Raw genomic sequence first — 115343 nt, forward strand, 5'->3', positions numbered from 1 at the left:
TTTATTAACTTGTTCGCAGCTTAAGTATAACGAAGCACCAATTGCGCCAAAAATTTAATAGTCACTTATGAAAATATAAGGGTGCTATGTTGAGGTAGCGCTATGATAACGGGGCGTAAATTGTTTCCCGTAGATGTCAATGAAAGGTTTAAATCGTGTTTCGGGGTGTTTTAAAAGATTTTGGATTTAAAGGGCTTTGAATTCAAAAAGTTATAATTAGCGCATTCTTAAAGGATGTGACAAAGCTTGAGCAGTAATTGTTTAGAATGTGATCTCGTGCACGCTTTATTCGCAAGGTTTACGCGCGATTTGCAGTTTTTACATTTGCTTTCAGCTTTAAGAGAAACTTGAAAAAAACGCCTCCTGAAAATTATTTAAACATTTATTCACCTTTTGGCTACTTATAGTTTGAAATCACGTGCTCGCCCCGTATAATTTGAGCGCTTTTTGAGGCTTGACTCAGAGCGTCAAAGAACGTTTTATACGACACGCGACATACCTCAAAGGGAGCAGTGGCAAAATGTCTGCGTCGCTCATGAGTAAAAAAGTGGCCCGCAAGCTCCTGCTCATCCAGTTCATTGCGGTTCTGGCGGCAGGCTTGTTGTTTTGCCTCAAAGACCCTTTCTGGGGCTTCTCTGCGTTATGCGGAGGGCTGGCAGTGTGGCTGCCGAATGTGCTGTTTATGAATTTTGCCTGGCGTCATCAGGCGCATACACCCGCTAAAGGCCGCGTAGCCTGGTCTTTCGCCTTCGGCGAAGCGTTTAAGGTGATTGCGACCTTTACCCTGCTGGTGGTGGCGCTGGCGTGTTTGAAGGCGGTTTTCTTGCCGCTGATTGTGACGTGGGTTTCGGTGCTGGTTGTGCAGATACTGGCGCCAGCTGTAATTAACAACAAAGGGTAAGAGGCATCATGTCTGCAGGAGAAATCTCGACGCCGCAGGAGTACATAGGCAACCATCTGAATAACCTTCAGATTGACCTGCGTACCTTCTCGCTGGTGGATCCGCATAACCCCCCGGCCACCTTCTGGACGCTCAACATCGACTCGATGTTTTTCTCGGTGGTGCTGGGCCTGTTATTCCTGGTTCTGTTCCGTAAAGTCGCCAAACACGCGACCAGCGGCGTGCCGGGTAAATTCCAGACCGCGGTAGAGCTGGTTATCGGCTTTGTGCATGGTAGCGTACAAGACATGTACCACGGCAAAAGCAAGCTCATTGCGCCGCTGGCCCTGACGATTTTCGTCTGGGTATTCCTGATGAACCTGATGGATTTGCTGCCTATCGACCTGCTGCCGTACATCGGCGAGCACGTATTTGGCTTGCCAGCCCTGCGCGTGGTGCCGTCTGCGGACGTGAACATCACCCTTTCCATGGCGCTTGGTGTATTTATCCTCATTCTTTTCTACAGCATCAAAATGAAAGGCGTTGGCGGCTTTACTAAAGAGCTGACGCTGCAGCCGTTCAATCACCCGGTATTTATTCCGATCAACCTGATTCTGGAAGGTGTGAGCCTGCTGTCCAAACCGGTTTCTCTCGGTCTGCGACTGTTCGGCAACATGTATGCCGGTGAGCTGATTTTCATTCTGATTGCGGGTCTTCTGCCGTGGTGGTCACAATGGTTGTTAAATGTGCCCTGGGCCATTTTCCACATCCTGATCATTACGTTGCAGGCCTTCATTTTCATGGTTCTGACGATTGTCTATCTGTCGATGGCATCTGAAGAGCATTGATTTTTTACTCAACACTACTGCGTTTTAACTGAAACAAACTGGAGACTGTCATGGAAAACCTGAATATGGATCTGCTGTACATGGCTGCCGCTGTGATGATGGGTCTGGCGGCAATCGGTGCTGCGATCGGTATCGGCATCCTCGGGGGCAAATTCCTGGAAGGCGCTGCGCGCCAGCCTGATCTGATTCCTCTGCTGCGTACTCAGTTCTTTATCGTAATGGGTCTGGTGGATGCTATCCCGATGATCGCTGTGGGTCTGGGTCTGTACGTGATGTTCGCCGTCGCGTAGTAAACGAAGTTGTCTGAATTTCCAGACAATATCAGAACATTAACCAGATAAGAGGCATTGTGCTGTGAATCTTAACGCAACAATCCTCGGCCAGGCCATCGCGTTTGTCCTGTTCGTTCTGTTCTGTATGAAGTACGTATGGCCGCCAATTATGGCTGCCATCGAAAAACGTCAGAAAGAAATTGCTGACGGTCTGTCTTCTGCAGAACGCGCTAAAAAGGATCTGGAGCTTGCACAGTCCAACGCGACCGACCAGCTGAAAAAAGCGAAAGCGGAAGCCCAGGTGATTATTGAGCAGGCGAACAAACGCCGCGCTCAGATCCTGGACGAAGCGAAAGCTGAAGCAGAGCAGGAACGTAACAAAATCGTGGCGCAGGCCCAGGCCGAAATCGAAGCCGAGCGTAAACGTGCCCGTGAAGAGCTGCGCAAGCAGGTTGCTATCCTGGCTGTTGCTGGCGCCGAGAAGATCATTGAACGTTCCGTGGATGAAGCTGCTAACAGCGACATCGTGAATAAACTGGTCGCTGAACTGTAAGGAGGGAGGGGCTGATGTCTGAATTTGTAACGGTAGCTCGCCCCTACGCCAAAGCAGCTTTTGACTTTGCCGTCGAACACCAAAGCCTCGACCGCTGGCAGGATATGCTGGCGTTTGCCGCTGAAGTGGCCAAAAACGAACAGATGGCTGAGCTTCTCTCTGGCGCCCTGGCGCCAGAAACGCTCGCTGAGTCGTTTATCGCAATCTGTGGTGACCAGTTAGACGCCAACGGCCAGAACCTGATTCGGGTAATGGCGGAAAACGGCCGTCTGAAGGTTCTTCCTGATGTTCTTGAGCAGTTCATTCAGTTACGCGCAGCCCTTGAGGCTACCGTTGAAGTCGAAGTGACTTCCGCCAGCGCACTGAGCGATGAACAGCTTGCGAAAATCAGCGCCGCGATGGAAAAACGTCTGTCACGCAAAGTGAAGCTGAATTGCAAAATTGATAAGTCTGTAATGGCGGGCGTCATCATCCGTTCGGGTGATACGGTCATTGACGGCAGCGTGCGCGGCCGTCTTGAGCGCCTCGCAGACGTCTTGCAGTCTTAAGGGGACTGGAGCATGCAACTGAATTCCACCGAAATCAGCGAACTGATCAAGCAGCGCATTGCTCAGTTCAATGTTGTGAGCGAAGCTCATAACGAAGGTACTATTGTTTCTGTAAGCGACGGTGTTATCCGCATTCACGGCCTGGCCGATTGTATGCAGGGTGAGATGATTTCCCTGCCGGGTAACCGTTACGCTATCGCACTGAACCTGGAGCGCGACTCCGTAGGTGCAGTGGTTATGGGTCCGTACGCTGACCTCGCCGAAGGCATGAAGGTGAAATGTACTGGCCGTATTCTTGAAGTGCCGGTTGGCCGTGGCCTGCTGGGCCGTGTGGTTAACACCCTCGGCGCGCCGATCGATGGTAAAGGTCCGGTTGAACACGATGGCTTCTCGCCAATCGAAGTTATCGCACCGGGCGTTATCGATCGTCAGTCCGTAGACCAGCCTGTACAGACCGGTTATAAGTCCGTTGACGCCATGATCCCAATCGGTCGTGGTCAGCGTGAACTGATCATCGGTGACCGTCAGACCGGTAAAACCGCGATGGCTATCGACGCCATCATCAACCAGCGCGATTCCGGCATTAAATGCGTGTACGTGGCTATCGGCCAGAAAGCGTCCACCATTGCTAACGTGGTTCGTAAACTGGAAGAACACGGTGCGCTGTCCAACACCATCGTTGTGGTCGCGACCGCTTCTGAATCTGCTGCGCTGCAGTACCTGGCTCCGTATGCCGGTTGCGCGATGGGCGAATACTTCCGTGACCGCGGCGAAGACGCGCTGATCGTTTACGATGACCTGTCTAAACAGGCTGTTGCTTACCGTCAGGTTTCCCTGCTGCTCCGTCGTCCGCCGGGACGTGAAGCATTCCCGGGCGACGTGTTCTACCTCCACTCCCGTCTGCTGGAGCGCGCATCCCGCGTTAACGCGGAATACGTTGAGAACTTCACCAAAGGTGCAGTGAAAGGTAAAACCGGCTCCCTGACCGCGCTGCCGATCATCGAAACCCAGGCGGGTGACGTTTCCGCGTTCGTTCCGACCAACGTAATTTCTATTACCGATGGTCAGATCTTCCTGGAAACCAACCTGTTTAACTCCGGTATTCGTCCGGCAGTTAACCCGGGTATCTCCGTATCGCGTGTGGGTGGTGCTGCTCAGACCAAGATCATCAAGAAACTGTCCGGTGGTATCCGTACCGCGCTGGCACAGTATCGTGAGCTGGCGGCGTTCTCTCAGTTCGCATCCGATCTGGACGAAGCAACCCGTAAACAGCTGAGCCACGGCCAGAAAGTGACTGAACTGCTCAAGCAGAAACAGTACGCGCCGATGTCCGTTGCACAGCAGGGCCTGGTCCTGTTCGCGGCGGAACGCGGTTACCTCGAAGACGTGGAACTGGCGAAAATCGGTAGCTTCGAAGCCGCTCTGCTGGCTTACGCTGACCGTGATCACGCTCCGCTGATGCAAGAGATCAACCAGACCGGTGGCTATAACGATGAGATCGAAGGCAAGCTGAAAAGCCTCCTCGACTCCTTCAAAGCAACCCAGTCCTGGTAACGTCTGGCGGCTTGCTGTAAGGCAAGCCGCAAGGCATTGAGGAGAAGCTCATGGCCGGCGCAAAAGAGATACGTAGTAAGATCGCAAGCGTCCAGAACACGCAAAAGATCACTAAAGCGATGGAGATGGTCGCCGCTTCCAAAATGCGTAAATCGCAGGATCGCATGGCGGCCAGCCGTCCTTATGCAGATACCATGCGCAAAGTGATTGGTCACCTTGCTACCGGTAATCTGGAATACAAACACCCATACCTGGAAGAACGCGACGTTAAGCGCGTGGGCTACCTGGTGGTGTCGACTGACCGTGGTCTGTGCGGCGGCTTGAACATCAACCTGTTCAAGAAACTGCTGGCGGATATGAAAGCATGGTCCGATAAGGGCGTTCAGTGCGATATCGCAATGATCGGCTCTAAAGGCGTTTCTTTCTTCAATTCAGTAGGCGGCAACATTGTGGCGCAGGTCACCGGCATGGGGGACAACCCTTCCCTGTCCGATCTGATTGGCCCGGTTAAAGTGATGTTGCAGGCTTATGATGAAGGCCGTCTGGACAAGCTTTACGTTGTCAGCAACAAATTTATTAACACCATGTCTCAGGCTCCGACCATCACTCAGCTGCTGCCGCTGCCGGCATCAGAAGACGATGAGTTGAAGCACAAATCCTGGGATTACCTGTACGAACCCGATCCGAAGGCGCTGCTGGATACCCTGCTGCGTCGTTATGTCGAATCGCAGGTTTATCAGGGTGTGGTTGAAAACCTGGCCAGCGAGCAGGCCGCACGAATGGTGGCGATGAAAGCCGCAACCGATAATGGCGGCAGCCTGATTAAAGAGCTGCAGTTGGTGTACAACAAAGCTCGTCAGGCCAGCATTACTCAGGAACTCACCGAGATCGTCTCGGGGGCCGCCGCGGTTTAACCAGGTTATTTCGTAGAGGATTCAAGATGGCTACTGGAAAGATTGTCCAGGTAATCGGCGCCGTGGTGGACGTCGAGTTCCCTCAGGATGCTGTACCGAAAGTGTACGACGCCCTTGAGGTAACGAATGGTAATGAGCGTCTGGTGCTGGAAGTCCAGCAGCAGCTCGGCGGCGGTATCGTGCGTACCATCGCGATGGGCTCTTCCGACGGTCTGCGTCGCGGTCTGCCTGTTGCAGACCTTGAGCACCCGATCGAAGTGCCGGTAGGTAAAGCGACGCTGGGTCGTATCATGAACGTCCTGGGTCAGCCTATCGACATGAAAGGCGACATCGGCGAAGAAGAGCGTTGGGCGATTCACCGCGCGGCGCCGTCCTATGAAGAGCTGTCCAGCTCTCAGGAACTGCTGGAAACCGGCATCAAAGTTATCGACCTGATGTGTCCGTTCGCGAAGGGCGGTAAAGTCGGTCTGTTCGGCGGTGCGGGTGTAGGTAAAACCGTAAACATGATGGAGCTTATTCGTAACATCGCGATTGAGCACTCCGGTTACTCCGTGTTTGCGGGCGTGGGCGAACGTACCCGTGAAGGTAACGACTTCTACCACGAAATGACCGACTCCAACGTACTGGATAAAGTATCCCTGGTGTACGGCCAGATGAACGAGCCGCCGGGAAACCGTCTGCGCGTTGCGCTGACCGGCCTGACCATGGCTGAGAAATTCCGTGACGAAGGTCGTGACGTTCTGCTGTTCGTCGACAACATCTACCGTTACACCCTGGCCGGTACTGAAGTATCCGCACTGCTGGGCCGTATGCCTTCAGCGGTAGGTTACCAGCCGACCCTGGCGGAAGAGATGGGCGTTCTGCAGGAGCGTATCACCTCCACCAAAACCGGTTCTATCACCTCCGTACAGGCGGTATACGTACCGGCGGATGACTTGACTGACCCGTCACCAGCCACCACCTTTGCGCACCTTGACGCAACTGTGGTACTGAGCCGTCAGATTGCTTCTCTGGGTATCTACCCGGCCGTTGACCCGCTGGATTCCACCAGCCGTCAGCTGGACCCGCTGGTAGTAGGCCAGGAGCACTACGACACCGCTCGCGGCGTGCAGTCCATCCTGCAGCGTTACCAGGAACTGAAAGACATCATCGCCATCCTCGGTATGGACGAGCTGTCTGAAGAAGACAAACTGGTTGTTGCTCGTGCTCGTAAAATTCAGCGTTTCCTGTCACAGCCGTTCTTCGTGGCAGAAGTGTTTACCGGTGCGCCGGGCAAATACGTATCGCTGAAAGACACCATCCGTGGCTTTAAAGGCATCATGGAAGGTGAATACGATCATCTGCCGGAGCAGGCGTTCTACATGGTTGGCTCCATTGATGAAGCCGTGGAAAAAGCCAAAAAACTTTAACGCCTTAATCGGAGGGTGACATGGCAATGACTTACCACCTGGATGTCGTCAGCGCAGAGAAACAGATGTTCTCTGGTCTGGTCGAGAAAATCCAGGTTACGGGTAGCGAAGGTGAACTGGGTATTTACCCGGGCCACGCGCCGCTGCTCACCGCCATTAAGCCTGGTATGATCCGCATCGTGAAACAGCACGGCCACGAAGAGTATATCTATCTCTCCGGCGGCGTGCTGGAAGTGCAGCCGGACAACGTAACCGTGCTGGCTGACACCGCGATTCGCGGCCAGGATCTCGACGAAGCGCGAGCCCTGGAAGCGAAGCGTAAAGCGGAAGACCATATCCGTAGCTCCCACGGTGACGTGGACTACGCTCAGGCTTCTGCTGAGCTGGCCAAGGCGATCGCCAAACTGCGCGTTATCGAGTTGACCAAAAAAGCGATGTAACACCGGCTTGAAAGTTAAAAAGCCAGCCTGGGCGACCCGGCTGGCTTTTTTTATGCCCGTTTGATACTCAACAACGTGTATTTGCTGAATTTTAGTCGGCATTTACCGCGCTTTATTCCAGACGCAAAAAAACGGCATCCCATTGTTTTTATGAATGATAAGACGCCAGAAAGCGTTTACGCTCTCTTTTTACGCCTTCCGACATGCATTACATGGCTGTATAACGTGTTAAAACAGGCCTAAAGCGGCGATTTGCCAGCAGCCCGTTTTATGCTGAAAAATATGTAGAATTCCGGGCGCTAAATCGCTTTACTTCATTCACTTTCATAAGACAGGACAACTATGTCTAGCCATGCTATGAGCGTTGTGATCCTTGCCGCTGGTAAAGGCACGCGCATGTACTCCGATCTTCCAAAAGTGCTGCACACCCTGGCCGGGAAGCCAATGGTGCAGCACGTGATTGACGCCGCCAAACATGTCGGCGCGCAGCACATTCATCTGGTTTATGGTCATGGCGGCGATCTGCTGCAAAGCACCCTCAAAGACGCCTCGCTCAACTGGGTATTACAGGCCGAGCAGCTCGGTACCGGCCATGCGATGCAGCAGGCGGCGCCGTTCTTTAGCGACGATGAAGATGTACTGATGCTTTACGGCGACGTACCGCTGATCTCCGTTGACACCCTGCAACAGCTCTGCGCGGCGAAGCCGCAGGGCGGCATTGGGCTGTTAACCGTGAAGCTCGACGACCCGACCGGCTATGGCCGCATTACCCGTGAGAATGGCAAAGTCTCCGGTATCGTTGAGCATAAAGACGCCAGCGATGAGCAGCGCCAGATTAACGAAATCAACACCGGCATTCTGGTCGCCAACGGCGCGGATCTGAAACGCTGGCTGGCGAAGCTCGATAACAACAATGCGCAGGGTGAATACTACATCACCGATATCATCGCGATGGCCTGGAGCGAAGGCCGCGAGATTGCTGCCGTGCATCCGCAGCGTTTAAGCGAAGTGGAAGGCGTGAACAACCGTCTGCAACTGGCGCGTCTTGAGCGTGTTTATCAGGCCGAGCAGGCAGAAAAACTGCTGCTGGCGGGCGTCATGCTGCGTGACCCGGCGCGCTTTGATCTGCGCGGCACGCTGCAACACGGGCGCGATGTCGAAATTGACGCTAACGTCATTATTGAAGGCGACGTAGTGCTGGGTAATCGCGTGAAAATCGGCGCGGGCTGCGTGATTAAAAACAGCGTTATCGGCGACGACTGCGAAATCAGCCCTTACAGCGTGGTGGAAGACGCCCGTCTGGATACCGCCTGCACTATCGGGCCGTTCGCGCGTCTGCGTCCGGGCGCGGAGCTTCTCGAAGGCGCGCATGTCGGCAACTTCGTCGAGATGAAAAAAGCGCGTCTGGGGAAAGGCTCGAAAGCGGGTCACCTGACCTACCTCGGCGACGCGGAAATTGGCGATAACGTTAACATCGGCGCAGGTACCATTACCTGCAACTATGATGGCGCTAATAAGCACAAAACCATTATTGGCGATGATGTGTTTGTCGGCTCCGACACCCAACTGGTGGCACCGGTGACGGTAGCGAAAGGCGCGACCATCGCCGCAGGTACCACCGTGACGCGCGACATCGCTGAAAATGAGCTGGTGCTCACCCGCGTACCGCAGGTACATAAGCAGGGCTGGCGTCGCCCGGTGAAGAAAAAATAAGTCATATTGATGGCGGGCGTGCTGTACCTGCCCGCCATACGTTTTTGTCGATCGCAGAGCAGTCATGCCCTGCGGCAGGCACGGGATGAGGGGATAACATAATCTTCCGCCCACAGGCAGTGCTAAAACGATAACCCCACTCTCTACAAGGCTCGGGGAGCCCGGAAAACGGGCAAATACAGGTCGGCGACAACGCATGGCGAAATGCCATTGTCAGGAAATTAATTATGTGTGGAATTGTTGGCGCTGTAGCGCAACGTGATATTGCTGAAATCCTTCTCGAAGGCTTACGTCGTCTGGAGTACCGCGGCTATGACTCCGCCGGTCTCGCGGTCGTGGACAGCGCGGGGCATATGACTCGTCTGCGTCGTCTGGGCAAAGTACAGATGCTGGTTCAGGCGGCGGAAGAACATCCGCTGCACGGCGGCACCGGTATCGCGCACACCCGCTGGGCGACCCACGGCGAACCGTCAGAAGGCAACGCGCACCCGCATGTCTCCGGGCATATTGTGGTGGTGCATAACGGCATTATCGAAAACCACGAACCGCTGCGCGAACTGCTGAAAACGCGCGGCTATGAATTCGTCACCGAAACCGACACCGAAGTGATCGCGCATCTGGTGCACTGGGAGCTGGAGCAAGGCGGCACGCTGCGTGAGGCGGTGCTGCGCGCCATTCCTCAGCTGCGCGGCGCTTACGGCACCGTCATCATGGATAACCGCGATCCGAGCGTTCTGCTGGCGGCCCGTTCCGGCAGCCCGCTGGTGATTGGTCTCGGCGTGGGCGAAAACTTTATCGCCTCCGATCAGCTGGCGCTGCTGCCAGTGACCCGCCGCTTTATCTTCCTCGAAGAGGGCGATATCGCTGAAGTGACCCGCCGCTCCGTTGCGATTTTCAACACCCAGGGCGAAAGCGTCTCCCGCCCGGAAATCGAATCTAACGTGCAGTATGACGCCGGCGATAAAGGCATCTACCGCCACTACATGCAAAAAGAGATCTACGAGCAGCCGAACGCAATTAAAAACACGCTGGCCGGGCGCATCAGCCACGGCGAGGTGGATTTAAGCGAACTTGGCCCGAACGCCGACGAACTGCTCTCAAAAGTTGAGCATATTCAGATTGTCGCGTGTGGCACCTCGTACAACTCCGGTATGGTTTCCCGATACTGGTTTGAAGCGCTGGCAGGCGTGCCGTGCGATGTCGAAATCGCCTCGGAATTCCGCTATCGCAAATCCGCCGTGCGCCGCAACAGCCTGATGATCACGCTGTCGCAGTCCGGCGAAACCGCAGACACCCTCGCGGCGCTGCGTCTGTCCAAAGAGCTGGGCTATCTCGGTTCGCTGGCCATCTGTAACGTACCTGGCTCATCGCTGGTGCGTGAGTCATCGCTGGCGCTGATGACCAAAGCCGGCACGGAAATCGGCGTGGCGTCCACCAAAGCGTTCACCACCCAGTTAACCGTTCTGCTGATGCTGGTGGCGAAACTGGGCCGTCTGAAAGGCGTGGATGCCGCCGTTGAACACGATATCGTTCACGGCCTGCAGGCGCTGCCGAGCCGTATCGAGCAGATGCTCTCTCAGGACAAACGCATCGAGGCGCTGGCGGAAGACTTCTCCGACAAGCACCACGCGCTGTTCCTGGGTCGCGGCGATCAGTACCCGATCGCGCTTGAAGGCGCGCTGAAGCTTAAAGAGATCTCCTACATTCACGCCGAAGCCTATGCGGCGGGCGAGCTTAAGCACGGCCCGCTGGCGCTCATTGACGCCGATATGCCGGTTATCGTGGTGGCGCCGAACAACGAACTGCTGGAAAAACTGAAGTCCAACATCGAAGAAGTCCGCGCTCGTGGCGGCGTGCTGTATGTCTTCGCCGATCAGGATGCTGGTTTCAGCAGCAGCGACAACATGAACATCATCCCGATGCCGCATGTTGAAGAAGTTATCGCGCCGATCTTCTACACGGTTCCGCTGCAACTGCTGGCCTATCACGTCGCGCTGATTAAAGGCACCGACGTTGACCAGCCGCGTAACCTGGCGAAATCCGTTACGGTGGAATAACGCGCTCTCGCGCGTGTTATGCTCTGAAGAGGTTGCCGGAAGGCAGCCTCTTTTTTTTAACGTCACGGAAAGGGATGTTATGTCGCTAAAGCGCTTGCTCGCCGGTACGCGGTTTTATCAGCTCATCACCTACAGCGCAGAGGTGGATGACGATATCGCCCACCGCAGGCTGCATAAGCTCAAACTTAGAATGGCCGAGCGCCACGATCTGCCCGATGTCCGCATCATCGGCTCGCGCCGTTTCTGGCGAGTGCCGGTGGGGTGCGTCTATGCCATGGTGTTAAGTGCCGTCCTCAATCTCGCCGCGCTGCGGCCCGCTTTTTCTGTGCTGTGGATACTTGCAGGGGCTATCTGGCTGGTATTGCTGATACTCGTGATGTTGATGATAGAAAAAGGGCAGCACCGCGGTTTGCAGCTGTTTCTCTACAGCGCGTTTTTCCATGCGGCGTTAAGCCTGGTAACGCTGGCTGCCGGATTGATCCTGTGTCCGCTTTCCGGTGTGTTCTGGCTCTGCTGGAGCGCAGGCGCGCTGCTGGTGTGGGCCGCCTGGCGAATGATGAACAGTGAGGAGATGTTCAGGCTGGTTCGCTGGTGTCTCGCGAATAAAATGCGACGCGCTCATACTAAAGCCCTTCAGCGACCGTCGGAAAAACGCGCCTTAAAACGGGCAAAACACCGCGATGAGCCTGACCGATAAAATGAGTAAGCTCCCTGCCTGTCGCTATACAGGGAGCGCATCGCTTATTTAATCTTGCGTTTTAAATCATCCAGCTCACGGGACAGTTTGTCATTTTCCTGCTCCAGCGCCCGCACGCGATTTTCCAGATCGCTATCTTTTCTGTCGTCCGAATAGCGGTTTTGCTCTTTGCGCTTATACGCCTCAACCGCCTTTTCCACATCTGAGATATCGACATTAGACGGTGCCACGACGCCATCGCTGGTGAATATCGTCACCGGCGCGCCGTGAATACGGGTACTGTGGTCATCCAGTTGAACCGGCGCGGCATAACTTATTGATGAAAAAGTAAGTATTGATGCAGCGGCGAAAAGTGACATTTTTTTTATCATTACGGCTATCCTTATAAATGACGGGCGGGTTGCGGAATTATAAAAGCATTATTATTCAGAAAGTTAAGTAAGACATTTCTGCATCTTTTTCATTGTCATAAAACTGTCATAATTCGTACATTTATCTGTCACCAAACTGTCCTACTTTGCTCACCGTAGCCACGAAACAATAAATTACGAACACCAGCAGGAGACATTATGAAAGTTATGCGTACCACCGTCGCAACTGTTGTCGCCGCGACCTTATCTCTGAGCGCTTTTTCCGCTTTCGCGGCAGCAAGTCTGACTGGCGCGGGCGCAACATTCCCGGCGCCGGTGTATGCCAAATGGGCGGATACCTACCAGAAAGAAACGGGTAACAAGGTAAACTACCAGGGTATCGGCTCCTCCGGTGGCGTTAAACAAATCATTGCTAACACGGTTGATTTTGGTGCTTCTGACGCGCCGCTTTCTGACGAAAAATTACAGCAAGAAGGTCTTTTCCAGTTCCCGACCGTGATCGGCGGCGTGGTGCTGGCGGTTAACCTGCCGGGCTTCAAGTCTGGCGAGCTGGTGCTGGATGGCAAAACCCTCGGCGACATCTACCTTGGCAAAATCAAGAAGTGGGATGACGAGGCGATCGCCAAACTGAACCCGGGCAAAAAACTGCCTTCTCAGAATATCGCCGTGGTGCGCCGCGCTGACGGTTCCGGTACGTCCTTCGTCTTCACCAGCTATCTCGCGAAAGTGAACGACGAGTGGAAATCCAAAATCGGCTCTGGCTCTACCGTTAACTGGCCGACCGGTCTCGGTGGTAAAGGCAACGACGGTATCGCCGCGTTCGTACAGCGTCTGCCGGGTTCTATCGGTTACGTGGAGTACGCGTACGCCAAGCAGAACAACCTGACCTACACCAAACTGGTTTCCGCTGACGGCAAACCGGTCGCGCCGACCGAAGAGAGCTTCGCCAACGCCGCCAAAGGCGCTGACTGGAGCAAATCCTTCGCGCAGGATCTGACCAACCAGAAAGGCGACGACGCGTGGCCCATCACCTCCACCACCTTCATTCTGGTTCACAAAGAGCAGAAGAAACCTGAGCAGGGCGCCGAAGTGCTGAAGTTCTTCGACTGGGCCTACAAGTCAGGCGCGAAACAGGCGAATGACCTGGATTACGCCTCTCTGCCGGACAGCGTGGTTGAGCAGGTTCGCGCCGCATGGAAGACCAACGTTAAAGACAGCAGCGGCAAAGCGCTGTATTGATCGAGATTTACCGATGATGGCGGATGGCGCTTCGCTTATCCGCCCTACAAAAATCCGGTAACATGCTGTTTTTTGTAGGCCCGGTACGCATCACGCTGCCGGGCATCATTCAAAACAGAGTTTAACTGAAGAGTGAAATATGGCTGCCACCAAGCCTGTATTTAACCCCCCCGGTAAAAAGGGCGATATGATTTTCAGCGCGCTGGTTCGTCTGGCTGCGCTGATTGTGCTATTGCTGCTGGGCGGCATTATCGTCTCCCTTATCTTCTCCTCCTGGCCAAGCATCCAGAAATTTGGTTTTTCCTTCCTCTGGACCAAAGAGTGGGATGCCCCTAATGATATCTACGGCGGGCTGGTGCCGATTTACGGCACGCTTGTGACCTCGTTTATCGCGTTGCTGATAGCGGTTCCCGTAAGCTTTGGCATCGCGCTGTTCCTGACGGAGCTGGCGCCTGGCTGGCTGAAGCGCCCGCTGGGTATCGCTATTGAACTGCTGGCGGCTATCCCGAGTATTGTGTATGGCATGTGGGGGCTGTTTATCTTCGCCCCGCTGTTCGCGACCTATTTCCAGGAGCCGGTCGGCAACGTTCTTTCTGCGATCCCGTTTATCGGCGCGCTCTTTTCAGGCCCGGCGTTCGGTATCGGCATCCTGGCGGCGGGCGTCATTCTCGCCATCATGATCATTCCGTACATCGCCGCGGTTATGCGTGATGTGTTCGAACAAACCCCGGTGATGATGAAAGAGTCGGCTTACGGTATCGGCTGCACCACCTGGGAAGTTATCTGGCGTATCGTCCTTCCGTTCACCAAAAATGGGGTGATTGGCGGCGTCATGCTCGGTCTTGGCCGCGCGCTCGGCGAAACCATGGCGGTGACCTTTATCATCGGCAACACCTACCAGCTCGACAGCCCGTCGCTCTACATGCCGGGCAACAGCATCACCTCGGCGCTGGCGAATGAGTTCGCCGAAGCGGAATCCGGGCTACATGTGGCGGCGCTGATGGAGCTGGGCCTGATCCTCTTTGTGATCACCTTTATCGTGCTGGCTATCTCCAGGCTGATGATTATGCGTCTGGCGAAAAACGAGGGGGCGCGCTAATGGCGACGATGGAACTGCAAAACACCACGGAGCTTGCGGAATCCCGCCGCAAAATGCAGGCGAAGCGCCGCATGAAAAACCGCATCGCGCTGACGCTCTCGATGGCGACGATGGCGTTCGGCCTGTTCTGGCTTATCTGGATCTTAATATCCACGGTATCGCGCGGGTTTGACGGCATGTCCCTGGCGCTCTTTACCGAGATGACACCGCCGCCAAATACCGCCGGTGGCGGCCTTGCGAACGCGCTGGCGGGCAGCGGTCTGCTGATCCTGTGGGCGACGGTTATCGGAACGCCGCTGGGTATCCTTGCGGGTATCTATCTTGCGGAATATGGCCGCAAGTCGTTTCTCGCGGAAATTATCCGCTTTATTAACGACATTCTGCTTTCTGCGCCGTCTATCGTCGTCGGGCTGTTCGTCTACACCATCGTGGTGGCGCAGATGGAACACTTCTCCGGCTGGGCGGGCGTGATTGCACTGGCGCTGTTGCAGGTGCCGATTGTTATCCGTACCACTGAGAACATGCTCAAGCTGGTGCCGGACAGCCTGCGTGAAGCGGCCTACGCGCTCGGCACGCCGAAGTGGAAGATGATCTCCGCCATTACGCTTAAAGCTTCTGTGTCGGGCATCCTGACCGGCGTGCTGCTGGCGGTCGCGCGTATCGCGGGCGAAACCGCGCCGCTGCTCTTTACCGCGCTCTCCAACCAGTTCTGGAGCACGGACATGATGCAGCCTATCGCCAACCTGCCGGTGACGATTTTCAAATTCGCCATGAGCCCGTTTGCCGAATGGCAACAGCTGGCCTGGGCAGGCGTGCTGATTATCACCCTTTGCGTACTGCTGCTGAACATCCTGGCGCGCGTGCTGTTCGCCAAACGTAAACACGGTTAATTTTTTGACGGCGTGGCGTTTCGCGACGCCGGATAAGGAAAACGATTGAGATGAGTATGGTTAATAAGGCCCCGGGCAAGATTCAGGTTCGCGATTTGAACTTTTACTACGGGAAATTCCATGCCCTGAAAAACATCAGCCTGGATATCGCCAAAAACGAAGTGACCGCGTTTATCGGCCCGTCTGGCTGCGGTAAATCCACGCTGCTGCGTACTTTCAACAAAATGTTTGAGCTTTACCCGGAGCAGCGCGCGGAAGGCGAAATCCTGCTGGATGGCGAAAACATTCTGAACCACTCCCAGGATATCGCGCTGCTGCGCGCGAAAGTGGGCATGGTGTTCCAGAAGCCGACCCCGTTCCCGATGTCGATTTACGACAACATCGCGTTTGGCGTGCGCCTGTTTGAGAAACTCTCCCGCGCCGATATGGACGAGCGCGTGCAGTGGGCGCTGACTAAAGCCGCATTATGGAACGAAACCAAGGATAAACTGCACCAGAGCGGGTACTCTCTCTCCGGTGGTCAGCAGCAGCGTCTGTGTATCGCCCGCGGCATTGCTATCCGCCCGGAAGTGCTGCTGCTGGACGAACCGTGTTCCGCGCTGGACCCGATCTCCACAGGCCGTATCGAAGAGCTTATCACTGAGCTTAAGCAGGATTACACCGTGGTTATCGTGACGCATAACATGCAGCAGGCGGCGCGCTGTTCCGATCACACGGCGTTTATGTACCTTGGCGAGCTGATCGAGTACAGCAACACCGACGATCTCTTCACCAAGCCGAAAATGAAACAGACCGAAGACTACATTACCGGTCGCTACGGTTGATATGCCCGGATTTCTCATGTGGGCCGCTTTTGAATTTATCGGGCATGTGGAGTGCTAAATGGATAATCTGAATCTGAATAAACATATTTCCGGTCAGTTCAACGCTGAGCTGGAATACATTCGCACCCAGGTGATGACCATGGGCGGGCTGGTGGAGCAGCAGCTCTCCGATGCGATCACCGCCATGCACAACCAGGACAGCGAACTGGCCAAACGCGTTATCGACGGCGATAAAAAGGTCAACATGATGGAAGTGGCGATCGATGAAGCCTGCGTGCGCATTATCGCCAAGCGCCAGCCGACCGCGAGCGATCTGCGTCTGGTAATGGCCATCATTAAAACCATCGCGGAGCTTGAGCGTATCGGCGACGTGGCGGATAAAATCTGCCGTACCGCGCTTGAGAAATTCTCGCACCAGCACCAGCCGCTGCTGGTGAGCCTGGAGTCGCTCGGCCGTCATACCGTCCAGATGCTGCATGACGTGCTGGACGCTTTCGCGCGTATGGATCTCGACGAAGCGGTACGTATCTATCGCGAAGATAAAAAAGTCGACCAGGAATATGAAGGCATCGTGCGTCAGCTGATGACCTATATGATGGAAGATTCCCGCACCATTCCAAGCGTCCTGACCGCGCTGTTCTGCGCCCGATCTATCGAACGTATCGGCGACCGCTGCCAGAATATCTGCGAATACATTTTCTATTTCGTGAAGGGCCAGGATTTCCGCCACGTGGGCGGCGACGAGCTGGATAAACTGCTCGCCGGTAAAGATCCGAAAGAATAAGCCTGCCGCCCTCGCCGCGCGCGAGGGCAATTTTGGGGCGCGCGTCGCCCCTTTTGCGGATTTTACTCAATACTATAAGGGGTTACCGAGCCCGTTATAAAAGGATGAATCCGTGAAATTACCTTCCCGTACCGCTCTCGCGATGGCAGCCGTGATTGGTTGCGTCAGTTTATCCGCCTTCAGCGCGCCGCTGCCGGCCATGCCCGATCCGTCTATTCCGGTTAGTCATTACATCACGCAGGTCAACCCGGATAAATCCATTACCTTCCGCCTGTTCGCGCCCGATGCGAAGCGCGTGGCGGTCGTGCTCGGCGCGACGGTGGACAGCCAGGTGTCCCATGAGATGCGCAAAGAGGCGAATGGCGTCTGGAGCTGGAAAAGCGCGCCGATGACGCCGGATCTGCACGAGTATTTCTTTGACGTTGACGGGTTTCGCTCCATCGATACCGGCAATCCGTATGTGAAACCGCAGCGCCAGCCGAATACCTCGCTGATTCTGGTGCCGGGCAGCATTATTGATGACCGGGCGGTGCCGCACGGCGATCTGCGCACGCTGACGTACCACTCCGGCGCGCTGAAATCGGAGCGGCGGGTGTACGTCTGGACGCCGCCAGGCTACAGCCGCGAAAGTGAACCGCTGCTGGTGCTCTACTTCTATCACGGCTTTGGCGATACCGGGCTTTCCGCCATCACCCAGGGTCGTATCCCGCAGATGATGGATAACCTGCTGGCGGAGGGCAAAATCAAACCGATGCTGGTGGTTATCCCGGATACCGAAACGGATATCGCCGATGCGGTGCCGGAGAACTTCCCGCCTGCCGAACGTCGTAAAGATTTCTACCCGATTAACGCCCGCGCGGCGGATAAAGAGCTGATGAACGATATTATTCCGCTGATCGGGCAGCGATTTAACGTGCGCCAGGATGCGCAGGGGCGCGCGCTGGCGGGGCTGTCGCAGGGCGGCTACCAGGCGCTGGTGTCCGGCATGACGCATCTGCAAAGCTTTGGCTGGCTGGCGTCCTTGAGCGGCGTGACCACCGCCACGGTGCCGAATGACGACGTGACGAAACAGCTCTCCCGCGCGGACGAAGTAAACAGCCAGCTGCGGAACTTTACGCTGGTGGTGGGTGATAAAGACAGCGTGACGGGCCGGGATATCGCCGGGCTGAAAACCGAGCTTGAGCGCGACGGCGTGAAATTTGATTATCACGTTTACCCGGGGCTGGGTCATGAGATGGCCGTATGGCGTCCGGCGTATGCCGAGTGGGTGCAGAAGATTTTTTAATGGTGGTTGATGTGGGGCGGTAGGGCGAGTTGTTAAAGGTGGGTGCGCTGCGCTTACCCACCCTACAAAAAATCTGCATCCCTGGCGCAGGTGGGTGCGCTGCGCTTACCCACCCTACAAAAACTCCGTATCCACACCGTAGGGCGGGTAAGCGAAGCGCACCCGCCGTTGCCTGATGATCAGCGCGTCACATCCCAGCCGCGTGCACGCCACAGCGCGGGCAACTGCGCCAAATCGGTAAATACCGTCACATTCGGGTGCTCCAGCGGCGGGTTATGCGGATCGGCACAGAAGTAAAACACCTGCATCCCGGCGGCGATGCCCGCTTTTGCACCGGCGGCAGAGTCATCCACCAGAATGCAGCGCTCCACATTCACCTGCATAGCATCGGCGGCGAAATGCATCAACGCCGGATCGGGCTTCCAGCGTTGAATATCGTAGCCGCTGAATAGCTTGTCGGTGAAATAGTGCAACATCCCGGTTTTGCCGAGCGACTGCTGCATTTTGCTCACCGGGCCGTTCGAGACAATGCACATCGGCACCGCCATTTTCTCAAGCAGCGCCGCAGCACCGGGGATCTCTTCCAGCTCCGCGTCAAAAAGCCGGGCCACTTCCGCGCGGTAAACCGGCTCAAGCTCAGCTTTCTCCAGCTGCACGCCATATTCGGCATTGATCGTATCAATGATTTCGTAGAGCTTTACGCCTTTAAAGCGCCTAAACACCTCTTCCAGTTCAAGCGTAATGCCTGCCCTTGCGAACATATGTACATAGGCGCGTGAGCAGATCACTTCGCTATCCACCAGCGTACCGTCGCAGTCGAAAAATACCGCTTCAATTCGGGACATGCCGTTTCCTGTTGTTGCAAGTTGAACGTTTACTCTAAGCGCTTTGCGTTACGCAATCGATGCCGTATAAGCAAATTCAATGAAAAAAAGTCTGTGATGACCGTCAATATCGGGCCTTTTTGGTATAGGATAGCGACGAATTTTTCCCCTCCTTGTACGGAATTAGAGAATGAGCCAACAACAGACGTCCCAGGCCGAAGGGCAGGGATTGCTTGAGCGCGTGTTTAAATTACGCGCGCACGGCACCACGGCCCGCACCGAGGTGATCGCAGGCGTAACGACCTTCCTGACGATGGTGTATATCGTTTTTGTAAACCCGCAGATCCTCGGCGCGGCTGGCATGGACACCAGCGCAGTCTTCGTCACGACCTGTCTTATCGCCGCGTTCGGCAGCATTCTGATGGGCCTGCTGGCGAATCTGCCGGTCGCGCTGGCACCGGCGATGGGCCTGAACGCCTTCTTCGCGTTTGTGGTGGTTGGCGCAATGGGTCTCTCCTGGCAGGTTGGGATGGGCGCGATTTTCTGGGGCGCTGTCGGTCTGCTGCTGCTGACCATTTTCCGCGTACGCTACTGGATGATTGCCAATATTCCGGTGAGCCTGCGTATCGGGATCACCAGCGGTATCGGTCTGTTTATCGGCATGATGGGGCTTAAAAACGCGGGCGTTATCGTCGCGAACCCGGAAACGCTGGTGGCTATCGGTAACCTCACCTCCCACACCACGCTGCTTGGCGTACTGGGCTTCTTTATCATCGCTATTCTCGCCTCCCGCAATATTCACGCGGCGGTGCTGGTCTCTATTATTGTGACTACGCTGCTGGGCCTCGCGTTTGGCGATGTGCATTTCAAAGGCGTGGTATCAGAGCCGCCGAGCGTAATGACGGTGCTGGGCCATGTTGACCTCGCGGGCTCGCTGGATATCGGCCTCGCGGGCGTGATTTTCTCATTTATGCTGGTCAACCTGTTCGACTCCTCCGGCACGCTGATTGGCGTGACCGATAAGGCCGGGCTTGCCGATGAAAGCGGCAAATTCCCGCGCATGAAGCAGGCGCTGTATGTGGACAGCATCTCCTCTGTGGCCGGTTCGTTTATCGGGACGTCGTCCGTGACCGCTTATATCGAATCCTCATCCGGCGTTTCCATTGGCGGGCGCACCGGCCTTACCGCGGTCGTGGTCGGCCTGCTGTTCCTGCTGGTGATTTTCCTCTCGCCGCTGGCGGGTATGGTGCCGCCTTACGCCGCTGCGGGCGCGCTGATTTACGTGGGTGTGCTGATGACGTCCAGCCTGTCGCGCGTGAAGTGGGATGACCTGACCGAAGCGGTGCCGGCGTTTATTACCGCCGTCATGATGCCGTTTAGCTTCTCGATTACTGAAGGCATCGCGCTGGGCTTTATCTCTTACTGCGTGATGAAGATTTTCACCGGTCGCCTGCGCGATCTGAACGCCTGCGTGCTGGTCGTGGCGCTGCTGTTCCTGCTGAAAATTGTCTTTATCGACGCGCATTAATCAAAAAGGCCAGCGAATCGCTGGCCTTTTTATTATTCGTGGCGCACCCGCTTAATGTACTCCGCAAATGCGGTCAGCTGGCCGGTCAGGTGATCCAGCGTGCTTTGGTCCACCACTTCGCCGGTCTGCGTATCGACTTTGTTCTGAATCGCCCCGCCCATAAACTCCGGTTTGTTCATTACCATCGCATCGAGAAACACCAGAATCTGCCGCAGATGATACTGGCAGCGCGCGCCGCCAATCGCGCCCATTGAGCTGGTCTGAATAAGCACCGGCTTGCCCGCGAGCGGCTGGTCGGGCAGACGTGACAGCCAGTCAATGGCGTTCTTCAGCCCGCCTGGCACGGAATAGTTATACTCCGGCGTCACAATGACCACGCCGTCTGCTTCGCGGATCTGCGCGGCTATCGCTTCCACCGTCTGCGGAAAGCCTTCTTCCTGCTGGATATCGGCGTCATAAATGGGGATGTCGCGAATGGAGGGCAACTCGGCAACCGTCATGCCGGCGGGCGCCAGTTTCGGCAGCGTGCGGGCTACCATGGCGTTAAAGGAGCCTTTGCGCAGGCTGCCAATCAGCGTTACTACCTTTAGCGTGTCAGACATAGAAACCTCCAGGATTGTCAAAGCAGATTAGTTGATAATCATCGCTTTTTCCGAGGGCAGACTGGTAAAGCGCATCAGGCGCGTATCCGGGCTGGTGCTGCGTTTGCGCATGTCCGGCAGGCTGCGCCAGCCCTGTATGCTGTCATATTCCCACAGATAGAGCTTTTCAATGGCGGGCGATACCGCTACCGTCCAGATTAATACGTCTTCAGCATCACACGCCGCTTCCACCTGCGGGAACTGTGCCACACGCAGCTTGCCTGAACCCGGCAACAGCTGAAAGTGCTGGCCGTCATCGTTCTGCTGGCCTGTCAGCTTCAGCAGGCTGCGGCGCAGCGTTACCAGCTGGGTACGCGCTTCCTGTGGATCATTTTGATTATCGACCCAGATAGTTTCATTTTTGCTAAGCGTATGGCCGGTTTGCGGTGCGAGAGGGTGCGTAAACGTGCGAGTGGCGGGCTGTAGTTCCATATCCAGCCCACAACAGCCTTCGGTGGTAATCGCCACACCCAGCATATTGCCGGTATGGGCGAGAGAAAAATCCGCAAGCCCTGGGTCGGTAAAGCGCGGGCGGCCCTGCTCGTTGACCACGATTTCCGGCAGCACAGGAATGCCATACAGCATAAATACCAGCTCGGCCAGCAGCGATCGCGACGCCAGAAAACGGCTGCGGCGGTGCTCCGGCAGGTGTTGCGCGGCTTTCAGCGTGTCGGCTGAGAGCCTGGGGGAGATACTGAGTTCGGGGCCAAGCGTCCTTCTTGCAAAATGCGTTGCCATTTTCCACTCCATGATAATGGTCAGTAAGGGGTAATTATCGAAACGATAAATGCGTAATCTGCAACTCATCAGCCCGATAGTGTTTAGGTTTTAATGCCTAATGCAGACGCTGAAAAGTACTCTGTACGGACTTTTACAAAATTATCGCACGGTATGGGCAGCCTGCCTGCCTCAACGCGACTTCCTGCGCTCTCAGGACAGTCCTGAAGCCGCTCAGGCGGTCAGTGGGATCTCTGGCAGATGCACCACATTGTTATAGAACGATTCCAGATCGTGTTCAGTCAGGATCGGCTCTTTCATTATCAGGTGCACATCAAGGATATCTTCAAAATCCGGCAGAATGGTCAGGCCGTTCGTCTGCGCCAGATCCTGAGAAATAATGCCGATGCTGCTAAAGCTTTTCATCAGGGAAACGGTAATCAGCTCGCTGCAGGAGAAAATCACGCTGGCCTCCTGAAGCAGCGGCTTATGGCGAGCGGTGAATTTATCAAAGCTTGATGAGTACGGGCACTCGGCCAGCGGCTGTACCAGCGTGGTGGCAGCGGCGGCGCTGTCTGCCGAGCAGGCGGCAATCACCTTAATATGCAGCCCGGTTAATTTTATTCTGTAGAAGCCGGGCGGTACATTGCCGCCCAGTACCACCGCGATGTCGGTTTCGTCCTTGGCGATTTTCACCAGGTTTTCCGGCGATTCGGACGTGCTGAAAATCACGCTGTAGTCGCTCAGTTTGTCGATCATGAAGTTAATGATTTTCTTGTTGGTATCGACGGAGAAGGTGCTGTTTAGCGCGATGCGAATCGGGGTGGTGGTGCTTTTCTTAAGCTGTTCGGCTTTAAGACGCAGGTGCTCGGAAGTTTTGACGACATTCATAATATAGGGCAGTAAATCCTTACCCTCAGTGGTTAGTACCACGCCTTTATTATTGCGATTAAATATTTTAAAACCGAAATATTCTTCCGCTTTGTTAAGCTGCGCCGCCAGCGCCTGAATGGTGATATTCGCCTCTTCTGCGGCGCAGGTTAACGAACCCATCTGCGCGGTTTTTAGCAGATTCCTCAAAACTTTAATATCCATATGTCACCCCATGACGTGCCGGTCTTCTCTTTATATCAACCGCCATAAGAATGATCAATTGATACGCGGTCATTACGCTGGCCGAAAACTCCGGTTTTACCTGTTTTTTCGGTCAGAAAGACCTTAAGCCGCCCTGCTTAAAATGATTATTAAGGTGACTGAAAAAGAATTGAATATAAATAACTTAATTAACTGGTAGTTTAACACAAAACCTCCCCACCCACCCTAGATGAATATAGAATATATGTTACAGCTCAATAAAAATATCGGCGATGACCTGAGAAAAAATAAAGCGGTAAATGTTCTGGGTTTAGATTTCTCACTGACCGGCGGATTTAGCGACTTCGTTAAATTTACGCAAAGCTGGGAAACGATGGGCATTGATAAATTCTATGGTCAGGCCGATCGCGGAACGCGTTATCGCCGTTACAGCGATTTTGATTACAACCCGGTCACTAAAACATTAACGCCGCTCGGCCATCGCGCGTATGAACAGTCAGTCGAGCATAATAAATATGTTGGCGGTATTGAGCGTCACTTCGATGACATCACCACTGAGGTATTACATTCGCCGGTATTGCGCTCGCTGGTGGAGCTGGATTTCAACGTCTATAAAGAAGTGCTGCCGCCGGAACTGCATAATGAAGTCTGGCAGTGTCAGATTCATCAAATTCGTATCGAAATTAAGCCTGGCTGCGAGCTGGAAATTACGCCAGAAGGTATCCACTGCGATGGTTATCCCTTCAGCGGCGTGCACTTCTGGGGCCGTCACAATGTCGAAGGCGCTATGAGCCAGGTCTTTAAGAAAGACGGTACGCTGGTGGATTCAGGCACCTATCGCAATATTCTCGACACCACCTTTTTCCTTGACCGTGAAATGTTGCATTACGTGACCAGCGCGTTTAACCCGACAGAAGACGCGATGGGCTTTCGTCAGATTATCGCCGTTTCGTTTTCAAAGCCGGGGACGGAATATGATATCATCAAATAAACTCCAGCTTGTTTCTTCTGACGCTGAAAAAAACACGGCACCGGATGGATTAGTTATTTCTAAAGCGACTATTAACGACGCCTGCAATATCGTCAGCTTTTTAAAATTCTTTAAAGAGGTGGCGTTTTGTGAATGGCAGGATGAAGAGCATATTCGCAAAATTGTCGCGGCAGAGAATGCCCGCTGTTATTTAGCGAAAGACCAGAATGGCGTCCTGGTGGGCGCCATTATTGGCGGTATGCTCGGCACGCGCGCCACGCTAAACCATATTGCCATTTCGCCCATTTTCAGAAATAACAAAATTGGCACAGTGCTGACAAAAACCATTCTGAATGATTTTTATCTGAGCGGTATTAAACGTGTCTTTCTGTTTATTGAAGATAAAAACCAGGTCGCGTTCAAATTCTGGCGCTCCCAGGGTTTTCAACCGACCACAGGAGAAACGACGTGCGAACTGGATCTTTAAAAAACCTGAATTACGCCGAGCGTGGCGATGTTAAAGAGAGCCTGCTGAATGCCTCGCCGATTATGGCGGGGTATTTCGTCGTCGCGTTTGTCTTCGGCGTGATGTGTCTCAACGCCGGACTGCCCGTCTGGTTCCCGGCGGCGATGTGTTTGTTCGTCTACGCGGGTACCGCGCAATTCGCCGCGCTGGCGCTGCTCACCTCGGGCGCGTCACTGCTGCCTATTGTGCTCTCGACGCTGCTCATCAATTCCCGACATATTTTGATGTCGATGTATATGTCGAAGAAACTTGGCCCTGTCGGCATGTCCGGGCTGAAAAAGTCTCTCTATGCCTTCGGGCTTACCGATGAATCCTTCGCGATGCACAGCCAGCGCCTGGAGAGCCGCATCGCGACGACGGCGAGTTACCTGCTGAGCTTCAACGCTTTTTGTCATGTCTCCTGGATTACGGGGGGGTTTGCGGGCGCGGTGGCCTCGGAATATCTGGCGAAATTCATCAGCTTCAAGCTCGATTACGCGCTCACGGCCATGATGTTATTTGTGCTGGTCGCGCTCTGTAATACCACCGGTAAGCGCATCGTCGCGCTGGTCTCTGTTGCGACCACGATTGGTATGAACTTTATCCATATTTCACCGTTGAACGTCTTTGTGGCGACGGCGGTCGGTTGCGGAGTCGGCGTATGTCTCAAGAAATCTTCCTCCTGATTGTCATTTTCTCAATGATGGCGGTGACGTTTGCGATTCGACTCATCCCGCTGCATTTAAGCCCGGAGCGCACGCCGCGCTTTATTAACGCGGTGATTGAGTACATTCCGGCCGCGGTCATTTCCAGCATCACGATCCCGGCGCTGTGCTTTCCGCAAAACGCAGGGTTCAGTTTATATAACGCCAGCGTGCTGGCGGCGTTGCCCGTCGTATTCGTCGCCTGGTTTACGAAGAACTTAATTGTCAGCGTGGTGGTGGGCGTTATCTGTCAGGTACTCGCCAGCCATTTTCTTTTTGGATAATTCACCGCTTCGGCGTACGGATAAAGGATCGACGCTATTAATGAAACGTATTGCCTGCGTGGCCTGCCTTGATCCGAAATTTTCTGTGCATGCGCATACTTTTTTACGTGCCGTGGTGCTCGCCAGACATGGACAGCTGGTAAAAGAGGCGCAGATCAGACTATTTGACGACGGCGGCAGTCGGGAGGGCGCGCTACGCGCCGCGCGGGAAATAGCGGCCTGGGGCGCGGACGCTGTCGTCGGGCATTATGTCTCTTCCGCGGCCGCCGCTGCTGCGCCTGAATACGCCAGACGTGGCGTGCCGCTGTTTCTGCCCGCCGCGACCGCCAGCCATCTGACGCGCAACGAAACGACATGGCGGCTCTGCGATAGCGATGCCGACTATGTCGCCTGGCTGAAAGAGCGTGTCACACAGGCGCAGTGGCAGGTCGCCACACCCGAACATGACGGCTCGCTGCATGGCATCAGCGTGTCGGAACAACTGGCGGCAGCGCTGCCGATTACGCCCTATGGCCCGACGCGGATATTTTCAGGCCGCTACGCCGCGTCGGTTCGCTACGCCATTCGCTGGGCGCATATTGAACTGCCCGGGCGGTTGATTCTGACAGACGACGCGGGTTCACCCGCGCTGGTGCCGGATTTGCTGGCGCACGGTATCGATCCTAATCAGCACGAGATCCTGATTGCGGGCATTAGTCCGCACCCGGCGGGTGAGATAGCCCATGTAGTACGCCAGACCTGGCAGCGGCGCTGGGGCGGCGAACCAGGCGCGTACCTGTGGGAAACGCTGGCGGCGATTCAGACGGCGGCGGCGTTTCCGCACATTCCCGCCCAAACGGTACTGGGGCCGCTGCGCTTCGATGCGAGGCGCGAGAGCCGCCCTAGTCATTTTCGCCTCTGGCAGGTCACGCGCCAGGGCTTTATCGCTTATCAGCCCGTACCGGAGACGATATGACATCGCGCTGTGCACTGACTGGCGCTTCACCCTTACCCATCTGACGACACGAGGAATTTATGTCAAACCTTGAGCAACTGGCGTATTACCAGAAAAAACTCTCCTTTGAAGCCGATTCATGGGATCTCTACCTCGCGCTTAATGCCGGGGAAAATATTGTTGTCGTGGATGGCCGTAGTGAAGAGGCGTACCAGCGCGAGCATATTCCGGGCGCGATTAACCTGCCGCATAAAGCGCTGTGTTTTAACAACACCGCGGAACTGGATAAATCCAAAGTCTATATCTGCTATTGCGATGGTATCGGCTGCAACGGCTCGACCAAAACCGCGATGAAACTGCTGACGTTAGGGTTCCAGGTGAAAGAGCTTATCGGCGGGCTGGACTGGTGGAAACGCGATGGCTACGCCACCGAAGGCCATCAGGGCCGCGACGGTACGCCGGTCAGCTGCGGCTGCTGATATAAAAAGCGTGGTGCTGCGGTGAGAAGAAGCACCACGGAAAAATTCATGGAGAACGGCTGACAATGCCGTTCTTTTTTTGCCTGAACCATGCTGCTAACCACCGTTTCATCAAGATTAGCAGCGACGAACCAGACGAATAGTCCACCCAGAACCAATACGGTGACAACCAGCAGAACGGACCATTTCAGAGCTTTTAATCCCATCGTCATTTATTTGCCCCTGTAAATGAAAGCGATGTACCTGTATGGGTAATGACGTTAACGACAACCGATATAAAAGTGCACCATTGATGATAAAAAACCCGCATTAACAAGCTGTTAATGCGGGTTAGTGGATGCTTACTAATCAGGCGAAGCGGGCGTTATTTACCAATACAGAAGCTGGAGAAAATACGGCCCAGAAGGTCGTCGGAGGTGAATTCACCGGTGATCTCGCTTAACGCCTGCTGCGCCAGACGCAGCTCTTCGGCCAGCAGTTCGCCAGCCCACGCGCCCAGCAGCTGCGCTTTGCCCTGTTGTAGGTGGTTCGCCGCGTCTTCCAGCGCCTGGAGATGACGACGGCGCGCCAGGAAGCCGCCTTCCATGCTGGTATCAAACCCCATGCTTTGCTTCAGATGATTGCGTAGCACGTCCACGCCCTCATTGGTGCGCGCCGAAAGGCGGATAAGTGAGTGACCATTCACTTCGCTTAAGCCGGGCTGTTCGCCGGTCACGTCCGCTTTATTACGCACCACGGTGATCGGCAGTTTCGCGGGCAGACGGGCGATAAAATCGGGCCAGATTTGCGCGGGGTCAGTGGCGTCGGTCGTCGTGCCGTCAACCATAAACAGCACGCGGTCGGCCTGTTCGATTTCCTGCCAGGCGCGCTCAATGCCGATGCGCTCCACTTCATCGCTCGCCTCGCGCAGACCGGCGGTATCGATGATGTGCAGCGGCATGCCGTCGATGTGAATATGCTCGCGCAGCACGTCGCGGGTCGTGCCCGCGATATCCGTCACAATCGCCGCCTCGCGGCCCGCCAGCGCGTTCAGCAGGCTCGATTTGCCCGCGTTCGGACGGCCGGCAATCACCACTTTCATCCCTTCGCGCAGCAGGCTGCCCTGACGCGCTTCGGCGCGTACCGCGTCGAGATCGCCGATGACCTCGTTAAGCTGCGCCTCGATTTTGCCGTCGGAGAGAAAGTCGATCTCCTCATCGGGGAAATCGATAGCCGCTTCGACAAAAATGCGCAGGTGCGTCAGCGCTTCAACAAGATGGTTCACACGCGCGGAGAACGCGCCCTGCAGGGAATTCAGCGCCGAACGCGCCGCCTGTTCAGAGCTGGCGTCAATCAGATCGGCGATGGCTTCCGCCTGGGCGAGATCGAGCTTGTCGTTGAGAAACGCCCGCTCGGAGAATTCGCCAGGCCGCGCGATACGCACGCCGGGCAGGGTGAGGATGCGCTTTAACAGCAGATCCAGAATCACCGGGCCGCCGTGGCCCTGCAGCTCCAGCACATCTTCGCCGGTAAAGGAGTTCGGGCCAGGGAACCACAGCGCGATGCCCTGATCGAGCGCGGTGCCGTCCGCGTCTTTAAACGGCAGATAGTCGGCATAGCGCGCTTTCGGCAGCTTGCCGAGCACGGCCTGCGCCACGTCCCGCGCCTGTTGGCCGGAGACGCGAAGAATGCCCACGCCGCCGCGTCCGGGAGGCGTCGCCTGGGCGACAATAGTGTCGTTATGGCTCATGGTCTTTCTGTCACTCTGTCTGGCGGGGCGTTTTACCTGCCCCACGTAAAGAAAAAGGCGGTCATCAGACCGCCTTCCATTTTAGCGTTGCCCTGAAGAATCAGGCTTTTTTCTTCTTCTCGCGGCTGTGCAGACCGCGTTTTTCCAGACCGCGGTAGATCAGCTGCTGCTGAAGGATGGTCACCAGGTTGCTGACGATATAGTACAGCACCAGACCGGACGGGAACCACAGGAAGAAGACCGTAAAGATGACCGGCATAAAGGTCATGATCTTCTGCTGCATCGGGTCGGTCACGGTGGTCGGCGACATCTTCTGGATGAAGAACATGGTCGCGCCCATCAGGATCGGCAGAATGTAGTACGGGTCCTGCGCGGAAAGGTCATGGATCCACAGCGCGAACGGCGCGTGACGCAGTTCCACCGAGCCCATCAGCATGTAATACAGCGCAAGGAAGATTGGCATCTGGATCAGCAGCGGGAAGCAGCCGCCCAGCGGGTTCACTTTCTCCGCTTTATACAGCGCCATCATCTCCTGGCTCATGCGTTGCTTATCGTCGCCCAGACGCTCGCGCATCGCCTGAATCTTCGGCTGCAGCAGGCGCATTTTCGCCATGGAGGTGTACTGCGCTTTAGTCAGCGGGTACATCACGCCACGAACGATAAAGGTGATGGCGATAATCGAGAAGCCCCAGTTGCCAAGGAAGCTGTGGATCCATTTCAGCAGTTTGAACAGCGGCTGAGAGATGAACCACAACCAGCCGTAGTCAACGGTCAGGTCAAGGTGCGGCGCGACCTGCGCCATTTTGTCCTGAATTTCCGGACCCACCCACAGGGTGCTGGCAAGTTTAGCCGTCTGGCCTGGCTGAACCTGAACCGGCTCAGATTTGTAACCGATAGCCGCAACGCCATGACCCAGATCGGCGGTATAGAAGTTGCTGGTCACATTGCTTGCCGGAACCCACGCGGTCGCAAAGTACTGCTGGAGCATCGCGACCCAGCCGCCTTTGGCGTTCACGTTCAGGTTCTCGTCGTCAGCGATAGTATCGAACTTATATTTCTCATACTTCTCGTCCGGCGTGGAGTAAGCCGCGCCGCGGAAAGTATGCAGAGCAAAGTTGTTGCTGCCGGTATCGCGATGGCTCGGCAGATCGATGGTTTGCTTCAGCTGACCGAACGAAGAAATTTCAAGCGGCTGCGTGCCGGCGTTCTTCACGTCGTAACCCACATAGACCGCGTACTGGCCGCGTTTCAGGGCGAACGTTTTGGTGAAGGCGTTACCTGCCTCGTCAGTGAAGGTCATCGGGATCACCAGCTCATCCTGGCCGTCAGCCAGAACATAGGTGTCACGCTCGGTGTTATACAGCGGGCGACCCTTGTTGTTATTCGGGTTGTCCGGGCCGTTACGACCGGTCAGGCCGCTCTGTGCCTGATAAACGAAGTTCGGCGTCGTTTCCAGAAGCTGGAAAGGTTCGCTGGAGCCCAGCTCTTTCGGGTATGCCAGCAGAAGCGCCTGCTCGATGTCGCCACCACGGGTATTGATGGTAAGAGAGAGGACATCGGTCTTAACGGTAATGAGTTTCCCCTGGCCACTGGCCGGTACGCCCTGGCTTGCGGCGCTACCCGCTGCGGTGGTCGTAGTCTGCGTGGTCTGCTGAACCTGGGGTTTTGGAGCTTTATCTTGCTCCCAGGCTTGCCAGATCATGAAAGACACGAACAACAAAGCGATGACAAGAAGATTGCGTTGCGAATCCATCGTTAGTGTTCTCTGGTATCAAAAGGTCCTGGCGGGACGGGGTCGTCTCCACCCGGGTTCAAAGGGTGGCATTTTAATACGCGTTTCACTGTCAACCAACTGCCTTTTAACACCCCAAACCTGCGCAATGCCTCAATTCCGTACTGCGAACAGGTGGGGTGAAAACGGCAATGCGGCCCGAGAAGCGGACTAATGAAGCGTTGATAGACCCGGATGAGGGCTATCAGGAGCCGCGAACCAGGCGACAATGACGACGCCATAATTTTTCCAAAGCTTCCGAAAGCTCCCGGTTATCGAGGTCGGCAATCCCGCGCTTCGCCACCACCACGAAATCCATCGGAGGGAGTTCATGCTGACGTAAACGGAAGCTTTCACGCGTCAGACGTTTAATCCGATTGCGTTCATGCGCGCGTTTAACGTTTTTCTTGGCGACGGTAAGACCGATGCGGGGATGCCCCAGCGAATTAAGGCGGCCGAGGATGGTGATTTGCGGCGTGCCAGCCCGTTGTGGCTGCTGGAAGACGAAGGTGAAATGAGCGGGAGTTAACAAACGTAACTCCCTGGGAAATGCGAGCTTAACCACTAAAGGGTTAGCTATTACTTGGAAACGGTCAGACGAGCGCGGCCTTTAGCACGACGACGTGCCAGAACCTGACGACCATTTTTAGTAGCCATACGAGCACGGAAGCCGTGAGAACGGTTGCGCTTCAGTACAGACGGTTGAAAAGTGCGTTTCATGGCGATTTCTACCTAAACTTGAATAAATTCACTGACTTTGCGTATGCGCGAACGGCCTGCCGGACGACTTACGCCAAAGTAATCGACGATTAAAGAGGCCGGATTGTAATAATTGTACACTCCGGAGTCAATTCACTTTCCTTATTTCCCGCGCTTTTCCCCTCAGTTTGAGGATAAAAAACACGCAAAATTCAGGCGATAAACCGCGCTTTACGCACCGGGTGGGGAATTATACGGGCTCGCCGCCAAAGCGCAAGGATCGTCAGGGATCTTCCTTAGATCGATAACACGCCGTTTTTCGGATCGTCATTAATTTTTCCGATATGCCGGGTAAAACGCACCGCAGCCGTCAAAGGATCGATTACACTTAAGCCTCCTGTCGCAGGCCTGTGGATAAATCGGGAAGAATCTGTGAGAAACAGGAGATCTCTGGCTCGCTTTAGGCTATGATCCGCGGTCCCGATCGGGATCCCTGATCTCAGCCTCGGGGTAAAAAACCGCAAATAGCGGTTCGCACGCCTCCCGACTCGGGGCTTATCGGCGTGTGTCAACAATCATGAATGTTTCAGTCTTCGTCTTTTATCGACTTTTGTTCGAGTGGAGTCCGCCGTGTCACTTTCGCTTTGGCAGCAGTGTCTTGCCCGATTGCAGGATGAGTTACCAGCCACTGAATTCAGCATGTGGATACGCCCCCTACAGGCGGAACTGAGCGATAACACGCTGGCTTTGTATGCGCCAAACCGGTTTGTGCTCGATTGGGTAAGGGACAAATACCTCAATAATATTAACGGATTACTGAATGATTTCTGCGGCTCTGACGCGCCGCTGCTGCGCTTTGAAGTCGGCACGAAACCGCTGACGGCGGCGACAACCGCACCGGCAAGCCAGGCGGTAAAACCTGCGCAGGCCGCGCCCGCGGCAGCACCCGTCCGCCCGGCGTGGGACAACGTGCCCGCACCCGCGGAGCCTTCTTACCGTTCGAACGTCAACGTCAAACATACCTTTGATAACTTCGTTGAGGGTAAATCCAACCAACTGGCCCGCGCGGCGGCGCGTCAGGTGGCGGACAACCCCGGCGGCGCGTATAACCCGCTCTTCCTTTATGGCGGCACGGGTCTCGGTAAAACGCACCTGTTGCATGCGGTGGGCAATGGCATCATGGCGCGCAAGCCCAACGCCAAAGTGGTCTACATGCACTCTGAGCGTTTCGTCCAGGACATGGTGAAAGCGCTGCAAAACAACGCTATCGAAGAGTTCAAACGCTACTACCGTTCGGTGGACGCGCTGCTTATTGATGATATTCAGTTCTTCGCCAATAAAGAGCGATCCCAGGAAGAGTTTTTCCACACCTTTAACGCCCTGCTGGAAGGCAATCAGCAGATCATTCTCACCTCGGATCGCTATCCAAAAGAGATCAACGGGGTTGAGGATCGTCTGAAATCGCGCTTCGGATGGGGTCTCACGGTAGCCATTGAGCCGCCGGAGCTGGAAACTCGCGTGGCGATCCTGATGAAAAAGGCGGATGAGAACGATATCCGCCTGCCAGGCGAAGTGGCCTTTTTTATCGCCAAGCGTCTGCGATCCAACGTGCGTGAGCTTGAGGGCGCGCTGAACCGCGTGATCGCCAACGCCAACTTTACCGGCCGTGCGATCACTATCGATTTCGTGCGCGAGGCGCTGCGCGATCTGCTGGCGCTGCAGGAAAAACTCGTCACTATCGACAATATTCAGAAGACGGTGGCCGAGTACTACAAGATCAAGGTGGCGGATTTGCTCTCCAAGCGGCGTTCCCGCTCGGTCGCGCGTCCGCGCCAGATGGCGATGGCGCTCGCCAAAGAGCTGACCAACCACAGCCTGCCGGAGATCGGCGATGCGTTTGGCGGCCGCGACCACACTACGGTGCTGCACGCCTGCCGCAAGATTGAGCAGCTGCGTGAGGAAAGCCACGATATCAAAGAAGATTTCTCCAATTTAATCAGAACATTATCTTCGTGACGCTATGAAATTTACCGTTGAACGTGAACATTTATTAAAGCCGCTCCAGCAGGTCAGCGGCCCGCTGGGTGGCCGTCCGACGCTGCCCATTCTCGGCAACCTGTTGCTCCAGGTCGCGGATGGCGCGCTGTCGCTGACCGGCACCGATCTGGAGATGGAGATGGTGGCGCGCGTCGCGTTGGTGCAGCCGCACGAGCCGGGCGCAATGACAGTCCCTGCCCGTAAATTCTTTGATATCTGCCGCGGCCTGCCGGAAGGGGCGGAAATCGCTGTTCAGCTCGATGGCGACCGTATGCGCGTGAGTTCCGGGCGCAGCCGTTTCTCGCTCTCCACGCTGCCCGCGGCGGATTTCCCGAATCTGGACGACTGGCAGAGCGAAGTGGAATTCACGCTGCCTCAGGCGACCATGAAGCGCCTTATCGAAGCCACGCAGTTTTCCATGGCGCATCAGGATGTCCGTTATTACCTCAACGGCATGCTATTTGAAACCGAAGGCGAAGATCTGCGTACCGTCGCGACCGACGGCCACCGTCTGGCGGTCTGCGCGATGCCGGTCGGCCAGCCGTTGCCAAACCATTCGGTGATTGTGCCGCGTAAAGGGGTGCTGGAGCTGATGCGTATGCTTGATGGCGGCGACGCTCCGCTGCGTATTCAGATCGGCAGCAACAATATTCGCGCGCACGTCGGCGATTTCATCTTTACCTCGAAGCTGGTCGATGGCCGCTTCCCGGATTACCGCCGCGTACTGCCGAAGAACCCGGACAAAACGCTGGAAGCCGGCTGCGATATTCTCAAGCAGGCGTTTGCCCGCGCGGCCATTCTCTCCAACGAGAAATTCCGCGGCGTGCGTCTGTATGTGAGCGAAAACCAGCTCAAAATCACCGCGAATAACCCGGAGCAGGAAGAGGCGGAAGAGATCCTCGACGTCACCTACGCGGGCGCGGAGATGGAGATCGGCTTCAACGTCAGTTATGTGCTGGACGTTCTGAATGCGCTCAAATGCGAAAATGTTCGTATTTTGCTGACGGATTCGGTATCGAGCGTGCAGATAGAAGATGCGGCGAGCAGTTCCGCGGCCTATGTTGTTATGCCCATGCGTCTTTAGAAAATATCGGGCTATCTTACTTGCCATTTTCAACCTGGGCAGTGCTCGCCCCTGTCACGTACTCCGTGTACGCTCCAGGGCCTGCGCGCTGTCCGCGTTGAAACTGGCTGCGCCGATAACGCCCTGGGTTTGCTGTAAAGGCGGAAAAGTCACTCTATGTCTCTGACGCGTCTCCTCATCAAAGATTTCCGCAATATCGAAAACGCGGATCTCGCGCTCTCTCCCGGCTTTAACTTTCTGGTTGGCGCGAACGGCAGCGGGAAAACCAGCGTGCTGGAAGCGATTTACACGCTGGGCCACGGACGCGCGTTTCGCAGTCTGCAAATCGGTCGCGTGATCCGCCACGAACAGGATGCCTTTATTCTTCACGGGCGGTTGCAGGGCGACGAGCGCGAAGTCTCGGTCGGCCTGACGAAAGATCGCAACGGCGACAGTACGGTGCGCATCGACGGCAGCGACGGTCACAAGGTCGCCGAGCTGGCGCAACTGATGCCGATGCAATTAATTACCCCCGAGGGGTTTACTTTACTCGGCGGCGGCCCCAAATACAGAAGAGCGTTCCTCGACTGGGGATGCTTCCATAACGAACCGGGCTTCTTTGTGGCCTGGAGCAACTTAAAGCGCCTGCTCAAACAGCGCAACGCCGCGCTGCGACAGGTGACCCGCTATGAACAACTGCGCCCGTGGGACCGTGAACTGGTTCCGCTGGCCGAACAGATAAGTCAGTGGCGCGCCAGCTATAGCGAGGCGATCGCCAACGATATGGCCGATACCTGCGCGCAATTTTTGCCGGAATTTTCGCTCACATTTTCTTTCCAGCGCGGCTGGGAGAAAGAGAGCGACTATGCCGACGTGCTGGAGCGCGGTTTCGAGCGCGATCGGATGTTGACCTACACCGCGCATGGCCCGCACAAGGCCGATTTCCGCATTCGCGCCGACGGCGCGCCGGTGGAAGATACGCTGTCGCGCGGGCAGCTTAAGCTCCTGATGTGCGCACTGCGTCTGGCCCAGGGCGAGTTTCTGACTCGCGAAAGCGGGCGACGCTGCCTGTATCTGATAGATGATTTTGCCTCTGAACTCGACGATGCCCGACGTGGGCTTCTGGCGCAGCGCCTGAAGGCTACGCAGTCGCAGGTTTTTGTCAGCGCGATCAGCGCTGAACATATTCTCGACATGACGGACAAAAATTCGAAGATGTTCGCTGTCGATCAGGGTAAAATAACGGATTAACCCAAGTTAAAATGAGCGAGAAACGTTGATGTCGAATTCTTATGACTCCTCCAGTATCAAAGTCCTGAAAGGGCTGGATGCGGTGCGTAAGCGCCCGGGTATGTATATCGGCGATACGGATGACGGCACCGGTCTGCACCACATGGTATTCGAGGTGGTAGATAACGCTATCGACGAAGCGCTCGCGGGTCACTGTAAAGATATCGTCGTGACCATCCATGCCGACAACTCCGTCTCGGTATCGGATGACGGGCGCGGCATTCCGACCGGTATCCACCCGGAAGAAGGCGTTTCGGCGGCGGAAGTTATCATGACCGTTCTGCACGCAGGCGGTAAATTTGATGATAACTCCTATAAAGTCTCCGGTGGTCTGCACGGCGTGGGCGTTTCCGTGGTTAACGCCCTGTCCCAGAAACTGGAACTGGTGATTCGCCGCGAAGGCAAAATCCACCAGCAGACTTACGTGCACGGCGTGCCGCAAGCGCCGCTGGCCGTGACCGGCGATACCGATCAGACCGGTACTCAGGTTCGTTTCTGGCCAAGCCTTGAAACCTTCACCAACGTCACTGAGTTTGAATATGACATTCTGGCGAAGCGCCTGCGCGAACTCTCGTTCCTGAACTCCGGCGTGTCGATTCGTCTCGTGGATAAGCGCGACGGTAAGCAGGATCACTTCCATTACGAAGGCGGCATCAAAGCGTTCGTTGAATACCTGAACAAGAACAAAACGCCGATTCACCCGAATATCTTCTATTTCTCTACTGAAAAAGACGGTATCGGCGTGGAAGTGGCGCTGCAGTGGAACGACGGTTTCCAGGAAAACATCTACTGCTTCACCAACAACATTCCGCAGCGTGACGGCGGTACGCACCTGGCGGGCTTCCGTGCGGCGATGACCCGTACGCTGAACGCCTATATGGATAAAGAAGGCTACAGCAAGAAAGCGAAAGTCAGCGCCACCGGCGATGACGCGCGTGAAGGCCTGATTGCCGTTGTGTCCGTTAAAGTGCCGGACCCGAAATTCTCATCCCAGACCAAAGACAAACTGGTCTCTTCCGAGGTGAAATCGGCGGTTGAGCAGCAGATGAACGAACTGCTGGCGGAATACCTGCTGGAGAACCCGAACGACGCGAAAATCGTGGTCGGCAAAATCATCGACGCCGCGCGCGCCCGTGAAGCGGCCCGTAAAGCGCGTGAAATGACCCGCCGTAAAGGCGCGCTCGATCTCGCAGGGCTGCCGGGCAAACTGGCGGATTGCCAGGAGCGCGACCCGGCGCACTCCGAACTCTACCTGGTGGAAGGGGACTCCGCGGGCGGTTCTGCAAAACAGGGCCGTAACCGCAAGAATCAGGCGATCCTGCCGCTGAAAGGGAAAATCCTGAACGTCGAGAAGGCGCGCTTTGACAAGATGCTCTCTTCTCAGGAAGTCGCGACGCTGATTACCGCGCTTGGCTGCGGTATTGGTCGTGACGAATACAACCCGGATAAACTGCGCTACCACAGCATCATCATCATGACCGATGCTGACGTCGATGGCTCGCACATCCGTACGCTGCTGTTGACCTTCTTCTACCGTCAGATGCCGGAAATCATTGAGCGCGGCCATGTCTATATCGCCCAGCCGCCGCTCTACAAGGTGAAAAAAGGCAAGCAGGAACAGTACATTAAAGATGACGAAGCGATGGATCAGTACCAGATCGCCATCGCGCTGGACGGCGCGACGCTGCATGCGAATGCCAGCGCGCCCGCTATCGCCGGCGAAGCGCTGGAAAAACTCGTCTCTGAGTACAACGGCGCGCAGAAGATGATCAACCGTATGGAGCGCCGCTACCCGCGCGCGCTGCTGAAAGAGCTTATCTATCAGCCGACGCTGTCCGAAGAGACGCTGGCCGATGAAGCGAACGTTACCCGCTGGGTTTCTGCGCTTATCACCACGCTCAATGACAACGAGCAGCATGGCAGCGTCTGGAAATACGATATTCGTGAAAACGCGGAAACGCATCGTTTCGAGCCGGTAGTGCGCGTGCGTACGCATGGCGTCGACACCGATTACGTGCTCGACCACGAATTCGTGACCGGCGGCGAATACCGTCGTCTCTGCACGCTCGGCGAGAAGCTGCGCGGTCTGATTGAAGAAGACGCGTTCATTGAGCGCGGCGAACGCCGTCAGCCGGTGGCAAGCTTCGAGCAGGCGCTGGACTGGCTGGTGAAAGAGTCCCGTCGCGGCCTGTCGATTCAGCGGTATAAAGGTCTTGGCGAGATGAACCCGGAACAACTGTGGGAAACCACCATGGATCCGGAAAGCCGCCGTATGCTGCGCGTAACGGTAAAAGACGCCATTGCGGCCGACCAGCTCTTCACCACGCTGATGGGCGACGCCGTTGAACCGCGTCGCGCCTTTATCGAAGAAAACGCCCTGAAAGCAGCGAATATCGATATCTGATGGCCGTTATGGCGGGTGGCGCTTCGTTTACCCGCCCTACAGCAGTACACAAGGCGGGTAAGCGCAGCTTCACCCGCCTTTATCATTTATAGCGCTACTTAATGTAGGGCGGGTAAGCGAAGCGCACCCGCCACTCGCCCTTTATACACCCGACATTCGCCCTTGCTACCCCGGTAACCGCATTGCTCTTCCCTTCGCTACGCGCGCATTAACCGGCATTTTCCCTGCGGATCCATCCCCTTTTCTCGCCCCGGCTGCTACTGTTTTTTGAGCACAATCGCGTTAGCATGCGAAAAGACTCATTTATGCAGGGGAACTCATGGCTATCAAACTTATCGCAATCGACATGGATGGCACATTACTGCTGCCCGATCACACCATTTCACCCGGCGTGAAAAACGCCATCGCCGCCGCCCGCGAACAGGGCATTAATGTGGTGCTGACGACCGGTCGGCCTTTTGCGGGCGTGGAGAGTTATCTGCGCGAGCTGCACATGGATAAACCCGGCGATTACTGTATTACTTATAACGGTGCGCTGGTGCAAAAGGCGAGCGACGGCAGCACCGTGGCGCAAACGCCGCTCAGTTATGACGATTACCGCTATCTGGAGCAGCTTTCGCGTGAGGTAGGCTCGCATTTTCACGCGCTCGATCGCACCACGCTCTACACCGCGAACCGCGATATCAGCCGCTATACCGTGCATGAATCGTTTGTCGCCACCATTCCGCTGGTGTTCTGCGAGGCGGAAAAAATGGACCCAAACATAACCTTCCTGAAAGTCATGATGATCGACGAGCCGGAAATCCTCGATAAAGCCATCACGCGCATCCCGCAGGACGTCAAAGAGAAATACACCGTGCTGAAAAGCGCGCCTTACTTCCTGGAGATCCTCGATAAACGCGTCACCAAAGGCACCGGCGTGAAATCCCTGGCGGAAGTTTTAAACATCCAGCCGGAAGAAGTGATGGCGATAGGCGATCAGGAAAACGATATTGCGATGCTGGAATATGCAGGCGTCGGCGTGGCGATGGAGAACGCCATTGATGCGGCGAAAGAGGCCGCCAATTTTGTGACCCGCTCGAACCTGGAAGATGGCGTCGCGTACGCGATTGAGAAATTCGCCCTGCGCTAAGAAGGAATGTTGACGCGCCGCCAGTCACGGGCGGCGCGTCAGAAAGGCGCTTTCGGCTGCAAAACCACATTCAGCCTCGCCTCACCTGAAAGAGCGGGGTTGCCCCCGCCCGACAGGTTGCTACTTACCGGATTGGTAAGCCAGAAACGCAGCAAATTCCCTTTGCCCGTCCTTCAGCCTCAGTTCGCACAGCGAATGACGCGTCAGAAATGTGAACATTAACAACGACATACATATCATTAATACACACCAGAACAGGGTGCTTCGCAGCAGTTTCATGGCCTTCTTCTCCTTGCCTTTCGGCGGGTAAGAGGCTACGCTGATGGTGTTGATGCATCAGGGGGCCTCGTTGGTTAATTGAATAAATGACCTTCGGGGCTTTCTTCTTTCTGCCTCACCATCACGGCATTTCTGCCTACAGCATGAGGCAAAAAGCCTCAAGCGCCGCCGCCATTATAAATGGTCCATCCTGAGCGAAACCATCAAAAACCTACGGGCATTTTGCTGAATTTTCACGCGTTTTCTGTAACGTTCCCCGTAAATCACGTCTTTTACATTCTCATCGAACAACCTGATAAATCTCCTTCTGTTATCTCGCCCGATATATTCTTTTGTCGTTTTTGTGATCTAAATTGTAGTACAACCGTAATTGATTGTACTACATTGAACCCATCAGCACGGCCACCCGCGTCACGGTTGTACTTCAAAAATGCGGCGAAAATCGGCGGTCAGGGTAAAGTAAGCGAAGAAACCTCGCGTGAAAGGAACCCATAACATGACCAAAACCGACCGCATCATCGTGACGTTAGGCCGCCAGATTGTTGGCGGGAAATATGTACCGGGCGCGTCACTGCCCGCAGAAGCGGAACTGTGCGAGGAGTTTGAAACCTCGCGCAACATCATTCGCGAAGTGTATCGCTCGCTGATGGCGAAGCGGCTTATTGAGATGAAGCGTTATCGCGGCGCGTTTGTCGCGCCCCGTAACCAGTGGAACTACCTCGATACCGAGGTGCTCCAGTGGGTGCTGGAGCATGACGACGATCCACGCCTGATTGCCTCAATGAGCGAAGTGCGCAACCTGGTGGAGCCTGCTATCGCCCGCTGGGCGGCAGAGCGCGCGACTTCAAGCGATCTGGCGCGTATTGAGGCGGCGCTGAACGACATGATTGCCAACAACCAGGATCGCGACGCCTTCAACGAGGCGGATATTCGTTATCACGAGGCGGTACTGGAAGCGGTGCATAACCCGGTGCTGCAACAGCTCAGCGTGGCGATAAGTTCCCTGCAACGCGCCGTGTTTGAGCGTACCTGGATGGGCGATGAGGCCAACATGCCGAAAACGCTCCAGGAGCATAAAGCGCTGTTCGATGCGATACGGCATCAGGATGGCGAGGCGGCGGAGCAGGCGGCGTTAACCATGATCGCCAGCTCGACAAAAAGGCTTAAGGAAATCACATGACATCTCGCTACATCGCTATCGACTGGGGTTCCACCAATCTGCGCGCCTGGCTTTACCAGGACGAGCAGTGCCTGGAAAGCAGGCAATCGGAGGCGGGCGTTACCCGCCTCAACGGCAGAACCCCCGAAGCGGTGTTAGCGCAGGTGACCGAAGGCTGGCGCGATGACGCCACGCCCGTGGTCATGGCGGGCATGGTTGGCAGTAACGCGGGCTGGAAAATCGCCCCTTATCTGCCGTGCCCGGCCCGTTTTGCCGATATCGGCAGCCAGCTCACCACGGTGGCGGAACGCGTTTTTATTATCCCTGGCCTGTGCGTAAGCCGTGAAGATAACCGCAACGTCATGCGCGGCGAAGAAACCCAGCTGCTTGGCGCCCGCGAGCTTGCCCCCGCGCCGCTCTACATCATGCCCGGCACCCACTGCAAATGGGTACAGGCGGACGCGCAGCAGGTCAATGATTTCCGCACGGTGATGACCGGCGAGCTGCACCATCTTTTATTAACCCATTCGTTGATTGGCGCGGGTCTGCCGGAACAGCAGCAGAGCGCCGATGCCTTTAACGCGGGGCTTGAACAGGGCGCGGAAACCGACGCGCCGCTGACCCGCCTGTTTGAAGTTCGCGCCGCTCATGTGCTGGGAAGCCTTGCGCGCGAACACGTCGCCGAATTTCTTTCCGGGTTGCTGATTGGCAACGAAGTGGCAAGCCAGCTTCGCCACTGGCAGCCAGACAGCAAACAACCCCTCACGCTGGTCGCCAGCCCGTCGCTCGCCAGCCGTTACCAGCGCGCGCTGTCGCTGCTGGGATATACGGCGCAGGCGCTTGAAGGCGACCGCGCATTTCAGACAGGCATAAGGAGTCTCGCTCATGCAGTGGCAGAATAAACTTCCGCTCATCGCCATCCTACGCGGCATCACGCCCGACGAGGCGCACGATCACGTCGCGGCGGTTATCGACGCCGGGTTCGAGGCGGTGGAAATTCCGCTCAACTCGCCGGACTGGCGCACCAGTATCGCCGCGATGGTCAAAGCGTTTGGCGATCGCGCGCTGATTGGCGCAGGCACGGTATTAAAGCCGGAGCAGGTGGATGAGCTGGCAGAGATGGGCAGTAAGCTTGTCGTCACGCCCAACATTCAGCCGGAGGTGATCCGGCGCGCGGTGAGCTACGGCATGACCGTCTGCCCGGGCTGCGCTACCGCGACTGAGGCGTTCAACGCTATAGAGGCTGGCGCGCAGGCGCTGAAAATCTTCCCGTCCGCCGCCTTCGGCCCCGATTACATCAAAGCATTAAAAGCCGTGCTGCCGCCGGAAATCCCGGTGTTCGCAGTAGGCGGCGTCACGCCGGAAAACCTGGCGGTATGGCTGAAAGCGGGCTGCATCGGCGCCGGGCTTGGCAGCGATTTGTATCGCGCCGGGCAGCCGGTTGAGCGCACGGCCGCGCAGGCGAAAGCATTTGTTAAGGCGTATCGGGAGGCAGTGCAATGAAAATAACCAAACTAACGACATACCGTTTACCGCCCCGTTGGATGTTTCTGAAGATTGAAACCGACGAAGGCGTGGTGGGCTGGGGCGAACCGGTGATTGAAGGCCGCGCGCGGACGGTCGAGGCGGCGGTGCATGAGCTGGGCGAATATTTGATTGGCCAGGATCCGGCGCGCATCAACGACCTGTGGCAGGTGATGTATCGCGGCGGGTTTTACCGCGGCGGCCCAATCCTGATGAGCGCCATCGCCGGTATCGACCAGGCGCTGTGGGATATTAAAGGTAAAGCGCTGAACGCGCCGGTCTGGCAGTTAATGGGCGGTCTGGTGCGCGATAAAATCAAAGCGTACAGCTGGGTGGGCGGCGACCGTCCGGCAGAGGTTATCGCCGGTATTAAAACGCTGCGCCAGATTGGTTTTGATACCTTTAAATTAAACGGCTGCGAAGAGTTAGGCATTATTGATGATTCACGTAAAGTCGATGCGGCGGTAAATACCGTGGCGCAGATCCGTGAAGAATTTGGCAGCGATATCGAATTCGGTCTCGATTTCCACGGTCGCGTCAGCGCGCCGATGGCGAAAATATTAATTAAAGAGCTCGAGCCGTATCGCCCGTTATTTATTGAAGAACCGGTATTAGCCGAGCAGGCGGAATATTATCCGCGCCTCGCCGCGCAGACGCATATTCCGATTGCGGCGGGCGAGCGGATGTTCTCACGCTTTGAATTTAAGCGTGTGCTGGAAGCCGGCGGACTGGCGATTCTGCAACCCGATTTATCGCATGCGGGCGGCATTACCGAGTGCGCGAAAATCGCCGCGATGGCGGAGGCGTATGACGTCGGCCTTGCGCCACACTGCCCGCTTGGGCCCATCGCGCTGGCGGCCTGTCTGCATGTCGATTTCATTTCGCGCAATGCAGTGTTCCAGGAGCAGAGCATGGGCATCCACTATAACCAGGGCGCCGAGCTGCTTGATTTTGTTAAAAATAAAGACGATTTCAAAATGGAAGGCGGTTATTTCCAGCCGTTGATGAAGCCGGGTCTTGGTGTTGAGATCGACGAAGAGCAGGTGGTGGCGCGTAGTCAGGGTTGCGCGGACTGGCGCAATCCGTTGTGGCGGCACCCTGACGGCTCCGTCGCCGAGTGGTAATGTCCGTCATATTTCGCGCTGCAATGGCGTTGGCTGCGTTTTCTCACCCCGGCCACTTACTTCAGTAAGCTCCCGGGGATTCGTTAACTTGCCGCCTTCCCACAACGCGAATTATTTAGCGCGTTGCGTACATTGGCTTTTCATGCAACGCGAGCTCTTCAGAACAAGGTAATTCCGGTTTTTACGAAAATTATTTCGCGTATTGATTAAATGAAAATGAGCCCGGCTCGCCGGGCAGTACACCCGAATATAAAAAACACACCCTCTGTATTTTACAGGGCATGGTGAGCGGCCTCGCTATGCCTTAATTCTGGAGACAGAACGTTATGGATATTTCTGTAACTGCTGCAAAACCGGGGCGTCGTCGTTATCTGACGCTGGCGATGATCTTTATTACCGTGGTGATTTGTTATGTTGACCGCGCCAATTTAGCCGTGGCGTCGGCGCATATTCAGGAGGAGTTTGGCATCAGCAAAGCGGAAATGGGCTACGTCTTTTCCGCCTTCGCCTGGCTCTATACGCTCTGCCAGATCCCCGGCGGCTGGTTTCTCGACCGCATGGGCTCGCGCCTGACCTACTTCATCGCGATTTTCGGCTGGTCAGTCGCGACGCTGTTCCAGGGCTTCGCGACCGGGCTGCTCTCGCTCATCGGTCTGCGCGCCATCACCGGCGTGTTTGAAGCGCCCGCGTTTCCGACCAACAACCGCATGGTGACCAGCTGGTTTCCGGAGCACGAGCGCGCCTCGGCGGTCGGGTTTTATACCTCCGGTCAGTTCGTTGGGCTCGCGTTTCTCACACCGCTGCTCATCTGGATCCAGGAGCTTTTAAGCTGGCACTGGGTGTTTATCGTCACCGGTGGGATCGGGATTGTCTGGTCGCTCGTCTGGTTTAAGGTGTACCAACCGCCGCGGCTCACCAAAGGCATCAGCCAGGCGGAGCTGGATTACATCCGCGACGGCGGCGGCCTGGTGGACGGCGATGCCCCCGTCGCCAAAGCCGAGCGCCAGCCGCTCTCCCGCGCCGACTGGAAGCTGGTGTTTCATCGCAAACTGATTGGGGTTTATCTCGGCCAGTTTGCGGTTACCTCCACGCTCTGGTTCTTCCTGACCTGGTTCCCGAACTATCTCACCCAGGAGAAAGGCATCACGGCGCTGAAGGCGGGCTTTATGACGACCGTGCCGTTCCTCGCTGCGTTCTTTGGCGTGCTGCTCTCCGGCTGGCTGGCGGACAAACTGGTGAAAAAAGGGTTTTCACTGGGCGCGGCGCGTAAAACGCCGATTATCTGCGGCTTGCTCATTTCCACCTGCATCATGGGCGCGAACTACACCAACGATCCGACATGGATTGTGGTGCTGATGGCGCTCGCGTTCTTTGGTAACGGCTTTGCGTCGATCACCTGGTCGCTGGTCTCGTCGCTGGCCCCGATGCGCCTGATTGGGCTGACCGGCGGCATGTTTAACTTCGTCGGCGGGCTGGGTGGCATCACGGTGCCGCTGGTGATTGGTTATCTGGCGCAGGATTACGGCTTCGGCCCGGCGCTGGTGTACATCTCGGTCGTGGCGCTTATCGGCGCGCTCTCTTACATCCTGCTGGTCGGGGAGGTGAAGCGCGTCGGCTGAGGCCGTCACGGAAGGCAGGGACGCCTGCGACGGAATGCGCAGATAACGCGCCGCCGGACACCGGCGCGCGTTACGTATCAACTTATAACAACCATAAACCTGCCGGGGTTGCCACGGCAGGAAAGAGGGTTCTGCTATGCATACCGATCTGTACTCGACCACCCTGCGGCAGCTCAACGCGAAGATAATTCCGTTTATCATCATCTGCTACTTTGTCGCTAACCTCGATAAAACCAACATCTCCATCGCGGCGCTGCAAATGAACGCCGATCTCGGCCTGAGCGCCAGCATGTATGGCCTCGGCGTCGGGATGTTCTACATTTCCTACATCATTTTTGAAATCCCGAGCAACGTCATCATGACGAAGGTCGGCGCGCGCGTCTGGATCGCCCGCATCATGATCACGTGGGGCATCGTCAGCGCCGGGATGTCGCTGGTGCAGACGCCAACGCAGCTTTACGTCATGCGCTTTTTGCTCGGCATGGCGGAGGCAGGTTTTACGCCGGGCATCATCTACTACATCTCCTGCTGGTTCCCGAAGAGTAACCGCGCGCGGGCGATGTCGTTCTTTTACATGGGGTCGGTGATGGCGTCGATTATCGGCCTGCCGATCTCCGGCTCTATTCTGAATATGCACGGCCTCGCGGATATCGCAGGCTGGCGCTGGCTGTTCGCTATCGAAGGCGTGCCGGCGGTGGTGCTCGGCATCATGGTGCTCTGGCGACTGCCGCAGACGCCGGATCACGCCCCGTGGCTGTCGGCAGAACAAAAAGGCTGGCTGAAGGCGCAGCTGGCGCGCGACAACGCGGGCGTGGAAGTGGGTAATAACCACAGCTGGCTGAGCGCGCTGAAAAACAAAACCGTGCTGCTGCTGAGCCTGGTCTGGTTCCTCCAGGCGTTTGGCTCTATCGGCATTACGCTGTTTCTGCCGCTCATTATTAAGAGCATGGCGAGCGACCAGAGCAACATCGTGGTGAGTCTGCTCTCCGCCGTGCCGTTTATCGCCGCCTGCCTGTTTATGTATCTCAACGGCCGCCACTCCGACACCACGCATGAGCGCTCGTGGCATCTCGGCCTGCCGCTTATCCTCTCCGGCGTGTCGCTGGCCATCGCTGTCTGGTCCAGCAATCTGCTGGTGGCCTACATGCTGCTGGTGCTGACGGTCGGCTTTAACTTCGCCCTCACGCCGATTTTCTGGGCGGTCACGACCGAAAAACTGGCGGGCGTCGCCGCTGCCGCTTCTATCGCCTTTATTAATACCGTGGCGAATTTCGTCGGGCTTGGCCTGCCGCCGGTGCTCGGCAAAATCAAAGACGCGACGGACAGCTACCACTACGGGCTGCTGATTGTGGCCGTGGCGCTGATCCTGGGCGGCATTATTGGCGTGCTGGTCTCGCGCCCGGCGCGCCCTGGCGTGGCTGGAGCGTCCGCTTCACTTAAACAGGAGTCCCGATGAAACCGATGGTGCTGAAACACGCGTATCTGCCGGATGCGCTTACAGCTGAACTGCGCGAGCGCTACGATCTGCGTGAGTTTTCGCAGATGTCTGACGCCGATTTCGTGGCGATTGCAGGCGACATCACGGCGCTGGTCACCAACGGCGAAGCGGTGGTCACTGGTGAGTTTATCGCCCGGCTACCGGCGCTTTCGTTGATTGCGGTGTTCGGCGTCGGTTATGACGGCGTGGACGTGGCGGCGGCGCGCGAGCGCGGCATCGCCGTGACCCATACGCCCGGTGTGCTGACGGATGACGTGGCCGATCTCGCCATCGGACTGATGCTCGCCACGTCGCGCCGTATCGTCGCCGCGCAAAAGTTTATCGAACAGGGCGGCTGGCAGCAGGGCGGCTTTACGTGGACGCGGAAAGTCTCCGGCGCGCGGCTCGGTATTTTCGGCATGGGGCGTATCGGGCAGGCCATCGCCCGCCGCGCGCAGGCGTTTGATATGGAGATCCGTTACACCAGCCGCCAGCCGCACAGCGCGCTGCCGTACCACTTTGTGCCAGGTTTAGCGCAGCTCGCGCGGGAGAGCGATTTCCTGATGCTCTGCGCGCCGGGTGGCGATGCGACGCGCGGCGTGGTCAATGCCGCCGTGCTGGAGGCGCTCGGCCCACAAGGGATTCTGATTAACGTCGCGCGCGGCAGCGTGGTGGACGAAACGGCGCTGATTGCGGCGCTGGAGAGAGGCACGATTGCCGGTGCCGGACTGGATGTTTTCTCGGATGAGCCGAACGTGCCCGCGCCGCTACAGCAGCGCGACAACGTTGTCATCACGCCGCATATGGCGAGCGCCACATGGGAGACGCGGCGCGAGATGTCGCGGCTGGTGCTGGAGAACGTCAACGCCTGGTGTGCGGGCGAGCCGCTGATTACGCCCGTTCCCTGATAGGCTTTTTCCGCGGAATCTTTTACCCTGAGGCCCTCTTTGGCTTCAGGGTTTTCTCTTGATGAAACAGCTCACCTTCGCCCCGCGTCACCATCAGCTCACTAACATTAACGTCTGGACGCCCGACAGCCAGTGGCTGGCGTTTGACGTGCGCCCGTCCGGCGCGTCGTTTACCGGCAAAACGATTGAGCGCGTCAATGTCGGGACGGGCAAGGTGGACGTTATCTACCGCGCTCCGGAAGGCGCGCACGTCGGCGTGGTGACGGTAAGCCCGGTGGCGGAGCAGTATGTTTTTATTCACGGCCCGGAAAATCCGGACGACACCTGGCGCTACGATTTTCATCACCGCCGCGGCGTGGTGGTGGAAAACGGCGTGGCAGAGAATCTCGACGCGATGGATATTACGTCGCCGTTTACGCCCGGCGCGCTGCGCGGCGGCAGCCATGTGCATGTCTTCAGCCCGGACGGCGCGTGGCTGAGCTTCACCTATAACGACCACGTGTTGCATGAACGCGATCCGGCGCTCGATTTGCGCAACGTCGGCGTGGCGCTGCCGTTCGGGCCGGTCACGCCGCCCTGCACGCACCCGCGCGAATACGCGGGCAGCCGCTGGTGCGCGCTGGTGAGCCGCACCACGCCCGCGCCGCGCCCCGGCAGCGATGAGATCAACCGCGCGTATGAAGAGGGCTGGGTTGGGCTTAACGGTTATCAGAAAGCGGACGGTACGCGGCAGCGGCGCGCGCTGGCGTTTATCGGCGATACGCTGACGCAGGCAGGCGTGAAAGCGCCGGAGCTGTTTATCGTCGATTTACCGCAAGACGAGGCCGCGTGGAAAACGCCCGGCGACGCGCCGCTTGAAGGCACGCCAGATGCCATGCCCGCGCCGCCTGCGGGCGTTATGCAACGCCGTCTGACCTTCACGCACGATCGCCGCTATCCGGGGCTTGCCAGCACGCCGCGCCACTGGGTGCGCAGCAATCCGCAGGGTACGGAAATCGCCTTTTTGATGAACGATGATAACGGTGTGGCGCAACTGTGGCTCATTGCGCCTGCGGGCGGCGAGCCGCGTCAGGTGACGCGGGGCGCGCAGGGCGTAGCGTCAGCGTTTAGCTGGCATCCGTCGGGCGAGGCGCTGGGGTTTATGCAGGGCAACCGGATTGTGCTTTGCGATATCAACACGGGCGAGATAACGCCGCTCACGCCACCGCAGACGGCGGCGATTTCAGCCGATGCCGTAGTGATCTCGCCGGATGGAAAACGCATCGCCTGGATGCAGGAGACAGAGGGTTTCCGCCAGATCTGGATGACGGAAACCGGAAGATAATCAGGGCGCGGGAGGGATCACGGCGTTAATGGCGAAGGACTTCTTTTCGCTCTCTTCCACCCGCGATTTCACCGATTTATCGGTACGAAAGGCGTCCCACGGGATAAGCAGCGTATCCGCTATCGCCGTAAAGGGGAGATCGAGCGCCACCAGCGGCTTCAGTCCCCAGCTGGTGTCATCATCGGCGAGCATCGTCGCGCTGGCGCGCGTGCCGGGATAATACCCCTGCTCGCCGCCGCCGGTGTGCGACATCACGCTGGAACAGCCACCCAGCAGCAACGCACTACTGCAAAAAATCACTTTCCCGAGAGTATTGGTCATTTTCATTCTTCTGTTTTGTCGTCGCATCGCTGGCGTCTGTCATGAGATATAACGCCCCTGAATCAGAATGAATAGCGCGCCTTTGCCGTCCTGTGGCAGCGCTCGCAGTTTAGCATTAGATGCTGTTATCTCCAGTCTACGCAAAGAAATGTAAATCGACAAAAAAAGGCCGATTTCGGCCCTTGAAAAGCGTCTGGTCGCACCCATTTTTGGATCGTGGTCGCAGGGAGGATGCCGAACGGGCCTTCCGCCACAGCCGCCTGTCCTTTTAGGAGGGCGATGTTAAACCTCGCTGATTTCAGGAGTCTGTATGCGTAACTTCGATTTATCCCCGCTGTATCGTTCCGCCATCGGTTTTGACCGTCTTTTCAACCTGCTTGAGAACAACCAGAGCCAGAGCAACGGCGGCTACCCTCCGTACAACGTCGAGCTGGTAGACGAAAACCACTACCGTATCGCCATTGCCGTGGCAGGCTTTGCAGAAAGCGAGCTGGAGATTACCGCTCAGGACAACCTGCTGGTGGTGAAAGGCTCTCACGCGCCGGATCAGAAAGAGCGTACCTACCTGTATCAGGGTATCGCCGAGCGCAACTTCGAGCGCAAATTCCAGCTGGCCGAAAATATCTTCGTGCGTGGCGCAAATCTGGTGAACGGCCTGCTCTACATCGAGCTTGAGCGCGTGATCCCGGAAGCCAAAAAACCGCGCCGTATCGAAATCGGTAACTAATTTTGCCGGGTCGCCGCGGCGGCCCACCTTTGATGTTCCGTGCTCGCCGAACGGGAGCACAGCCAGTTAACGCACTGGCGTTTTCACTCGCTTCAAAGAAGGAGAGATACTATGCGTAACTATGATTTATCCCCGTTTTTCCGTCAGTGGATCGGTTTTGACAAACTGGCCAACGCGCTGATGAACACCGCTGAAAGCCAGAGCTTCCCACCCTATAACATCGAAAAAAGCGACGATAACCACTACCGCATCACCCTTGCGTTAGCCGGTTTCCGTCAGGAAGATCTGGAGATTGAGCTGGAAAATACCGTGCTGCGCGTGAAAGGCACGCCGGTGAAACCGGAAAACGAACCGAAATGGCTCCATCAGGGCCTGGTTATTCAGCCCTTCAGCCTGAGCTTCACGCTGGCTGAGCATATGGAAGTCTCCGGCGCGACCTTCACCAACGGGCTGCTGCACATCGATCTGGTGCGCAACATCCCTGAAGCGCTGGCCCCGCAGCGTATCGCCATTGGCCAGCCGCGCGCCCAGGATGACGATCGCGTCATCGAAGGCGAACGCCCGGCGCTGAGCCACAGCGAAACCGAAAACCAGTAACGGCATCGTATGAAAAGGCCCCCGCAGCGGGGCCTTTTTTTATGCGTGTCCGTCCGGTCATCATAATACCGGCGGGCGAACGCGATGCAGGTGGTAATCCACCTGGTAGTCGCTGGTATTGCGAAACATCACTGAATAATTAAGAAATTCGCCGCTGTCGCTGTAAGAGAGCGACGTAATGCGCAGCAGCGGCGTCTGCTCCTGCACGTTCATCATTGCCGCGAGCTGTTTATCCGCCAGCACCGGCGTCAGGCTTTCATAGTTGCCGCTGATGGTAATCCCGCACTCCTTCTCGATGTAATCGAACTTCGAGCCTTCCAGATGCGCCAGCGACAGCGTGCGAAAGAGCTTCACCGGCATATAGCTGTCTTCCAGCATCAGCGGTTTTCCCTCGACATAACGCACCCGGCGCGAAAAGTAGATGCGCTCGTTTATCTGGATGCGCAACTGGCTGGCGATGGCGGGCGGCGCGGGCATCACTTCAAACTGCAGCACCTTGCTGTGCACTTCTTTCCCTTGCTGACGCAGCACTTCCACCAGCCCGGTCAGATTCGTGGTTTCGTGATGCACGTCTTTGCGCGCCACATAGGTGCCGCTGCCGTGGCGGCGCACCACCAGCCCCCAGCCCACCAGTAAATCGATCGCTTTGCGAATCGTCATCCGCGCCACGCCAAACTCCTGCGCCAGCGCTTTCTCGCCAGGCAGTGGACTGCCGATGTGGTAGTCCGATGAATTCAGGCGCAGACGCAGCCTTTCGGCAATGGATTTGTAGATCACCCGTAGACCTCTTTACGCCTGTTAACCGGGAGACGGGCCCCGGAGATGTCCAGATTTAAGAGGAAAAGTAGACCTGAGTGTGCAAATTAAAACCATGAAAGCGATCACGGAACGCAGCGGCGCGCCATGTCCGCGCCAAGGTTACTTTTTATGCTCGTTTCAGGCCACCAGAAAACAATTAAGGCCTCAAACCCTACAGGTTGTTACATGAGGATTTAAAAATGCTCAGTCAAATACAACGATTTGGCGGTGCCATGTTTACCCCGGTGTTGTTGTTTCCTTTCGCCGGGATGGTCGTCGGCATTGCCATCATGCTGCAAAATCCGCTGTTTGTGGGCGAGGCATTTACCGCGCCCGATAATCTCTTCGCGCAGATTGTTCACATCATTGAAGAGGGCGGCTGGGCGGTGTTTCGCAATATGCCGCTGATTTTCGCCGTTGGCTTACCGATTGGCCTCGCCCGTGAGGCGCAGGGCCGTGCCTGCCTCGCCGTGCTGATTAGCTTTCTGACCTGGAACTATTTTATTAACGCGATGGGAATGACCTGGGGTCACTTCTTTGGCGTTAATTTTGCCGCCGACCCGGTCGCAGGCAGCGGCTTAACGCTGATTGCCGGGATTAAAACGCTCGATACCAGCATTATCGGTGCGATTGTTATCTCCGGGATCGTCACCGCCATTCATAACCGCTACTACGAGAAATCGTTACCGGTCTTCCTCGGTATTTTTCAGGGCACCTCGTTTGTGGTGATTATCGCGTTCCTGGTGATGATCCCCTGCGCCTGGCTCACGCTGCTGGGCTGGCCGAAAGTGCAGATGGGCATTGAGTCCTTGCAGGCGTTTTTACGCTCCGCCGGCGCGCTCGGCGTCTGGGTTTATACCTTCCTTGAGCGCATTTTGATCCCGACCGGGCTGCACCACTTCGTCTATGGCCCCTTTATCTTCGGCCCGGCGGCGGTGGAAGGCGGCATTCAGGTGTACTGGGCGCAGCATTTGCAGGAATTCAGCCAGAGCACGGCACCGCTCAAATCGCTGTTCCCGGAAGGCGGCTTTGCGCTCCATGGCAACTCGAAAGTGTTTGGCTCGGTGGGCATCGCGCTGGCGCTCTGGTATACGGCCGCGCCGGAAAACCGCGTCAAAGTGGCGGGGCTGTTAATTCCGGCGACGTTAACGGCGGTGCTGGTAGGGATCACCGAGCCGCTGGAGTTCACCTTCCTGTTTATTTCTCCGCTGCTGTTCGCGGTGCATGCGGTACTGGCGGCCACGATGGCAACGCTGATGTATATCTTCGGCGTCGTGGGCAACATGGGCGGCGGCCTGCTTGACCAGTTCCTGCCGCAGAACTGGATACCCATGTTCCACAACCATTCCGGCATGATTTTTACCCAGATTGGCATCGGCTGCGGGTTTACCGCGCTCTACTTCGTCGTCTTCAGGACGCTTATCCTGCACTTCGACCTCAAAACGCCAGGCCGCGCTGAGAGCGACATCAAGCTCTACAGCAAAGCCGATTACCGCGCCGCGCGCGGGCAGACCACGGCGGCGGCGCACTCGGCTGCCGGTCAGGCCGCCGGATTCCTCCAGGCGCTTGGCGGCGCGGAGAATATCGAAAGCATCAATAACTGCGCCACCCGGTTGCGCATCACGCTCGTCGATATGGCGAAAACCCAGAGCGATGACGTCTTTAAAGCCCTTGGCGCCCACGGCGTGGTGCGTCGCGGCAACGGCATTCAGGTGATTGTCGGCCTGCACGTTCCACAGGTGCGCGATCAGCTTGAATCGCTGATGAAAACCCCTTCCACGAACCCACTATCCCCCATGACGGAGGCTGTATCATGAAAAAATTCTCAGTTGTCATCGCAGGCGGCGGCAGCACCTTTACACCCGGCATTGTTCTGATGCTGCTGGCTAACCGCGACCGCTTTCCGCTGCGCGCCCTGAAGTTCTATGACAACGACGGCGCGCGTCAGGAGATCATCGCCGAAGCATGCAAAATCCTGCTGAAAGAGCAGGCACCGGAGATTGAGTTTACCTACACCACGGACCCGCAAACGGCTTTTACCGACGTGGATTTTGTGATGGCGCATATTCGCGTTGGCAAATATCCGATGCGCGAAAAAGATGAAAAAATCCCGCTGCGCCACGGCGTGCTCGGCCAGGAGACCTGCGGCCCTGGCGGAATAGCGTACGGGATGCGCTCTATCGGCGGCGTGCTGGAGTTGGTGGATTATATGGAGCAATACTCGCCGAACGCGTGGATGCTGAACTACTCCAACCCGGCGGCGATTGTGGCGGAAGCCACCCGCCGCCTGCGCCCGAACGCCAGAATTCTCAACATCTGCGATATGCCGATTGGCATCGAAGGGCGGATGGCGAAAATCGTCGGCCTGAACAGCCGTAAAGAGATGCGCGTGCGCTACTACGGCCTTAACCACTTTGGCTGGTGGACGTCGATTGAAGATCTGGAGGGCAACGATCTGATGCCGCGTCTGCGCGAATACGTGGCGAAGCATGGCTATGTGCCGCCCTCAGAAGACGCGCATACCGAAGCGAGCTGGAACGACACCTTCGCGAAAGCGAAAGATGTGCAGGCGCTGGACCCGGACACCATGCCGAACACCTACCTGAAATACTATCTTTTCCCGGATTACGTCGTGGCGCATTCCAACCCGGCGCACACCCGCGCCAACGAAGTGATGGAGCATCGCGAAAAACAGGTCTTTGATGCCTGCCGCGCCATTATCACCGCGGGTCACTCCTCGGCAGGCGAACTGGAAATCGACGAACACGCCTCGTATATCGTCGATCTGGCGACCGCTATCGCTTTCAACACCCAGGCGCGGATGCTGCTGATTGTGCCGAACAACGGCGCTATTCATAACTTTGACGCCGATGCGATGGTCGAGATCCCGTGCCTGGTCGGTAAAAACGGGCCGGAGCCGCTGACGGTCGGTGATATTCCGCACTTCCAGAAAGGGCTGATGAGCCAGCAGGTGGCGGTGGAAAAACTGGTGGTGGACGCCTGGGAGCAGCGCTCATACCAGAAACTGTGGCAGGCGATTACGCTGTCGAAAACCGTTCCGAGCGCGTCGGTCGCGAAAGCGATTCTCGACGATCTCATTGAGGCCAACAAAGACTACTGGCCAAAACTGCATTAACGTTACGCCCGCCTTTTCGACCGGCATCATCACGGTGCCGGTCGCACCGCCTGCACTCCTCTGTGACGCCCGTTTTACGTTATGCTGAGCCGAGCACAGCTAAAACAGGGAGCCGTCATGAAAATTTCCCGTCTCGGCGAGGCGCCGGACTATCGCTTTTCGCTTGCCAATGAGCGCACGTTTCTGGCGTGGGTGCGCACCGCGCTGGGGTTTCTGGCGGCGGGGGTCGGGCTTGATCAGCTGGCGCCGGATTTCGCCACGCCGGTGGTGCGTGAGGCGGTGTCGCTGCTGCTCTGCTTTTTCGCGGGGGCGCTCGCCATTTACGGCTACCTGCGTTGGTTGCGCAACGAAAAGGCGATGCGCCTGAAAGCGGCGCTGCCCTATACCCGTATGCTGGCGTTTATCAGCGGCGTGCTGGTCGTGGTGGCGCTGGCGGTGATGCTGGTGGTGTTTTATGCCGGGTAACCCGCGCGATCCGGGGCTGCAACCGGAGCGCACGTCGCTTGCGTGGGTGCGCACGCTGCTTGGCTACGGCGCGCTGCTGGCGCTGGCGTTGCGCCATACGTGGAATAACGCGGGTCTGCTTATCTGGCTGGCGCTGGGGTGTCTTACGGGTATTGCCGGGCTGATTTACGTCTATGCCCGCCAGCGTCACCTGACCGCGCTGGTGCACGAGGATTTTTCCGCACCCGGCCAGGTGCGGGCGAAACTGGCGATTGCGCTGGCGGTCTGCGCGCTGGCGCTGCTCTTTGTGGTGACGCATCTCCATGCGCTGATAGCGTTGCTTGCTGAATAACACATCCGCAGACTACCCGCCCTGCGCGGATCCGTGCTACATATTCCTGATTCCTGTTCCCGATACGGTCGCTATGAAAACGCTGCTCCCTCTCGCTTTTCTGCTGCTCTTAACCTCTGCCCATGCCGCGCCGCCCGCAAGCGCCAGCGAGCCGCTCTCGGCCCAGCGCTACAGCGCGCAGCTTGGCGTTGGCATGGACGTTGACTGGGCGCGTACCGAGCGCGGCATCCGCGAGTTCGATCCGCTGGCGGTACGCGATTTTCAGCAGCGCGGCATTCGCCATGTGCGGGTGCGGGTGGCGGGCGACGCCACCGAGGAGCGGCTCATCCATTTGCGCAAAATCGTCGAAGCCTGCGAGCGCTACGACATCATTCCGATTATTTCCTACCAGGCCGATGCGTTTAAGGCGGACCCAAGCGCGCAGAACGCCGCGAAAGTAGTAGCCTGGTGGAGTACGGTCGCGAACTACTTCGGCAGCGAGCATCCGCTACTCGGGTTTGATTTGATTTACGAGCCTGCCGACAAGCTTAATCACAACCCGCAGCAGCTCAACCGGGTCTATGGCGAGGCAATCAAGACCATTCACCATATCGATGCGCAACGGATGATTTTCATTGCGCCGCGCTTTCGCGCCGTGCCGGAAGATCTCTCCATACTAAAACTACCGCCCCAGAGCAGCCGCTACGTACTGGCGCAGTGGCACATTTTCCCGTGGGGGCCGCTGCGCGCGAACGGGAAATACCCGTGGACCTCCGGCACCGCGGCGGAAAAAGCGGCGATTCGCGAGCGCATTAACAGCGCCCGCCGCTGGCAGCAGAAAACCGGTCATGTCAGTTGGGTTGGCGGCTGGTCGGCAGCGCAGACGGTGAAAACCACGCCGTCGGCGGCCACGCTCGCTTTCGCCAGTTTTATGGCCTGCGAGCTGAAAAAGGCGGGCATTCCGTATGCGCTCAATGCCGCGAATGAATTTTACGATGGTGAAGAAGGGGCGTGGCGGCCTGCACAGGCCGCCCTGCTGGACGCGATGATGAACCCGACCTGCGCCGCGGAGCGCTCGCCGGGGCATGAACACGTTAAATCGTCTGCTCCGGCATCCTCGCACGGTGCGCCAGCGGCAGCCAGCACGCCAGCATCAGCACACCCATCGCCGTCATCAGCATCCCGAGGCTAAACTGCCCGTTCTGCGGCAGAAGCGCGGATGACCACGCCAGCAGCCCGGAACCGCAGTTTTGCAGCCCACCCACCAGCGCGCCGGCGGTGCCCGCCAGGAACGGAAACGGCTCCATCGCGCCGCTGGTGGCGAGCGGAAACAGCATGCCTGCGCCGAAGAAAAAGAGCGCGGCGGGGATAAGCAGCGTCCAGATATTCATGATGCCAAGCCACCCTGGCAGCCACATCAGCACGCCCGCTGCGAGGCAGCTCAGCACCGCCTGCCACATCAGCGTAGTGAAGCGCTTATGCGTGCGCCCCGCAAACCAGGCACCGAAGAACGCCGCCGGGATCGGCAGAATAAACAGCACGCTGACTGCGAGGCTGCTCAGCCCAAGCCCCGCGCCCATCAGCACGCCGGAGCAGGCTTCAAACACCGCGACGCCCGCGAGGGCGGCAACCAGCATAATCAGGTAACAGTTAAAGCTGGCGGTGCCGAACAGCAGTTTATAGCTCGCGAGCAGGCGAGGGCGCTGCGCCTGGACCGGACGGGTCTCCGGCATCCAGCGGAACATACAGAACGTCACCACGGCGGCAAGCGTGAGCAGAAACGCGAAGCAGGCGCGCCAGCCCCACAGCGTATCCAGCAGGCCGCCGAGCAGCGGGGCCACCAGCGGGCTGACCAGAATCCCCATGTTCAGCAGGCTATTGGCGTGACGCAGTGCCGGGCCTTCATAGAGATCGCGCGGCAGGGTTCGCGCCATCACGCCGCCGACGCCGGTGCCCATCCCCTGTAAACAGCCCGCGGCAATCAGCACCGGCAGGCTTTGCGCCTCCAGCGCGACGACCGTCGCCAGGATAAAAATCACCAGGCCCACAAGGATCACCGGGCGACGCCCAACGCGGTCGGAAATCGGCCCGTAAATCAGTTGCGACACGCCGTAGGTCAGCAGATACGCCGCCATTACGCTCTGTACCGCGCCTTCACGCACGTTCATCTCAAGCGCAATATCGGCGATAGCCGGGATATAAATCGTCTGCGCCATCTGCCCGACGGCGACAAGCAGAATCAACATCATTAACAAATGACGGTTAGCCAACATTCTCATCATGATTATTCGATATGCACAGGTGAACGAAACAGGATATATCTCTGCATGGATATTAAATGCGAGAGAAATATACCGCATACGCGGGGATTATCCAGTTAACTGTCATGTCGTCATGAAACAGGGCAGGCAGCTTTTACGGACACTCAACGGAAAGATTTATTGCCACGGTGAATGATGCCACGCCGCATGGCTGCGGCGTAGCTCAGGCCGCAGACGGCAGCGTCAGCCGGTGAGTGATGTGCGGGTGATCCATTGGCAGAAAGCCCGCCTGTAAATAAAAGCTGAAGGCGGATTCCGGCGCGCGGATATTGAGGTAATCAAATGTGTCATGGGCGTGCCGGGCAAGCGTCGCCAGCAGCTGATTGCCGACGCCAACGCGGCGTACCGCATGGCTGACATAAAGATGGCGCACGCGACCGGCGCGCGGATGATTATCGAAAGGGCAGCGATTCAGCCCGCCGACGCCGACCAGCGCGTCGCCAAGAAACGCGCCGAGCAGGCGTTCGCCGGGGGCGGAGAAGGCATTACTGCCGTCCATCCAGTGGACGGCGAGCCGGTCCAGCATATTGAAGCCGAGCGCCTGACTCTCTTCACGCAGCCGGTCAAAATCGATGCCGACCGGGGTAAGTGGCCTGATGGTGATGATTCCTGACATCGTTCCCTCCTGGTGGATGTACCGTGTTAAAGAGGGGCGGTTGCCCGCCCCTCTTTGGTGCGGCCTGAACCTGAGTTATCGAAGGAACTTCAGGACAGCATCAAGCAGTTGCAGGACTGCAACAATGAGTTTCAGGATAAGGATAAACAAATCCACTCCGCTCATACGCGTCTCCTCTGGTAAAGGAGCACCAACTGGCGTACCTCTCCGCTGCCTGTTGCCAGTTGTTTTGTTGGCGTAACACAGTGTGCTCTCTCGGGGTTAAGGCACTGACGGCACCACCCGTTTCAGCCAGGACTCTTTATTGCGCCCGTTTAAATGCGGCCCCGTATCGCACGCTGTGACAGCAACATCATTATAGATAAACACTGTATAAATGAACAGTGTTTTCTGGACAAAAGAGTGAGAGCTGGACCATACTGATGAAAAGCCACTGCTGCGCCGCGCGCCAATTGCGGGTGCGCGCATTTCATCGTATAGTTACACTGTTGACGTAACACAGTGTGCTTTGCGGCCACCAACCGCAACAGTAGCTGAAAAAACCTCGCCTCCGGCGGGGTTTTTTGTTTTTGTATCCGTATGACCGGTTCAACCCTGCGCTTACCTGACCGTACCGTAATAATCACGGGAAATAATATTCACCCTGGTAGCGAACAGGCGGGGTAAAAAAGCGACATGCACGACATATTTCGCACTGTTTGTAAGGAAAATCTGATGACAAAAAAGTGCAATCAACTGCGTTTATGCTTTCCCGGCAAATAGGTTTTTTGGAAATCACAAATGCGTCAGCACTATTTGCTGTCATCATTATTTAATAAAATTTTACTTAAGATCTTGCAGTGTCTTTTTTAGCGTGAATTTCCGCACCCACTAAATATGGTAGCTCACTATATTCACGCCTTCTTAATAAAGTGTTTTCGGATTAATCCTAACACCTTTCCGGCCCGCTTAATCCCCTGTCTGACCCCTGATTAATCGTGACGTGTTCGCGTTACTTGTTCTTTTAAATCAATCATTTAATATAAGAAAAAGAAATAATTTATCCCAAATATATTTATTCTTTGCCAGATTATTTCTTGCGCTTAAGGGCGGAAAATTCCTAAAAATGCGCTATTGAGTTAATCAGGCAGATGTTTCCACCGAAATGCCCGCCAGACCTGGTGTTGAATTGTCATCAGGGTTATGTAGAATTTTCTCGCTCTGCCTCAGAAATATGCGTAAAACGTCCGGGTTTACTTCGGTAAAGCCCGTGCGGTAGCTATCTCTGAAGAAAATGAAATTCCTTCACCGAAATGGCATAATCTTCCCTGGCAATGACAAACTTTTAGTCATAGCCTGAATCCAGAAGCCGTTATTTCTTTGTATACAGAATATATTTGCAACGGAAACCATCGATGAATATGCGAATCGTATTAGCCCTGCTGTTTGTGTTAGGCGTAGCTGGTTGTAAAGCGCCGCCTCCTGCCGTTACGGATGACACTATCGTGACCAGTGTGGTTAATGGCGTCACGCTCACCCACCGCCACGCGGTGACTCCGCCAAAAGAGTTCGAGCCTGTTAACGAAGAGTACCGCGCGATGTACCCGGCGTCGGTCATGACCCGCCCGGATTTCGGCGGCAAAGTGGTTCGTCAGCTCGACACCGGCAAAACGTACAATGTACTGGGCCAGGTTGAAGGCCATTGGCTGGCCATCGCCGATCAGGGTGAAGAGCAACTGATTGGTTATGTTCCGCTGCGCGCGGCAGTGAAAAGCAGTCTTTATGACGCGACCGTCAGTAAAGAGATCCCGAAACTGCGCCGTAAAACAGCCAAAGCCAACTGCGTGACGGTGGATGGCAACAGCAAAGCCTGTAAAAACACCAAAAGCGGAACCTGGGTTATCGATTAATCCTGCTTCAATGAGCCACACCTCATGAAAAACCGTACCGTTTTACGCCAGGGCTTCCTGGCGTTTTTGATTGCCGCTCTCACCTTACTGAGCGGCTGCTTATCGTCTTCACGCAGCGTTCCTTCCCAGTACAGCCTGCATTTTCAGGCTCACCCGCAAATTAATAATTCCGCCCCGCTAAAAGTCCGGGTGCTGCTTTTGAAATCCGATGCCGACTTTATGTCTGCCGATTTCTTTTCGCTGCAAAACAATGCGCAGACCGTGCTGGGAGCCAACCTGCTCAACAGCGACGAGTTCTTCCTGATGCCGGGCCAGCTGAACAAAACCCTCAGCGGCCAAAGCTCGCTTGACGCGCGCTATATCGGCGTGATGGCGGAGTATCAGGCGCTCGACGGCAAAAAATGGCGAATTTCGCTCCCGCTTCCCGCCCCCAGTGACTCCAGCATTTATAAATTCTGGAAATGGTCATCCGACGAACTCGAGGCAAAAGTGTTTCTTGACGTCAATGGGATCCGCGTCATCAACGAATAATCAGCGCCCTTACAGGACACCAGTATGAACAAAGCAGAAAAAGTGGTCTGGACCGAAGGGATGTTCCTGCGTCCGCACCACTTCCAGCGCGCGGAAAGTTTTCTGCAACACCACATCCGCGAATGGGGATCGTTGCAGCGTCCGTATCTCTGGGGATTTCTCGATCTGGAATTTGACGAGGCGATGCTGCGTCAGGGACGCGTGGCGCTGAGCTACGCCAGCGGCCTGCTGCCGGACGGCACGCCGTTCTCTTTCCGCGACGCCCGCCACGGCCCGGCGCCGCTCGCCATTCCCGACAACCTCACGCACGAGCGCGTGGTGCTGGCGCTGCCTGCCCGCCGCGCCGGACGCGAAGAGGTGATTTTCAGCGAGGCGGCCGATTCGCTCGCCCGCTACGCCACCTTTGAAGAAGAAGTGGAAGACGACAACGCGCTGGCGGTCGGCGCGGCGACGGTGCAGTTTGGCCGCCTGCGTCTCAAGCTGATGCTGGAGAGCGAACTGACCGCCGAGTGGACGGCCATTGGCGTCGCGCAGGTGATTGAGAAGCGCAACGACAACCAGGTGCGCCTCGACACCAGCTACATTCCGCCGATGCTTAACGCCATCAACAGCGGGCCGCTCTACAGCATGCTCAACGATCTGCATGGCCTGCTCGGCCAGCGCAGCCAGCAAATCAGCCAGCGTCTGCGCCAGCCGGGGCGGTTTAACACCTCGGAGATGGTGGAATTCATGCTGCTGTCGCTGATTAATCATCATCTCGGCCACGTCACGCATTTAAAAACGCTGCCGTTGCTCCACCCGGAAACCCTGTGGCGCGACTGGCTGGCGTTCGCCTGCGAACTCACTACCTGGACGGCGCAGCGCGCGCCGGACGCCACGCTGCCGGTCTACGACCACGACAACCTGGCGGGCTGCTTTGGCAAACTGACGCTGATGCTGCGCCAGGGGCTGTCGCTGGTGATGGAAGAGAGCGCTATTCAGCTGCCGCTCACCGAGCGTTCGCACGGGCTTAACGTCGCCACCGTGCCGGAAAGCAACATGGTGCGCGAGTTCGGTTTCGTGCTGGCGGTCAAAGCCAACGTGCCGGGCGAGGCGCTGCAAACGCACTTCCCGGCGCAGATGAAGGTCGCGCCGGTCACCAAAATTCGCGATCTGGTGCAACTGCAGTTGCCGGGTATGGTGCTGCGCGCCATGCCGGTTGCGCCGCCGCAGATCCCGTGGCATGCCGGCTACAGCTATTTCGAACTGGAAAAGGGCGGCGAACTCTGGAAAGAGATGGAGAAATCCGGCGCGTTCGCGCTGCATCTCGCTGGTGAATTCCCGGGCCTTGATATGGAGTTTTGGGCCATTCGCAGTACGAATGAATAACACGACGAGCGCTCACTATGGAACCACAAGCCACCGGCAGCGATGCCATTCTTTCCGGCGCCAGCAGTAATAATCCGCTGGTCGCGGCGGCTAACCCGCTGCTTAACGCGATCCCGCAGATTCGTCATTCTGTATCGCATGAAGATCAGGCCGGGCTGCGCCAGCGCCTGATCGACGAGATCCGCCGCTTTGAAGTGCGCTGCCAGCAGGCGGCGCTGCCTTACGAAGTGATCGTCGGCGCGCGCTACTGCCTGTGTACGGCGCTGGATGAAGCGGCCGCGCTCACGCCGTGGGGCAGCCGTGGCGTCTGGTCCGGCAGCGGTCTGCTGGTGACGTTCCACAACGAAACCTGGGGCGGCGAGAAATTCTTCCAGCTTCTGGCGCGGCTGTCGCAAAACCCGCGCGAGCACATCTTTCTGCTGGAGATGATCAACTACTGCCTGCTGCTCGGCTTTGAAGGGCGCTATCGCGTCATGGATAACGGCCGCACGCAGCTTGAAACCATCAAACAGCGTCTGTGGCAGATGATCCGCAGCGTGCGCGGCAGCTATCCGCCGCCGCTCTCGCCGCACCCGGAAGATCAACCGGTGCTGCGCAAGCTCTGGCGTCCGGTGGTGCCGCTGTGGGCCTGCGTGGCGCTGGCCGGTTTCCTGGCGTGCCTGTTCTTTATCATTCTCAACTGGCGGCTTGGCGATAACACCAGCCCGGTGCTGGCGAAGATTTACCAGACGCCGCTGCCGGAAGTCACCGTTCAGCAACCCGCGCGTGAAGTAGCGCCGGTGCTTAACCTGCGCGGTTTCCTGCGCCCGGAAATTGAAGCGGGCCTGGTGGCGGTGCGCGACGAAGCCGACCGCAGCGTGGTGATTCTGAAAGGCGACGGCCTGTTCGCCTCCGCCTCAACGGTCGTGCGTGGCCGTTATGAACCGGTTATCGACCGCGTGGCGCAGGCGATGAACAACGTCAGCGGCAAAATCCTCGTGGTGGGCTACAGCGACAACGTGCCTATCCGCAGCGCGCGTTTCGCCTCGAACTACGAGCTGTCGCTCGCACGCGCCGAATCGGTACAGAAAATGCTCCAGGCGCACCTCGCCGACCCGAACCGCGTTAAAGCGCAGGGCCGTGGCGAGATGGACCCTATCGCTCCGAACAATACGCCGGAAAACCGCGCCCGCAACCGCCGTGTAGAGATAACGCTGCTGGTGTCGCCAGATAACACGCTGGCCGAGCTGAACGGATTGCCGCAAGGAAACTAGGATGCTGAATATTCTCCTTTCAATAGTGACCAACCGCATCTTGTGGGGGTTCATGGGCGTTACCGCGCTGTCGGCGGTCGTCTGGATGATCGGGCCATTGCTGTCCATCGTCGACAGCCGCCCGCTGGAGTCGGAAACCAACCGTATCATCAGCATTGCGCTTATCTACCTGATTTGGGTGCATAGCCACATCGTGCCGCGGCTCTACAACGCCTGGCTGAACCGCAAGCTGATGGACAAACTTAACGAGGGCAAGCCTGCGGAAAAGGGCGGGAGCGACGTTAAGCGCCTCGGCAATGACGATAAAGTGCTGGCGGACCGCTTTGACGAAGCCGCGCAGATCCTTAAAAAAGCGCACTTCAACGCGCCGGGCCAGCGCGGCCAGTGGACGCAGCGTTTCAGCACGCAGTATCTCTATCAGCTTCCGTGGTATGTGATTATCGGCGCGCCGGGGTCCGGTAAAACGACGGCGCTGGTCAACTCCGGCCTGCAATTCCCGCTCGCCGATCGCTTTGGCAAAACGGCGCTGCGCGGCATTGGCGGCACCCGCAACTGCGACTGGTGGTTCACCAACGAAGCGGTGCTGCTCGATACCGCAGGCCGTTACACCACGCAGGAGAGCGAACAGGCGCAGGACGCCGGTGAATGGTTAAGCTTTGTCGATCTGCTGCGTAAATACCGCCGCCGCCAGCCGATTAACGGCGTGATCATCACCATCAGCGTTTCTGATCTGCTGACCCAGTCGCCGGAGGCGACGCAACAGCAGGCCGTCAACCTGCGCCAGCGCCTGGCGGAGCTGCATGAGCAACTCGGTATCCGCTTCCCGGTCTATGTGCTGGTGACTAAAGCGGACCTGCTGAAAGGCTTTCGTTCTTACTTTGGTCGCTTTGATAAAGCGCAGCGCGACCAGATCTGGGGCTTCACCTTCCCGTGGGATCGCTCAAAACAGGCCGACTTCGACCTGTTAGCGGCATTCACCCAGGAGTTCGCGCTGCTCCAGCAGCGTCTCGACGCGGGCCTGCCGGATACGCTGCTTGCCGAAAGCGACCCGAAAGCGCGCGCCGAGTGTTATCTGTTCCCGCAGGAGTTCGCGGCGCTGCGTCCGCTGCTCGCGGATTACCTCAGCACCGTTTTTGCCCGCTCTAACTTTGAAACCGAATTCTCGCCGCGCGGGATTTATCTCGCGAGCGGGACGCAGGAAGGGCTGCCGTTTGACCGTGTCATGGGTGAACTCAACCGCGCGCTGTCGCTGCCGTCCGGCGGCAAAGAGGGCGACAACTGGGATTCGGTGAGCAAAGAAGCGCCGATCCCCGGCGGTAAAGGACAGAGCTTCTTTATTAAGAACCTGCTCCAGAACGTGATTTTCCAGGAAGCGGGCATCGCCGGACAGAATCGCTGGTGGGAGCTGCGCAACCGCGCGGTGCTGTGGTCTGGCTACGCGGCGCTGATAGCGCTGTTACTGATCCTGGGCGGCCTGTGGCTCACCAGCTATGGCAACAACAAAGACTATCTGGCGGAAGTGAACGATAAAGTGCCGGGCGTCGAACGCCAGAGTAAAGCGCTGCAAACCACCGCCGGGCGCGATCTCTTCAGCATGCTGCCGTTCTTTAACAGCCTGGTGGATCTGCCAAAGAGTAAAGAATTTGACCTGAACTCGCCGCCGGTGACGTACCGCATGGGGCTTTATCGCGGCGATGACGTTAACGACGCTTCGCAGGCGCTCTACCAGAAAGCGCTGCAGGAGATGCTGATGCCTGCCGTGGCGCAGCTCATCACCGGCTGGGTGCGTAACGACAACGGCAGCGACGTGGAATACAGCTACGAAGCGCTGAAGGCGTACCAGATGCTCTACCAGCCGAAGCACTACGACGGCAAATTCCTGCACTCCTGGGTAATGCTCAACCTTGAGCGCAACCTGCCGCAGAACGTCACCCAGGCGCAGCTTAACCAGCTCGAATGGCATCTGACGCAACTGCTGGAGCCGCAGATCCAGACCTCGCCATACGCTAAAGATGAGTCGCTGATTAGCCGCCAGCAGGCGATGATCAACCAGAAACCGCTGTCGCTGCGCGTTTATGGCCGCCTCAAACGCTTGCTGGAGCGCGATGAAAACTTAAAGCCGGTATCGCTCGCCACCCTCGGCGGCCCGCAGAGCGAGCTGGTCTTTTCGCGTAAAAGCGGCAAGCCGGTGAGCGACGGCGTGCCGGGGCTTTACACCCCGAAAGGCTACTGGGAAAGCTTCAACGGCCAGATTGATAACGTCACCGCCTCGCTGCATGACGATGACACCTGGGTGCTCGGGCTGACCACCGCGCAGGAAGACAAAACGCAGACCGACAACGCGGTGCGCCAGCTCTATATGCGCGATTTTATCAGCCAGTGGGACAGCTACCTGGCGGATATTCAGCTTAACAACAGCGCCGACCTGAACCAGCGCATCAACACGGCCCGCGTGCTTTCCAGCAGCAACTCGCCGCTGCGCCGCCTGGTGATGAACTTAAGCCAGGTGCTGACGCTCTCCCGCGCCGAGCCGCAGGCGGGCGAAGCGCAGGCGAAAGATCAGGGCAACCGCGCAACCCGCACGCTGGAAGCGCTGTTCAGCGACCGTGAAAGCGGGGCGACCACCGCCGCCGCGCCGCAGACGCCGGAACAAGTGGTGACCGATCACTACGCGCCGATTATCGAACTGGCGCAGCCGCTGGAGAAAGGCGGCAAAGCCATCGTGTTTGATGACTTTATTAAGCAGATCGATGAGCTTTACCGTTATCTGACCGCCGTGCAGGACGCCGCCAACAGCGGTATGCCGCCGCCGGGCGGAGAAGCCATCAGCCGCTTACAGGCGAGCGCCGGGCGTCTGCCGGGTGGGCTGCAAAATATGTTCAGCCGCATGGCGGTCGGGGCGAGCAGCGACACCCAGCAGCGTGAGCTGGAAAACGTCCGCAAGCGTATCAGCGTGGAAGTCGGCAGCTTCTGCCGCCAGGCGATCGCCGGCCGTTATCCGCTGGTGCGCTCCGCCAGCAGCGAAGTGACGCCGGACGATCTGGCGCGCATGTTCGCGCCGGGCACTGGGCTGATGGACAGTTTCTTTCGCGATAACCTGACGAATAAAGTCGATACCACCCAGCAGCGCTGGCGCTTTACGCCGGGCATCGACGGCAAAACGCTGCCGGGCAGCGAAGGGGTGCTGCGTCCGTTCCAGCAGGCGCAATACATTCGCGACGCCTTCTTCGCCAACGGCGCGACCACGCCGTCGTATCGCGTGACGGTGCGCACCGTGCGGATGGATAACGACATTCTCACGCTGTCGCTCGACGTTGACGGCCAGCTTCTGCGTTACAGCCACGGCCCGCAGGCGGTGCAGCTGATGAGCTGGCCGGGCAGCGGCGGCACCAATCAGGTGCGTATGCAGCTCGGGCTTGCCAACGGCACCACCTCGACGCTGGTGACCAACGGCGCGTGGGCGCTGAACCGCTTTTTCGATCGCGCCCGCATTGCGCCGGGTGCAGGAAGCCTGAGCCGCCAGGCGACGTTTTCGGTTGACGGACACAGCGTGACGCTGGAATTCACGCCGAACAGTATCCGCAACCCATTCCAGCTCCCTGGCTTCGCATGCCCTTAACCGCAAGGAACGGATAATGAGTCATTACCCTGCGATTAGCTGGTACGGGAAACTGCCCAGTGCCGGCGACTTTCTCCAGCGCCGTTTTCCCGATGCCCTGCAACGCCAGTGGTCGCACTGGTTTCAGGTAGGGCTGCTGAACTGGCAGAAAGAGGATGAACAGCGCGAGACGGGCAACCGGCAGTTTGCCAGCGCGCCGGTCTGGAACTTCGTGGTGCCGCCGATGCTCGGCAGTCAGCAGGTGCAGATGGGCTGCCTGATGCCGGGCCGCGACAGCGTAGGGCGTCAGTATCCGCTCGTCGCGACGGTGGCGTTCAGCCCCGCCGAGTGGACGCCGCAGCATCTGGCGATGGCCGAAGAGTGGTATCAGCAGCTTGGCCGCGTCCTGCATCACGCGGTGCGCAACGCGTTTTCCGCCGAGCAGCTCGACCAGGCGGTGCTGGCCATTCCGTCGCCAGCGCTGCCGGCACCGGAGAATCGCTCGGAAATTCTGGATGTGATTGGTTATCAGGAGACGCCGGTAACGCTGAGCTGGCGTCAGGCGGCGGAGTGCTTCGACCCGCAGCGCCAGACCAGCTTCTGGTGGACCAACCGCAGCGACGGTTATCCGCTCTACACCCATGTACACAGCGGCAATTTTACCGGACAGCTCTTTTCGCTGTTGTTTGATCCGGCGGGCGGTGCGCGTCCGGGTCGCCACGGGCTCTACCCGCCCATGTTCGAATAAGGCAGTTCGATGGATATTGAAACCCTTCTCGCTCCGGTGAGCCCGGAGCAGCCGTGCGGCGACAACCTGGAGTACGACGCCGATTACCAGGCGATGGAACAGGCAAGCCAGGGCAAGGCGGAACAGCAGTTCGGCGACACCATTATTCCGGCAGAGCCGGCGGACTGGACTAAAGTTGAAAAGCTGGCTCTGTCGTTGCTTGAGCGCACCAAAGATCTGCGCGTCATGCTGGCGCTGACCCACGCGTGGGCCAAACGCCGCGGCCTGCCGGGCTATGCCGACGGGCTGCTGCTGATCCAGGAAGCGCTGACGCGCTACTGGGAGCCGCTTTATCCGCTGCTGGAAGAGTACGGCGAAAAAGATCCGTTCTACCGTATTAACGCGCTGGCGGGGCTTGGCGATAAATCCTCCCTGACCAGCACGCTGCGCACCGCCACGCTGCTGCGCAGCAACGGCGACGAAATTACGCTGCGCGACGCGCAGTCGTTGCTCGACAACAGCAAAAGCGAATGTCCGGGTTATCCGGGCGGCCGCCCGCGGCTGGTGGATGAACTCGCGCGCGGCGGCCAGCCGGGCATCGAGGCGATAGTCCAGATCCACGAGCGACTGGAAACGATCCGCACCATTCTGGTCAGCCATCTCGGTGAGAGCGGCGTGCCGGAGATGGAACAGCTCCAGAAGCTGACGAGCATTGTGGCGCTGGCCTGCCAGAGCGGCGAAACGCAGGCGCCGCAGGAGATACCAGACCCGGACGTGCAGGCGGAGAACGCGCCTGCCGCCACGACGACCAGCGCCCCGGCGCGGGTGGTTGAAACCGACTGGCGCAACGTGCAACTGCAAACGCGCGATGACGCCCAGTTAATGCTTGAGAAAGTGAAGCAATATTTTGCCCGGCACGAGCCGAGCCACCCCGCGCCGCTGATGATTGAGCGCGTGCAGCGACTGATTGAAATGAATTTCATGGATCTTATTCGCGACCTGGCGCCCGACAGCGTGCATCAGGTGGAAAACATTTTCGGACGCCGCGAGTAACGGCGTTCCCCTTTACGGCGGCAGGCATGAGGCCCGCTGCCTGAATTTCACCGCGCATCTTCGATGGAGAACATCATGCCAATGAGTAACAGTGGGCAGAAATTTATCGCCCGTAACCGCGCGCCGCGCGTGCAGATCGAGTACGACGTGGAAATCTACGGTGCGGAACGCAAAATTCAGCTTCCGTTTGTGATGGGCGTGTTTGCCGACCTGGTCGGGAAGCCGGTCGATCCGCAGCCTGCGGTGGACGAACGTAAATTCCTTGAAATTGATATCGACAACTTCGACGAGCGTATGAAAGCGCTCAAGCCGCGCGTGGCGTTCCAGGTGGACAACACCCTGACCGGCGAAGGCAAACTGAACATCGATCTCACTTTCGACAGCATGGACGACTTCCTGCCGGACGCCGTCGCGCGTAAGGTCGAGCCGCTGAACAAGCTGCTGGAAGCCCGTACTCAGCTCTCTAACCTGCTGACCTACATGGACGGTAAAAACGGTGCCGAAGAGCTTATCGCGAAAGTGCTTCAGGACCCGACGCTGCTCAAATCGCTGAGCCAGATGCCGAAAGATGACGATGGCACCAAAGGTAACGAGGAGTAATCGATGAGCAATCCTTCTCAACAGCAAGAGCTGCAGTCGCAGCAGGCGTTCAGCCAGGATGAATTCAGCGCGCTGCTCAGCAAAGAGTTTCGCCCGAAAACCGATCAGGCCCGTTCGGCCGTCGAAAACGCGGTAAAAACCCTGGCCCAGCAGGCGCTGGAAAACACCGTGACCTTCTCGAACGACACCTACCGCACCATTCAGAACCTGATTGCCGGTATCGACGAGAAACTGTCTCAGCAGGTTAACCAGATTATTCACCACGAGGAATTCCAGAAGCTGGAAAGCGCCTGGCGTGGCCTGAACTATCTGGTCAACAACACGGAAACCGACGAGATGCTGAAAATCCGCTTTATGAGCATCTCCAAGCAGGAGCTGGGCCGCACCCTGAAACGCTTTAAGGGCGTGGGCTGGGACCAGAGCCCTATCTTCAAAAAAATCTACGAAGAAGAGTATGGCCAGTTCGGCGGCGAGCCGTTCGGCTGCCTGGTGGGCGACTACTACTTCGACCACAGCCCGCAGGATGTTGAACTGCTGAGCGAAATGGCACGCATTGGCGCGGCGGCGCACTGCCCGTTCATCACCGGCACCGCGCCAAGCGTGATGCAGATGGAATCCTGGCAGGAGCTGGCGAATCCGCGCGACCTGACCAAAATCTTCCAGAACACCGAGTACGCTGCCTGGCGCAGCCTGCGCGAATCGGAAGATGCGCGCTATCTGGGCCTCGTCATGCCGCGCTTCCTGTCGCGTCTGCCTTACGGCATCCGCACCAACCCGGTGGACAGCTTCGACTTCGAAGAAGAGACCGACGGCGCGAACCACAGCAACTACAACTGGGCCAACGCGGCCTACGCGATGGCGGCCAACATCAACCGTTCCTTTAAAGAGTACGGCTGGTGCACCTCCATTCGCGGCGTGGAATCGGGCGGCGCGGTAGAAAACCTGCCGTGTCACACCTTCCCGAGCGATGACGGCGGCGTGGACATGAAGTGCCCGACCGAAATCGCCATCAGCGACCGTCGCGAAGCGGAGCTGGCGAAAAACGGCTTTATGCCGCTGATCCACCGCAAAAACTCCGACTTCGCCGCCTTTATCGGCGCGCAGTCGCTGCAAAAACCGGCGGAGTACCACGACCCGGATGCCACCGCGAACGCCCGTCTGGCAGCCCGCCTGCCATACCTGTTCGCCTGCTGCCGTTTCGCGCACTACCTGAAGTGCATCGTGCGCGACAAGATCGGTTCTTTCCGCGAGCGCGATGAAATGGAACGCTGGCTGAACGACTGGGTGATGAACTACGTGGACGGCGACCCGGCGAACTCCTCTCAGGAAACCAAATCCCGTAAGCCGCTGGCGGCAGCCGAGGTGCAGGTTCAGGAGATCGAGGACAACCCGGGCTACTATGCCGCCAAGTTCTTCCTGCGTCCGCACTACCAGCTGGAAGGCCTGACCGTTTCTCTGCGTCTGGTCTCCAAACTGCCGTCGCTGAAGAGCAACGAGGCGTAATAAATAATAGCCGGGCCGCAGGCCCGGCACGTTCCAGGGACGGAATATGTCTTTAATTCAGAAAGTATTATTCCTCACCACAGGTCTCACGGCGGTGCTCAGCATTCAGGCGCAGCCGCAGGAGCCTCCTGAGTTTTTTAAAGTCTTACCTTATCAACAGGTCTTTAAAGACATGGTACTGGCTCGCTGTCTGGCGCAGGTTTCCACTGACGACAGCGCTTTTAGTACCGATGCAGGCTTCAGCGCTTATGCCTTAATGCAATGGATACCTTTAGACATCGAAACGGGAAATGAAAAGGTCAATGCGCTCATCCTGAAATATCGCGATCGGCAAAATGGTTTTTCTCCGGAGGCATTAGCAGGACGTCCCATTAAGGGCGTTACGCTTAATTGTTTACGTCTTTATCACAGCCAGGCGCTGGAGCAGTTAAGTAAGGAAGTCCTTATTGGTGATTCGAGCCAGAGCTGGATGCAAGACAATCCCTCCTGGTAGAGCGAGCGAATATTTAAGGAAATAACGAATAAGGACATTCATGAAACGTTCTGTTTTTGTTCTGGCATGCGTGCTGAGTGCAGTCATGCTGAGTGCCCCGGCGCTGGCAGGAGTATGGGTTATCGACCCCGACGAGAGTCAGAAAAACCGTTTCGATCCAAACAGAGGCAATGTGACAGGCGAGCAACTCTTAAACGCCTGGAACGACAGAACAGATAAAGAGGCCTCGCTACAGGCTCAGATCTATTTGCTGGGCCTGTTTGATTCGACGGAAGGAATGGGCTGGTGCAGAAGTAAATCCATTATGCCCTCCACCCTTCGCGAATGGACTTACGGGTATTTTGAAAAATTACCGCCCGAACGGCTTAAAGAGAAAGCCAGCGTCCTGATGCTTGAAGCCCTTAAACATTATTTCCCTTGTCACAATAAAGCTGACAAGTGAGATCGTTATATCAGCACTAATAAATCACCTATTTTAGCGGCTCGCGTTGGGCGGGCTGCTGAGATCGCCTGACGGAATAAACATACTGTCAGGCTGAGAGGCAGAGGTAAAATATGGATGGTTTTATTCAGCCCCATGCTTTCCTGTTTGCCATATTAAGCGCTTTTTCGAAAGCAATAATCGTCATTAACGAAGAGTAAATATTATGGCTATTGATATGTTCCTGAAAGTAGACGGTGTAACCGGCGAATCTAAAGATTCCAACCACACCGGCTGGACCGACATCACCTCTTTTTCCTGGGGCGCATCCCAGCCGGGTAATATGAGCGTGGGCGGCGGCGGCGGTGCCGGTAAAGTGAATTTCAACGATCTGCACGTTAACGCGCTGATCGACAAATCCACCACCGCTATCCTGAAGCACTGCTCCAGCGGTAAGCACCTGACCAAAGTTGAGCTGTCTGTCTGCAAAGCGGGCGGCCAGCAGGTGGAATACACCCGTATCACTCTGGAAGATGTGCTGGTGACCTCCGTTCAGTACACCGGTGCTGACAACGGCGACACCGTTGGCGTTACTTATGCATTCCAGGCTGCGAAAGTGAAACAGCAGTACTGGGAGCAGACGGCGACCGGCGGTAAAGGCGCAGAAACCAGCGCTGGCTGGAACATCAAAGAAAACAAAGAAGCGTAATCGTAGTGAGCCCGCAAGGGCTCACTTTACCCTTTCAGGGATCAGGGATGGTGAAGCAGTTCTGCGTGGCATTTATTTTTACAGGGTTGTTCGCGTCGCAGGCGTTAGCCCGCACCACAACTTACAGCCCGGAAGAGTATCTAAGAAATTACGCCCTGAGCACCTGTATTGCGCAGGGCTATCAGTCTGAAGAAGTAAAAAACGACGCGGCGGCCGCAGCGAGAGGCTATCTGGAGTTTGGCGACTATTCGCTTGAGGCGCATACGGCGGTCATTGAGCTAGGTAAAACGTTTCTTGCGAAAACGTATGGCAGCCAGTCGGGTGAGCCGATGACGCTCGCGAAATGCATCGATTTCGTACACAGCCCGGCGCTTGCAGCGCTCATCCAGCGTTATAAAAATCAGCCAGACCGCTAAGCGGGCGGTGAGAAAAATTCATGAAGTTAAAAACACGTATCGCCGCTTTCACAGTTTTGACGGTTTCTTTCCACGCGGCACTGGCGCAGCCGCTGGCATCCATCAGCGAATTTACGCAGCCGCAGATTTTTACCGAGTGGGTACAGAACCGCTGCATGGGCCATATCGTCGACAGCGCCGCGCTGAAAGAAGACGCCAACGCCAGCGCCGCCGCCTGGCTGGAGGCGAGCGAATTGCCGGTCGAGGCATTTAATGAAGCGGATACGATCATTACGCAGGCGCTGAAAACGCCTGTGGGCGGCACAGCGAAAAGCGATTACCGGGTGCTGAAATGTTCGTTGATTGCGCACAGCCCGGAAATGACGGCGCTGTATCAGCAATTCGCGGCCCGGAAGGCGCAGTGAGAAAAGGCGGGTGCGCTTCGCTTACCCGCCCTACGTTTCAGCCTTTGCGGCAAAAGATAAAACATGTCCCACAGCCAGGCGCGACAGCGACTATGTTTATGCGCAGCGATGATGTTAATGGCGCTGATATACGTATTATCAATAGAATAACCCCGTCCGGTTGTGAGGCGCGAGGCTTAACGACAGGCAGTCACGGGCAGCGCGCAGGCGCGGCTCTGTTCCTTAGCACGCAAACGTCGGGCGTCTGATAAGACCCGCGACGTTTGAGCGCTAATAACCCCAGGCAGGAATACGCTATGCGATTCACGATTACTACCAACAAGCCCGGCCACCAGCCTCCTCAGAGCAGCTGTGACTTCTACCCGCCGGGCGGCACGATTGGCCGTGGTACGGATAACAATCTGGTACTGCCGGATAACGAAAGAACGATTTCCCGCCTGCAGGCGATTGTCCATATCTCCGCGGACGGCGAGTGCCGCATTACCAACCGCGGCAACGTCACCCGCGTGGTGCTGAATGATATTCCGCTGGAGCGCGGCCGCCAGGTGGAGTTACAGGACGGCGACGTGCTCGGCATTGACGATTACCGCATCCAGGTGAGCGATCTGGCGCTGAACGCGCAGCCGGTTATCGCGATGGCCGCGCCGAAACCGAACGTCGCGCCGCAGCAGCCTCAGGCGCCGCAGCCTGCGAAACCGCAGCAGCCGCCGAAAGCCGACGCGCAGGACAACGCGCCGACGGCGGTGCCGACCGAAATCTGGGACAGCCTGATGCAGGAGTTTTCTATCTCCGACAGCATCAGCCAGGGCCAGAGCCAGAGCGCGCGCCCGAAAACGCCGGAAGCGCAGCCTTTTAACCCGTTCAACGCCCCGAAAGAGGCGGATCGCAACCCGGAAGATCCGCTGGCGCACTTCCAGAGCGGCGGCAACGAGCCGCTGTTCGGCAATGAAAGCGTCAACCCGGACAGCCTGTTCAAAGATGACACGCCGTTCGATAAAGACAGCATTTTCAACGATGTGACGCCAACCACGCTGGTGCCGCCGTCTGATAACCGTCAGGCCGCGAAACCGCAGGCGCCGCATAAAGAGAATGAAGAAGAGCTCGATCCGCTGGCGCTGTTTGGCGGCGTGGGCTCCACGCCTGCGCAGAGCCGCAGCGACGATCCGCTTGGCCTGATGATGGGCGGCGCTGTGCCGCTGACGCCGCCGGATGAGCTTAACGCAGGCGCTGCGCCATTAACGCCGCCGCCCGCCGCGAAGCAGGACGCTGAGCCGGTTAAACCAGCAATTTCTCCCGAAAAACCACAGCCGGAAAAACCGCAGCCGGAGATGACGACCTCGCCGCTCGCGCCAAACGCGGACGACTCAATCGATCTGGCGTCGCTCGCCGGTTCGCCGCTGTTCCCGGAAGAAGTGCCGGAAGAGCCGGTGACGCGCGTGGAAGTTCAGCCGACGCCGCCGGAAGTCCAGGATTACGCGGGTATTACGCTGCCGACGCCGCAGGCGGTGGTGCGCAGCACCGCGCAGACGCCAAAAGGCCGCCTGCGCATCGACCCGGTGCAGTCGCCAACCAGCCAGGGCGGCACGCCAACGGCGTCTAACGGCGACGTGCTGAACGGCGAGCTGCTGGAAGCCTTGCTGGAAGGCATGGGTCTTGGCGAGCTGCAACCGACGCCGCAGTTTGACCGCGACAATATGCGCCAGCTCGGCCAGATGCTCAGCATGTTCTCGCAGGGCACCGTGGCGCTGCTCTCCTCGCGCTCGATTCTCAAGCGCGGCGTGAAAGCCGATATGACGATGGTACTGGACGACGCCAACAACCCGTTCAAGCTGCTGCCGTCAGGCAAAACCGTGCTGATGCAGATGTTCGGCACCCGTATGCCGGGCTTTATGCCGCCGAAAAAATCGGTGCGCGACGCGCTTATCGATCTTCAGGCGCACCAGCTTGGGATGATCGCCGGTATCCGCGCCATCATCGCCGCCATGCTGCAATCCTTTAATCCGGAGCAGCTCGAAGAAGAGGCGAAGCGCGACGGCGCTATCTCGCGCCTGGCGCTGCCGGCGAGCCGCAAAGCCGCGCTGTGGGATTACTTTGTGCGTCATTACAGCGATACCGCGGGTGAGATCGAGGACGATTTCCATACTCTGTTCGGCGAAGCCTTCCTGCACGCTTATGACATGGAAGTGAATCAGTACAAAGACTCACAAAGCGGATCGGAAGAAGAATGAATATCAGCACGGCCTCACTCTCCAGACAGGGCGAGCGCGCCAGCAACCAGGATCAGACCGGAGAGACCATCGGCGAACGCTCCGCCTGCTTCGTGGTGTGCGACGGGATCGCCGGCCTGCCGGGTGGCGACGTCGCCGCGGCGCTCGCGCGCAATGCCATTCTTTCGCGCTTTGACGGGGAAAAGCATCTCAACGCGCAATACATCCGCGAGTATGTGAATCAGGCGAACCACGCTATCCGCGCCGAGCAAAAGGCGGTGCAGGATTATCACCGCATGGGCACGACGCTGGTGAGCCTGTTTATCGACCGCGATTATCACCTGGCGTACTGGGCGCACGCGGGCGACAGCCGCCTGTATCTCTTTCGCCGCGGCTGGCTCTATCACGTGACGACCGATCACAGCCTGGTGCAGCAGATGAAAGACGCCGGGCATCAGACCGACGGCGTGAACAGCAACCTGCTCTATTTCGCGCTCGGCATGGGCGATGAAGGCCGCGAGGCGAGCTACAGTGATGTCGTACCGATTGAAGACGGCGACGCGTTTTTGCTCTGCACCGACGGCTTCTGGCACGGCGTAAGCGAAGAGCAGATGAAAAAATCCCTTCATATGGTGAATACCCCAGATGAATGGCTCACTTTGATGAATCAAATACTGTTGAAAAATGGTGAGCAGGGGCATGATAAGCAGGATAACTACAGCGCCGTAGCGGTCTGGGTGGGATCGCCCCAGGATACGACGCTGCTGCATACGCTCTCTGACGCGGCGCAGTTTTTCCCCCTTCGAGATTAAAGGCTAACAAGGACTTTTATGAAACTTTGGCTTCCGGGTCTGGCTCTGCTTGCGGCGTCATCCAGCGTCTGGGCAGATAATTACCGTATCGTTCAGTCAAATACCCTGAAACTGGATGTCTGGGTAGACAACATTAAAGACAACACGCCGCAAAGCTGGTGCGGCCCTGAGCTGCCGCTGCGCATCGTCTCCAGCGGCGACAAAACGCCGAAGGTGCTGGATAACTTTATGCCGCGTCTCGGCTCGCTGCTGGAAAGCCAGTGTAGCAAGCTGAAAACCGTGCGCTGGCAATTGAACGACGCCCAGGGCAAAGCGCTGGCGAACGGCACCGCCACCAAAAGCGGCGACTGGAACCCGGTAGTGACGCCTGCCGCCGCGCCGGAACAGACCACGACCGACACGACCGCCGCCGCGACGCAGACCACCGTCGATACGCTGCCGCAGGGTCGCCCGGAAGATCTCTCACCGCCTGCTGACCGCACGCCGTGGCTCGAATTTAACCTTCAGGACGGCTGCCACCTGCGCACCTTCTGGAAAGGCGGCGCGGACGCCAAAGCGCTGTTTATTCCGGCGAAAGACGACGGCATCTGTGAAAAAGGCGGCTGGCTCAATGGCCGCAGCGAAGTGATTCAGAAGGGCGCGACCGGCGATCAGAAAATCGCGGTGACCTTTGTCCATGGCTTCCCGATTATGGGCATTAACGCGGGTGTTGACGCCGACCGTCTGCTTATCACCAGCGTCAACAACGAACGCATGGTGGTCAGCGATGGCCGCTCCGCCCAGAGCTGGATGATCCTGCCGTATAACCGCGAGCAGAACGTCTGGCAGGCGCAGGGCACGGTAGCGGTTGAAATCTCCCGCGAGCAAGCCAGCGACGAGGCGCGTCTGCGCACGCGCTTAGACGAAGTCCGCAAAGTCTGGTCCAGCTATGTCGCGCCGGGCACGACGCTCAATATTCTGTTGGTCGAAGCGCTGCATCCGCAACTGCGCGACCCCGCGGCGGGCGCTTACCGCGCGCTGTAATGACCGTTAAACGCCAGGAGCCGTTATGAACACGCTGTATCAACAACTGGCTGGCGCGAGCGTCAGCGACGCGCTGAGCCGTCTTGAGGCCGATATCAAAGCCCAGCCGGGCAACGCCGATCGCCGCGCTGCGTTTGTGCAGTTTCTCTGCCTGAACGCCAACTGGACCCGTGCGCTCACCCAGCTGAAAAGCTGGGCCGCGCTGGCACCGCAGGCGCAGCCGACCGTGACGCTGCTGCAACAGGCCATCGAAGGCGAGCAGCAGCGCGCTGAAGTGCTGGCAGGCCGCGCGCGTCCGCGGATGCCGGGCGAACAGTGGCCGTGGCTGGATCTGCTGCTGAAAGCGCTGGCGGAAACCGACCCGGCGCGCGCCAGCGAGCTTCGCAGCGAGGCGCTGGAGCAGGCCGAGGCCAATCCGGGCGAACTGACGCTGGCGGTGGGCGACGCGCCCGGCGAGCCGGTGCGTTTTGACTGGCTGATGGATGGCGACGCGCGTCTGGGGCCAGTGTGCGAGCTTATCGTTAACGGCAACTACTTCTGGGTGCCGTTCAGCGCTATCGCGTCGATTCGTTTCCAGGCTCCGGCGAGCGTTACCGATCTGGTGTGGCGTCACGCGATGGTGCAGCTGGTGGACGGCACCGAACAGGTTTGCCAGATCCCGGCGCGTTACCCGCTGGAAACCGGCGCGGAAGACCGCTTCCTGCTGGCGCGCACCACCGAGTGGCAGCCGCTGGACGCGGAAGGCATTCACTATCTAGGCGCGGGTCAGAAAGTCTGGCTGAGCGGCGAACAGGAGTTCGCGCTGCTGACGCTGGATATGCTCGCTTTCGGGCTGCCGGACGACGCATCGCATGAATAAACCGTATCAGGATGACGACAGCGGAGATCTGCTGCGCCATGGCTATCGTTCGCGCCGCAACGCCACGACGGTCAGCGCGCGCGACAAAATGCAGCCGTCGCTGCTGGACCGTCTGACCGATAACGCGCCGGACAAACGTCAGGAGCCGGCGAACAGCAATCTCGTCTCGCACAGCGCGCTGCGTCGCCAGGTGCTGCGCGATTTGCAGTGGCTGTTCAACACCATTAACAACGAAGCGCAGCAGGATCTGAGCCGGGTGGACCACGTGCGCCGCTCGGTCTTTAACTTCGGCGTGGCACCGCTCGCGGGCAAGCGGATGTCGGAAATTGAGTGGGGCGATATCCAGCAGCGGCTCACCGAGGCGATTTTGCACTTCGAGCCGCGCATTCTGCCGCAGGGGTTGCAGGTGCGCTGCGTCTGCGACACCAAATCGCTCGACCTGCACAACGTATTATCGATTGAGATTAAAGGCCGCCTGTGGTGTGTGCCCTGGCCGCTTGAGTTCCTGTTCCGCACCGATGTGGATCTGGAAAACGGCCATTTTGAGCTTAAAGATGCGGGGTAAACATGGACAGTAAACTGCTCGAATACTATAACCGAGAGCTGGCGTATCTGCGCGAAATGGGCGCGGAGTTCGCCGAACGCTACCCGAAAGTGGCGGGCAGGCTCGGTATGCGCGGGATTGAAGTCGCCGACCCGTACATCGAGCGCCTGATGGAAGGCTTCGCCTTTCTCACCTCCCGCGTACAGCTCAAAATGGACGCCGAGTTTCCGCGCTTCTCACAGCGCCTGCTGGAGATGCTCGCGCCGAATTATCTGGCCCCCACGCCGTCAATGGCGATAGCCGAACTGCACCCGGACAGCGCCAAAGGGGATCTGAGCAACGGGTTTGTGGTGCCGCGCGGCACCATGATGGACAGCCAGCTTCTGAAAAAGAACGGCGTCACCTGTAGCTACGCCACCGCCCATGACGTGCGCCTGCTGCCGCTGCATATCAGCCAGGTGGAGTTAGGCGGCGTGCCGGCCGATGCGCCGTTAAGCCAGCTCGGTTTAAGCCAGCGCGGCGCGGTCAGCGCCCTGCGCGTGCGCATCGCGTGCGACGGCCCGGTGCTGCTCAACCATCTCGATTTCGATCGCCTCGATTTCTTCCTGAGCGGGCCGGATATCCAGGCGCTGCAACTGCTGGAGCTGCTGATGGAGCACCGCGTCGGCATCTTCTGTCAGACCGTCGGCCCGAAACCGTCACGCGTGGTGCTCGCCGACGACGCGCTGCGTCAGGAAGGCTTTGAGGCTGACCAGGCATTGTTGCCGGACGATCTGCGCAATTTCGACGGCTACCGCCTGTTGCAGGAATATTTCGCGTTCCCGGCGCGCTTCCAGTTTTTAAGCCTGCGCGGCATCGGCAAGCTGCTGGCGCAGAGCGGGCAGGCGAACGCGTTCGATATCATCATCCTGCTCGATAAAACCGACACGCCGCTGGAGCGCGTGGTGGATAAGAGCCATCTCGCGATGCACTGCACGCCGGTCATCAATTTGTTCCCGAAAATCGCCGAGCGCCAGAAGCTTACCGAAGGCTTAAGCGAATACCACCTGGTGGTGGATAACATTCGCCCGCTGGATTACGAGATTTTCTCGGTCAGTAAAATTTACGCCAGCGAAGACGGCCAGCGCGACGACCAGATCTTCCGCCCGTTCTGGAGCACCTGGAGCCGCGACGGCGGCAACTACGGCGCGTATTTCTCAATGCGCCGCGAACAGCGCGCGCTCTCGGAACACGCGCTGCGCTACGGCACGCGTACCGGCTATGTCGGCTCCGAGGCGTTTGTATCGCTGGTGGACGCAAGCCACGCGCCGTGGCGCGACGAACTGCGCTATATCACCGCCGAAGTGATGTGCACCAGCCGGGATCTGCCGCTGATGCTGGCGCAGGATATGGGCCAGTTCGTGCTGCCGGATTCCATGCCGGTGCGCGCGCTCACCATGCGCAAAGGGCCGACGCCGCCGCGCCCGGCGCTGGCCGAAGGCTTCAGCACCTGGCGGCTTATCAGCCAGCTGCAAATGAACTACTTAAGCCTGATGGACGCTGAAGATGGCGAGGGCGCCGCCGCGCTGCGCCAGCTGCTCGGCCTCTACGCGCGCCTGGCGGAAGCGCCGGTGGCGCGCCAGATTGACGGCATTCGCCACTGCGTGCTGGAGCCGGTGCATCGCCGCGTGCCGGAGCCGGGCCCGATTGTCTTCGCCCGCGGCGTCGGGATTTCGATGACCGTCGACGAACAGGCGTTTTCCGGCTCCAGCCCGTGGCTGCTCGGCAGCGTGCTGGAGCGCGTCTTCGCACGCCTGGTCTCCATGAACAGCTTCACCGAGTTCACGCTCAAGAGCCAGCAGCGCGGCGAAGTGGGCTACTGGGGGCCGCGAATGGGTAAAAGGGCGCTGATATGAGTGAGACGCAGCCACAACCCGCGCCGGTGAAAAGCGCCTCCCGGCTGCCGGAGAATTACTGGCAACAGATGATGGCCGCGCCGTGGCGCTACGATCTGTTCCAGATGCTGCGCCGTCTCGACGCGCAGGGCGGCGAACGCTACCGCTTAGGCCGCGCGCCGCTGCCGCGCTTTGAGCCGCTGCGCATCGGCCAGCAGCCGTCGATGGCCTTTGCGCCGTCAACGCTCGCCGCGGTGAAACCGCGCGACAACACGCCGCTGTACGATGTGTCGATTTTAAGCTTCGGCCTGTTTGGCCCGAACGGCCCGCTGCCGATGCACCTGACCGAATATGCGCGCGAGCGTCTCTATCATCATCAGGACGACAGCCTGAGCGCGTTCGCGGATCTGTTTCATCACCGCCTGACGCTGCTGTTCTACCGCGCCTGGGCTGACGCCCAGCCAACCGCGTCGCTCGACCGCACTGACGGGCCGCGCATTGAAAAATATCTCGCCTCGCTTATCGGCATGGGCCAGCCGGGGCAGATGGAAAAGGGCAGCCTGAGCCACCACGCGCGCTATTCGCTGGTCGGCCATCTGACCCGCAACGGGCGCGACGCCGAGGGGCTTGAAAAAATCCTGCGTCACTATTTCCACGTGCCGGTGACGATTGTGCAGAACATCCCGCAGTGGATGCCGTTAACCGAGCGTGAGAAAGCGCGTCTCGGCGCGGGCCGCCGGATGCCGCGTCTCGGCGAGGCGGCGTTTCTCGGTGTGGCGGTGCGCGACGTGCAGCATAAATTTCGCATTGAACTCGGCCCGCTGGATGAAGAGACCTATCAGCGTTTTCTGCCCGGCGAACCGTGGGTCGAGGAGCTGCGCGACTGGGTGCGTCAGTATATGGGCATCGAGTATGAGTGGGAGGTGCGCGTTATCCTGCGCGCCGACGCGGTAAAAGGCGTCACGCCTGGCGGCACGGGCCGCCTCGGCTACAGCGCCTGGCTTGGCAAACAGCCCACCCCGCAACCGCGCGGCGATCTGGTTTTTCGCGCGGAAAGTTAACATGGCCTGCGCCGGTGGGCGCGGTGTCAGAGAGGGTATACGGAATATACCCGCCATCTCAGAAAGGACAAATAATGCACAGCGACGTCATACTGACACAGCCCGGCGGCTGGATTAACGGGGTTTATGTTTTCGTTTCGCTGCTGTTACTTGCAGGTTTTATCGTCATCAAAACCCGACGACCGTCGGGTCGCGCAGTCATAAAAGTGACGGCCTTTTTCTTTATTCTTGTTTGCTCACTTCTTCAGTTTTTTATTTTTCGTTATGGACTAACCGGGGTTTACGAACTGGCTGGCTATTACCCGCAAGACGCGCTCTGGGTGCGTTTAGCCGCGCTGGCGCTCTGTTGCGCTTACGCGTTCTGCCTGCCTTTACGTTATGCCCGCCAATAATATCGCTTGTTGCGTAAGATACGCGCCAACCTGAACGGAACCGATCATGTCAGAAATCAGCCGTGCCGTACTGTTCGGCAAACTGGATACGCTGTTGTTTACCTCGCTGGAAAGCGCCACCTCCTTCTGCAAGCTGCGCGGCAACCCGTATGTGGAGCTGGCGCACTGGCTGCATCAGCTGATGCAGCAGCAGGACGGGGATTTACAACATCTGATCCGCCATTTTTCACTGGATGAAGAGGCGCTGAGCCGGGATATCGTGGCGGCGCTGGATCGCCTGCCGCGCGGCGCAAGTTCCGTTTCCGATCTCTCGGAGCATATCGACAGCGCGGTGGAGCGCGCGTGGGTGTACGGCTCGCTGAAGTTCGGCGTGACGCGCATTCGCGGCGGGCATCTGCTGATCGGCATTCTGAAAACCTTTAACCTGGCGAACGTGCTGAAAGGCATCTCCAGCCAGTTCAACCGCATCAGCGCCGACCTGCTGGTCGAGCAGTTCGACGCCATCTTCGCGGGCAGCAAAGAGGCCCAGCAGGCGGTCGCCGCCGCGCCGGACGCCGCCGGCAACGCGCCGGTGCAGCAGGGCACGCTCGCGCAGTACGGCCAGGATCTCACCGCGCGCGCGCGTGAAGGCAAAATCGACCCGGTGGTCGGGCGCGATGAAGAGATCCGTCAGATGGTGGATATTCTGATGCGTCGCCGTCAGAACAACCCGCTGCTGACCGGTGAAGCGGGCGTGGGTAAAACCGCGGTCGTGGAAGGCCTCGCGCACCGTATCGCCGCGGGCGATGTCCCGGAGCCGCTGCAAAACGTGCAGCTGTGGCTGCTCGATATCGGCATGTTGCAGGCGGGCGCGGGCATGAAAGGCGAATTTGAAGCGCGCTTGCAGGGGCTTATCAATGAAGTGCAGTCCAGCGCCACGCCGATTGTGCTGTTTATCGATGAGATCCACACGCTTATCGGCGCGGGCGGCCAGCAGGGCACCGGCGACGCCGCCAACCTGCTGAAACCGGCGCTGGCGCGCGGCCAGCTGCGCACCATCGGCGCGACCACCTGGGCGGAATATAAAAAATACATCGAGAAAGATCCGGCCCTGACGCGCCGCTTCCAGACCGTGCAGGTGCATGAGCCGGATGAAGAAAAAGCCGTGCTGATGCTGCGCAGCACCGTCTCGCCGCTGGAGAAACATCACCGCGTGCTGCTGCTGGACGAAGCGGTCAGCGCGGCGGTGAAGCTGTCGCACCGCTACATTCCGGCGCGCCAGCTGCCGGATAAAGCCGTCGCGTTGCTGGATACCGCCTGCGCGCGCGTCGCCGTCAGCCAGAGCGCGCCGCCGCCGCAGTTAGAAGATTGCCTGCACCGCATCGCGGCGCTGGAAGTCGAAGCGGAAATCGCCGAGCGCGAAGCGCGCGTGGCGGTGGGCGACGGCGAGCGCGTGGCGCGTCTGAACGCCGAGCGTGAAGCGCTGGAAGCCGAACGCGACGCCCTGACCGCCCGCTGGGAAGAGGAGCGCGCGCTGGTGGATGCGATTATCGCCCTGCGCGCCGAGCTGCATATGGCCGACGAAGAAGCCCAGCCTGCGCTGCGCGAGACGCTGGCGGAGCGCCAGAAGGCGCTGGCCGCCGTACAGGGCGACGCGCCGCTGCTGTTCGCCGCGGTGGACGCGAACGTCGTCGCGGCGGTGGTCTCCGACTGGACCGGCATCCCGCTGGGCCGCATGGTGAAAAACGAAATCGACGCGGTGCTGAAGCTTGCCGACACGCTGAACCAGCGCGTTATCGGCCAGCGTCATGGGCTTGAGCTTATCGCCAAACGCGTGCGCACCTCCCGCGCGCGCCTTGATGACCCGAACAAGCCGGTGGGCGTCTTTATGCTCTGCGGCCCGTCCGGCGTCGGTAAAACCGAAACCGCGCTGGCGCTCGCCGAGTCGCTGTACGGCGGCGAGCAGAACGTTATCACCATCAACATGAGCGAGTTCCAGGAAGCGCATACCGTCTCCACGCTGAAAGGCGCGCCTCCGGGCTACGTGGGCTACGGCGAAGGCGGCGTGCTGACCGAGGCGGTGCGTCGTCGTCCTTACAGCGTCGTGCTGCTCGATGAGATTGAAAAAGCGCACCCGGACGTGCATGAGATTTTCTTCCAGGTGTTCGATAAAGGCTGGATGGAAGATGGTGAAGGGCGTCATATCGATTTCCGCAACACGATTATCATCCTGACGTCCAACGTCGGCACCGATCTTATCAGCGCCATGTGCGCCGACCCGGACCTGATGCCGGAGCCGGAGGCGCTCAGTGCGGCGCTGCGTCAGCCGCTTTTGCAGGTTTTTCCGCCTGCACTGCTGGGACGATTGCTGGTTGTGCCGTATTATCCGTTAAGCGACGCGATGCTGGCCGAAATTGTGAAATTGCAGCTTAAGCGGATCCAGCGTCGTCTTGAGGAAAATCACGGTATTATTTCCGAATTCGACGACAGCGTAATTACCCAGATTGTGGCGCGTTGCACCGAGGTGGAATCCGGCGGCCGTATGGTCGATGCGATCCTTACCAACACCCTGCTGCCGCAGATGAGCCAGATACTGCTCACCGCCAGCGCGCAGGACGAGAAATATCGCCGTCTGCGCGTGACGTTCGAGCAGGGTGAGTTTCAGTGTCAGTTTGCGGCGTAACGCCATCATCAAGCAGAGAGTTTTCCAAACATGACGGATTACGAAAACAACCGGACTGTACCCAACGCCCTGCCGATTGGTTACCGTTTCAATGAGTTTGAAATTAAGGAAGTGATTGGTGGTGGCGGTTTCGGCATTGTCTATCGCGCCTGGGATCATCAGCTTGAGCGTACCATTGCGATTAAAGAGTTTATGCCGTCGTCGCTGGCGGTGCGTAATGACGACATGCGCCTGGTGTTGCGCAGCGACCGCTTCAGCAAAGCGTTTACCGCGGGCCTGAACAGCTTTATCCAGGAGGCGCGTCTGCTGGCGCGCTTCAACCACCCGAACCTGCTGCACGTGCTGCGCTTCTGGGTGCAAAACGACACCGCCTACATGGGCACGGTGTTCTACAGCGGCACCACGCTGTCGCGCCTGAGCAAACAGCACCCGGAGATGATCAACGAGGCGTGGATCCGCCGCACGCTGCCGATGCTGTTCGGGGCCATCAAAACGATTCATGACGAAGGCTACCTGCACCGCGATATCTCGCTGGATAACATCCAGATCCAGGATAACGGCCTGCCGGTGCTGCTGGATTTCGGCTCCGCGCGCCGCAGTATCGGCAATGTCTCCGATGAGACGGAAACCATGCTGCGTCCGGGCTTTGCGCCGATTGAACAATACACCGACGACAACGAAAGCGAGCAGGGCCCGTGGACCGATATCTACGCGCTCGGCGCGGTGCTGCATACGCTGATTATGGGCTCGCCGCCGCCGGTGAGCGTAGTGCGCAGCATCGCCGACAGCTACCGTCCGCTCGCCGAGCTGCGCCCGGAAGGCTATTCGCTGCCGCTGTTACAGGCCATCGACCGCGCGCTGGCGCTGAAAATGGAAGACCGTCCGCAGTCGATTGATGAATTCGCCGCGCTGATTGAAATGCCGGTCGCCGGGCTCGATGACGTCATGAGCGTCAAAAAGCCGGGCACCATGCTGGTGCCGGTGGAAGAAGAAGAGACCACGCCTGCCGCTGAGGCCGGCTGGCGCCGCTACAAAATGCCGGGACTGATTGCCGCAGGCGTGCTGGTGGGCCTGGTTGCCGGTGGGCTGCTGTTTGGCGGCAGCGGGGATAACCCAGCGCCGGAAACCGCCAGCAACGACAGCGCGCCGCGTGAACAAGCGCCGGCGCAGCCGCCGGTGCAGAACACCACGACCGCGCCGGCGACCACGACGACGCAGGACGCCGCGCCCGCGCAAAACGCGCCGGTACAGGGCGCCCTCGTGGCGCAGATCTACGTGCGCATGGGCGAGGGCGAGCAGCTGGCGCTTAACGGCAAAACGCAGACCGTGACGCCGGCTGAGAACGGCTTCGCCTCGCTGCAACTGCCGACCGGCGATTATGAGCTGACCATCAAAGGACGCGGCCAGACCCGCAGCCAGACCATCAATGTCTCCCGTCCGGGCACCTGGCTTGTAAACCCGTAAGGATACCGGGAGGCGTTAGCGGCGGCGTATTGCCCGCCGCCACTCCACGACGCCTCCCGTCCTGTCTCCGGCTTATACCTTCATAAAATGCCGGCAGGTGAATACCCGCTACAGGACAACACGTATGTACCACATCAAAATTGTCTCTATTTTCCGCGAGAACGTTCCGCCTGCGCAGTTTGAAAGGATCATGCGTCCTGACATCGCCGCGCAGTGGATAATGTCTGTGCCGGATAACACCGTGCGCTCGCTGTTTACGCGTTACGATCTGTTTCAGCCTTCTACCCGCGCGAATCCGTATCAGTCCGGGCGTGACTTACGCAAGCTGATTGCCGATGAATTCTGGCATGGCAACCTGGTGGCGATTGATGAAAGCTCGCGGCCCTGGTCGCCCACCACCGAGCTTTACTACATTAATGAAAAAGGCGAGCTGGAGCCGACCCACGCGCCCCGGTCGCTGATGTTTCCGTTGGGCTACATCATCGTTCGCTACGGCTCGATGGTGCGTGTCTATCGGACGCTTCCGCCGCCGACCGTCAGACCAACCCAGGTGGTGAAATCGAAAGCCGCAGCGGGCCCTGAGCTGGCGACGCCGGGTAAAGATATGAAGCAGACCGCCGCGCAGCTTAAAGCGATGACCAAGGCGGAACGCTGGCAGGCGCGTAAAGATCTCATCAGCAAGGGCAGCGGCAGTATCTACCCCGATGCGCAGATCGCCGCGAAGCGTCTTGCCGAGAACAACATCGCCGTCGAAAAAGCCAAGCTTGCGGAAAACGTCTACAAGACGGTTAACCCGCTGGAAGCCACGCCGGATGTACCGGAGGGATGGAAGGATATCAGTAATGACAGCGAGGCCCTGAATAAGCTCGGCCTGAAAAGCAAGATGCTGTATGACAACCCCGCGTCCCCCAATTTTCTGGCACGTGTTTATCAGCCTGACCAGGCTGTCTTTGGCAATGATATGAATCCGACGGTGGTCTTCAGGGGGTCAAGGGAGCCAGGGTTTGCCTCGATAGGAGATAACCTCTCTTCGCTGTGGAATAAAGGCGAGCTTGCCCCCGTGAAAAACGGTGCTGACTGGTCGAATAACTTCGCGCAAGGGATGGGTCGGGATTCCGACTACTACAAAAGCGCTGTGGGTATTGGTGACAAGCTGGCGAAATCCGGGCAGAACATTGATATCGCTGGTCACTCATTGGGCGGCGGTCTGGCGTCTGCTACCTCCATGGCGAGTGGCAAACCGGCGTGGACCTTCAACGCCGCCGGGCTTCACAGCAGTACCGTGGAAAAATATGGTGGCACCGTTCTGGGTAACACCGATGATATTCAGGCCTACCGTGTTGAGGGCGAGTTGCTGACGAAAGCGCAGGAAGTGAATGTCTGGGAAGACCTTAAATCAATGAAAGGCCTCCCTGTTCCGACGCTGCTTAAAGAAGGCGTTTCTGCGCTCAGCCCCAATGCGGCGGGCATTCCACACGATCTCCCCGGTGGCACGGGCAGCGCCCTTGATCGTCACGGCATCGGGCAGGCCATTCACTGCATTGAACAGCAAAAAGATGAGGATATCACCATCATCGGGAGCCGCCTGTGAAGAAACTCTTTTGGGGATGCCTCGCGCTGTTTTTTATCTTCATGATTCAGGGGTGTAAAAAAGATATGGATTTAAACCCGCAGGATTACTTTAGCGGCCAGCAACTGACTCTGGCGAAGGCTATTGAAGCTGGCGATGTCAGCGAAGTGGAAAAACTTGCGCCGGAAACCGACCTGAATAAACCTGGCCAGCAGGAAATGACACTGTTGTTCTGGGCGCTCGGGAATGCCTTAAATGATAAAAAAACGCCTGACCAGTTAACGATCATTACCGTGCTGGTTAAGGCCGGGGCCGATCCGCTCCAGCCGCGTCCGCAGGGGCAAAGCAGTCCGGCTGAGTTTGTATTAAACGCCGACAGCGGCGACTGGATTAAGGCGATGCTCGACGGTGGTTTATCGCCGGACGCGAAAGATAAAACGTCCCATGAGCCGATTATTTTTGAAACCATCAAAGCCAAAAATACGGACACGCTTGAGGCGATGCTGAATGCGGGCGCGAATATCAATATCACCGATTCGCTCGGCAATACGCTGCTGATCGATGCTCTGGATTATCACGCCTACGATCATGTATTGCTGCTGCTGGAAAAAGGGGCCGATCCGGAGATTCACGGTAAGTTCGGCTGGACGATGGGCAACCAGCTTGAGCGTTTCCTGAAGCGGGCAAAAGCGGGCAGCGACGAGTATCAAAAGCTCACTGAAATAAAAGAGAAGCTCATTGAGCACGGCGGAAAATGGCCGCCCGCCCCGGTTAAATAATTTCTGCACGACCTTACCCGCTGACGCGCCTGCATAATTCCTGATTATGCAGGCGATATCATTTCTGATGCCGCGGGTTTTCTCCCTTTCTGCTTTGCCGCTACGCACGCGATCGCATAAGACATTATGGAATGAAGACTATGCTCAACCGAATCACCGTTCAGCTCCCGGTCGAGGGGCTGCTTTTCTGGAAACTCTCCGGGCGCGAGGCGCTGTCGGAGCCGTTTATGTTCACCCTGACGCTGCTCGGCACCGATGCGCGCGCCGACCGCAGCGCGCTGCTGGGCCAGCCGGTGACGGTGACCATCCCGACCCAGGCGCTGATGACACCGCGCTACCTTAACGGCAAGGTGACCCGCGTGGCGGTGAGCGCGGTGGAGCTTTCGGGCACCCGCTACGCGGCCTATGAGCTGACGGTGGAGCCGGACCTCTGGCCGATGCAACGCGACCGCAACCTGCGTATCTTCCAGGGGCAGACGGTGCCGCAGATAGTGAAGACGCTGCTGGGCGAAAGCCGGGTGAACATGGAAGAGCGGCTTTCCGGCAGCTACCGCGTCTGGGAATACTGCGTGCAGTACCAGGAGAGCAGCCTTGATTTCATCAGCCGCCTGCTGGAGCTGGAGGGCATCGCCTACCACTTCCGCCACGAGCAGGACCGCCACACGCTCATCCTCACCGATGCTCCCGGCCAGTACGAGCCGTTCCCGGGCTACGAGACCATGCCGTATCACGTCACGCCGTCCGGTGGCAGCACAGACGAAGAGGGCATCAGCCAGTGGGCGCTGGAGGACAGCGTGACGCCGGGCATCTACAGCCTCGACGACTACGACTTCCGCAAGCCGAACGCCTGGCTGTTCCAGGCGCGGCAGAACCCGTTGTCGCCGCAGCCGGGGAGTATTGACGTCTACGACTGGCCGGGCCGCTTTGTGGAGCACGGCCACGGGGAGTTCTACGCCCGCATCCGCCAGGAGCGCTGGCAGGTGGAGCACCGCCAGACCCAGGGCACCGCGACGGCGCTCGGCATCGCGCCGGGCCACACCTTTGTGCTGCGCAACGCGCCGTTCTTCGGGGATAACGGCGAGTACCTGACTACCGTGGCGCATTATCGCTTCGAGGAGAACCGCTACGCGAGCGGCCCGGACAGCAACACCCTGCATGAAATTCGCTTCGAGGTGATACCGGCTGATGTGCCGTACCGCCCGGCGCAGAAGACGCCGTGGCCGCGCACCTACGGCCCGCAGACGGCAAAAGTGGTCGGCCCGCAGGGCGAGAGTATCTGGACCGACAAATATGGCCGGGTGAAGGTGAAGTTCCACTGGGACCGTCTCGGCAAGGGCGACGACACCAGCTCCGGCTGGGTGCGCGTCTCCAGCGCCTGGGCGGGCCAGGGCTTCGGCGGCGTGCAGATACCGCGCGTGGGCGACGAAGTGGTGGTGGACTTCATCAACGGCGACCCGGACCGCCCGCTGATTACCGGTCGCGTGTACAACGAGGCCAGCATGCCGCCGTGGGAATTACCCGGTGATGCCACGCGTATGGGCTTTATGACCCGCAGTAAAGACGGGCACCGCGATAACGCCAGTTATCTTTTCTTTGAAGATAAAATGGGCGATGAGTTAATGGATATGCATGCCGAGAAAAACATGAATATCTCGGTAGAAAACGACAAGACAGTCACGATTGACGGCAGTCGCACCACCACTATCGGACGTGAGCAAAAAGATGAAGTGACGGGTGATGCATCTTTCCATTATGGAAAAACGCGAACAACGACTGTGAAAGACTTCGAGAAAAAAACATTTGAAAATGGCGAGCATATAACAGTTCAAAAAGGTAGAACAACAAATATTAATAGCGGTCGTGATCGTGTTAATATAATGGAAGGCCGGACCACAACGATATCAAAAGGCGGTGATGTTTTACATATAGAGTCTGGTGGATTGAAACATACAATTGATTCTGGAGATCTTAATGTAACTATATCTTCTGGAAAATGGACCCAGACAATTACAGGTGGTGAAACGTTAATTACATCACCGCAAAAAATAACTATTCATAGTGATTCAGAAATCAATCTTGACACCCCATACTGGGTAACAAACGCACATGGTCATCAAGAAAGTTATGTCGGGATTTCACTTGGTGTTACGTTTTTTGGATTAGACATTAAAATGGCAAGTGTATCTTTTACCCCCACAAGCTTTGGGATGACAGGGATAAAAATGGAGAACAATCCTGTAACTATACATGTTGATAATGGAATAAAAACGCGCGTTGCCGGATGTGAATTTGATTCTTTGGCAATGAGTTTGCATGCAGCTGCAGTCTTTATGTTTATTTAAGGTGGTATTATGAGATATTTCGTTGATTTTGTTGCAATAGTTTTCTTTTGTTTGCTCGCCTATCTTATCATCTCATTGCTTATTCGTGATGCGCGTAACAAAAAAATAAAAGAAAATATATTAAATGATAGTATTGAAAGTGCTGCGATAATAAAAAATGTTCAAAGTCGCTCTGGAGGGAATTCTGGATTTATTAATGTGACTCTTTATGTTGAGTTTGCTACGCAAGAAGGGAAAATAGTGAGTGGTAAGAAAGATGCGGTGATTGATGCAATGAGTACATATAAATACCAACCAGGGGAGACGGTTCCTATCCGATATTCACGAAAAGAGCCAGAACAATTTTTAATTGATATACCAAATCCTTTATTGAAGCGTAAATGATTGATTTTAATTGCATCGGGCTGAGGTGTTCCTCTGGATATCTTAGCCTTAAAGCTAAGAGACTTTAGAATTGTTTTTTCTTCTGTAATACCTAACTGATTTTCATAAATATAAAAGAATTGGATTTACATAGTGAGCGACTCATAGTTTAATCATGCTGGCTGAATATTTATTTTTTCTTTTGTATATAATTATCATATCTCTCAATTTGTTTTTTATAAAATCAATTTGTCAGACATTTCCCCTTCGTAATTTATCACTGCCTCTTTTGTATTTGTCGTTCATAAAGGACACATGGCATGAAAATCGTTAAGCCCCTGCGCCTGAGCGTACTCAACCGGCCTTTTCGCTGGGAGGGGAAAAACTATCTGGGCGTATCGGTTATTGCGCTCGCGGACATGGGGCCCAGCCCAAAACTGCGGCCAGAAGTTGAGCTCTGGCAACTGGCGGCGAGTGAGCTGCAAACCAGCGGTGGGATTATCGACATGGCCATCCCGAAAGTGCGCGCTGAGTTTCTGGCGACCGGCCATGCCTACACCCACCATCAGCAGGAAAAAACCGCCTGCGCGGTGCGTATTGATGTGGAGAACCTCAGTAAATCGCTGGCTGTCTTCGGCGATCGCTACTGGGCTGGCAGCAAGATGACGCTGCCCCGGCCTTTTGATGAGATGCGCCTCGACTGGAGCCGCGCCTACGGCGGCGAAGGTTATGAAGAAAACCCGCACGGTGTGGGGTTTCGGCCGGAAATCCACCAGGGGCATGAGTTTCGTCGTCTGCCGAATATCGAACCTTTCGAAGGGCGCATGATATCGCCAAAACAGAAGCCGGAGCCGGCAAGCTTCGGGCCGCTGGATATTCTCTGGCCGCGCCGGTTCAGCCGCATGGGCAAAAAGTATGACGCCAGCTGGCTACAGAACGATTTCCCCGGCTTTGCGAAAGATATCGACTGGAAAGTGTTTAACGCCGCAAGCCCCGATCAGTGGTGGCAGGATCGCGATTCGCTGCCGCCGCAGGCGAAATGGCGCATCTGGAATATGCATCCTGAAAAACCGCTCCAGGAAGGTACGCTGCCGCCGTGGCAGGCGCGTTGCTTTATCAATCGTCAGCGCGGCGACGACACTCTGTTCGAGGAAGTGGCGCTACGGGCCACCACCGTCTGGTTCTTCCCGCATCTCGAACAGATGATGCTGATCTGGCAAGGCCACATTCGTATTAATGAAGATGATGCGGCTGACGTGCTGCAACTTCTGCCGGCGATGGAAAAAGTAGGCGCGTCCCGTTCGGTGAATCACTACCGCAAGGTACTGGCGCAGCGCATGGATAAAGAAAAGGGAGCGCTGTTCGCCTTTCGCGAGAAGGATCTGGTGCCGGAGGATGCCATCGGCCCCTGGATCGACAGCGAAGTGGAAGAGTCCGCCAGCCCGATGCGCGACAACATGAATAATCGCGCCAGTCAGCTTCGCGAGCAGCATCGCGCCCGGATTGAGGCCAGCGGCGGTGACGTAAACGATCTGCTGGGAGATTTCGAAGATCCGGCAATGCCGAAGCTGGATGAACTCCCTGAGTTTATCGAAAAGATGGAAAAGCAGGCCGCAGAGATGCAGGTGAAAGCCGAGGCGCGTAAGCGTGAAATGGAAGCGCGTTTTCCGCAGGGAAATAACGACGATAACCAGCCGCGCGGCCCGGAAGCGATGCACCGTATGCAGGAAATGCTGTATCGCAATCGCGACAGCCTCGGTGAGAAGAAGCTGGCGCAAAGTCGCGACGCGCTGCATAAGATGTACCTGATGTCCGTTCAGCATCAGCCGCCAGCACGCCGTCTGAAAGGCGATCTGGCGCAGATTATCCGTCAGCGCGCCGAACGCACACTGGCGCAGGGTGGTGATTTTAGCGGTATGGATCTGACGGGCGTTGATTTCTCCGGTATGGATTTGCGCGGCGCGGATTTCAGTAAGGCGCTGCTGGAGTGCGCCGATCTCAGCCATTGCCAGCTGGATGGCGCGAACTTCCGCGGCGCTATGCTGGCGCGCGCTGAGCTGCATCATACCTCGCTTCGTGATTGTAATTTTGAAGGCGCGAGCCTGGCGCTGGCCCAGTGCTGCCATAGCGATTTCAGCGGCGCACGTTTTAAAGATACGCAGTTGCAGGAGACGCTGCTGGATGACTGTGTATTCGACGACGCCACGCTGGAAGGGCTTCTGTTCCGCGAAACCTGGTTTACCCGCTGCCGGTTCCATCGGGCGACGCTTGATGGCTGCGTTTTTCTTGAATTGACGCTACCGGGTCTCGATTTCCGCCATGCGCGGCTGAATAAAACGACATTTGTGAAATCCACATTAGAAGCAGCGGACTTCAGCGATGCGACGCTCGACAGTTGCTCCTTTGTAGAAACGCACGCCGACGAAGCCCGCTTTATCAGCGCGACCTGGATAACCTGCGCGGCGGCGTCGGAAAGCACGCTTAACCGGGCCGATTTCACCCATGCGACGCTTCGCCAGAGCAACCTGCGCCAGACAGCGCTGTGTTGCGCGCGTTTTGAACTGGCAAAACTTGAGAACACTGACCTCAGCGAAGCCAACTGCCGTGGCGCCAACTTTCAGCGCGCCAGCCTGGTGGGCAGCCTGTTTATACGAACGGATTTTCGTGAGGTGGATTTTACCGACGCCAACCTGATGGGGGCGTTGCTGCAAAAAAGCCAGTTGGGCGGTGCGGATTTCAACGGCGCTAATCTGTTTCGCGCGGATCTGTCCCAGACGTTCACAAATGGTGAGACCCGCATGAGCGGCGCGTTTACCAAACGCGTGAAAACGCTGCCTAAGCGTGATGGAGAAGTGGTATGACAACGCTCAGCGCAGCGGAGCTGCAACAGAAAATCAAAAACGGCGAAGCCATTATCGAACTCGCGCTGGATGGGCTCGATTTACAGGGCTGCGATCTGTCTGGCGGCATGTTTCAGGAAGTGTCGTTCACCGGGGCTAACCTTCGCGGCGCAAAGCTGCATGAAACACTCTTTACCGAATGCACGATGAATCAGGTGGATCTCAGCGGTGCGCATCTGGAGCAGACGGTCTTCAACCAGTGCGAGCTTGATAATGTTCATGTGCGAGAGACAACGCTTAAAGAGTGTGTGTTCAATCAGTGCGCGCTCAGCGGCAGCGATTTTTCACACAGCGCGCTGTTAAGCACGCAGTTTATGAACTCTACGCTTAACGACAGTCACTTCACGCAGGTGCAACTCGACCGCAGCGTCTTTTTTGAATCGCCGCTGGAAAAGGCCGTACTTAGCGGCTGCCAGAGCTTAATGGCCACGTTTTATGGCATCGATTTGCGCACCACGTCGCTGGATAACGGCACGTTTGAGCGAACCGTCTTTTTTAACTGCGATCAGCGCGGCAAAAACTATTCTCAGCAGCAGTTTGTGGGCTGCCAGTTTACGGATTGTCAGCTGGAAGGTGCGCAGTTTGAAGGCGCGCAACTGCCGCAGTGCAATTTTAAAGGCGCAACGCTTAAAGGGGCACAGCTTCAGCGTGTCAACGCCAGCCAGGCGCTGTTCATGGAGGCGGACCTGAGCGAGGCCCAGTGCCAGAACAGTATGTTTGATCAGGCGATCTTTGTAGGGGCGACGTTGCAACAGGCAGACTTCAGCCACAGCCGGTTGTTCCAGTGCATTTTCCAGCAGGCGAATGCGACAGGCGCCCGGTTTATCCAGAGTGATCTGACCTACAGCGATTTTTCCGGTGCCGATCTGCGGCTTGCCGATTTACGCGGCGCCACCTTTTCCCGCACTCGTTTACACCGGGCGCGCCAGGATAACGCCCTTTTTTCCGATCGTCAGGGCATCCTGGAGTATGACGAAGAATTACTGGCGGCTGAAGCCTGGAGCGCGCAGCGCCAGAGCCGTATCTGAGGAGAGAACATGAGCAATATTAACCATAAACTGGCCCAGACCATTACGCCGCCGGTTCAGGCGTCGGGCACGGTCACCCATTGTTTCGCGGACGGCAGCCTGATGGTCGAGAGCGAGGGGCGCGGCTGGCACTGCCGCCGCGCGGCCAGCTGCGTTATCGCACCGCAGGCGGGCGACACGGCGCTGATTGCCAGCGTCGATAATCAGCTCTGGCTGCTGGCGGTACTTGAGCGCGCCAATCCCCAAAGCGCGGAACTTAGCGTACCGGGCGATCTGCATATCCGCAGCGCAGGCGAACTCAGCCTGAGCGGCGAGGCGCTGCGCGTCAGCGCGCAGCAGGGCGATTGTCATATCAGCGAGATGAAATACAGCGGCGATAAGCTTTCCGCGTGGGTAAGCCTTTCACGCATTGTCGGCAAGCGCGCGGAATCGGTCTGGCAGACGGTGACCCAGATAAGCCACAACCTGTTTCGCTCCACACGGCAGACCGAGCAGGTGCGTGCAGGCCAGCTGGATATGAAAGCTGAAGATTACGCACGACTGCATGCGCACAATACGGTGATCACCTCGAAAGCGATCACAAAAGTCGATTCTGAACAGATCCACATGGGGTAACCACTATGTTCGCTAACTGCCAGCTGTTTGGCATGGATCTGGCATTTCCGGATGTTTGCCTGACGCCGATGCCTGCACCAACGCCGATCCCTTACCCTGATATCGCGCTCGGCCCAACGGCCATTCCGAACGCGCTGAATATTCTTTTCATGGGAATGCCCGCGCATAACATGGCGACGGTCACGCCGCTTACTAATGGCGATAACCCCGGCGTGGCGACGGGTGTCGCCTCGGGTACGGTCATGGGGCCGTCGCGTCACCTGACCGGCGCGTTTACCGTGCTGCTGAAAGGCACGCCCGCGACGCGCCTGACCAGCGTCAGCCTGCAAAACTCAACTAACGCGGTGGGGATGCGTATTGTCCCAAGCCAGTTCAAGGTGTTGATGCTGGCACCCTGAGAGCTACGTTTACAGGCAAACAAAAGTACCCGGAGCCGGGCTTTTGCCGCAGGCAAGGGCCCGGTTTTTTAAAGGAACCGCCGTTACTGTCGTTTTACGACAGCGCAACGGTTGGGTTGGGCTACTAAAAAGAAAATCCTGTGCTAATTATCGAAAGCCGAAAATCCTCTTGTTTTTACTTATCCGCACTGCGTTTATCCGTAAGAAAGATAACCGTTCTGTGATGTTCCTCAGCGATATGGACTGAAGTTATGCTCAACCGAATCACCGTTCAGCTCCCGGTCGAGGGGCTGCTTTTCTGGAAACTCTCCGGGCGCGAGGCGCTGTCGGAGCCGTTCATGTTCACCCTGACGCTGCTCGGCACCGATGCCCGCGCCGACCGCAGCGCGCTGCTGGGCCAGCCGGTGACGGTGACCATCCCGACCCAGGCGCTGATGACACCGCGCTACCTTAACGGCAAGGTGACCCGCGTGGCGGTGAGCGCGGTGGAGCTTTCGGGCACCCGCTACGCGGCCTATGAGCTGACGGTGGAGCCGGACCTCTGGCCGATGCAACGCGACCGCAACCTGCGTATCTTCCAGGGGCAGACGGTGCCGCAGATAGTGAAGACGCTGCTGGGCGAAAGCCGGGTGAACATGGAAGAGCGGCTTTCCGGCAGCTACCGCGTCTGGGAATACTGCGTGCAGTACCAGGAGAGCAGCCTCGATTTCATCAGCCGCCTGCTGGAGCTGGAGGGCATCGCCTACCACTTCCGCCACGAGCAGGACCGCCACACGCTTATCCTCACCGATGCTCCCGGCCAGTACGAGCCGTTCCCGGGCTACGAGACCATTCCGTACCATGTGACCCCTTCAGGCGGCAGCACAGACGAAGAGGGCGTCAGCCAGTGGGCGCTGGAAGACAGCGTGACGCCGGGCATCTACAGCCTCGACGACTACGACTTCCGCAAGCCGAACGCCTGGCTGTTCCAGGCGCGACAGAACCCGCTGTCGCCGCAGCCGGGCAGCATTGACGTTTACGACTGGCCGGGGCGCTTTGTGGAGCACGGCCACGGCGAGTTCTACGCCCGCATCCGCCAGGAGCGCTGGCAGGTGGAGCACCGCCAGACGCAGGGCACCGCGACGGCGCTCGGTATCGCACCCGGCCACACCTTTGTGCTGCGCAACGCGCCGTTCTTCGGGGATAACGGCGAGTACCTCACCACGGTGGCGCATTACCGCTTCGAGGAGAACCGCTACGCCAGCGGCCCGGACAGCAACACCCTGCATGAAATCCGCTTCGAGGTGATACCGGCTGATGTGCCGTACCGCCCGGCGCAGAAGACGCCGTGGCCGCGCACCTACGGCCCGCAGACGGCAAAAGTGGTCGGCCCGCAGGGCGAGAGTATCTGGACCGACAAATATGGCCGGGTGAAGGTGAAGTTCCACTGGGACCGCCTCGGCAAGGGCGACGACACCAGCTCCAGCTGGGTGCGCGTCTCCAGCGCCTGGGCAGGCCAGGGCTTCGGTGGCGTACAGATACCGCGCGTGGGCGACGAGGTGGTGGTGGACTTCATCAACGGCGACCCGGACCGCCCGCTGATTACCGGTCGCGTGTATAACGAGGCGAGCATGCCGCCGTGGGCGCTGCCGGCGGCGGCCACGCAGATGGGCTTTTTAAGCCGCTCGAAGGACGGCTCGCCGGATAACGCCAACGCCCTGCGCTTTGAGGACAAGGCGGGTGAGGAGCAGGTGTGGCTCCAGGCCGAGCGCAACCTTGATACGCATGTCAAAAATGATGAATCACATACCGTCTATGGTGCGCGCAGCCATTACGTGCGTAAAAACGAATTGCATCGCGTTGAAGAGAATCAGATTCAGGCGGTTAAAGGCGGCACCGAAATCCTGACGGGAAAGGGCAAGCTGGACGCCGTTGTTGAACAATATGTTCTGGCATCAGGAACAAAGCTGCGTCTGGTCTGCGGTGAAAGCGCTATTGAACTCAATGCAAACGGCAAAATAAATCTGATCGGTAAAGATTTTAATTTCTTTGTCGAAGGGGATGGCTATATCACGACAGGCGGTAAGCTACATCTTAATACTGCCGGCACGCAGCCAGGAACGACGGCACCGGGGAGTCAGCATAAACAAGATATTGACGCAGCAGTGCAGGAAAAATTCACGCCGGGAAAGAAAAGTAAAGGCGCGCCAGCCCCTACGCATGCTCCAGCTAAAAAACCGGCCCCAACTCCGCCAGCAAAACCAACTCCCCCGCAGCCAGCAAAGCCTGCTGCGCCGACTAACCAGAATCAAGATAACTTTTCAAAAATTTCACCGATCATTTTCAAAAATGAAGGCGGTTATGTTAATGACCCTGATGATTCTGGTGGTGCAACAAACAAAGGCATAGCATGGAATACATGGCAAAAGTATGCCAAAGAAGATCTTGGTGTTGAGCCTACTCTTGATAATCTTAAAAATATTACCACTGAGCAAGCAGAAACAATTTATCGTAAACGATACTGGGAACCTTCTGGTTTTAATAATATTAAAGACCCAAAGCTTGCTTTAATGTCTTATGACTGGACCATTACTTCCGGTGGGGCAGGTAAACAAATACAGAAATTACTCAATAATGAATTCGGACAACAGTTAGCTACTGATGGCAAGATTGGGCCCAAAACAATTGAAGCCATGAACAGTGTCAGCGACTCCGCGAAACTAACTTCCCGGATAGCTGAAATCCGAAAGGAGTATTATGAAAATCTGGTGATCAACAATCCTAAAAATGGTAAGTTTTTAACAGGATGGTTGAATCGTGTCGATCGTTGTTCACAGGTAAATTTCGAATGAATATAAAATTGACGGCATGCGCGTTTTTGATGGGGCTGTATAGCGTTTCAGTAATGGCTGGTGACACGTTTAACGGCCAATGGGCGGGGGCCGTTCAAAATGACTCGACATTAACGCTACGGCTTAAACAGAAAGGAAAAAAATTAACCGGAAGTTACTGTTATATTACTCAGCAAGGCAATCGTATTGATTGTCCGGCCGCAGAAGAGGAAAATCTACGTGGTACTGTTAATAATGATCAGGCTGCTGTTGAGTTTACTTCCTCTTTTGGTGGGGGTACGGGACAAGCACAGCTCAGTGTGAGTGGTGATAAAATGTCCTGGAAAATGGTACATGCACCGGATAAAGGTGAGTATTACGCACCAGAAACCTATAGCTTATCTAAGCAGGGAGGTGCAGGCTTTTCGGAAACCAGACGATTTACTACAGAAAAATTTAATATAAGCCTTACAAACAAATGTGGGTCTTTTTTATCCAGCTGTAATGATATGTTTTATTTAGGGATTAGAAAAAGCGATAATAGTGTTATTACCTTAAAAGGCAAGTCTCTTTTAGATGATCAAGGCAAGGTCATTGGTTCAGAATATAATAATGCTGATGTGAAATACACTGTTCAATATGAACCGTTGAGACTTACCGTCAATCAGGGTAATAAAATATTAGTAAATCAACCTGGCGAGTGGTCGAAATAACTTACTTTTAATCAAGCCGGTATCTGTATTTATAGAGCGCTGGCTATACAAACGTTAAGCAATAATGAAAAACAGAATAATACGTTCTCTGTTGTTTATACTATCATCCATACCGCTATTCTGCGCTGCGGAACAAACCAGCGCAGGTCATAAGGCGTTATGGCAAACCACGCGCGAATTAAAATCCGTTTGGGGCAAACAAGCAGACGATGTCAGCCAGCTTCTTAAACAGCCTCTCGTCCGAACAGTGGCAACAGCGGATAATCGCTTCACATCCGCCACCTTTGCGTTAATGGATGGGACACGGATAAGCGATCTTGATGTGCGTCTGTGGAACAATGGTGAAAAATCGGTCTCACTGGTTTCGTTTATTGTTGATACGCCTTGTATAACGCTTGAGCAAGTCCGAGAACATTTCCCTGATGCTAAATTATTTAACATACCGAAGGGACATGCCGTCGGACAACTGATCGGTTACCGGACTGCAAGAGATGACCGCGGACTTGCCTGGGCTTTTAGTTTCCCGGAACAGGATTCACGGTGTCTGAAACGTATCACGATGGCTAAGTATGAATATTAAGCGCAGGTACTCTTAACCCGCTCTTAATTATTATTTAGCGTAAAAATCTAATTACAGGCCCCACCATGAAATATACCCTTCAGGAAGGTTCATTTTCCCTTTTTCCTGCCGCCTGGCAGGACACCAGCATGACGATGTTACGCGACGATGAGAGCGGGTTATCGTTAATTGTCAGCCGCGGCGCAATTCCGGATGACAGCGATTTTGAAAAAGAATTCCACCGCCAGTGGGAAGTGCTGCGCGCACAAATGGGTGAAATCCAACAGAGCGAGTTTGCACGTATCCTGGTCGGACAGCCTTCGCACCGCGCGGTGGAAGTTGAAACCGCGTTTGTACGTCAGGATCAGCAAATCTGGCAGAAGCAATTTGCCCTACAGGCACCTGATGCACCGCGCCTGTTAATTTTCACTCTTTCCGCACTACGCCCCTTCACTGATGAAGATGCGGAACGCTGGAATGCGATTAAACAAAGCCTGACGCTGCATAAATAATGGAATACGTGGCATGAGCGACAAACATGCGGCCCGCCAGGGCGACAAGATTATCCACTCCAGTATCTTTGCCGATATCACAAGCCTTGTGGCTGAAGGTCTCGCGTATGCAGCCATTGGCTCGGCGGTAGCAGTGGCCGCAACGGCTGCCGCACCGCTTGCGGGTGCGGGCGCTGCGGCGGCGGGGCTGGCGGCGATAGGTTCCAGCTGCGCGCTGAGCGGAATTATCGGTGGTATCCTGGCGAACGCCGCAGGGATCACGGATGACATCAGTAATATGGCGACGGGGATCGGCAATGCGATTTTCCCGCCATCACCGGCCGGGACAATCGCTACCGGCTCTGCCAATGTGCTGACCAACAAGCTTCCGGCCGCTCGCGCGGCAGGCAAACTTACGCCAGGCGACACGCCGCCGCCGGAGCCGCAAAAGCCTGGCAGTTTCGCCGACTACGGCGGTATGTTGCTTTCCGCAGCGGCGCAGTTCGGCAGCGAGATGTGGCAGCCTACGGTCGCGACTGCCGCGCCAGGGACATCGTCGCTGGAGCTGGATACCGTGCTGTGCGATAAACACTCCGGCCCGCAATACCTGGCGGAAGGATCAAAAAGCGTCTTCATTAACGGCCAGCCTGCCGTGCGCGCCAAAGATCGCACCACCTGCGAAGCCACTATTTCGGACGACGTGTCGCCAAACGTCATTATCGGCGGTGAAACGCTGACGGTGCGCGATATCAAAAGCGGTAAAACCGCAGGGCTGGCGGTAGCGATGATTGCCCTTTCGCTCATTCGAGGACGTCCGGGCAACATTCTCAAAAATATGCCCTGCGCTTTAGTGTCGGCAGGCGCCGGTATGCTTACGGATATGGCGATAAACGCCGTTTTCGCCTCCTCCCACCCCGTTCATGCCGCCACCGGCGTGAAGGTTCTGAACGATAATAATGAACTGGACTTCTCACTGCCTGGTCGTTTTCCCCTTCGCTGGCAGCGCAGCTATAACAGCTTAACCACCCGCGAAGGATTGTTCGGCCTGGGCTGGGCTACCGCTTTTGACAGCTATCTGACGCTGGAAGATGGCGAAGTCACCTGGTTTGACGAGACTGGCCGTGAGTTGCGCTTTACACTGCCACCGCTGAACCAGGCGCTTTACAGTATCAGCGAAGGGCTTATTGTTCGCCGTAATGAGAACGGCGATGTGGCGATCGCCGATGACGACGGCGCCGTCTGGCGCTTATTTAAACCCACACGCGCCAACCCTTCAGTGCTGCGCCTTGCATCGCTAAGTGATGAATATGGCAATGCGCTGGAAACCGGCTGGGATGAACATGGCCGTCTGGTGCGCATTCACGACGCGCCTTGCGCCATTGATGTCACGCTGCGCTATGAGGATAAACGCTTTGCGCAGCGTGTGACGTCAGCCGTGCATTTCGATGGTGAAAGAGAATGGCCGCTGGTCACTTATCGTTACGACGGTCGTGGGCAACTGGCGGCAGTCACCGACGCAGCCGGCATCACGACGCGTGAGTACCGCTACAACGATGCTGGCCTGATGATCTGGCACCGGTTACCCGGCGGGCTGGAGAGTGAATATCGCTGGGAGAAATTCGATCACTGGCGCGTGGTGGAAAACCGCACCAGTACCGGCGATGGCTGCCGTATCGCTTACGATCTGGCGGCGGGGCTGACGACGGTCACGCAATACGACGGCCAGACGCGCCAGCATTACTGGAACGCGCAGGGGCTTATCACGCGTTTTGTTGACGAACGTGGTGAGAGCTGGCGTTACGAGTGGAATGAACACGATCTGCTGACCCGCCGTATCGACCCACTGGGTAACGCGACCACCTTTGCCTATGACGACATGGGCAACCGGGTGCAGGAAGTGGATGCTGAAGGCAACATCCGCGCCACGCAGTGGCTGGAGCACCGCGCCTTGCCTGCGGCTATCACCGAGGCAGACGGTACCGCCACGCGTTTTTATTACGATGAACATCACGGGCTGGCGCGCATCGTCGATGCGCTCGGGCAAACCACACTGTTGCGCCGCGACGAGTCTGGACAAATCGTGGAAGAGGTGGATGCGGCGGGTAACAGCCGCCACCAGGAATACAACGACGCGGGGCAGGTTATTCGCGCGACAGACTGTTCCGGGCGCGTTACCCGTTACCGCTATCACCCGCTCGGTTGGTTAAGTACTGTTATTACAGCGGATGGTGAAGAGACCCGCTATCACTACGACGCCGCGGGCCGTCCGATCCAGCTGGAGCGCCCCGAAGGCTGGGAAGAACGCCTGTTATGGAATGCGCGCGGTCTGCCTGAGGCGCATGAAGGGGCTGACGGCAAGCGCAACGAATTTACCTATGATACTGCGGGGCGTCTTGTTTCGACCTCTAACCCGCAGGGGGATACCGTGCGCCGCCGCTGGGACAGCCGTGGCCGCCTGATTGCACTCGAAAATGAAAAAGGCGAGGCATACCAGTTCCGCTGGGGCGCGGATTCCCGGCTGCTGGAGGAAGAGAGTTTAGATGGCGTGATTACCCGCTACGGGTATGACGCCTGCGGACGCACCATCGCTCGTACTTTCGCCGCCGGGCATCCTGAGGCGATTACCCATACTTTCGCCTGGAGCGCGGCCGGGCAGCTTCTTTCACGCACGACGCCGGAAGGCCAGACCCGCTACGACTACACGCCAGCAGGGTTAATCAGCCGTATCGCACTGCATGCTTCGCTTGCGGAAAACGTCTGGAGCCGCGAGGCGGAACAGGAGCTGCGCTTTGAGTATGACGCCCTGGGCCGCGTCATCGGCGAGCAGAGCGAAAACGGCGCGCTGGGCTGGACCTACGATGCGCTCGGCAACCGCACTTCTGTGCAACTACCCGACGGGCGAATGCTGAAACACCACTTCTACGGCAGCGGTCATCTGTTGTCCATTGCGCTCGATAACCTGCCGGTCACGGATTTTACCCGCGATGAACTGCACCGCGAGCTGAGCCGTACACAGGGGTTACTCACGAGCCGCAGCGAGTATGACCGGCTGGGCCGCCTGACGAGGCGCGATGTTTTCGCCGGCGACGCGCAACGCCCCGCGCCGCGCCGCTGGTCTCGCCGCTGGGATTATGATTATCGCAACAACCTCATCCGCGAGGAGCGCGACGATAACCCCTTCAGCTGGTACCGCTGGAAATATGACAGCGCAGGGCGTCTGCTGACGCAGGACGGCACGCTGCCGGGCCAGGAACAGTGGCAGTGGGACGCGGCGGGCAATCCGCTTGACGACAGCGCGACGCAGACGGTGCGCTTTAACCGCGTGACGCAGCTTAACGGCATCCAGTGGCGTTATGACATTCATGGCCGCACGGTAGAGAAAGATAACGGGCAGACCCGCTGGCGCTACCGCTACGACGGCGAACACCGTCTGACGGACGTTATCAGCCAGCCACGGGACCGCAGTAAGCCGCAGGTGGAGGTGAGCTTCCGTTACGATCCGCTGGGGCGGCGCATCAGCAAGACCCGCCGTCAGTTTCTGGCGGGGCAGCCCACCGGTAAAGCGGTCACCACGCGCTTTGTCTGGGAAGGGTTCCGGTTGCTACAGGAAATCCATGACGGGGTACCGCTCACCTACGTTTACAGCGACCCGCACAGCTACGAGCCGCTGGCGCGCATCGACGGCACGCAGTCCCCGGACATTTACTGGTTCCACAACCAGCCGAACGGCACGCCGGAGCGGCTGACCGATGTGGAAGGCCGGGTGCGCTGGGAAGGGCGAAACAGCGCGTGGGGCAAACTGGCGCACGAGTCGACGCCGTTGCCGACGGGCTATCACCAGAACCTGCGGATGCAGGGGCAGTACCTGGACCGTGAAACCGGGCTTCACTACAATTTATTCCGTTATTATGACCCGGACTGCGGCAGGTTCACGCAGCATGACCCGATAGGCCTGGCGGGCGGTATCAATCTGTACCAGTTTGCGCCGAATGCGCTGGGGTGGGTGGATCCGTGGGGGTTGAATGCAGAAGATTTAATACGTTATAAACCGCATGATTCTTTGAGTGCTCAAGGAGGAGCCAGAAGCTCAGCGATAGCTCGCGCTTGGGTTCAGGAAAAAGCCTTGTTACAAAATGGCGGAGTGGGTTCTCGTAATTGGACGGAACAGGAAAAAGAGTTAATTTTGAAAACGCCTAACAGTAAACTTACTTCCGTGATGTCACGTGCAGGTTACACAGGGCATCATATCAACTCTGTTGAAGGAAATGGAACTCTTGGCTATAAATGGCAAGGAGATCCCAGAAATATAGTATTTCTGAAAAACCATAATCACCCTGATGATTTCAATGAACATGTACATGGAACACAGGGGCACAGAGGTAATACACAAAATACAACTCGTGGTCGTTTGATTGATAGAGTGAAAAGTTTAACAAGTAGACAACGTTGCAAAGAATAAAAGGATTCAAAATGAATATAAAGAAATCTATTGTTAAGTTGGCTGAGAATTTCAAGTTAAATAATCAAAATATGGGAGTGGTTGATTATACAGATCATGATAATAATTTAAAGAGTACCGTTTCTCTAAGAGGAGAGATTGAGTTTTTTTACCATCATTTAACCTTAAAAGATAAACCAACATTGGATGGCATTTTCTTTATGCATTTTATCGAGCCATCTGAATTAAAAAGTATATTGTCAGGCTGGAATACAGGTGATGATACCTGGAATGAATCATATATTATTTTTGCTGAAAGGAATGGTGATGTTCTTTTTTGCGATACAACATATGATGCATGCGCTGTATATGGGAGTATCCAAAAAAGGCATTTTATTATAGCTGATTCGTTATCGAGCTTCTTAGATGCATTAAATTCAGCAGTAGATATCGAGCGTGATAAATATAATGGTGAAGTTTTTGATGAAGATTTTAATGTTGAAGCAACATTCATAGGTGATGTTAAAGATATGCTATCTAAAAAATTAGATGAAAAAGAAGTTGAAGGATTTATGAGATTTTTCTTTGGCTAGCTTTAATCCACATTAAACTAAAATGATTGCAAGCTTACATATAACGCTCTTGATTTTGTAATGTGAGCGTTTTAAATGCGTTGTTATCAATTAAGTTATTAAACATAGTATGTAATAACTAATCCAGCATGGAGCACTTGGTGGTATGGATGTGCCAGGTATTACCGGGGAATTAAATAAGATGAAACTAAGAAAATCTCCTAATCGACAGTTGATTATTTAAAAGCAATACAAAACTTCAGAATTTTGGCGCAACCCAGCACGATTTTTAAGTTTGTTCAACTTCCATCAGAGCCTACATTTTTGATACTAAAAAATTAATGGGGACGGGAATTTAACTTTAGAAGCGGGGCATTAAATAACTAGCTGCTTGGCCAAAACATTCTAATGAGTATAAGAAATGGAATTATTGGTTAAAAAAGCACAAGGTTATCTCAAGAAGAGATAAAAATGAAAGAATTACAATATGCAGTTGATAACATCGACTCGATTAAGAAAATAGAAATAAAAACCAGTCAGGGGAATTTTGATATTTCCTTCCTATTGGACTATACCTTCAAAGGTAAAGCTTTAATTAATATTGAGGTGATTGAATCGGATAAACCTTCTTTTTTAGAAGAATATATTGACGATTATAAATCTATCTTAGAGCCCGTTATTGTGGCTAATAACCAATTCAGTATTTGTATTAAGGGGGTAACGGGAGAAGAGTTTACTTTTGGGGATCAACAAGAATTGCATGGTCCTACTTATAGAATAGGCGTTTATTTATATAAAGATGTCCCTCATACTGGGGAGGAAGTTAATTCATCCAGTAAAAAGGAGTTGTTGGAACGGGCTAGTATTATAAATATTCATGTGATTGCCAGAAGTCTGAGTTGTAATCCCTATCATTCCTCGAAAAAAGATAATAAGGCAGTTCGTTATTTTGGCGGGTTGAGTGAATTAGGTTTTATGCTTACAGACATAAAACTATTAGAATCTTTCTTGAAAGATAAGATACATAATAATGATCTTATAGAAGAATTTACAACAACAGAACTAGCCAATGAAATCTTTAACGAGGGATTGATGGTTCTGTCATGGGGTAACACGCCGTGGGTTTATTACATTCTTTCTTGTCATGAAAGTAATATACAGTCTCCTTTCATAGGGTATGAAACTCCTTACAATGGAAAGTACTATTTAAAAGAAGCTATTAAAGAAGTTAGTGTGATTCCTGGTCATGCTTTAAGAAATTGGGATGAGCTAATTAAAAATGAATGGCCAAAAATTAATATAAACGAGAAAGGTGATTTGCTTTCTTTAAAACTTTATGTAAAAAATGCACTCTCTCAGCATGATACCAACTACCCTATTCCGACCTTTTTAATCGTAAGAGAGGAAAAGACTCCAGTCACAGAACCCCTGCTTGAATCTTATCTCTAACCAAAAAAGATATTAAAAATAGGTTTGGCCAGTTATCACATCTGGCCTGTTAATATAGTAAAATTAAATAGCACCACATATAAATTTGCTTAAATTTTTTATTGCTACCGCAGAGCATACGATAGTGCATGGCGTCAGCTGACGCAGACGGTGCGCTTTAACCGTGTGACGCAGCTTAACGGCATTCAGTGGCGTTATGGCATTCATGGCCGCACGGTAGAGAAAGACAACGGGCAGACCCGCTGGCGCTACCGCTACGATCCGCTCGGGCGGCGCATCAGCAAGACCCGCCGTCAGTTTCTGGCGGGGCAGCCCACCGGTAAAGCGGTCACCACGCGCTTTGTCTGGGAAGGGTTCCGGTTGCTAAAGGAAATCCATGACGGGGTACCGCTCACCTACGTTTACAGCGACCCGCACAGCTACGAGCCGCTGGCGCGCATCGACGGCACGCAGTCCCCGGACATTTACTGGTTCCACAACCAGCCGAACGGCACGCCGGAGCGGCTGACCGATGTGGAAGGCCGGGTGCGCTGGGAAGGGCGAAACAGCGCGTGGGGCAAACTGGCGCACGAGTCGACGCCGTTGCCGACGGGCTATCACCAGAACCTGCGGATGCAGGGGCAGTACCTGGACCGTGAAACCGGGCTTCACTACAATTTATTCCGCTATTATGACCCGGACTGCGGCAGGTTCACGCAGCACGATCCGATAGGGCTGGCGGGCGGTATCAACCTGTACCAGTTTGCGCCGAATGCGCTGGGGAAAATTGATCCTCTTGGGTTGAAACAAAATGAAGTTATAAGATATATGGGAAAAACAGAAGCGATTAATGTAGCCGCTGAACGCGGTGGTAAAGGCGGATTAATTCCCCACCATAAAGGTGCTAAAGCCGTTTGGGTTAACCATGACAGCCGGCCAGGGTTTAACCCGAGTGATGAAAAATATCGCGCAGTTATTACAGTAAATGATGAGGGCGTAGAAATGCTCAATAATCATAGAGATATATCTTCAGTTGATTATAAAGAAACAGGTTTAAAAGATGGAGTCTTGTCTAAAGAAAATGAACCGGGCGCGAAAGGTATCGGAAAAAATATTCTTAAAGACTTTAATGATAAAATTACCTCGCTCCATATTGAGAAAAGGGATCAAAAAGGTAATTGGAAAAAATGTGGCGCAAGGATTACATAATGAATTTTGAAATTTATCTTCATAAAATTAAGCATTTTGTGAATGCACGGGCCGAAATCCATACTTTTGGGGAGTATGAATATTTGCAAAGGGAACCAGGGTTGTTTCTTTTTTCGTTCCTGAATGAAAAAGGGAAGTTATGTTCCTTGAGTCGCTGGTTAGATTTTTTACCAGAAGGAGAGTTTAATAATGTAATGACAAGAGAAAACCTAACAGATGACGAGATTTATGCACTTGAGTTGTTTCTTTCTCGGCTGGGATATCTTTTTCAAATTGATAACCGGCAAAGAATCGATAAAGATATATTCATATTATATTATTTAAAACAACTTGTTTCTTTGAAAAACTCTAATATCCCGAACAAATTAAAATCGCAAAACTTTTTTTTAAGATTCTTATGTTTTGAGTTAGGTATGGATTATGATTCGTATAGTCTCTTTCATATCAATGAAGAAGGTGTGTGCTTAAAAACAAAAAACCGAAAAAGCATACCGATAATTTACCTGTTAGATGTCTTCTATACTTCTTTAAAGAAAGAGAAATATAAGGATTCAGCAGCCAAAATAAAAAGATTTCAGATGAATACTGTATCATTACTGGCAGAACGCGATAATAAAGATTACACGTTGCCATTTGATGATGTTAATGTTTCTTTAGTTGAGCCTAATCTTTTTATTAAAGTATTTAAAAGGCCAAGCAAAAATGTTTGTAAAGTATTAACTGAATGCTTTGACAAATATCAGTCAACCATTAACTTGCTTGTCTCTAATTTTATTTTAATGAATTATTCTTATTATATAATTAGTAAGAAACCAAGCAAGCTTTTAGTGCTTAAAAAAAATATTGATGATGAAGTGTTTTCTAAAATTCTATCAACTATAGTTTATAGAGGGGTTTTTGTGGATAGAAGAAAAATCAGTCAACTGGGAATTGATGATTATATAAATTTACCAGAACGCTCAAGTCACAAACTTTTTAACTTGATATATGCGGTTTGAATATTTAACAAATTACGCTTGAGTTATTGCACTTATTAAAAATAACCCTCACTTTTATATGTGGTAATCTCATTTAATAGCCCCTTCGTTAGTATGAAATAAGCTGCTAAAAACTCACATAATAAGACCCGCCGTCAGTTTCTGGCGGGGCAACCCACCGGTAAAGCGGTTACCACGCGCTTTATCTGGGAAGGGTTCCGGCTGCTACAGGAAATCCATGACGGGGTGCCACTCACCTGTGTTTACAACGATCCGCACAGTTACGAGCCGCTGGCGCGCATCGACGGCACGCAGGCCCCGGATATTTACTGGTTCCACAACCAGCCGAACGGCACGCCGGAGCGGCTGACCGATGTGGAAGGCCGGGTGCGCTGGGAAGGGCGAAACAGCGCGTGGGGCAAACTGGCGCACGAGTCGACGCCGCTGCCGACAGGCTATCACCAGAACCTGCGGATGCAGGGTCAGTACCTGGATCGCGAAACCGGGCTTCACTACAATTTATTTCGTTACTATGACCCGGACTGCGGCAGGTTCACGCAGCACGACCCGATAGGGCTGGCGGGTGGTATCAATCTGTACCAGTTTGCGTCGAATGCGCTGGGATGGGTGGATCCGTGGGGGTTGACTCCAACGACATTAATTCACTACACAACAGAAGAAGGAATAAAAGGTATCATTGAAAGTGGTGTAATACGACCTTCATCAGGAGATATACATGCGCGGTTTGGTGATGGTCAGTACTTTACCAACATTACCCCTAAAATAATTGGTGGGCGAACACTTAAAGATGTTGGAGGAACTGGAAAAATGTCTCTGGGACAATTAGCAGTTGATATATATGGTGATGCGAGAAAATTAAAAGGTGTAAGCCATTTTGTTGAAATAGATGTTACTGGCTTAGATGTAATTGAACCACGAAAAAAAACATTCTTAATCTTGAACACACAAGATCTCGATGTCTCTAAGAGAATTGTCAAAAGTGGGAGGGGTTGTGATTGATGTAAAAAAATATTATAAAGGGAATGTTGATTTTATTGCAGGCGAAGGAATCATTCTCAATGAATTTATAGGGGAGGTTGCTACAAGACAAATAAATATTATAGATGGTGCGTATTATGCCTCTTCCTTTTTGTTAGATAAGAACGATAAAGTAGGTTATTTGCTGTATGACGGTAAAAAAAACGATTTGGATTTAAGTGACTCTGAAGAAATTTCGAGCCAAGAATTTGAAAGTGTCTGGCTAACATCAACGAGTTCATTGCAAGAAAAAAATAAAATAAAGTACTCGTCTGGAGATGCGGTAGAACCTTTGAAAAAATCCACAATTATTGCTCATATTGTGAATAATAAAGGGAAATGGGGTAAAGGTTTTGTTCTGTCTCTTTCAAATAAATATCCTACTGCAAAAAAACACTATCTTAATAGCTTCAAAGAAAATAACAATCCTGAATTAGGGACGGTTGATTTTGTCATGGTTGATGCTAAAGATCGGATATTTGTTGCTAATATGTATGCGCAGAATGGTATAAAGAAAAATGCCAATGACAAAAATCAATACATATGTTATGCATCCCTGGAACTTTGCCTTGAAAAATTGTCTGACTTTGCTTTAGTGAATCGCCTTTCAATACAAATGCCAAGGATAGGCGCTGGCCTCGGTGGAGGTGATTGGAATGTTATCGAGTCATTAATACAAAAAAAGATTTGCTATAAGTTAATAGATTGCAATGTAATAACTTTGGGATAATCAGGAAAAATTCGGCACAAGGATTACTTGATGAATTTTGATATTTATTTTCATAAAATTAATGACTTCGTAAATGAACGAGCCGAACACCATACTTTTGGAGATTATGGATATTTGAAAAGGGAGCCTGGATTATTTCTCTTTTCTTTCCCGCACTGCGTTTATCTGCAAGAAAGATAACCGTTCTGTAATGTTCCTCAGCAAGATGGACTGAAGTTATGCTCAACCAAATCACCGTTCAGCTCCCGATCAAGGGCCCTCCATTAAGGATAATATGATTTTCATTCGCCATACCGGAAAGGCCATTACCGCTGCGTTAATAACGATGTTAACGCTTGGCGGCGTTTCAGCCAGTACACCCTCTGCCAGCCTCTGGCAGTTTATTGGTGCGATGCGGTCATCCTTAGCGGATATCAACGTCGCCACGCTTAACCACGCGCCTTTAGCATTCCAGCTGGATTCTCAGAACGAGTACATCAATTTTTACCGGGCGAAAGATGTCGCGTTTACTGCCGCAGGGAAGTTGACCGATATTGAATTGCGGCTGAGCAGAGATCCGCAGGAGAAAACGCTGCTGTTTATCTCTCACTGGCAGGGGCGGTGCCTGACGCTTAACAACGTTAAACAGCATTACCCCGTATTGACGATAACCGACACCCCGCGCGGTCATTCGCAAAACGAAGTGACCAGCTACACCACGCCTGCCGGTGCGTCTGGCGAGGCTGTCACGTTCAGCTTTAGCGAGAAAACGCCTGATTGCCTGAGTAACGTCATTATCAGCCGGGATAAGTAACCCCCGGCACGGCCTGAATGATGACGCCGGCATGACGCGCCGCGCTCGTCATTGTGCGCACCGCCACACCCGCAAAAGCCTCTATCATCCAGAATCTCGCATAAAACTTCTTGCACGCCGGGGTAAATAATCCGTTATTTGCCCGACCCACCATAATTAGTGGTTCCCCTAAGCTAAATATTATCCTTTCATATAAAAAGCCTTTCTCAGCGCGGTAAGTAAAAGAAAATTCTCTTTCTTTCATGAATATTTCAGCGCGTTATTAGTGACGCTCCCCATAAAAATAGTGCGCGAGTCGTCAGAATTTATCCCAACCATCAATCCTTACGCTCAGTGGAATCAGAATAGTCTGTATATTCAGAATAATGGCGGTTTTTCGATGAGTCACTTATTGGTATATTTGCAAAGCAAGCATGTGCCGTTTGTATAGCGTCTTTTTTACCGCTTCGTTACCTGACATTTCCTGATATGGCTTAACCTCGATCGAGGCTATGGCAGCGGTAGCCGTATTATGAAATTTCATGTCGCCTGCAATATGAAATTAACTAAAACTGCAAAGTGTTTCTGGCAGAGTGTCTGCTGCGCGGCCAGAAGCCTGAAAGGTATGCGTCATTTGCTGCTGTGCTGTGATTTACGGGCATAGCCAGGTGGGTGTCTCCGGCTCTGGTATGCACCGCATATACACATAGGGATGGAAGTTATGTTTAACCGAATCACCGTTCAGCTCCCGGTCGAGGGGCTGCTTTTCTGGAAACTCTCCGGGCGCGAGGCGCTGTCGGAGCCGTTTATGTTCACCCTGACGCTGCTCGGCACCGATGCGCGGGCCGACCGCAGCGCGCTGCTGGGCCAGCCGGTGACGGTGACCATCCCGACCCAGGCGCTGATGACGCCGCGCTATCTTAACGGCAAGGTGACCCGCGTGGCGGTGAGCGCGGTGGAGCTCTCCGGCACCCGCTACGCGGCCTATGAGCTGACGGTGGAGCCGGACCTGTGGCCGATGCAGCGCGACCGCAACCTGCGTATCTTCCAGGGCCAGACGGTGCCGCAGATAGTGAAAACGCTGCTGGGCGAGAGCCGGGTGAACATGGAAGAGCGTCTGTCGGGCAGCTACCGCGTCTGGGAATACTGCGTGCAGTACCAGGAGAGCAGCCTTGACTTCATCAGCCGCCTGCTGGAGCTGGAAGGCATCGCCTACCACTTCCGCCACGAGCAGGACCGCCACACGCTCATCCTCACCGACGCCCCCGGCCAGTATGAGCCGTTCCCGGGCTACGAGACCATTCCGTACCATGTGACCCCTTCAGGCGGCAGCACAGACGAAGAGGGCGTCAGCCAGTGGGCGCTGGAAGACAGCGTGACGCCGGGCATCTACAGCCTCGACGACTACGACTTCCGCAAGCCGAACGCCTGGCTGTTCCAGGCGCGACAGAACCCGCTGTCGCCGCAGCCGGGCAGCATTGACGTTTACGACTGGCCGGGGCGCTTTGTGGAGCACGGCCACGGCGAGTTCTACGCCCGCATCCGCCAGGAGCGCTGGCAGGTGGAGCACCGCCAGACGCAGGGCACCGCGACGGCGCTCGGTATCGCACCCGGCCACACCTTTGTGCTGCGCAACGCGCCGTTCTTCGGGGATAACGGCGAGTACCTCACCACGGTGGCGCATTACCGCTTCGAGGAGAACCGCTACGCCAGCGGCCCGGACAGCAACACCCTGCATGAAATCCGCTTCGAGGTGATACCGGCTGATGTGCCGTACCGCCCGGCGCAGAAGACGCCGTGGCCGCGCACCTACGGCCCGCAGACGGCAAAAGTGGTCGGCCCGCAGGGCGAGAGTATCTGGACCGACAAATATGGCCGGGTGAAGGTGAAGTTCCACTGGGACCGCCTCGGCAAGGGCGACGACACCAGCTCCAGCTGGGTGCGCGTCTCCAGCGCCTGGGCAGGCCAGGGCTTCGGTGGCGTACAGATACCGCGCGTGGGCGACGAGGTGGTGGTGGACTTCATCAACGGCGACCCGGACCGCCCGCTGATTACCGGTCGCGTGTATAACGAGGCGAGCATGCCGCCGTGGGCGCTGCCGGCGGCGGCGACGCAGATGGGCTTTTTAAGCCGCTCTAAGGACGGCTCGCCGGACAACGCCAACGCCCTGCGCTTTGAGGACAAAGCCGGCGAGGAGCAGGTGTGGCTCCAGGCCGAGCGCAACCTCGATACCAAAGTGAAAAAAGATGAAACCCACAGCGTCGGCGGCTCGCGGATACTTTCTGTTAAGCAGGACTACACCGGCAAAGTTGAAGGCAAGCAGGAACACGCCATTCAAATGAGCCGCAATGAGCTGGTCGGCGGGCAGTACGACATCAAAGGCCAGGGCACGGTGACCGTTTCTTCCGCGACCGGCATTCGCCTCGTCACGGGCGATTCGGTGCTGGAGATGAGCGCGAACGGCGAGGTCAATCTCTACTGTACAAAATTCGCGATCAACGCCAGCGGCACAGGGCAAATCAATACCGGCGGCACGCTCGATCTGAACCTCAAGAAGGAACCGGACAAAGCGTCAAACGTCGCGCCGACGCCCGGAGATATCCAGAACGAAGTGGCAAAAACATTTAATTCCGACGGAGAGGGACAGGCATGAGCCAGGTGAAATATACGTTATCAGAAGGGACGCTGACGCTGCCGGAAGCCGTGCAGGATCGCAGCATGACAATATTGACGCTGCCGAAAGCGCGCGCCTCTCTGGTACTGACCCGCGCGTGGGACGTCAAGCCTGGCGAAGAAGAAGCGTACCTGAAAAACCAGGTCGCCAAACTCAAACGCGACATGAAAAAGTTTTCTGGCGGCGAAGTGATTACCACTCAGCTGGGCGGCAGGCCTGCGCAGGAGGTGGCGTTGCGTTTTGATAATCACAGCGTGACCGTTTACGAGCAGTTAATCGCGACGATGCTTGACGATCACCTGCTGGTGATGGCGATGAGCCGCAACGCGCCCTTTGATGAAGACGCGCTGGCGGTATGGGAGTCCATTAAAGCGGGTCTTGAATTTACGCCGGGAGAGGGAGCGTAAGCGTGTCCGAACTGTTAGCTGCCCGTATTCACGATCCGCTGGTTCACAGCTCTCTGATGGCCGATGTGGTTAGCGGCGTGGTGGAGGGGGCCATCTGTCTCGCCGCGCTGGCAGGGGGCATGGCCCTCATGTCAAACCCGTTTACCGCTGTGATAGGCGTGGCGGTTATTGGTGTCGCCTATGCGACCGACTGGCCGGAAAAGATCGGTGATTTTGTCGGTAAGGGCGTTGACGCCATCAGCAACTTCTTTGGCGGGGGCGGCCCGCCCGATGCCACTATCAGCAGCGGTTCTCCCAACGTTTTCATTATGCGCAAAGCGGCAGCGCGCGCTGCGGGTACCGTCGATCATAACTATCTCAACAACCCCGTTCCGCAAGAGAGCTTTTTCGACGCCGCTAAAAAGATGGCGGTGGGCATGGCTATCGATATTCTTGAGCTGACGCAGATTACTATGCCCACCATGGATGAGATATGGGCGGGAACGAAAGCCGTCGCTAAAAACAGCGGAAGCACCATCAAAAACTTCGCGACCGGCGTCTGGGATAACCTCACCCAGCCGGTGGTCGAGGGTGCCAGCCCTTACGCCGAAGCTGCGCCGGGCGATACCGTCGATTGCACTAAAGGCCATATGGCCACCGGCACCAACTTTCTGGCGGAAGGCTCGAAAAAAGTGCTGATCAACGGGCAGCCAGCGAGTCGCAACGGCGACCGCAGCACCTGCGAAGCCAAAGTCCAGGTCCTGGAAAACTCGCGGGTGTACATCGGCGGCGAGAGCATC

General features: G+C 56.4%; 108 protein-coding genes and 3 pseudogenes (1 of these 111 only partly in view). 92 read left to right on the top strand and 19 right to left on the bottom strand.

From position 1 onward, the window contains the following. Positions 1 to 520: 520 nt before the first annotated feature. The 12 genes from atpI (at position 521) to AFK66_RS19300 (ending at position 11885) form a co-directional block, all read left to right on the top strand. Complete coding sequence (gene atpI, locus AFK66_RS19245) at positions 521 to 901, top strand: F0F1 ATP synthase subunit I (protein ID WP_007779647.1); 381 nt, start codon at positions 521 to 523, stop codon at positions 899 to 901. An 8-nt stretch (positions 902 to 909) separates the two neighbouring features. Further along, entirely contained in the window at positions 910 to 1728 is an 819-nt protein-coding gene (gene atpB / locus AFK66_RS19250) for a F0F1 ATP synthase subunit A (RefSeq protein WP_007779649.1), read from the top strand. Between the two features lie 50 nt (positions 1729 to 1778). After that, positions 1779 to 2018: a F0F1 ATP synthase subunit C gene (gene atpE, locus AFK66_RS19255; protein ID WP_000429386.1), complete on the top strand. Its 240-nt coding sequence runs from the start codon at positions 1779 to 1781 to the stop codon at positions 2016 to 2018. A 64-nt stretch (positions 2019 to 2082) separates the two neighbouring features. Further along, positions 2083 to 2553: a F0F1 ATP synthase subunit B gene (atpF, locus tag AFK66_RS19260; protein ID WP_004386171.1), complete on the top strand. Its 471-nt coding sequence runs from the start codon at positions 2083 to 2085 to the stop codon at positions 2551 to 2553. A 14-nt stretch (positions 2554 to 2567) separates the two neighbouring features. After that, on the top strand, positions 2568 to 3101 hold the full coding sequence (gene atpH, locus AFK66_RS19265) for a F0F1 ATP synthase subunit delta (RefSeq protein WP_004386170.1): 534 nt from the start codon (positions 2568 to 2570) through the stop codon (positions 3099 to 3101). A gap of 12 nt (positions 3102 to 3113) precedes the next feature. Next, complete coding sequence (gene atpA, locus AFK66_RS19270) at positions 3114 to 4655, top strand: F0F1 ATP synthase subunit alpha (RefSeq protein WP_004386169.1); 1542 nt, start codon at positions 3114 to 3116, stop codon at positions 4653 to 4655. 50 nt (positions 4656 to 4705) lie between these two features. Then, positions 4706 to 5569, top strand: a complete 864-nt coding sequence (atpG, locus tag AFK66_RS19275) for a F0F1 ATP synthase subunit gamma (protein ID WP_004386168.1) — start codon at positions 4706 to 4708, stop codon at positions 5567 to 5569. A gap of 26 nt (positions 5570 to 5595) precedes the next feature. Then, on the top strand, positions 5596 to 6978 hold the full coding sequence (gene atpD, locus AFK66_RS19280) for a F0F1 ATP synthase subunit beta (RefSeq protein WP_004386167.1): 1383 nt from the start codon (positions 5596 to 5598) through the stop codon (positions 6976 to 6978). Positions 6979 to 6998: 20 nt separating this feature from the next. Further along, complete coding sequence (locus tag AFK66_RS19285) at positions 6999 to 7418, top strand: F0F1 ATP synthase subunit epsilon (protein ID WP_023899717.1); 420 nt, start codon at positions 6999 to 7001, stop codon at positions 7416 to 7418. A gap of 342 nt (positions 7419 to 7760) precedes the next feature. Further along, on the top strand, positions 7761 to 9131 hold the full coding sequence (gene glmU, locus AFK66_RS19290) for a bifunctional UDP-N-acetylglucosamine diphosphorylase/glucosamine-1-phosphate N-acetyltransferase GlmU (RefSeq protein WP_032968514.1): 1371 nt from the start codon (positions 7761 to 7763) through the stop codon (positions 9129 to 9131). 227 nt (positions 9132 to 9358) lie between these two features. Beyond that, a complete protein-coding gene (gene glmS, locus AFK66_RS19295) occupies positions 9359 to 11188 on the top strand; it encodes a glutamine--fructose-6-phosphate transaminase (isomerizing) (RefSeq protein ID WP_007779678.1) in 1830 nt (609 codons plus the stop codon). Between the two features lie 79 nt (positions 11189 to 11267). After that, complete coding sequence (locus AFK66_RS19300) at positions 11268 to 11885, top strand: hypothetical protein (RefSeq protein ID WP_007779680.1); 618 nt, start codon at positions 11268 to 11270, stop codon at positions 11883 to 11885. A 44-nt stretch (positions 11886 to 11929) separates the two neighbouring features. Here the strand turns inward: AFK66_RS19300 and AFK66_RS19305 are convergent, their stop codons facing one another. After that, positions 11930 to 12256, bottom strand: coding sequence for a hypothetical protein (locus AFK66_RS19305; RefSeq protein WP_007779683.1), 327 nt, complete (start codon positions 12254 to 12256; stop codon positions 11930 to 11932). Between the two features lie 198 nt (positions 12257 to 12454). Between AFK66_RS19305 and pstS the strand changes: the two genes are divergently transcribed. From pstS to AFK66_RS19335, 6 genes are all read left to right on the top strand, one after another. After that, positions 12455 to 13495 carry a phosphate ABC transporter substrate-binding protein PstS gene (gene pstS, locus AFK66_RS19310; RefSeq protein WP_004387547.1) on the top strand — a complete coding sequence of 347 codons (1041 nt, stop codon included), beginning with the start codon at positions 12455 to 12457 and terminating at the stop codon, positions 13493 to 13495. Positions 13496 to 13634: 139 nt separating this feature from the next. Then, positions 13635 to 14594 carry a phosphate ABC transporter permease PstC gene (gene pstC / locus AFK66_RS19315; RefSeq protein ID WP_004387546.1) on the top strand — a complete coding sequence of 320 codons (960 nt, stop codon included), beginning with the start codon at positions 13635 to 13637 and terminating at the stop codon, positions 14592 to 14594. Further along, the gene (gene pstA / locus AFK66_RS19320) at positions 14594 to 15484 is read left to right on the top strand and encodes a phosphate ABC transporter permease PstA (protein ID WP_007779687.1); all 891 of its coding nucleotides are present in this window, start codon (positions 14594 to 14596) and stop codon (positions 15482 to 15484) included. The genes pstC and pstA overlap by 1 nt, the downstream gene beginning before the upstream one ends. A gap of 50 nt (positions 15485 to 15534) precedes the next feature. After that, complete coding sequence (gene pstB, locus AFK66_RS19325) at positions 15535 to 16308, top strand: phosphate ABC transporter ATP-binding protein PstB (RefSeq protein ID WP_004387544.1); 774 nt, start codon at positions 15535 to 15537, stop codon at positions 16306 to 16308. Between the two features lie 58 nt (positions 16309 to 16366). Continuing rightward, entirely contained in the window at positions 16367 to 17092 is a 726-nt protein-coding gene (phoU, locus tag AFK66_RS19330) for a phosphate signaling complex protein PhoU (RefSeq protein ID WP_004387543.1), read from the top strand. A 142-nt stretch (positions 17093 to 17234) separates the two neighbouring features. Then, positions 17235 to 18377 (top strand): alpha/beta hydrolase-fold protein, encoded by a 1143-nt coding sequence (locus AFK66_RS19335; protein ID WP_032969082.1) that lies wholly within the window; start codon positions 17235 to 17237, stop codon positions 18375 to 18377. A 179-nt stretch (positions 18378 to 18556) separates the two neighbouring features. On the opposite strand, the gene yieH is transcribed toward AFK66_RS19335, so the two are convergent. After that, the gene (gene yieH, locus AFK66_RS19340; RefSeq protein ID WP_007779692.1) at positions 18557 to 19222 is read right to left on the bottom strand and encodes a 6-phosphogluconate phosphatase; all 666 of its coding nucleotides are present in this window, start codon (positions 19220 to 19222) and stop codon (positions 18557 to 18559) included. Positions 19223 to 19391: 169 nt separating this feature from the next. Between yieH and AFK66_RS19345 the strand changes: the two genes are divergently transcribed. Next, positions 19392 to 20729, top strand: a complete 1338-nt coding sequence (locus AFK66_RS19345; protein ID WP_007779694.1) for an NCS2 family permease — start codon at positions 19392 to 19394, stop codon at positions 20727 to 20729. 32 nt (positions 20730 to 20761) lie between these two features. On the opposite strand, the gene AFK66_RS19350 is transcribed toward AFK66_RS19345, so the two are convergent. The 3 genes from AFK66_RS19350 to AFK66_RS19360 form a co-directional block, all read right to left on the bottom strand. Beyond that, entirely contained in the window at positions 20762 to 21331 is a 570-nt protein-coding gene (locus AFK66_RS19350) for an NADPH-dependent FMN reductase (protein WP_007779697.1), read from the bottom strand. 27 nt (positions 21332 to 21358) lie between these two features. Then, positions 21359 to 22108 carry a 4'-phosphopantetheinyl transferase family protein gene (locus AFK66_RS19355; protein ID WP_032968516.1) on the bottom strand — a complete coding sequence of 250 codons (750 nt, stop codon included), beginning with the start codon at positions 22106 to 22108 and terminating at the stop codon, positions 21359 to 21361. A gap of 213 nt (positions 22109 to 22321) precedes the next feature. Next, entirely contained in the window at positions 22322 to 23182 is an 861-nt protein-coding gene (locus AFK66_RS19360) for a LysR family transcriptional regulator (protein ID WP_007779701.1), read from the bottom strand. 244 nt (positions 23183 to 23426) lie between these two features. On the opposite strand from AFK66_RS19360, the gene AFK66_RS19365 reads away from it, so the two are divergent. Genes AFK66_RS19365 through AFK66_RS19390 form a run of 6 tightly spaced genes read left to right on the top strand, consistent with a single transcriptional unit; the run spans position 23427 to position 27058 of the window. Continuing rightward, on the top strand, positions 23427 to 24173 hold the full coding sequence (locus tag AFK66_RS19365) for a 2OG-Fe dioxygenase family protein (protein ID WP_007779703.1): 747 nt from the start codon (positions 23427 to 23429) through the stop codon (positions 24171 to 24173). Then, positions 24157 to 24639, top strand: a complete 483-nt coding sequence (locus AFK66_RS19370) for a GNAT family N-acetyltransferase (RefSeq protein ID WP_023899720.1) — start codon at positions 24157 to 24159, stop codon at positions 24637 to 24639. The genes AFK66_RS19365 and AFK66_RS19370 overlap by 17 nt, the downstream gene beginning before the upstream one ends. Further along, the gene (locus AFK66_RS19375) at positions 24621 to 25343 is read left to right on the top strand and encodes an AzlC family ABC transporter permease (RefSeq protein WP_007781177.1); all 723 of its coding nucleotides are present in this window, start codon (positions 24621 to 24623) and stop codon (positions 25341 to 25343) included. The genes AFK66_RS19370 and AFK66_RS19375 overlap by 19 nt, the downstream gene beginning before the upstream one ends. Continuing rightward, positions 25319 to 25645 (top strand): AzlD domain-containing protein, encoded by a 327-nt coding sequence (locus tag AFK66_RS19380; RefSeq protein ID WP_007781175.1) that lies wholly within the window; start codon positions 25319 to 25321, stop codon positions 25643 to 25645. The genes AFK66_RS19375 and AFK66_RS19380 overlap by 25 nt, the downstream gene beginning before the upstream one ends. Positions 25646 to 25685: 40 nt before the next feature. Further along, the gene (locus AFK66_RS19385) at positions 25686 to 26600 is read left to right on the top strand and encodes a type 1 periplasmic-binding domain-containing protein (RefSeq protein WP_032986345.1); all 915 of its coding nucleotides are present in this window, start codon (positions 25686 to 25688) and stop codon (positions 26598 to 26600) included. A gap of 59 nt (positions 26601 to 26659) precedes the next feature. Then, complete coding sequence (locus tag AFK66_RS19390; protein WP_007781103.1) at positions 26660 to 27058, top strand: rhodanese-like domain-containing protein; 399 nt, start codon at positions 26660 to 26662, stop codon at positions 27056 to 27058. On the opposite strand, the gene AFK66_RS21840 is transcribed toward AFK66_RS19390, so the two are convergent. The 6 genes from AFK66_RS21840 to rpmH form a co-directional block, all read right to left on the bottom strand. Next, positions 27019 to 27270: a hypothetical protein gene (locus tag AFK66_RS21840; RefSeq protein ID WP_007781101.1), complete on the bottom strand. Its 252-nt coding sequence runs from the start codon at positions 27268 to 27270 to the stop codon at positions 27019 to 27021. The genes AFK66_RS19390 and AFK66_RS21840 overlap by 40 nt on opposite strands. 152 nt (positions 27271 to 27422) lie before the next feature. After that, positions 27423 to 28787 carry a tRNA uridine-5-carboxymethylaminomethyl(34) synthesis GTPase MnmE gene (gene mnmE, locus AFK66_RS19395; protein ID WP_007703708.1) on the bottom strand — a complete coding sequence of 455 codons (1365 nt, stop codon included), beginning with the start codon at positions 28785 to 28787 and terminating at the stop codon, positions 27423 to 27425. A 100-nt stretch (positions 28788 to 28887) separates the two neighbouring features. Next, complete coding sequence (gene yidC, locus AFK66_RS19400) at positions 28888 to 30540, bottom strand: membrane protein insertase YidC (protein ID WP_032967944.1); 1653 nt, start codon at positions 30538 to 30540, stop codon at positions 28888 to 28890. 2 nt (positions 30541 to 30542) lie between these two features. Continuing rightward, the gene (gene yidD / locus AFK66_RS21845) at positions 30543 to 30800 is read right to left on the bottom strand and encodes a membrane protein insertion efficiency factor YidD (RefSeq protein ID WP_004386003.1); all 258 of its coding nucleotides are present in this window, start codon (positions 30798 to 30800) and stop codon (positions 30543 to 30545) included. Continuing rightward, on the bottom strand, positions 30764 to 31123 hold the full coding sequence (rnpA, locus tag AFK66_RS19405; protein ID WP_004386002.1) for a ribonuclease P protein component: 360 nt from the start codon (positions 31121 to 31123) through the stop codon (positions 30764 to 30766). The genes yidD and rnpA overlap by 37 nt, the downstream gene beginning before the upstream one ends. A gap of 14 nt (positions 31124 to 31137) precedes the next feature. Then, positions 31138 to 31278, bottom strand: a complete 141-nt coding sequence (gene rpmH, locus AFK66_RS21850) for a 50S ribosomal protein L34 (protein WP_000831330.1) — start codon at positions 31276 to 31278, stop codon at positions 31138 to 31140. Positions 31279 to 31887: 609 nt separating this feature from the next. Here rpmH and dnaA point away from each other — a divergent pair. The 5 genes from dnaA to yidA all read left to right on the top strand — a co-directional run bounded on the left by dnaA (position 31888) and on the right by yidA (position 39183). Further along, positions 31888 to 33273, top strand: coding sequence for a chromosomal replication initiator protein DnaA (dnaA, locus tag AFK66_RS19410; RefSeq protein ID WP_004386001.1), 1386 nt, complete (start codon positions 31888 to 31890; stop codon positions 33271 to 33273). Positions 33274 to 33277: 4 nt separating this feature from the next. Beyond that, positions 33278 to 34378 carry a DNA polymerase III subunit beta gene (dnaN, locus tag AFK66_RS19415; RefSeq protein WP_007781091.1) on the top strand — a complete coding sequence of 367 codons (1101 nt, stop codon included), beginning with the start codon at positions 33278 to 33280 and terminating at the stop codon, positions 34376 to 34378. Between the two features lie 156 nt (positions 34379 to 34534). Beyond that, entirely contained in the window at positions 34535 to 35608 is a 1074-nt protein-coding gene (recF, locus tag AFK66_RS19420) for a DNA replication/repair protein RecF (protein WP_004385999.1), read from the top strand. Positions 35609 to 35636: 28 nt separating this feature from the next. Beyond that, on the top strand, positions 35637 to 38051 hold the full coding sequence (gyrB, locus tag AFK66_RS19425; RefSeq protein ID WP_023897722.1) for a DNA topoisomerase (ATP-hydrolyzing) subunit B: 2415 nt from the start codon (positions 35637 to 35639) through the stop codon (positions 38049 to 38051). A 319-nt stretch (positions 38052 to 38370) separates the two neighbouring features. Further along, on the top strand, positions 38371 to 39183 hold the full coding sequence (gene yidA, locus AFK66_RS19430) for a sugar-phosphatase (protein ID WP_007779708.1): 813 nt from the start codon (positions 38371 to 38373) through the stop codon (positions 39181 to 39183). A 120-nt stretch (positions 39184 to 39303) separates the two neighbouring features. Here yidA and AFK66_RS19435 read toward each other — a convergent pair whose 3' ends face one another. Both AFK66_RS19435 and AFK66_RS23085 read right to left on the bottom strand, forming a co-directional pair. Further along, positions 39304 to 39423 carry a Hok/Gef family protein gene (locus AFK66_RS19435; protein ID WP_230582528.1) on the bottom strand — a complete coding sequence of 40 codons (120 nt, stop codon included), beginning with the start codon at positions 39421 to 39423 and terminating at the stop codon, positions 39304 to 39306. Next, a pseudogene (locus AFK66_RS23085) lies at positions 39371 to 39520 on the bottom strand (DUF5431 family protein); the annotation flags it as partial. The gene AFK66_RS19435 and the pseudogene AFK66_RS23085, both read right to left, overlap by 53 nt. Positions 39521 to 39958: 438 nt before the next feature. Between AFK66_RS23085 and dgoR the strand changes: the two are divergent. The 8 genes from dgoR (at position 39959) to AFK66_RS19475 (ending at position 48597) form a co-directional block, all read left to right on the top strand. Beyond that, the gene (dgoR, locus tag AFK66_RS19440; RefSeq protein ID WP_007703761.1) at positions 39959 to 40642 is read left to right on the top strand and encodes a D-galactonate utilization transcriptional regulator DgoR; all 684 of its coding nucleotides are present in this window, start codon (positions 39959 to 39961) and stop codon (positions 40640 to 40642) included. After that, positions 40639 to 41523 (top strand): 2-dehydro-3-deoxygalactonokinase, encoded by an 885-nt coding sequence (locus AFK66_RS19445; protein ID WP_023897724.1) that lies wholly within the window; start codon positions 40639 to 40641, stop codon positions 41521 to 41523. The genes dgoR and AFK66_RS19445 overlap by 4 nt, the downstream gene beginning before the upstream one ends. Continuing rightward, positions 41507 to 42124, top strand: coding sequence for a 2-dehydro-3-deoxy-6-phosphogalactonate aldolase (locus AFK66_RS19450; RefSeq protein ID WP_007779712.1), 618 nt, complete (start codon positions 41507 to 41509; stop codon positions 42122 to 42124). Before AFK66_RS19445 ends, AFK66_RS19450 begins: the two co-directional genes overlap by 17 nt. Continuing rightward, positions 42121 to 43269 carry a galactonate dehydratase gene (gene dgoD / locus AFK66_RS19455; RefSeq protein WP_007779714.1) on the top strand — a complete coding sequence of 383 codons (1149 nt, stop codon included), beginning with the start codon at positions 42121 to 42123 and terminating at the stop codon, positions 43267 to 43269. The genes AFK66_RS19450 and dgoD overlap by 4 nt, the downstream gene beginning before the upstream one ends. 326 nt (positions 43270 to 43595) lie before the next feature. After that, the gene (locus AFK66_RS19460) at positions 43596 to 44888 is read left to right on the top strand and encodes an MFS transporter (RefSeq protein ID WP_007779716.1); all 1293 of its coding nucleotides are present in this window, start codon (positions 43596 to 43598) and stop codon (positions 44886 to 44888) included. A 136-nt stretch (positions 44889 to 45024) separates the two neighbouring features. After that, complete coding sequence (locus tag AFK66_RS19465) at positions 45025 to 46344, top strand: MFS transporter (protein WP_007779720.1); 1320 nt, start codon at positions 45025 to 45027, stop codon at positions 46342 to 46344. Then, complete coding sequence (locus AFK66_RS19470; protein WP_023897726.1) at positions 46341 to 47273, top strand: 2-hydroxyacid dehydrogenase; 933 nt, start codon at positions 46341 to 46343, stop codon at positions 47271 to 47273. Before AFK66_RS19465 ends, AFK66_RS19470 begins: the two co-directional genes overlap by 4 nt. A 61-nt stretch (positions 47274 to 47334) precedes the next feature. Next, positions 47335 to 48597 (top strand): YidR family protein, encoded by a 1263-nt coding sequence (locus tag AFK66_RS19475; RefSeq protein ID WP_023897727.1) that lies wholly within the window; start codon positions 47335 to 47337, stop codon positions 48595 to 48597. Here AFK66_RS19475 and AFK66_RS19480 read toward each other — a convergent pair whose 3' ends face one another. Beyond that, complete coding sequence (locus AFK66_RS19480; RefSeq protein WP_007779726.1) at positions 48598 to 48924, bottom strand: YceK/YidQ family lipoprotein; 327 nt, start codon at positions 48922 to 48924, stop codon at positions 48598 to 48600. A gap of 304 nt (positions 48925 to 49228) precedes the next feature. On the opposite strand from AFK66_RS19480, the gene ibpA reads away from it, so the two are divergent. Together ibpA and ibpB are read left to right on the top strand one after the other, a co-directional pair. After that, entirely contained in the window at positions 49229 to 49645 is a 417-nt protein-coding gene (gene ibpA / locus AFK66_RS19485; RefSeq protein ID WP_004385985.1) for a small heat shock chaperone IbpA, read from the top strand. Positions 49646 to 49756: 111 nt separating this feature from the next. After that, entirely contained in the window at positions 49757 to 50242 is a 486-nt protein-coding gene (gene ibpB / locus AFK66_RS19490; protein WP_007779755.1) for a small heat shock chaperone IbpB, read from the top strand. Between the two features lie 60 nt (positions 50243 to 50302). Here ibpB and AFK66_RS19495 read toward each other — a convergent pair whose 3' ends face one another. Beyond that, positions 50303 to 51019, bottom strand: a complete 717-nt coding sequence (locus AFK66_RS19495; protein ID WP_007779758.1) for a GntR family transcriptional regulator — start codon at positions 51017 to 51019, stop codon at positions 50303 to 50305. Positions 51020 to 51240: 221 nt separating this feature from the next. On the opposite strand from AFK66_RS19495, the gene AFK66_RS19500 reads away from it, so the two are divergent. The 5 genes from AFK66_RS19500 (at position 51241) to AFK66_RS19520 (ending at position 56143) form a co-directional block, all read left to right on the top strand. Further along, the gene (locus AFK66_RS19500; protein WP_032983070.1) at positions 51241 to 52857 is read left to right on the top strand and encodes an alpha-glucoside-specific PTS transporter subunit IIBC; all 1617 of its coding nucleotides are present in this window, start codon (positions 51241 to 51243) and stop codon (positions 52855 to 52857) included. Further along, on the top strand, positions 52854 to 54176 hold the full coding sequence (locus AFK66_RS19505; RefSeq protein ID WP_007779762.1) for a 6-phospho-alpha-glucosidase: 1323 nt from the start codon (positions 52854 to 52856) through the stop codon (positions 54174 to 54176). The genes AFK66_RS19500 and AFK66_RS19505 overlap by 4 nt, the downstream gene beginning before the upstream one ends. Before the next feature lie 117 nt (positions 54177 to 54293). Beyond that, entirely contained in the window at positions 54294 to 54641 is a 348-nt protein-coding gene (locus tag AFK66_RS19510) for a YidH family protein (protein ID WP_007703818.1), read from the top strand. Next, a complete protein-coding gene (locus tag AFK66_RS19515) occupies positions 54631 to 54972 on the top strand; it encodes a DUF202 domain-containing protein (RefSeq protein WP_007779767.1) in 342 nt (113 codons plus the stop codon). The genes AFK66_RS19510 and AFK66_RS19515 overlap by 11 nt, the downstream gene beginning before the upstream one ends. Positions 54973 to 55045: 73 nt before the next feature. Further along, the gene (locus tag AFK66_RS19520; protein WP_032968522.1) at positions 55046 to 56143 is read left to right on the top strand and encodes a cellulase family glycosylhydrolase; all 1098 of its coding nucleotides are present in this window, start codon (positions 55046 to 55048) and stop codon (positions 56141 to 56143) included. Here the strand turns inward: AFK66_RS19520 and emrD are convergent. The 3 genes from emrD to tisB all read right to left on the bottom strand — a co-directional run bounded on the left by emrD (position 56046) and on the right by tisB (position 58053). Beyond that, on the bottom strand, positions 56046 to 57224 hold the full coding sequence (emrD, locus tag AFK66_RS19525; RefSeq protein ID WP_032968523.1) for a multidrug efflux MFS transporter EmrD: 1179 nt from the start codon (positions 57222 to 57224) through the stop codon (positions 56046 to 56048). The genes AFK66_RS19520 and emrD overlap by 98 nt on opposite strands. A gap of 211 nt (positions 57225 to 57435) precedes the next feature. Next, positions 57436 to 57888, bottom strand: coding sequence for a GNAT family N-acetyltransferase (locus AFK66_RS19530; protein ID WP_007779773.1), 453 nt, complete (start codon positions 57886 to 57888; stop codon positions 57436 to 57438). A 75-nt stretch (positions 57889 to 57963) separates the two neighbouring features. Beyond that, entirely contained in the window at positions 57964 to 58053 is a 90-nt protein-coding gene (gene tisB / locus AFK66_RS23270) for a type I toxin-antitoxin system toxin TisB (RefSeq protein ID WP_032803729.1), read from the bottom strand. 1229 nt (positions 58054 to 59282) lie between these two features. On the opposite strand from tisB, the gene AFK66_RS19540 reads away from it, so the two are divergent. From AFK66_RS19540 to AFK66_RS19750, 44 genes and pseudogenes are all read left to right on the top strand, one after another. Next, the gene (locus AFK66_RS19540; protein ID WP_007779778.1) at positions 59283 to 59777 is read left to right on the top strand and encodes a YdgH/BhsA/McbA family protein; all 495 of its coding nucleotides are present in this window, start codon (positions 59283 to 59285) and stop codon (positions 59775 to 59777) included. 24 nt (positions 59778 to 59801) lie between these two features. Beyond that, positions 59802 to 60308, top strand: coding sequence for a type VI secretion system lipoprotein TssJ (tssJ, locus tag AFK66_RS19545; RefSeq protein WP_004385973.1), 507 nt, complete (start codon positions 59802 to 59804; stop codon positions 60306 to 60308). A 24-nt stretch (positions 60309 to 60332) separates the two neighbouring features. Further along, positions 60333 to 61676 (top strand): type VI secretion system baseplate subunit TssK, encoded by a 1344-nt coding sequence (tssK, locus tag AFK66_RS19550; protein ID WP_007765906.1) that lies wholly within the window; start codon positions 60333 to 60335, stop codon positions 61674 to 61676. 17 nt (positions 61677 to 61693) lie between these two features. Further along, complete coding sequence (locus AFK66_RS19555) at positions 61694 to 62929, top strand: DotU family type VI secretion system protein (protein WP_004385971.1); 1236 nt, start codon at positions 61694 to 61696, stop codon at positions 62927 to 62929. 1 nt (position 62930) lies between these two features. Continuing rightward, positions 62931 to 66548: a type VI secretion system membrane subunit TssM gene (tssM, locus tag AFK66_RS19560; RefSeq protein ID WP_023897735.1), complete on the top strand. Its 3618-nt coding sequence runs from the start codon at positions 62931 to 62933 to the stop codon at positions 66546 to 66548. Positions 66549 to 66564: 16 nt separating this feature from the next. After that, positions 66565 to 67275: a type VI secretion system-associated protein TagF gene (tagF, locus tag AFK66_RS19565; RefSeq protein WP_004385967.1), complete on the top strand. Its 711-nt coding sequence runs from the start codon at positions 66565 to 66567 to the stop codon at positions 67273 to 67275. A 9-nt stretch (positions 67276 to 67284) separates the two neighbouring features. Further along, positions 67285 to 68307 (top strand): type VI secretion system protein TssA, encoded by a 1023-nt coding sequence (gene tssA / locus AFK66_RS19570; RefSeq protein WP_023897736.1) that lies wholly within the window; start codon positions 67285 to 67287, stop codon positions 68305 to 68307. A gap of 75 nt (positions 68308 to 68382) precedes the next feature. After that, on the top strand, positions 68383 to 68907 hold the full coding sequence (tssB, locus tag AFK66_RS19575; protein WP_007853510.1) for a type VI secretion system contractile sheath small subunit: 525 nt from the start codon (positions 68383 to 68385) through the stop codon (positions 68905 to 68907). Positions 68908 to 68910: 3 nt separating this feature from the next. Continuing rightward, a complete protein-coding gene (gene tssC, locus AFK66_RS19580) occupies positions 68911 to 70410 on the top strand; it encodes a type VI secretion system contractile sheath large subunit (protein ID WP_004385964.1) in 1500 nt (499 codons plus the stop codon). A 46-nt stretch (positions 70411 to 70456) separates the two neighbouring features. After that, positions 70457 to 70903 carry a T6SS amidase immunity protein Tai4 family protein gene (locus tag AFK66_RS19585; RefSeq protein WP_007779788.1) on the top strand — a complete coding sequence of 149 codons (447 nt, stop codon included), beginning with the start codon at positions 70457 to 70459 and terminating at the stop codon, positions 70901 to 70903. 40 nt (positions 70904 to 70943) lie between these two features. Beyond that, positions 70944 to 71345: a Rap1a/Tai family immunity protein gene (locus AFK66_RS19590; RefSeq protein WP_007779792.1), complete on the top strand. Its 402-nt coding sequence runs from the start codon at positions 70944 to 70946 to the stop codon at positions 71343 to 71345. Positions 71346 to 71550: 205 nt separating this feature from the next. Next, positions 71551 to 72033 (top strand): Hcp family type VI secretion system effector, encoded by a 483-nt coding sequence (locus AFK66_RS19595; RefSeq protein WP_004386969.1) that lies wholly within the window; start codon positions 71551 to 71553, stop codon positions 72031 to 72033. Between the two features lie 47 nt (positions 72034 to 72080). Further along, the gene (locus AFK66_RS19600; RefSeq protein ID WP_007779794.1) at positions 72081 to 72449 is read left to right on the top strand and encodes a T6SS amidase immunity protein Tai4 family protein; all 369 of its coding nucleotides are present in this window, start codon (positions 72081 to 72083) and stop codon (positions 72447 to 72449) included. A gap of 20 nt (positions 72450 to 72469) precedes the next feature. Further along, positions 72470 to 72853, top strand: a complete 384-nt coding sequence (locus AFK66_RS19605; protein WP_007779797.1) for a T6SS amidase immunity protein Tai4 family protein — start codon at positions 72470 to 72472, stop codon at positions 72851 to 72853. Positions 72854 to 73149: 296 nt separating this feature from the next. Then, complete coding sequence (gene tagH, locus AFK66_RS19610; protein WP_023897737.1) at positions 73150 to 75081, top strand: type VI secretion system-associated FHA domain protein TagH; 1932 nt, start codon at positions 73150 to 73152, stop codon at positions 75079 to 75081. Beyond that, positions 75078 to 75872 carry a PP2C family protein-serine/threonine phosphatase gene (locus AFK66_RS19615; RefSeq protein ID WP_004386964.1) on the top strand — a complete coding sequence of 265 codons (795 nt, stop codon included), beginning with the start codon at positions 75078 to 75080 and terminating at the stop codon, positions 75870 to 75872. The genes tagH and AFK66_RS19615 overlap by 4 nt, the downstream gene beginning before the upstream one ends. An 18-nt stretch (positions 75873 to 75890) precedes the next feature. Continuing rightward, positions 75891 to 76895, top strand: coding sequence for a hypothetical protein (locus tag AFK66_RS19620; RefSeq protein ID WP_007779805.1), 1005 nt, complete (start codon positions 75891 to 75893; stop codon positions 76893 to 76895). A 25-nt stretch (positions 76896 to 76920) separates the two neighbouring features. Continuing rightward, positions 76921 to 77754, top strand: a complete 834-nt coding sequence (locus tag AFK66_RS19625) for a type VI secretion system accessory protein TagJ (RefSeq protein WP_023897738.1) — start codon at positions 76921 to 76923, stop codon at positions 77752 to 77754. Next, on the top strand, positions 77747 to 78319 hold the full coding sequence (gene tssE / locus AFK66_RS19630; RefSeq protein WP_004386961.1) for a type VI secretion system baseplate subunit TssE: 573 nt from the start codon (positions 77747 to 77749) through the stop codon (positions 78317 to 78319). Before AFK66_RS19625 ends, tssE begins: the two co-directional genes overlap by 8 nt. A gap of 2 nt (positions 78320 to 78321) precedes the next feature. Beyond that, positions 78322 to 80193: a type VI secretion system baseplate subunit TssF gene (gene tssF / locus AFK66_RS19635; protein WP_023897739.1), complete on the top strand. Its 1872-nt coding sequence runs from the start codon at positions 78322 to 78324 to the stop codon at positions 80191 to 80193. Further along, positions 80190 to 81233, top strand: coding sequence for a type VI secretion system baseplate subunit TssG (gene tssG / locus AFK66_RS19640; RefSeq protein WP_004386959.1), 1044 nt, complete (start codon positions 80190 to 80192; stop codon positions 81231 to 81233). The genes tssF and tssG overlap by 4 nt, the downstream gene beginning before the upstream one ends. 74 nt (positions 81234 to 81307) lie before the next feature. Then, positions 81308 to 81625: a hypothetical protein gene (locus AFK66_RS19645; RefSeq protein WP_007703900.1), complete on the top strand. Its 318-nt coding sequence runs from the start codon at positions 81308 to 81310 to the stop codon at positions 81623 to 81625. A gap of 46 nt (positions 81626 to 81671) precedes the next feature. Next, complete coding sequence (gene tssH / locus AFK66_RS19650; RefSeq protein WP_023897740.1) at positions 81672 to 84287, top strand: type VI secretion system ATPase TssH; 2616 nt, start codon at positions 81672 to 81674, stop codon at positions 84285 to 84287. A 30-nt stretch (positions 84288 to 84317) separates the two neighbouring features. Then, positions 84318 to 85751 carry a serine/threonine protein kinase gene (locus AFK66_RS19655; protein ID WP_023897742.1) on the top strand — a complete coding sequence of 478 codons (1434 nt, stop codon included), beginning with the start codon at positions 84318 to 84320 and terminating at the stop codon, positions 85749 to 85751. A 124-nt stretch (positions 85752 to 85875) separates the two neighbouring features. Then, a complete protein-coding gene (locus tag AFK66_RS19660) occupies positions 85876 to 87342 on the top strand; it encodes a Tle-like phospholipase domain-containing protein (RefSeq protein WP_007779823.1) in 1467 nt (488 codons plus the stop codon). Continuing rightward, the gene (locus tag AFK66_RS19665; protein ID WP_007779824.1) at positions 87339 to 88100 is read left to right on the top strand and encodes an ankyrin repeat domain-containing protein; all 762 of its coding nucleotides are present in this window, start codon (positions 87339 to 87341) and stop codon (positions 88098 to 88100) included. The genes AFK66_RS19660 and AFK66_RS19665 overlap by 4 nt, the downstream gene beginning before the upstream one ends. A 140-nt stretch (positions 88101 to 88240) precedes the next feature. Further along, positions 88241 to 90442, top strand: coding sequence for a type VI secretion system Vgr family protein (locus AFK66_RS19670; RefSeq protein WP_023897743.1), 2202 nt, complete (start codon positions 88241 to 88243; stop codon positions 90440 to 90442). A gap of 9 nt (positions 90443 to 90451) precedes the next feature. Then, positions 90452 to 90826, top strand: a complete 375-nt coding sequence (locus AFK66_RS19675) for a DUF3592 domain-containing protein (protein ID WP_032968525.1) — start codon at positions 90452 to 90454, stop codon at positions 90824 to 90826. 299 nt (positions 90827 to 91125) lie between these two features. Next, on the top strand, positions 91126 to 93666 hold the full coding sequence (locus AFK66_RS19680) for a DUF2169 family type VI secretion system accessory protein (RefSeq protein WP_007779828.1): 2541 nt from the start codon (positions 91126 to 91128) through the stop codon (positions 93664 to 93666). Next, positions 93663 to 94733: a pentapeptide repeat-containing protein gene (locus AFK66_RS19685; RefSeq protein ID WP_007779830.1), complete on the top strand. Its 1071-nt coding sequence runs from the start codon at positions 93663 to 93665 to the stop codon at positions 94731 to 94733. The genes AFK66_RS19680 and AFK66_RS19685 overlap by 4 nt, the downstream gene beginning before the upstream one ends. 9 nt (positions 94734 to 94742) lie before the next feature. Continuing rightward, positions 94743 to 95348 carry a DUF3540 domain-containing protein gene (locus tag AFK66_RS19690; RefSeq protein WP_007679143.1) on the top strand — a complete coding sequence of 202 codons (606 nt, stop codon included), beginning with the start codon at positions 94743 to 94745 and terminating at the stop codon, positions 95346 to 95348. A 5-nt stretch (positions 95349 to 95353) separates the two neighbouring features. Next, complete coding sequence (locus AFK66_RS19695) at positions 95354 to 95746, top strand: DUF4150 domain-containing protein (protein WP_007679141.1); 393 nt, start codon at positions 95354 to 95356, stop codon at positions 95744 to 95746. Positions 95747 to 95997: 251 nt separating this feature from the next. Then, entirely contained in the window at positions 95998 to 98577 is a 2580-nt protein-coding gene (gene tssI, locus AFK66_RS19700; RefSeq protein ID WP_023897744.1) for a type VI secretion system tip protein TssI/VgrG, read from the top strand. Beyond that, on the top strand, positions 98574 to 99269 hold the full coding sequence (locus AFK66_RS22860) for a hypothetical protein (RefSeq protein ID WP_043056488.1): 696 nt from the start codon (positions 98574 to 98576) through the stop codon (positions 99267 to 99269). Before tssI ends, AFK66_RS22860 begins: the two co-directional genes overlap by 4 nt. Before the next feature lie 64 nt (positions 99270 to 99333). After that, entirely contained in the window at positions 99334 to 99849 is a 516-nt protein-coding gene (locus tag AFK66_RS21865; RefSeq protein ID WP_032968530.1) for a hypothetical protein, read from the top strand. A gap of 65 nt (positions 99850 to 99914) precedes the next feature. Continuing rightward, positions 99915 to 100340, top strand: a complete 426-nt coding sequence (locus tag AFK66_RS19710) for a DcrB-related protein (protein ID WP_007779888.1) — start codon at positions 99915 to 99917, stop codon at positions 100338 to 100340. 13 nt (positions 100341 to 100353) lie between these two features. Continuing rightward, entirely contained in the window at positions 100354 to 104778 is a 4425-nt protein-coding gene (locus AFK66_RS19715; protein WP_023897746.1) for an RHS repeat-associated core domain-containing protein, read from the top strand. Positions 104779 to 104789: 11 nt separating this feature from the next. Further along, positions 104790 to 105350, top strand: a complete 561-nt coding sequence (locus AFK66_RS22655) for a hypothetical protein (RefSeq protein WP_032968531.1) — start codon at positions 104790 to 104792, stop codon at positions 105348 to 105350. A 450-nt stretch (positions 105351 to 105800) separates the two neighbouring features. Further along, on the top strand, positions 105801 to 106778 hold the full coding sequence (locus AFK66_RS19725; protein ID WP_007779896.1) for a hypothetical protein: 978 nt from the start codon (positions 105801 to 105803) through the stop codon (positions 106776 to 106778). 96 nt (positions 106779 to 106874) lie between these two features. Then, positions 106875 to 107966 (top strand): annotated as a pseudogene (locus AFK66_RS19730) (RHS repeat domain-containing protein); the annotation flags it as partial. Beyond that, positions 107966 to 108964, top strand: coding sequence for a hypothetical protein (locus AFK66_RS19735; protein WP_007779901.1), 999 nt, complete (start codon positions 107966 to 107968; stop codon positions 108962 to 108964). The pseudogene AFK66_RS19730 and the gene AFK66_RS19735, both read left to right, overlap by 1 nt. Before the next feature lie 120 nt (positions 108965 to 109084). Further along, a pseudogene (locus tag AFK66_RS23090) lies at positions 109085 to 109963 on the top strand (RHS repeat-associated core domain-containing protein); the annotation flags it as partial. Beyond that, positions 109956 to 110711, top strand: a complete 756-nt coding sequence (locus AFK66_RS19745) for a macro domain-containing protein (RefSeq protein WP_032968535.1) — start codon at positions 109956 to 109958, stop codon at positions 110709 to 110711. The pseudogene AFK66_RS23090 and the gene AFK66_RS19745, both read left to right, overlap by 8 nt. 274 nt (positions 110712 to 110985) lie before the next feature. Next, entirely contained in the window at positions 110986 to 111504 is a 519-nt protein-coding gene (locus AFK66_RS19750; protein ID WP_007779907.1) for a hypothetical protein, read from the top strand. Here the strand turns inward: AFK66_RS19750 and AFK66_RS19755 are convergent. Continuing rightward, positions 111488 to 111748, bottom strand: coding sequence for a hypothetical protein (locus AFK66_RS19755; RefSeq protein ID WP_023897751.1), 261 nt, complete (start codon positions 111746 to 111748; stop codon positions 111488 to 111490). The genes AFK66_RS19750 and AFK66_RS19755 overlap by 17 nt on opposite strands. A gap of 456 nt (positions 111749 to 112204) precedes the next feature. Between AFK66_RS19755 and AFK66_RS19760 the strand changes: the two genes are divergently transcribed. The 3 genes in view from AFK66_RS19760 to AFK66_RS19770 are tightly spaced (at most 2 nt apart) and all read left to right on the top strand, a layout consistent with a single transcriptional unit that may run on beyond the window. Beyond that, a complete protein-coding gene (locus AFK66_RS19760; RefSeq protein WP_041461032.1) occupies positions 112205 to 114136 on the top strand; it encodes a type VI secretion system Vgr family protein in 1932 nt (643 codons plus the stop codon). Then, positions 114133 to 114564 carry a DcrB-related protein gene (locus AFK66_RS19765; RefSeq protein ID WP_007779836.1) on the top strand — a complete coding sequence of 144 codons (432 nt, stop codon included), beginning with the start codon at positions 114133 to 114135 and terminating at the stop codon, positions 114562 to 114564. Before AFK66_RS19760 ends, AFK66_RS19765 begins: the two co-directional genes overlap by 4 nt. Before the next feature lie 2 nt (positions 114565 to 114566). Then, a protein-coding gene (locus AFK66_RS19770) for an RHS repeat-associated core domain-containing protein (RefSeq protein ID WP_081050448.1) crosses the window boundary here: on the top strand, positions 114567 to 115343 show its 5' portion. It continues 3783 nt past the right edge of the window; only the first 777 of its 4560 coding nucleotides appear in the window; it begins with the start codon at positions 114567 to 114569; its stop codon lies off the right edge, out of view.

This window comes from Cronobacter malonaticus LMG 23826 (genome assembly GCF_001277215.2).
In the GTDB taxonomy this organism is placed as follows: Bacteria; Pseudomonadota; Gammaproteobacteria; order Enterobacterales; family Enterobacteriaceae; genus Cronobacter; species Cronobacter malonaticus.

Excerpts from the sequence above, each read along its gene's own strand:
- atpI (WP_007779647.1), top strand. The coding sequence starts at position 521 with ATGTCTGCGTCGCTCATGAGTAAAAAAGTGGCCCGCAAGCTCCTGCTC.
- atpB (WP_007779649.1), top strand. The coding sequence starts at position 910 with ATGTCTGCAGGAGAAATCTCGACGCCGCAGGAGTACATAGGCAACCAT.
- atpE (WP_000429386.1), top strand. The coding sequence starts at position 1,779 with ATGGAAAACCTGAATATGGATCTGCTGTACATGGCTGCCGCTGTGATG.
- atpH (WP_004386170.1), top strand. The coding sequence starts at position 2,568 with ATGTCTGAATTTGTAACGGTAGCTCGCCCCTACGCCAAAGCAGCTTTT.
- atpA (WP_004386169.1), top strand. The coding sequence starts at position 3,114 with ATGCAACTGAATTCCACCGAAATCAGCGAACTGATCAAGCAGCGCATT.
- atpG (WP_004386168.1), top strand. The coding sequence starts at position 4,706 with ATGGCCGGCGCAAAAGAGATACGTAGTAAGATCGCAAGCGTCCAGAAC.
- atpD (WP_004386167.1), top strand. The coding sequence starts at position 5,596 with ATGGCTACTGGAAAGATTGTCCAGGTAATCGGCGCCGTGGTGGACGTC.
- AFK66_RS19285 (WP_023899717.1), top strand. The coding sequence starts at position 6,999 with ATGGCAATGACTTACCACCTGGATGTCGTCAGCGCAGAGAAACAGATG.
- glmU (WP_032968514.1), top strand. The coding sequence starts at position 7,761 with ATGTCTAGCCATGCTATGAGCGTTGTGATCCTTGCCGCTGGTAAAGGC.
- glmS (WP_007779678.1), top strand. The coding sequence starts at position 9,359 with ATGTGTGGAATTGTTGGCGCTGTAGCGCAACGTGATATTGCTGAAATC.
- AFK66_RS19300 (WP_007779680.1), top strand. The coding sequence starts at position 11,268 with ATGTCGCTAAAGCGCTTGCTCGCCGGTACGCGGTTTTATCAGCTCATC.
- AFK66_RS19305 (WP_007779683.1), bottom strand. The coding sequence starts at position 12,256 with ATGATAAAAAAAATGTCACTTTTCGCCGCTGCATCAATACTTACTTTT.
- pstS (WP_004387547.1), top strand. The coding sequence starts at position 12,455 with ATGAAAGTTATGCGTACCACCGTCGCAACTGTTGTCGCCGCGACCTTA.
- pstC (WP_004387546.1), top strand. The coding sequence starts at position 13,635 with ATGGCTGCCACCAAGCCTGTATTTAACCCCCCCGGTAAAAAGGGCGAT.
- pstA (WP_007779687.1), top strand. The coding sequence starts at position 14,594 with ATGGCGACGATGGAACTGCAAAACACCACGGAGCTTGCGGAATCCCGC.
- pstB (WP_004387544.1), top strand. The coding sequence starts at position 15,535 with ATGAGTATGGTTAATAAGGCCCCGGGCAAGATTCAGGTTCGCGATTTG.
- phoU (WP_004387543.1), top strand. The coding sequence starts at position 16,367 with ATGGATAATCTGAATCTGAATAAACATATTTCCGGTCAGTTCAACGCT.
- AFK66_RS19335 (WP_032969082.1), top strand. The coding sequence starts at position 17,235 with ATGGCAGCCGTGATTGGTTGCGTCAGTTTATCCGCCTTCAGCGCGCCG.
- yieH (WP_007779692.1), bottom strand. The coding sequence starts at position 19,222 with ATGTCCCGAATTGAAGCGGTATTTTTCGACTGCGACGGTACGCTGGTG.
- AFK66_RS19345 (WP_007779694.1), top strand. The coding sequence starts at position 19,392 with ATGAGCCAACAACAGACGTCCCAGGCCGAAGGGCAGGGATTGCTTGAG.
- AFK66_RS19350 (WP_007779697.1), bottom strand. The coding sequence starts at position 21,331 with ATGTCTGACACGCTAAAGGTAGTAACGCTGATTGGCAGCCTGCGCAAA.
- AFK66_RS19355 (WP_032968516.1), bottom strand. The coding sequence starts at position 22,108 with ATGGCAACGCATTTTGCAAGAAGGACGCTTGGCCCCGAACTCAGTATC.
- AFK66_RS19360 (WP_007779701.1), bottom strand. The coding sequence starts at position 23,182 with ATGGATATTAAAGTTTTGAGGAATCTGCTAAAAACCGCGCAGATGGGT.
- AFK66_RS19365 (WP_007779703.1), top strand. The coding sequence starts at position 23,427 with ATGTTACAGCTCAATAAAAATATCGGCGATGACCTGAGAAAAAATAAA.
- AFK66_RS19370 (WP_023899720.1), top strand. The coding sequence starts at position 24,157 with ATGATATCATCAAATAAACTCCAGCTTGTTTCTTCTGACGCTGAAAAA.
- AFK66_RS19380 (WP_007781175.1), top strand. The coding sequence starts at position 25,319 with ATGTCTCAAGAAATCTTCCTCCTGATTGTCATTTTCTCAATGATGGCG.
- AFK66_RS19385 (WP_032986345.1), top strand. The coding sequence starts at position 25,686 with ATGAAACGTATTGCCTGCGTGGCCTGCCTTGATCCGAAATTTTCTGTG.
- AFK66_RS19390 (WP_007781103.1), top strand. The coding sequence starts at position 26,660 with ATGTCAAACCTTGAGCAACTGGCGTATTACCAGAAAAAACTCTCCTTT.
- AFK66_RS21840 (WP_007781101.1), bottom strand. The coding sequence starts at position 27,270 with ATGACGATGGGATTAAAAGCTCTGAAATGGTCCGTTCTGCTGGTTGTC.
- mnmE (WP_007703708.1), bottom strand. The coding sequence starts at position 28,787 with ATGAGCCATAACGACACTATTGTCGCCCAGGCGACGCCTCCCGGACGC.
- yidC (WP_032967944.1), bottom strand. The coding sequence starts at position 30,540 with ATGGATTCGCAACGCAATCTTCTTGTCATCGCTTTGTTGTTCGTGTCT.
- yidD (WP_004386003.1), bottom strand. The coding sequence starts at position 30,800 with ATGGCGTCGTCATTGTCGCCTGGTTCGCGGCTCCTGATAGCCCTCATC.
- rpmH (WP_000831330.1), bottom strand. The coding sequence starts at position 31,278 with ATGAAACGCACTTTTCAACCGTCTGTACTGAAGCGCAACCGTTCTCAC.
- dnaN (WP_007781091.1), top strand. The coding sequence starts at position 33,278 with ATGAAATTTACCGTTGAACGTGAACATTTATTAAAGCCGCTCCAGCAG.
- recF (WP_004385999.1), top strand. The coding sequence starts at position 34,535 with ATGTCTCTGACGCGTCTCCTCATCAAAGATTTCCGCAATATCGAAAAC.
- gyrB (WP_023897722.1), top strand. The coding sequence starts at position 35,637 with ATGTCGAATTCTTATGACTCCTCCAGTATCAAAGTCCTGAAAGGGCTG.
- yidA (WP_007779708.1), top strand. The coding sequence starts at position 38,371 with ATGGCTATCAAACTTATCGCAATCGACATGGATGGCACATTACTGCTG.
- AFK66_RS19435 (WP_230582528.1), bottom strand. The coding sequence starts at position 39,423 with ATGATATGTATGTCGTTGTTAATGTTCACATTTCTGACGCGTCATTCG.
- dgoR (WP_007703761.1), top strand. The coding sequence starts at position 39,959 with ATGACCAAAACCGACCGCATCATCGTGACGTTAGGCCGCCAGATTGTT.
- AFK66_RS19445 (WP_023897724.1), top strand. The coding sequence starts at position 40,639 with ATGACATCTCGCTACATCGCTATCGACTGGGGTTCCACCAATCTGCGC.
- AFK66_RS19450 (WP_007779712.1), top strand. The coding sequence starts at position 41,507 with ATGCAGTGGCAGAATAAACTTCCGCTCATCGCCATCCTACGCGGCATC.
- dgoD (WP_007779714.1), top strand. The coding sequence starts at position 42,121 with ATGAAAATAACCAAACTAACGACATACCGTTTACCGCCCCGTTGGATG.
- AFK66_RS19460 (WP_007779716.1), top strand. The coding sequence starts at position 43,596 with ATGGATATTTCTGTAACTGCTGCAAAACCGGGGCGTCGTCGTTATCTG.
- AFK66_RS19465 (WP_007779720.1), top strand. The coding sequence starts at position 45,025 with ATGCATACCGATCTGTACTCGACCACCCTGCGGCAGCTCAACGCGAAG.
- AFK66_RS19470 (WP_023897726.1), top strand. The coding sequence starts at position 46,341 with ATGAAACCGATGGTGCTGAAACACGCGTATCTGCCGGATGCGCTTACA.
- AFK66_RS19475 (WP_023897727.1), top strand. The coding sequence starts at position 47,335 with ATGAAACAGCTCACCTTCGCCCCGCGTCACCATCAGCTCACTAACATT.
- AFK66_RS19480 (WP_007779726.1), bottom strand. The coding sequence starts at position 48,924 with ATGAAAATGACCAATACTCTCGGGAAAGTGATTTTTTGCAGTAGTGCG.
- ibpA (WP_004385985.1), top strand. The coding sequence starts at position 49,229 with ATGCGTAACTTCGATTTATCCCCGCTGTATCGTTCCGCCATCGGTTTT.
- ibpB (WP_007779755.1), top strand. The coding sequence starts at position 49,757 with ATGCGTAACTATGATTTATCCCCGTTTTTCCGTCAGTGGATCGGTTTT.
- AFK66_RS19500 (WP_032983070.1), top strand. The coding sequence starts at position 51,241 with ATGCTCAGTCAAATACAACGATTTGGCGGTGCCATGTTTACCCCGGTG.
- AFK66_RS19505 (WP_007779762.1), top strand. The coding sequence starts at position 52,854 with ATGAAAAAATTCTCAGTTGTCATCGCAGGCGGCGGCAGCACCTTTACA.
- AFK66_RS19510 (WP_007703818.1), top strand. The coding sequence starts at position 54,294 with ATGAAAATTTCCCGTCTCGGCGAGGCGCCGGACTATCGCTTTTCGCTT.
- AFK66_RS19515 (WP_007779767.1), top strand. The coding sequence starts at position 54,631 with ATGCCGGGTAACCCGCGCGATCCGGGGCTGCAACCGGAGCGCACGTCG.
- AFK66_RS19520 (WP_032968522.1), top strand. The coding sequence starts at position 55,046 with ATGAAAACGCTGCTCCCTCTCGCTTTTCTGCTGCTCTTAACCTCTGCC.
- emrD (WP_032968523.1), bottom strand. The coding sequence starts at position 57,224 with ATGTTGGCTAACCGTCATTTGTTAATGATGTTGATTCTGCTTGTCGCC.
- AFK66_RS19530 (WP_007779773.1), bottom strand. The coding sequence starts at position 57,888 with ATGTCAGGAATCATCACCATCAGGCCACTTACCCCGGTCGGCATCGAT.
- tisB (WP_032803729.1), bottom strand. The coding sequence starts at position 58,053 with ATGAGCGGAGTGGATTTGTTTATCCTTATCCTGAAACTCATTGTTGCA.
- AFK66_RS19540 (WP_007779778.1), top strand. The coding sequence starts at position 59,283 with ATGAATATGCGAATCGTATTAGCCCTGCTGTTTGTGTTAGGCGTAGCT.
- tssJ (WP_004385973.1), top strand. The coding sequence starts at position 59,802 with ATGAAAAACCGTACCGTTTTACGCCAGGGCTTCCTGGCGTTTTTGATT.
- tssK (WP_007765906.1), top strand. The coding sequence starts at position 60,333 with ATGAACAAAGCAGAAAAAGTGGTCTGGACCGAAGGGATGTTCCTGCGT.
- AFK66_RS19555 (WP_004385971.1), top strand. The coding sequence starts at position 61,694 with ATGGAACCACAAGCCACCGGCAGCGATGCCATTCTTTCCGGCGCCAGC.
- tssM (WP_023897735.1), top strand. The coding sequence starts at position 62,931 with ATGCTGAATATTCTCCTTTCAATAGTGACCAACCGCATCTTGTGGGGG.
- tagF (WP_004385967.1), top strand. The coding sequence starts at position 66,565 with ATGAGTCATTACCCTGCGATTAGCTGGTACGGGAAACTGCCCAGTGCC.
- tssA (WP_023897736.1), top strand. The coding sequence starts at position 67,285 with ATGGATATTGAAACCCTTCTCGCTCCGGTGAGCCCGGAGCAGCCGTGC.
- tssB (WP_007853510.1), top strand. The coding sequence starts at position 68,383 with ATGCCAATGAGTAACAGTGGGCAGAAATTTATCGCCCGTAACCGCGCG.
- tssC (WP_004385964.1), top strand. The coding sequence starts at position 68,911 with ATGAGCAATCCTTCTCAACAGCAAGAGCTGCAGTCGCAGCAGGCGTTC.
- AFK66_RS19585 (WP_007779788.1), top strand. The coding sequence starts at position 70,457 with ATGTCTTTAATTCAGAAAGTATTATTCCTCACCACAGGTCTCACGGCG.
- AFK66_RS19590 (WP_007779792.1), top strand. The coding sequence starts at position 70,944 with ATGAAACGTTCTGTTTTTGTTCTGGCATGCGTGCTGAGTGCAGTCATG.
- AFK66_RS19595 (WP_004386969.1), top strand. The coding sequence starts at position 71,551 with ATGGCTATTGATATGTTCCTGAAAGTAGACGGTGTAACCGGCGAATCT.
- AFK66_RS19600 (WP_007779794.1), top strand. The coding sequence starts at position 72,081 with ATGGTGAAGCAGTTCTGCGTGGCATTTATTTTTACAGGGTTGTTCGCG.
- AFK66_RS19605 (WP_007779797.1), top strand. The coding sequence starts at position 72,470 with ATGAAGTTAAAAACACGTATCGCCGCTTTCACAGTTTTGACGGTTTCT.
- tagH (WP_023897737.1), top strand. The coding sequence starts at position 73,150 with ATGCGATTCACGATTACTACCAACAAGCCCGGCCACCAGCCTCCTCAG.
- AFK66_RS19615 (WP_004386964.1), top strand. The coding sequence starts at position 75,078 with ATGAATATCAGCACGGCCTCACTCTCCAGACAGGGCGAGCGCGCCAGC.
- AFK66_RS19620 (WP_007779805.1), top strand. The coding sequence starts at position 75,891 with ATGAAACTTTGGCTTCCGGGTCTGGCTCTGCTTGCGGCGTCATCCAGC.
- AFK66_RS19625 (WP_023897738.1), top strand. The coding sequence starts at position 76,921 with ATGAACACGCTGTATCAACAACTGGCTGGCGCGAGCGTCAGCGACGCG.
- tssE (WP_004386961.1), top strand. The coding sequence starts at position 77,747 with ATGAATAAACCGTATCAGGATGACGACAGCGGAGATCTGCTGCGCCAT.
- tssF (WP_023897739.1), top strand. The coding sequence starts at position 78,322 with ATGGACAGTAAACTGCTCGAATACTATAACCGAGAGCTGGCGTATCTG.
- tssG (WP_004386959.1), top strand. The coding sequence starts at position 80,190 with ATGAGTGAGACGCAGCCACAACCCGCGCCGGTGAAAAGCGCCTCCCGG.
- AFK66_RS19645 (WP_007703900.1), top strand. The coding sequence starts at position 81,308 with ATGCACAGCGACGTCATACTGACACAGCCCGGCGGCTGGATTAACGGG.
- tssH (WP_023897740.1), top strand. The coding sequence starts at position 81,672 with ATGTCAGAAATCAGCCGTGCCGTACTGTTCGGCAAACTGGATACGCTG.
- AFK66_RS19655 (WP_023897742.1), top strand. The coding sequence starts at position 84,318 with ATGACGGATTACGAAAACAACCGGACTGTACCCAACGCCCTGCCGATT.
- AFK66_RS19660 (WP_007779823.1), top strand. The coding sequence starts at position 85,876 with ATGTACCACATCAAAATTGTCTCTATTTTCCGCGAGAACGTTCCGCCT.
- AFK66_RS19670 (WP_023897743.1), top strand. The coding sequence starts at position 88,241 with ATGCTCAACCGAATCACCGTTCAGCTCCCGGTCGAGGGGCTGCTTTTC.
- AFK66_RS19675 (WP_032968525.1), top strand. The coding sequence starts at position 90,452 with ATGAGATATTTCGTTGATTTTGTTGCAATAGTTTTCTTTTGTTTGCTC.
- AFK66_RS19680 (WP_007779828.1), top strand. The coding sequence starts at position 91,126 with ATGAAAATCGTTAAGCCCCTGCGCCTGAGCGTACTCAACCGGCCTTTT.
- AFK66_RS19685 (WP_007779830.1), top strand. The coding sequence starts at position 93,663 with ATGACAACGCTCAGCGCAGCGGAGCTGCAACAGAAAATCAAAAACGGC.
- AFK66_RS19690 (WP_007679143.1), top strand. The coding sequence starts at position 94,743 with ATGAGCAATATTAACCATAAACTGGCCCAGACCATTACGCCGCCGGTT.
- AFK66_RS19695 (WP_007679141.1), top strand. The coding sequence starts at position 95,354 with ATGTTCGCTAACTGCCAGCTGTTTGGCATGGATCTGGCATTTCCGGAT.
- tssI (WP_023897744.1), top strand. The coding sequence starts at position 95,998 with ATGCTCAACCGAATCACCGTTCAGCTCCCGGTCGAGGGGCTGCTTTTC.
- AFK66_RS22860 (WP_043056488.1), top strand. The coding sequence starts at position 98,574 with ATGAATATAAAATTGACGGCATGCGCGTTTTTGATGGGGCTGTATAGC.
- AFK66_RS21865 (WP_032968530.1), top strand. The coding sequence starts at position 99,334 with ATGAAAAACAGAATAATACGTTCTCTGTTGTTTATACTATCATCCATA.
- AFK66_RS19710 (WP_007779888.1), top strand. The coding sequence starts at position 99,915 with ATGAAATATACCCTTCAGGAAGGTTCATTTTCCCTTTTTCCTGCCGCC.
- AFK66_RS19715 (WP_023897746.1), top strand. The coding sequence starts at position 100,354 with ATGAGCGACAAACATGCGGCCCGCCAGGGCGACAAGATTATCCACTCC.
- AFK66_RS22655 (WP_032968531.1), top strand. The coding sequence starts at position 104,790 with ATGAATATAAAGAAATCTATTGTTAAGTTGGCTGAGAATTTCAAGTTA.
- AFK66_RS19725 (WP_007779896.1), top strand. The coding sequence starts at position 105,801 with ATGAAAGAATTACAATATGCAGTTGATAACATCGACTCGATTAAGAAA.
- AFK66_RS19735 (WP_007779901.1), top strand. The coding sequence starts at position 107,966 with ATGAATTTTGAAATTTATCTTCATAAAATTAAGCATTTTGTGAATGCA.
- AFK66_RS19750 (WP_007779907.1), top strand. The coding sequence starts at position 110,986 with ATGATTTTCATTCGCCATACCGGAAAGGCCATTACCGCTGCGTTAATA.
- AFK66_RS19755 (WP_023897751.1), bottom strand. The coding sequence starts at position 111,748 with ATGAAAGAAAGAGAATTTTCTTTTACTTACCGCGCTGAGAAAGGCTTT.
- AFK66_RS19760 (WP_041461032.1), top strand. The coding sequence starts at position 112,205 with ATGTTTAACCGAATCACCGTTCAGCTCCCGGTCGAGGGGCTGCTTTTC.
- AFK66_RS19765 (WP_007779836.1), top strand. The coding sequence starts at position 114,133 with ATGAGCCAGGTGAAATATACGTTATCAGAAGGGACGCTGACGCTGCCG.